The sequence below is a fragment of the Methylomicrobium sp. Wu6 genome (assembly GCF_035916875.1).
Lineage (GTDB): Bacteria > Pseudomonadota > Gammaproteobacteria > Methylococcales > Methylomonadaceae > Methylomicrobium.
The window spans coordinates 1-112,839 of the sequence record NZ_JAXUHN010000084.1 but is presented as its reverse complement, the minus strand read 5'-3'; the positions used below and the strand labels follow the sequence as shown (position 1 = coordinate 112,839).

General features: G+C 53.3%; 115 protein-coding genes, 2 tRNA genes and 2 pseudogenes (1 of these 119 only partly in view). 77 read left to right on the top strand and 42 right to left on the bottom strand.

The window, feature by feature from the left end; translation table 11 throughout:
- A protein-coding gene (locus U2W12_RS13335) for a TolC family protein (protein ID WP_326501177.1) crosses the window boundary here: on the top strand, window positions 1–451 show its 3' end. The gene continues 1,127 nt to the left of window position 1, outside the view; only the last 451 of its 1,578 coding nucleotides appear in the window; the start codon falls outside the window, past its left edge; the stop codon is at window positions 449–451.
- 434 nt (window positions 452–885) lie between these two features.
- On the opposite strand, the gene U2W12_RS13330 is transcribed toward U2W12_RS13335, so the two are convergent.
- Complete coding sequence (locus U2W12_RS13330; protein WP_326501176.1) at window positions 886–1,791, bottom strand: LysR family transcriptional regulator; 906 nt, start codon at window positions 1,789–1,791, stop codon at window positions 886–888.
- 186 nt (window positions 1,792–1,977) lie between these two features.
- Between U2W12_RS13330 and U2W12_RS13325 the strand changes: the two genes are divergently transcribed.
- The 8 genes from U2W12_RS13325 (at window position 1,978) to U2W12_RS13290 (ending at window position 6,993) form a co-directional block, all read left to right on the top strand.
- Window positions 1,978–2,136: a hypothetical protein gene (locus U2W12_RS13325; protein ID WP_326501175.1), complete on the top strand. Its 159-nt coding sequence runs from the start codon at window positions 1,978–1,980 to the stop codon at window positions 2,134–2,136.
- Window positions 2,133–2,378, top strand: a complete 246-nt coding sequence (locus tag U2W12_RS13320) for a hypothetical protein (RefSeq protein WP_326501174.1) — start codon at window positions 2,133–2,135, stop codon at window positions 2,376–2,378. The genes U2W12_RS13325 and U2W12_RS13320 overlap by 4 nt, the downstream gene beginning before the upstream one ends.
- A gap of 424 nt (window positions 2,379–2,802) precedes the next feature.
- Window positions 2,803–3,429, top strand: coding sequence for an isochorismate family cysteine hydrolase YcaC (gene ycaC / locus U2W12_RS13315; RefSeq protein WP_326501173.1), 627 nt, complete (start codon window positions 2,803–2,805; stop codon window positions 3,427–3,429).
- Window positions 3,430–3,784: 355 nt separating this feature from the next.
- Complete coding sequence (locus U2W12_RS13310) at window positions 3,785–3,937, top strand: hypothetical protein (protein ID WP_326501172.1); 153 nt, start codon at window positions 3,785–3,787, stop codon at window positions 3,935–3,937.
- Window positions 3,938–4,436: 499 nt separating this feature from the next.
- Window positions 4,437–4,718: a hypothetical protein gene (locus tag U2W12_RS13305; protein WP_326501171.1), complete on the top strand. Its 282-nt coding sequence runs from the start codon at window positions 4,437–4,439 to the stop codon at window positions 4,716–4,718.
- A gap of 66 nt (window positions 4,719–4,784) precedes the next feature.
- Complete coding sequence (gene modB, locus U2W12_RS13300) at window positions 4,785–5,471, top strand: molybdate ABC transporter permease subunit (RefSeq protein WP_326501170.1); 687 nt, start codon at window positions 4,785–4,787, stop codon at window positions 5,469–5,471.
- Window positions 5,468–6,547 carry a molybdenum ABC transporter ATP-binding protein gene (modC, locus tag U2W12_RS13295; RefSeq protein WP_326501169.1) on the top strand — a complete coding sequence of 360 codons (1,080 nt, stop codon included), beginning with the start codon at window positions 5,468–5,470 and terminating at the stop codon, window positions 6,545–6,547. The genes modB and modC overlap by 4 nt, the downstream gene beginning before the upstream one ends.
- A 17-nt stretch (window positions 6,548–6,564) precedes the next feature.
- Window positions 6,565–6,993 (top strand): TOBE domain-containing protein, encoded by a 429-nt coding sequence (locus U2W12_RS13290; RefSeq protein WP_326501186.1) that lies wholly within the window; start codon window positions 6,565–6,567, stop codon window positions 6,991–6,993.
- A 3-nt stretch (window positions 6,994–6,996) separates the two neighbouring features.
- On the opposite strand, the gene U2W12_RS13285 is transcribed toward U2W12_RS13290, so the two are convergent.
- Window positions 6,997–7,137, bottom strand: coding sequence for a hypothetical protein (locus U2W12_RS13285; protein ID WP_326501168.1), 141 nt, complete (start codon window positions 7,135–7,137; stop codon window positions 6,997–6,999).
- Window positions 7,138–7,221: 84 nt separating this feature from the next.
- A complete protein-coding gene (locus U2W12_RS13280; protein WP_326501167.1) occupies window positions 7,222–12,243 on the bottom strand; it encodes a RecQ family ATP-dependent DNA helicase in 5,022 nt (1,673 codons plus the stop codon).
- A gap of 1,254 nt (window positions 12,244–13,497) precedes the next feature.
- On the opposite strand from U2W12_RS13280, the pseudogene U2W12_RS13275 reads away from it, so the two are divergent.
- The 4 genes and pseudogenes from U2W12_RS13275 to U2W12_RS13260 form a co-directional block, all read left to right on the top strand.
- Window positions 13,498–13,620 (top strand): annotated as a pseudogene (locus U2W12_RS13275) (GDCCVxC domain-containing (seleno)protein); the annotation flags it as partial.
- Between the two features lie 146 nt (window positions 13,621–13,766).
- Window positions 13,767–14,111, top strand: coding sequence for a small metal-binding protein SmbP (gene smbP, locus U2W12_RS13270; protein WP_326501166.1), 345 nt, complete (start codon window positions 13,767–13,769; stop codon window positions 14,109–14,111).
- A 103-nt stretch (window positions 14,112–14,214) separates the two neighbouring features.
- Complete coding sequence (locus U2W12_RS13265; RefSeq protein WP_326501165.1) at window positions 14,215–14,346, top strand: hypothetical protein; 132 nt, start codon at window positions 14,215–14,217, stop codon at window positions 14,344–14,346.
- A gap of 403 nt (window positions 14,347–14,749) precedes the next feature.
- Complete coding sequence (locus U2W12_RS13260; protein ID WP_326501164.1) at window positions 14,750–15,355, top strand: hypothetical protein; 606 nt, start codon at window positions 14,750–14,752, stop codon at window positions 15,353–15,355.
- A gap of 595 nt (window positions 15,356–15,950) precedes the next feature.
- Here the strand turns inward: U2W12_RS13260 and U2W12_RS13255 are convergent.
- Together U2W12_RS13255 and U2W12_RS13250 are read right to left on the bottom strand one after the other, a co-directional pair.
- Window positions 15,951–16,026 (bottom strand) — tRNA-Thr (locus tag U2W12_RS13255).
- 354 nt (window positions 16,027–16,380) lie between these two features.
- Window positions 16,381–17,406, bottom strand: a complete 1,026-nt coding sequence (locus U2W12_RS13250; protein ID WP_326501163.1) for a hydrolase — start codon at window positions 17,404–17,406, stop codon at window positions 16,381–16,383.
- 183 nt (window positions 17,407–17,589) lie between these two features.
- Here U2W12_RS13250 and U2W12_RS13245 point away from each other — a divergent pair, with 183 nt between their 5' ends.
- From U2W12_RS13245 to U2W12_RS13235, 3 genes are all read left to right on the top strand, one after another.
- Window positions 17,590–17,796, top strand: coding sequence for a hypothetical protein (locus tag U2W12_RS13245; RefSeq protein ID WP_326501162.1), 207 nt, complete (start codon window positions 17,590–17,592; stop codon window positions 17,794–17,796).
- Window positions 17,793–17,993, top strand: coding sequence for a hypothetical protein (locus U2W12_RS13240; protein WP_326501161.1), 201 nt, complete (start codon window positions 17,793–17,795; stop codon window positions 17,991–17,993). The genes U2W12_RS13245 and U2W12_RS13240 overlap by 4 nt, the downstream gene beginning before the upstream one ends.
- Window positions 17,994–18,196: 203 nt before the next feature.
- A complete protein-coding gene (locus U2W12_RS13235; protein WP_326501160.1) occupies window positions 18,197–18,736 on the top strand; it encodes a gamma carbonic anhydrase family protein in 540 nt (179 codons plus the stop codon).
- Window positions 18,737–18,775: 39 nt separating this feature from the next.
- Here U2W12_RS13235 and U2W12_RS13230 read toward each other — a convergent pair whose 3' ends face one another.
- The 7 genes from U2W12_RS13230 to typA all read right to left on the bottom strand — a co-directional run bounded on the left by U2W12_RS13230 (window position 18,776) and on the right by typA (window position 28,684).
- Window positions 18,776–18,982, bottom strand: coding sequence for a hypothetical protein (locus U2W12_RS13230; RefSeq protein ID WP_326501159.1), 207 nt, complete (start codon window positions 18,980–18,982; stop codon window positions 18,776–18,778).
- Between the two features lie 382 nt (window positions 18,983–19,364).
- On the bottom strand, window positions 19,365–20,771 hold the full coding sequence (locus U2W12_RS13225) for a HAMP domain-containing sensor histidine kinase (RefSeq protein ID WP_326501158.1): 1,407 nt from the start codon (window positions 20,769–20,771) through the stop codon (window positions 19,365–19,367).
- Window positions 20,758–21,471, bottom strand: coding sequence for a response regulator transcription factor (locus tag U2W12_RS13220; protein ID WP_326501157.1), 714 nt, complete (start codon window positions 21,469–21,471; stop codon window positions 20,758–20,760). Before U2W12_RS13220 ends, U2W12_RS13225 begins: the two co-directional genes overlap by 14 nt.
- A gap of 3 nt (window positions 21,472–21,474) precedes the next feature.
- Window positions 21,475–21,831: a PepSY domain-containing protein gene (locus tag U2W12_RS13215; RefSeq protein WP_326501156.1), complete on the bottom strand. Its 357-nt coding sequence runs from the start codon at window positions 21,829–21,831 to the stop codon at window positions 21,475–21,477.
- A 136-nt stretch (window positions 21,832–21,967) separates the two neighbouring features.
- Window positions 21,968–22,369 (bottom strand): nuclear transport factor 2 family protein, encoded by a 402-nt coding sequence (locus U2W12_RS13210; protein ID WP_326501155.1) that lies wholly within the window; start codon window positions 22,367–22,369, stop codon window positions 21,968–21,970.
- 54 nt (window positions 22,370–22,423) lie between these two features.
- On the bottom strand, window positions 22,424–26,671 hold the full coding sequence (locus U2W12_RS13205) for a DEAD/DEAH box helicase (protein WP_326501154.1): 4,248 nt from the start codon (window positions 26,669–26,671) through the stop codon (window positions 22,424–22,426).
- 198 nt (window positions 26,672–26,869) lie between these two features.
- Window positions 26,870–28,684, bottom strand: coding sequence for a translational GTPase TypA (gene typA, locus U2W12_RS13200; protein ID WP_326501153.1), 1,815 nt, complete (start codon window positions 28,682–28,684; stop codon window positions 26,870–26,872).
- Between the two features lie 188 nt (window positions 28,685–28,872).
- Here typA and U2W12_RS13195 point away from each other — a divergent pair, with 188 nt between their 5' ends.
- Window positions 28,873–29,004 (top strand): hypothetical protein, encoded by a 132-nt coding sequence (locus U2W12_RS13195; protein WP_326501152.1) that lies wholly within the window; start codon window positions 28,873–28,875, stop codon window positions 29,002–29,004.
- Here the strand turns inward: U2W12_RS13195 and U2W12_RS13190 are convergent.
- From U2W12_RS13190 to U2W12_RS13180, 3 genes are all read right to left on the bottom strand, one after another.
- The gene (locus U2W12_RS13190) at window positions 28,994–29,119 is read right to left on the bottom strand and encodes a hypothetical protein (RefSeq protein ID WP_326501151.1); all 126 of its coding nucleotides are present in this window, start codon (window positions 29,117–29,119) and stop codon (window positions 28,994–28,996) included. The genes U2W12_RS13195 and U2W12_RS13190 overlap by 11 nt on opposite strands.
- Before the next feature lie 103 nt (window positions 29,120–29,222).
- Window positions 29,223–29,810 (bottom strand): hypothetical protein, encoded by a 588-nt coding sequence (locus U2W12_RS13185; protein ID WP_326501150.1) that lies wholly within the window; start codon window positions 29,808–29,810, stop codon window positions 29,223–29,225.
- 459 nt (window positions 29,811–30,269) lie between these two features.
- Entirely contained in the window at window positions 30,270–30,752 is a 483-nt protein-coding gene (locus U2W12_RS13180; RefSeq protein ID WP_326501149.1) for a flavin reductase family protein, read from the bottom strand.
- A gap of 381 nt (window positions 30,753–31,133) precedes the next feature.
- On the opposite strand from U2W12_RS13180, the gene U2W12_RS13175 reads away from it, so the two are divergent.
- From U2W12_RS13175 to U2W12_RS13060, 24 genes are all read left to right on the top strand, one after another.
- The gene (locus tag U2W12_RS13175) at window positions 31,134–32,489 is read left to right on the top strand and encodes a Na(+)-translocating NADH-quinone reductase subunit A (RefSeq protein WP_326501148.1); all 1,356 of its coding nucleotides are present in this window, start codon (window positions 31,134–31,136) and stop codon (window positions 32,487–32,489) included.
- Window positions 32,489–33,691: an NADH:ubiquinone reductase (Na(+)-transporting) subunit B gene (locus tag U2W12_RS13170; protein WP_326501147.1), complete on the top strand. Its 1,203-nt coding sequence runs from the start codon at window positions 32,489–32,491 to the stop codon at window positions 33,689–33,691. The genes U2W12_RS13175 and U2W12_RS13170 overlap by 1 nt, the downstream gene beginning before the upstream one ends.
- Complete coding sequence (locus U2W12_RS13165; protein ID WP_326501146.1) at window positions 33,684–34,619, top strand: Na(+)-translocating NADH-quinone reductase subunit C; 936 nt, start codon at window positions 33,684–33,686, stop codon at window positions 34,617–34,619. Before U2W12_RS13170 ends, U2W12_RS13165 begins: the two co-directional genes overlap by 8 nt.
- Complete coding sequence (locus U2W12_RS13160) at window positions 34,616–35,314, top strand: NADH:ubiquinone reductase (Na(+)-transporting) subunit D (RefSeq protein WP_326501145.1); 699 nt, start codon at window positions 34,616–34,618, stop codon at window positions 35,312–35,314. Before U2W12_RS13165 ends, U2W12_RS13160 begins: the two co-directional genes overlap by 4 nt.
- Entirely contained in the window at window positions 35,314–35,922 is a 609-nt protein-coding gene (gene nqrE, locus U2W12_RS13155) for an NADH:ubiquinone reductase (Na(+)-transporting) subunit E (RefSeq protein WP_326501144.1), read from the top strand. The genes U2W12_RS13160 and nqrE overlap by 1 nt, the downstream gene beginning before the upstream one ends.
- Window positions 35,923–35,932: 10 nt before the next feature.
- Complete coding sequence (gene nqrF / locus U2W12_RS13150) at window positions 35,933–37,153, top strand: NADH:ubiquinone reductase (Na(+)-transporting) subunit F (protein ID WP_326501143.1); 1,221 nt, start codon at window positions 35,933–35,935, stop codon at window positions 37,151–37,153.
- Between the two features lie 280 nt (window positions 37,154–37,433).
- Window positions 37,434–37,529 (top strand): DUF2845 domain-containing protein, encoded by a 96-nt coding sequence (locus U2W12_RS19620; protein ID WP_348529891.1) that lies wholly within the window; start codon window positions 37,434–37,436, stop codon window positions 37,527–37,529.
- Window positions 37,530–37,786: 257 nt separating this feature from the next.
- A complete protein-coding gene (gene nqrM / locus U2W12_RS13140) occupies window positions 37,787–37,972 on the top strand; it encodes a (Na+)-NQR maturation NqrM (protein WP_326501141.1) in 186 nt (61 codons plus the stop codon).
- A 75-nt stretch (window positions 37,973–38,047) separates the two neighbouring features.
- Window positions 38,048–38,440, top strand: coding sequence for a CBS domain-containing protein (locus U2W12_RS13135; RefSeq protein WP_326501140.1), 393 nt, complete (start codon window positions 38,048–38,050; stop codon window positions 38,438–38,440).
- Window positions 38,441–38,457: 17 nt separating this feature from the next.
- Entirely contained in the window at window positions 38,458–39,930 is a 1,473-nt protein-coding gene (gene sbcB, locus U2W12_RS13130) for an exodeoxyribonuclease I (RefSeq protein WP_326501139.1), read from the top strand.
- A gap of 319 nt (window positions 39,931–40,249) precedes the next feature.
- Window positions 40,250–41,533: an MBOAT family O-acyltransferase gene (locus tag U2W12_RS13125; protein ID WP_326501138.1), complete on the top strand. Its 1,284-nt coding sequence runs from the start codon at window positions 40,250–40,252 to the stop codon at window positions 41,531–41,533.
- A 1-nt stretch (window position 41,534) separates the two neighbouring features.
- Entirely contained in the window at window positions 41,535–42,695 is a 1,161-nt protein-coding gene (locus U2W12_RS13120; RefSeq protein WP_326501137.1) for a hypothetical protein, read from the top strand.
- A 148-nt stretch (window positions 42,696–42,843) separates the two neighbouring features.
- Complete coding sequence (locus U2W12_RS13115; protein ID WP_326501136.1) at window positions 42,844–44,781, top strand: DUF6600 domain-containing protein; 1,938 nt, start codon at window positions 42,844–42,846, stop codon at window positions 44,779–44,781.
- Between the two features lie 397 nt (window positions 44,782–45,178).
- Window positions 45,179–46,483: an NAD(P)/FAD-dependent oxidoreductase gene (locus U2W12_RS13110; protein WP_326501135.1), complete on the top strand. Its 1,305-nt coding sequence runs from the start codon at window positions 45,179–45,181 to the stop codon at window positions 46,481–46,483.
- A gap of 28 nt (window positions 46,484–46,511) precedes the next feature.
- Window positions 46,512–47,045 (top strand): YcxB family protein, encoded by a 534-nt coding sequence (locus U2W12_RS13105; protein ID WP_326501134.1) that lies wholly within the window; start codon window positions 46,512–46,514, stop codon window positions 47,043–47,045.
- A 20-nt stretch (window positions 47,046–47,065) separates the two neighbouring features.
- Complete coding sequence (gene dnaQ / locus U2W12_RS13100; RefSeq protein WP_326501185.1) at window positions 47,066–47,791, top strand: DNA polymerase III subunit epsilon; 726 nt, start codon at window positions 47,066–47,068, stop codon at window positions 47,789–47,791.
- Between the two features lie 113 nt (window positions 47,792–47,904).
- On the top strand, window positions 47,905–49,173 hold the full coding sequence (gene waaA / locus U2W12_RS13095) for a lipid IV(A) 3-deoxy-D-manno-octulosonic acid transferase (RefSeq protein WP_326501133.1): 1,269 nt from the start codon (window positions 47,905–47,907) through the stop codon (window positions 49,171–49,173).
- Window positions 49,174–49,235: 62 nt separating this feature from the next.
- Window positions 49,236–50,471: an NAD(P)/FAD-dependent oxidoreductase gene (locus U2W12_RS13090; protein WP_326501132.1), complete on the top strand. Its 1,236-nt coding sequence runs from the start codon at window positions 49,236–49,238 to the stop codon at window positions 50,469–50,471.
- On the top strand, window positions 50,453–51,052 hold the full coding sequence (locus tag U2W12_RS13085; protein WP_326501131.1) for a DUF3261 domain-containing protein: 600 nt from the start codon (window positions 50,453–50,455) through the stop codon (window positions 51,050–51,052). The genes U2W12_RS13090 and U2W12_RS13085 overlap by 19 nt, the downstream gene beginning before the upstream one ends.
- Window positions 51,033–52,214 carry a beta-ketoacyl-[acyl-carrier-protein] synthase family protein gene (locus U2W12_RS13080; RefSeq protein WP_326501130.1) on the top strand — a complete coding sequence of 394 codons (1,182 nt, stop codon included), beginning with the start codon at window positions 51,033–51,035 and terminating at the stop codon, window positions 52,212–52,214. The genes U2W12_RS13085 and U2W12_RS13080 overlap by 20 nt, the downstream gene beginning before the upstream one ends.
- Window positions 52,211–52,660 carry a hotdog family protein gene (locus U2W12_RS13075; protein ID WP_326501129.1) on the top strand — a complete coding sequence of 150 codons (450 nt, stop codon included), beginning with the start codon at window positions 52,211–52,213 and terminating at the stop codon, window positions 52,658–52,660. The genes U2W12_RS13080 and U2W12_RS13075 overlap by 4 nt, the downstream gene beginning before the upstream one ends.
- Window positions 52,653–53,378: a 3-oxoacyl-ACP reductase FabG gene (fabG, locus tag U2W12_RS13070; protein ID WP_348529890.1), complete on the top strand. Its 726-nt coding sequence runs from the start codon at window positions 52,653–52,655 to the stop codon at window positions 53,376–53,378. The genes U2W12_RS13075 and fabG overlap by 8 nt, the downstream gene beginning before the upstream one ends.
- Window positions 53,378–54,601: a beta-ketoacyl-ACP synthase gene (locus tag U2W12_RS13065; RefSeq protein ID WP_326501127.1), complete on the top strand. Its 1,224-nt coding sequence runs from the start codon at window positions 53,378–53,380 to the stop codon at window positions 54,599–54,601. Before fabG ends, U2W12_RS13065 begins: the two co-directional genes overlap by 1 nt.
- Window positions 54,602–54,632: 31 nt before the next feature.
- Complete coding sequence (locus U2W12_RS13060) at window positions 54,633–54,995, top strand: hypothetical protein (protein WP_326501126.1); 363 nt, start codon at window positions 54,633–54,635, stop codon at window positions 54,993–54,995.
- Between the two features lie 115 nt (window positions 54,996–55,110).
- Here U2W12_RS13060 and U2W12_RS13055 read toward each other — a convergent pair whose 3' ends face one another.
- A complete protein-coding gene (locus U2W12_RS13055) occupies window positions 55,111–55,569 on the bottom strand; it encodes a hypothetical protein (RefSeq protein WP_326501125.1) in 459 nt (152 codons plus the stop codon).
- A 269-nt stretch (window positions 55,570–55,838) separates the two neighbouring features.
- Between U2W12_RS13055 and U2W12_RS13050 the strand changes: the two genes are divergently transcribed.
- The 8 genes from U2W12_RS13050 to U2W12_RS13015 all read left to right on the top strand — a co-directional run bounded on the left by U2W12_RS13050 (window position 55,839) and on the right by U2W12_RS13015 (window position 63,658).
- The gene (locus tag U2W12_RS13050) at window positions 55,839–56,795 is read left to right on the top strand and encodes a ZIP family metal transporter (protein WP_326501124.1); all 957 of its coding nucleotides are present in this window, start codon (window positions 55,839–55,841) and stop codon (window positions 56,793–56,795) included.
- An 88-nt stretch (window positions 56,796–56,883) separates the two neighbouring features.
- The gene (locus U2W12_RS13045; protein ID WP_326501123.1) at window positions 56,884–57,615 is read left to right on the top strand and encodes a TMEM165/GDT1 family protein; all 732 of its coding nucleotides are present in this window, start codon (window positions 56,884–56,886) and stop codon (window positions 57,613–57,615) included.
- A gap of 15 nt (window positions 57,616–57,630) precedes the next feature.
- Window positions 57,631–59,295 carry a thiosulfohydrolase SoxB gene (soxB, locus tag U2W12_RS13040; protein WP_326501122.1) on the top strand — a complete coding sequence of 555 codons (1,665 nt, stop codon included), beginning with the start codon at window positions 57,631–57,633 and terminating at the stop codon, window positions 59,293–59,295.
- A gap of 91 nt (window positions 59,296–59,386) precedes the next feature.
- Window positions 59,387–60,520, top strand: a complete 1,134-nt coding sequence (locus U2W12_RS13035; RefSeq protein WP_326501121.1) for an ABC transporter permease — start codon at window positions 59,387–59,389, stop codon at window positions 60,518–60,520.
- Window positions 60,517–61,290: an ATP-binding cassette domain-containing protein gene (locus U2W12_RS13030; protein WP_326501120.1), complete on the top strand. Its 774-nt coding sequence runs from the start codon at window positions 60,517–60,519 to the stop codon at window positions 61,288–61,290. The genes U2W12_RS13035 and U2W12_RS13030 overlap by 4 nt, the downstream gene beginning before the upstream one ends.
- Window positions 61,277–62,191 carry an MlaD family protein gene (locus tag U2W12_RS13025; RefSeq protein WP_326501119.1) on the top strand — a complete coding sequence of 305 codons (915 nt, stop codon included), beginning with the start codon at window positions 61,277–61,279 and terminating at the stop codon, window positions 62,189–62,191. Before U2W12_RS13030 ends, U2W12_RS13025 begins: the two co-directional genes overlap by 14 nt.
- Window positions 62,188–62,742 carry a hypothetical protein gene (locus U2W12_RS13020; protein WP_326501118.1) on the top strand — a complete coding sequence of 185 codons (555 nt, stop codon included), beginning with the start codon at window positions 62,188–62,190 and terminating at the stop codon, window positions 62,740–62,742. Before U2W12_RS13025 ends, U2W12_RS13020 begins: the two co-directional genes overlap by 4 nt.
- A gap of 349 nt (window positions 62,743–63,091) precedes the next feature.
- Window positions 63,092–63,658, top strand: a complete 567-nt coding sequence (locus U2W12_RS13015; protein ID WP_326501117.1) for a YceI family protein — start codon at window positions 63,092–63,094, stop codon at window positions 63,656–63,658.
- Window positions 63,659–63,990: 332 nt separating this feature from the next.
- On the opposite strand, the gene U2W12_RS13010 is transcribed toward U2W12_RS13015, so the two are convergent.
- A complete protein-coding gene (locus U2W12_RS13010) occupies window positions 63,991–64,290 on the bottom strand; it encodes a DUF1244 domain-containing protein (protein ID WP_326501116.1) in 300 nt (99 codons plus the stop codon).
- 141 nt (window positions 64,291–64,431) lie between these two features.
- The gene (locus tag U2W12_RS13005) at window positions 64,432–64,653 is read right to left on the bottom strand and encodes a hypothetical protein (RefSeq protein ID WP_326501115.1); all 222 of its coding nucleotides are present in this window, start codon (window positions 64,651–64,653) and stop codon (window positions 64,432–64,434) included.
- Between the two features lie 24 nt (window positions 64,654–64,677).
- Between U2W12_RS13005 and U2W12_RS13000 the strand changes: the two genes are divergently transcribed.
- From U2W12_RS13000 to U2W12_RS12985, 4 genes are read left to right on the top strand one after another with little or no spacing between them, the layout of a single operon-like run.
- Entirely contained in the window at window positions 64,678–65,214 is a 537-nt protein-coding gene (locus U2W12_RS13000; RefSeq protein ID WP_326501114.1) for a septation protein A, read from the top strand.
- A 3-nt stretch (window positions 65,215–65,217) separates the two neighbouring features.
- Complete coding sequence (locus U2W12_RS12995; RefSeq protein ID WP_326501113.1) at window positions 65,218–65,520, top strand: YciI family protein; 303 nt, start codon at window positions 65,218–65,220, stop codon at window positions 65,518–65,520.
- Complete coding sequence (locus tag U2W12_RS12990; RefSeq protein WP_326501112.1) at window positions 65,517–65,789, top strand: BolA family protein; 273 nt, start codon at window positions 65,517–65,519, stop codon at window positions 65,787–65,789. The genes U2W12_RS12995 and U2W12_RS12990 overlap by 4 nt, the downstream gene beginning before the upstream one ends.
- Window positions 65,790–65,792: 3 nt before the next feature.
- Entirely contained in the window at window positions 65,793–66,896 is a 1,104-nt protein-coding gene (locus tag U2W12_RS12985; RefSeq protein ID WP_326501111.1) for a peptidylprolyl isomerase, read from the top strand.
- 173 nt (window positions 66,897–67,069) lie between these two features.
- On the opposite strand, the gene U2W12_RS12980 is transcribed toward U2W12_RS12985, so the two are convergent.
- From U2W12_RS12980 to U2W12_RS12965, 4 genes are all read right to left on the bottom strand, one after another.
- A complete protein-coding gene (locus U2W12_RS12980; protein ID WP_326501110.1) occupies window positions 67,070–68,059 on the bottom strand; it encodes a hypothetical protein in 990 nt (329 codons plus the stop codon).
- A gap of 412 nt (window positions 68,060–68,471) precedes the next feature.
- Window positions 68,472–69,272, bottom strand: a complete 801-nt coding sequence (rsmA, locus tag U2W12_RS12975; protein ID WP_326501109.1) for a 16S rRNA (adenine(1518)-N(6)/adenine(1519)-N(6))-dimethyltransferase RsmA — start codon at window positions 69,270–69,272, stop codon at window positions 68,472–68,474.
- Window position 69,273: 1 nt separating this feature from the next.
- Window positions 69,274–70,278, bottom strand: coding sequence for a 4-hydroxythreonine-4-phosphate dehydrogenase PdxA (gene pdxA / locus U2W12_RS12970; RefSeq protein WP_326501108.1), 1,005 nt, complete (start codon window positions 70,276–70,278; stop codon window positions 69,274–69,276).
- 63 nt (window positions 70,279–70,341) lie between these two features.
- Window positions 70,342–71,517 (bottom strand): NnrS family protein, encoded by a 1,176-nt coding sequence (locus U2W12_RS12965; RefSeq protein WP_326501107.1) that lies wholly within the window; start codon window positions 71,515–71,517, stop codon window positions 70,342–70,344.
- 186 nt (window positions 71,518–71,703) lie between these two features.
- Here U2W12_RS12965 and U2W12_RS12960 point away from each other — a divergent pair, with 186 nt between their 5' ends.
- Entirely contained in the window at window positions 71,704–72,267 is a 564-nt protein-coding gene (locus U2W12_RS12960; RefSeq protein WP_326501106.1) for a thioredoxin family protein, read from the top strand.
- Between the two features lie 64 nt (window positions 72,268–72,331).
- Here U2W12_RS12960 and U2W12_RS12955 read toward each other — a convergent pair whose 3' ends face one another.
- The 8 genes from U2W12_RS12955 to U2W12_RS12920 form a co-directional block, all read right to left on the bottom strand.
- Window positions 72,332–73,222 (bottom strand): carbon-nitrogen hydrolase, encoded by an 891-nt coding sequence (locus tag U2W12_RS12955; protein ID WP_326501105.1) that lies wholly within the window; start codon window positions 73,220–73,222, stop codon window positions 72,332–72,334.
- A 20-nt stretch (window positions 73,223–73,242) separates the two neighbouring features.
- Window positions 73,243–73,584, bottom strand: coding sequence for a hypothetical protein (locus U2W12_RS12950; protein WP_326501104.1), 342 nt, complete (start codon window positions 73,582–73,584; stop codon window positions 73,243–73,245).
- A 21-nt stretch (window positions 73,585–73,605) separates the two neighbouring features.
- Complete coding sequence (locus tag U2W12_RS12945) at window positions 73,606–74,340, bottom strand: DUF5765 domain-containing protein (protein WP_326501103.1); 735 nt, start codon at window positions 74,338–74,340, stop codon at window positions 73,606–73,608.
- Window positions 74,341–74,493: 153 nt separating this feature from the next.
- Window positions 74,494–74,820, bottom strand: coding sequence for a hypothetical protein (locus U2W12_RS12940; RefSeq protein WP_326501102.1), 327 nt, complete (start codon window positions 74,818–74,820; stop codon window positions 74,494–74,496).
- A gap of 91 nt (window positions 74,821–74,911) precedes the next feature.
- The gene (locus U2W12_RS12935) at window positions 74,912–75,619 is read right to left on the bottom strand and encodes a rhomboid family intramembrane serine protease (RefSeq protein WP_326501101.1); all 708 of its coding nucleotides are present in this window, start codon (window positions 75,617–75,619) and stop codon (window positions 74,912–74,914) included.
- Window positions 75,620–75,797: 178 nt separating this feature from the next.
- Window positions 75,798–76,013 (bottom strand): DUF2905 domain-containing protein, encoded by a 216-nt coding sequence (locus U2W12_RS12930; RefSeq protein ID WP_326501100.1) that lies wholly within the window; start codon window positions 76,011–76,013, stop codon window positions 75,798–75,800.
- Between the two features lie 147 nt (window positions 76,014–76,160).
- Window positions 76,161–76,733 (bottom strand): hypothetical protein, encoded by a 573-nt coding sequence (locus U2W12_RS12925; RefSeq protein ID WP_326501099.1) that lies wholly within the window; start codon window positions 76,731–76,733, stop codon window positions 76,161–76,163.
- A 153-nt stretch (window positions 76,734–76,886) separates the two neighbouring features.
- Window positions 76,887–78,401, bottom strand: coding sequence for a phenylacetate--CoA ligase family protein (locus tag U2W12_RS12920; protein ID WP_326501098.1), 1,515 nt, complete (start codon window positions 78,399–78,401; stop codon window positions 76,887–76,889).
- Window positions 78,402–78,528: 127 nt separating this feature from the next.
- Between U2W12_RS12920 and U2W12_RS12915 the strand changes: the two genes are divergently transcribed.
- The 5 genes and pseudogenes from U2W12_RS12915 (at window position 78,529) to U2W12_RS12895 (ending at window position 83,479) form a co-directional block, all read left to right on the top strand.
- On the top strand, window positions 78,529–79,956 hold the full coding sequence (locus U2W12_RS12915; protein WP_326501097.1) for a diguanylate cyclase: 1,428 nt from the start codon (window positions 78,529–78,531) through the stop codon (window positions 79,954–79,956).
- Between the two features lie 162 nt (window positions 79,957–80,118).
- Window positions 80,119–80,634: pseudogene (locus U2W12_RS12910) on the top strand (GNAT family N-acetyltransferase); the annotation flags it as partial.
- 205 nt (window positions 80,635–80,839) lie between these two features.
- Window positions 80,840–82,222 (top strand): oxygen-independent coproporphyrinogen III oxidase, encoded by a 1,383-nt coding sequence (hemN, locus tag U2W12_RS12905; RefSeq protein WP_326501096.1) that lies wholly within the window; start codon window positions 80,840–80,842, stop codon window positions 82,220–82,222.
- Between the two features lie 8 nt (window positions 82,223–82,230).
- Window positions 82,231–82,440 carry a SlyX family protein gene (locus U2W12_RS12900; RefSeq protein WP_326501184.1) on the top strand — a complete coding sequence of 70 codons (210 nt, stop codon included), beginning with the start codon at window positions 82,231–82,233 and terminating at the stop codon, window positions 82,438–82,440.
- Between the two features lie 226 nt (window positions 82,441–82,666).
- Window positions 82,667–83,479 carry a hypothetical protein gene (locus U2W12_RS12895; RefSeq protein WP_326501095.1) on the top strand — a complete coding sequence of 271 codons (813 nt, stop codon included), beginning with the start codon at window positions 82,667–82,669 and terminating at the stop codon, window positions 83,477–83,479.
- Between the two features lie 71 nt (window positions 83,480–83,550).
- Here U2W12_RS12895 and U2W12_RS12890 read toward each other — a convergent pair whose 3' ends face one another.
- The 5 genes from U2W12_RS12890 to mpl all read right to left on the bottom strand — a co-directional run bounded on the left by U2W12_RS12890 (window position 83,551) and on the right by mpl (window position 89,138).
- Window positions 83,551–84,813 carry a heme biosynthesis HemY N-terminal domain-containing protein gene (locus U2W12_RS12890; protein ID WP_326501094.1) on the bottom strand — a complete coding sequence of 421 codons (1,263 nt, stop codon included), beginning with the start codon at window positions 84,811–84,813 and terminating at the stop codon, window positions 83,551–83,553.
- Window positions 84,810–85,955 carry a uroporphyrinogen-III C-methyltransferase gene (locus tag U2W12_RS12885; RefSeq protein WP_326501093.1) on the bottom strand — a complete coding sequence of 382 codons (1,146 nt, stop codon included), beginning with the start codon at window positions 85,953–85,955 and terminating at the stop codon, window positions 84,810–84,812. The genes U2W12_RS12890 and U2W12_RS12885 overlap by 4 nt, the downstream gene beginning before the upstream one ends.
- A 67-nt stretch (window positions 85,956–86,022) precedes the next feature.
- Window positions 86,023–86,811, bottom strand: coding sequence for a uroporphyrinogen-III synthase (locus U2W12_RS12880; RefSeq protein ID WP_326501092.1), 789 nt, complete (start codon window positions 86,809–86,811; stop codon window positions 86,023–86,025).
- Complete coding sequence (gene hemC, locus U2W12_RS12875; RefSeq protein ID WP_326501091.1) at window positions 86,808–87,731, bottom strand: hydroxymethylbilane synthase; 924 nt, start codon at window positions 87,729–87,731, stop codon at window positions 86,808–86,810. Before hemC ends, U2W12_RS12880 begins: the two co-directional genes overlap by 4 nt.
- A gap of 51 nt (window positions 87,732–87,782) precedes the next feature.
- Window positions 87,783–89,138, bottom strand: coding sequence for a UDP-N-acetylmuramate:L-alanyl-gamma-D-glutamyl-meso-diaminopimelate ligase (mpl, locus tag U2W12_RS12870; protein WP_326501090.1), 1,356 nt, complete (start codon window positions 89,136–89,138; stop codon window positions 87,783–87,785).
- Window positions 89,139–89,329: 191 nt separating this feature from the next.
- Here mpl and apaG point away from each other — a divergent pair, with 191 nt between their 5' ends.
- The gene (apaG, locus tag U2W12_RS12865; protein WP_326501089.1) at window positions 89,330–89,707 is read left to right on the top strand and encodes a Co2+/Mg2+ efflux protein ApaG; all 378 of its coding nucleotides are present in this window, start codon (window positions 89,330–89,332) and stop codon (window positions 89,705–89,707) included.
- 8 nt (window positions 89,708–89,715) lie between these two features.
- Window positions 89,716–90,564 carry a symmetrical bis(5'-nucleosyl)-tetraphosphatase gene (locus tag U2W12_RS12860; protein ID WP_326501088.1) on the top strand — a complete coding sequence of 283 codons (849 nt, stop codon included), beginning with the start codon at window positions 89,716–89,718 and terminating at the stop codon, window positions 90,562–90,564.
- On the opposite strand, the gene tsaD is transcribed toward U2W12_RS12860, so the two are convergent.
- Window positions 90,537–91,592, bottom strand: coding sequence for a tRNA (adenosine(37)-N6)-threonylcarbamoyltransferase complex transferase subunit TsaD (gene tsaD, locus U2W12_RS12855; RefSeq protein WP_326501087.1), 1,056 nt, complete (start codon window positions 91,590–91,592; stop codon window positions 90,537–90,539). The two genes, U2W12_RS12860 and tsaD, sit on opposite strands and share 28 nt — an antisense overlap.
- Before the next feature lie 112 nt (window positions 91,593–91,704).
- On the opposite strand from tsaD, the gene rpsU reads away from it, so the two are divergent.
- The 10 genes from rpsU (at window position 91,705) to U2W12_RS12805 (ending at window position 101,299) form a co-directional block, all read left to right on the top strand.
- The gene (gene rpsU / locus U2W12_RS12850) at window positions 91,705–91,938 is read left to right on the top strand and encodes a 30S ribosomal protein S21 (RefSeq protein ID WP_024298241.1); all 234 of its coding nucleotides are present in this window, start codon (window positions 91,705–91,707) and stop codon (window positions 91,936–91,938) included.
- 14 nt (window positions 91,939–91,952) lie between these two features.
- A complete protein-coding gene (locus U2W12_RS12845) occupies window positions 91,953–92,402 on the top strand; it encodes a GatB/YqeY domain-containing protein (protein WP_326501086.1) in 450 nt (149 codons plus the stop codon).
- A gap of 26 nt (window positions 92,403–92,428) precedes the next feature.
- Window positions 92,429–94,159, top strand: a complete 1,731-nt coding sequence (dnaG, locus tag U2W12_RS12840) for a DNA primase (RefSeq protein ID WP_326501085.1) — start codon at window positions 92,429–92,431, stop codon at window positions 94,157–94,159.
- Window positions 94,160–94,237: 78 nt separating this feature from the next.
- Window positions 94,238–96,049, top strand: coding sequence for an RNA polymerase sigma factor RpoD (rpoD, locus tag U2W12_RS12835; RefSeq protein WP_326501084.1), 1,812 nt, complete (start codon window positions 94,238–94,240; stop codon window positions 96,047–96,049).
- Window positions 96,050–96,060: 11 nt separating this feature from the next.
- Window positions 96,061–96,137, top strand: a tRNA-Ile gene (locus U2W12_RS12830).
- Window positions 96,138–96,208: 71 nt separating this feature from the next.
- Entirely contained in the window at window positions 96,209–97,369 is a 1,161-nt protein-coding gene (metK, locus tag U2W12_RS12825; protein WP_326501083.1) for a methionine adenosyltransferase, read from the top strand.
- A gap of 26 nt (window positions 97,370–97,395) precedes the next feature.
- Window positions 97,396–98,685, top strand: coding sequence for an adenosylhomocysteinase (gene ahcY / locus U2W12_RS12820; protein WP_326501082.1), 1,290 nt, complete (start codon window positions 97,396–97,398; stop codon window positions 98,683–98,685).
- 69 nt (window positions 98,686–98,754) lie between these two features.
- Window positions 98,755–99,612 (top strand): methylenetetrahydrofolate reductase [NAD(P)H], encoded by an 858-nt coding sequence (gene metF, locus U2W12_RS12815; RefSeq protein ID WP_326501081.1) that lies wholly within the window; start codon window positions 98,755–98,757, stop codon window positions 99,610–99,612.
- A gap of 68 nt (window positions 99,613–99,680) precedes the next feature.
- Window positions 99,681–100,427, top strand: a complete 747-nt coding sequence (locus tag U2W12_RS12810) for a 16S rRNA (uracil(1498)-N(3))-methyltransferase (protein ID WP_326501183.1) — start codon at window positions 99,681–99,683, stop codon at window positions 100,425–100,427.
- Window positions 100,421–101,299, top strand: coding sequence for a CPBP family glutamic-type intramembrane protease (locus tag U2W12_RS12805; protein ID WP_326501080.1), 879 nt, complete (start codon window positions 100,421–100,423; stop codon window positions 101,297–101,299). Before U2W12_RS12810 ends, U2W12_RS12805 begins: the two co-directional genes overlap by 7 nt.
- Here the strand turns inward: U2W12_RS12805 and U2W12_RS12800 are convergent.
- Window positions 101,249–102,646 carry a deoxyribodipyrimidine photo-lyase gene (locus U2W12_RS12800; protein WP_326501079.1) on the bottom strand — a complete coding sequence of 466 codons (1,398 nt, stop codon included), beginning with the start codon at window positions 102,644–102,646 and terminating at the stop codon, window positions 101,249–101,251. The two genes, U2W12_RS12805 and U2W12_RS12800, sit on opposite strands and share 51 nt — an antisense overlap.
- Before the next feature lie 12 nt (window positions 102,647–102,658).
- Window positions 102,659–103,099, bottom strand: coding sequence for a DUF1499 domain-containing protein (locus U2W12_RS12795; protein WP_326501078.1), 441 nt, complete (start codon window positions 103,097–103,099; stop codon window positions 102,659–102,661).
- A gap of 176 nt (window positions 103,100–103,275) precedes the next feature.
- Here U2W12_RS12795 and U2W12_RS12790 point away from each other — a divergent pair, with 176 nt between their 5' ends.
- Together U2W12_RS12790 and U2W12_RS12785 are read left to right on the top strand one after the other, a co-directional pair.
- Window positions 103,276–104,211 carry a DUF523 and DUF1722 domain-containing protein gene (locus U2W12_RS12790; protein WP_326501077.1) on the top strand — a complete coding sequence of 312 codons (936 nt, stop codon included), beginning with the start codon at window positions 103,276–103,278 and terminating at the stop codon, window positions 104,209–104,211.
- Between the two features lie 2 nt (window positions 104,212–104,213).
- The gene (locus tag U2W12_RS12785; protein WP_326501076.1) at window positions 104,214–105,059 is read left to right on the top strand and encodes an SDR family oxidoreductase; all 846 of its coding nucleotides are present in this window, start codon (window positions 104,214–104,216) and stop codon (window positions 105,057–105,059) included.
- A gap of 9 nt (window positions 105,060–105,068) precedes the next feature.
- Here the strand turns inward: U2W12_RS12785 and U2W12_RS12780 are convergent, their stop codons facing one another.
- Entirely contained in the window at window positions 105,069–105,371 is a 303-nt protein-coding gene (locus U2W12_RS12780; RefSeq protein WP_326501075.1) for a hypothetical protein, read from the bottom strand.
- A 173-nt stretch (window positions 105,372–105,544) separates the two neighbouring features.
- Between U2W12_RS12780 and U2W12_RS12775 the strand changes: the two genes are divergently transcribed.
- On the top strand, window positions 105,545–106,207 hold the full coding sequence (locus U2W12_RS12775; protein WP_326501074.1) for a glutathione S-transferase family protein: 663 nt from the start codon (window positions 105,545–105,547) through the stop codon (window positions 106,205–106,207).
- 270 nt (window positions 106,208–106,477) lie between these two features.
- On the opposite strand, the gene U2W12_RS12770 is transcribed toward U2W12_RS12775, so the two are convergent.
- Window positions 106,478–106,891 (bottom strand): Dabb family protein, encoded by a 414-nt coding sequence (locus U2W12_RS12770; RefSeq protein WP_326501073.1) that lies wholly within the window; start codon window positions 106,889–106,891, stop codon window positions 106,478–106,480.
- Between the two features lie 140 nt (window positions 106,892–107,031).
- Here U2W12_RS12770 and U2W12_RS12765 point away from each other — a divergent pair, with 140 nt between their 5' ends.
- The 3 genes from U2W12_RS12765 to tsaE all read left to right on the top strand — a co-directional run bounded on the left by U2W12_RS12765 (window position 107,032) and on the right by tsaE (window position 109,328).
- On the top strand, window positions 107,032–107,196 hold the full coding sequence (locus U2W12_RS12765) for a hypothetical protein (RefSeq protein WP_326501072.1): 165 nt from the start codon (window positions 107,032–107,034) through the stop codon (window positions 107,194–107,196).
- Between the two features lie 219 nt (window positions 107,197–107,415).
- On the top strand, window positions 107,416–108,879 hold the full coding sequence (locus U2W12_RS12760; RefSeq protein ID WP_326501071.1) for an NAD(P)H-hydrate dehydratase: 1,464 nt from the start codon (window positions 107,416–107,418) through the stop codon (window positions 108,877–108,879).
- Window positions 108,879–109,328: a tRNA (adenosine(37)-N6)-threonylcarbamoyltransferase complex ATPase subunit type 1 TsaE gene (tsaE, locus tag U2W12_RS12755; RefSeq protein ID WP_326501070.1), complete on the top strand. Its 450-nt coding sequence runs from the start codon at window positions 108,879–108,881 to the stop codon at window positions 109,326–109,328. Before U2W12_RS12760 ends, tsaE begins: the two co-directional genes overlap by 1 nt.
- A 511-nt stretch (window positions 109,329–109,839) precedes the next feature.
- On the opposite strand, the gene U2W12_RS12750 is transcribed toward tsaE, so the two are convergent.
- Both U2W12_RS12750 and U2W12_RS12745 read right to left on the bottom strand, forming a co-directional pair.
- Complete coding sequence (locus U2W12_RS12750) at window positions 109,840–111,033, bottom strand: hypothetical protein (RefSeq protein ID WP_326501069.1); 1,194 nt, start codon at window positions 111,031–111,033, stop codon at window positions 109,840–109,842.
- Window positions 111,034–111,480: 447 nt separating this feature from the next.
- On the bottom strand, window positions 111,481–112,149 hold the full coding sequence (locus U2W12_RS12745; RefSeq protein WP_326501068.1) for a restriction endonuclease: 669 nt from the start codon (window positions 112,147–112,149) through the stop codon (window positions 111,481–111,483).
- Between the last annotated feature and the right edge of the window lie 690 nt (window positions 112,150–112,839).

Below are 112,839 nucleotides of genomic sequence, written 5' to 3'. Positions count from 1 at the left end.
TTCGGCCAGTAATCTGGTTGGTACCGCGATGCTGACTGTGGAATGGACCTTGTTCGATGGCTTTGAACGCAGCAATGCCGTGCGCGAAGCAGAAGCCAGGAAAGAAGCTTCCAGGGCTCAGCTTGAGGCCCTGCGACTGGAGATCATGCGCGATATTTGGAAAGCCTATGCCGATACCAAAACCGCGCTGGAAAAGCGCGAGTTTGCGCTAGCCTTGCTGAAAGCGGCGGAAGAATCCTATGCCGCCACACAAGAATCGTATATCCACGGTTTTTCCACGGTGATAGAGCTGCTTTCCGCGCAAAAGGATTTGGCGCGCGCCCGTTATACTGAAATCGATAGCCGCGCGGCTTTACTCCGATCCGCCGCAACCCTGGTTTATGCTTCAGGGGAGCAGGGCCAGGGAGACCGGAATACGGATAGCGAAAAATTTGGCCTCAGTGTTCCGTAGGTAACGGGACGATAAATGTTTCGCGGTGATATTTTTGTATGAGCAGATAAGTCGCTATGGTGTAAAAAGTCTACATTTACGATCGCAATAGCTTATTAACACGGCCGTTCAACTTTTTAACGGGGCGGTTTCCGAGTACCGATTTTCCCTCACAATCTCTCTTTCTCTGGGTATCGATGTTTGTAGCGGGCCGGCTTGGCTTCGACGCCGGCGTATCGCTACTGCATTTTCACGTGGAGCGTGGGAAGGGAAAAGGTTAGTGCCAATCCTCTCATAACCGGTGATCTCGCTAGTGTACAGGCCCAGGCCCTTGATACCCGGCGGATTCCGAGAGCCTCAAGCAGCTTTAATCTAGGCCATATTGGTAAGCCCGCTCTTGCATCTCATTGCATCCACATCATTGACGAGGTATGAAGGGTCAAGCTTTCATACGGTTATTTTTCGTCCATCTCTCCATACCGGGTTGACAGAAAATCAATTAACGCGCGCACGGAAGGGAGCAATCCTCTGCGTGACGGATACACAGCATGAATGATCTCACGGTTTGGCGTCCACTCCGGCAACACCTTGACCAGCGACCCGTTGGCCAACTCTCCCCGGATAAACATGGCGGGCAACTTAGCGATTCCAATTCCCGCAACTGCCGCAGTGCGCAGGGCAATCATGTCGTTCGAAATAAACTTCGGCGCATGGCGTAATGAAACTTGTGTGTTATCAGGTCCCAACAAAATCCAGATGTGTTCATTTTGAGGCGTCCCATGCGACAGGCTGGGCCGGTCGGCAAGATCCGCCGGAAAGCTTGGTAGACCGTATCGTTCTATCAGGGCGGGGCTGGCTACCAGGCATTGCCGGCGATCCGAGAAAATACGCATGACCAGATCGCTGTTCTCTATAGGAGGCTGGCGGACGCGGATTGCCAGATCGATACCTTCTCCGATCGGATCGACTCTGCGATTGCTGGCCTCGAGATGAATCGCAACCAAGGGATTCAAAGCCATGAAGTCCGCAAGCATGCTTCCGATATGCGCGTGCAGCAGCGCCGGGGGACAGGTCAATCTGATCGTTCCGCAAGGTTTTGCGCGCGTAACGTCAATGGACTCCTGGGCCGCCTCGGCCTCTACCAGCATGGCATTGCAGTGCTCATAATAAGTTTGTCCAATCTCGGTGACCGAAAAACGCCGGGTTGATCGCTGAATCAGCCTGACTCCCAGTCGCTCCTCCAGCAGAGCTATCCTTCGGCTCAATTTGGACTTAGGGATAGCCAGTATCCGGCTCGCAGAGGCAAAGCCGCCGTGGTCGACCACTTTGACGTAGTAATAAAGATCGTTCAGGTCCTGCATCGTGTATTGTCCTATTTATGGAACGCTATAATCGTTTTTTTGCTGTCTACACAATAAACTGTCTTATCAATATACTGTAATCGTTAATCATCTGCAGCAGGAGCAAACGATTAAAAAAAATCATTACGATTCAAAGTGCGCCTCAAGTACACGGGGACGGCTTTGCCGTACGTTCGTTGTTTTCCCATGATTCCGGCAGGTAGCCAGAATGAGTTCGTTTCTGCATCTGGATTATGGAGGACCGGCGCACACCCGCCCGTCACGATCGTGTATCAGGGCGAAGTCGAACACCGGGACTCGACGGGGCAGGGCGGTGCGATCGTACCGGTGATGTCCAGTGGATGACCGCAGGGAACGGTATTATGCATGAGGCGCTTCACTACGAAAGCTTTACCCGGCCGGGCGGCATGCTCGAAATGGTTCAGTTCTGGGTCAATCTGCCGGCTGCGCACATGATGACCTGGCCGAAGTATCAATCCATCCCGAATCAGGCCATTCCGGAGATTGAACTGCCTCGCAACACGGGAACCGTGCGGGTGATTGCCGGAAGCCATGGCGGTGCGACATGGCCTGCTCTGACATTTTAGCCAATGATCGTCTGGACATTCGGCCGCATCCAGGCCAAACCCGAATAAGCGCGCGCGGTCTGGAATACATTGCTTGCCGTTTTGAGCGGAAAAGTTCGGATTAACGGTGACCGCTTTGCGGAAGAGGCACAACTTGTGGTACTGGATAGTGCCGGCGATTACCTTGACATCGTAGCCGGCGATGACGCAAAACTGTTATTGCTGCCCGGAGAACCGAGTTAATGAGCCAGTCGTGGGTTACGGAGCGTTCGTGATTGAACGTCCGGAACGAAATCCGCCAGACCATGGCGGATTACCAATAGGAGAGTTTGGCAGGATTCCTGCACTTAGCTGAGTTTTTCAGCCCGTCGAACGGAGGACAGTCTTCACACGGTTGACTTGTTCGACAACATTAACCTCAACCTTATAATTTAGGAGAATCATCATGGCAAAGCCTTATACCCGTCTCGATAAAAACAATGCGGCCGTTTTGTTGGTGGACCATCAGACAGGTCTGCTGTCGCTGGTGCGGGATATCGATCCGGATAAGTTCAAGAATAATGTGCTGGCGCTCGCTGACTTGGCTCAGTATTTCAAGTTACCCACCATCTTGACGACCAGTTTTGAAAATGGCCCTAACGGCCCCCTGGTTACCGAGCTGAAGGAGACTTTCCCAGAGACCCCGTATATTGCGCGTCCAGGGCAGATTAATGCCTGGGATAACGAGGACTTCGTCAAGGCGGTTAAGGCTACGGGCAAGAAGCAACTGATTATTGCCGGTGTTGTCACCGAGGTCTGCGTCGCATTTCCCGCGCTCTCGGCCATTGAAGAGGGGTTTGATGTATTTGTGGTGACCGATGCCTCGGGCACTTTCAACGAAATCACTCGTAATGCCGCGTGGGATCGAATGGCCGCGGCCGGGGTACAACTGATGACGTGGTTCGGCGTCGCTTGCGAACTGCATCGCGACTGGAGGAATGATGTTGAAGGACTGGGGGCGCTGTTTTCCAGCCATATTCCAGACTACCGCAATCTGATCTCCAGTTATTTGACGGCAAGTGCGGGCAAGTAACGAGAGCTATCCCAGCCAGTTTCTGGCTGGGAAACATCTTACGCGGGTAAGCCAGTGCGTGGCCGCATGGGCTGCTGGCGGCCTGAGCTGGAGCGCAAAAAGTTAACGAGTATCGCGGCCAGAATTTCGACGTTGGGCAGTAATATGATGGCCTCCGAATCCGCGATGCCGTGTTGTATGCGCATGATCTTGCAGCTAAGCGGTTACGGGCCGAAATCGGTTTGAGTTCGAGATCGGTCAACAGCGTAATGTCGGCGCTATTAATCATTAACACGGAATCGGTGTCGATGCTGATACCCTGTTCGTCAAGCGAAGCCGTACTAAATGAGGCGACAATCTGCTCCCCGCCTTTTAGATGGACAATAATTTGCGCATCCGCTTCGGCCCGATCGATCATGGTGACTTTACGGAAAAGCGGGTTGTGGGTACTGGTCTTAACCTCCAAACGCTGAAGAAGCAGAATGGTATCGGGATCTTCGGCAAGGCCGCGCTTTCAGATCGGCGATAAAAGCCTTATGCTGCTGCTCCAGGCGGGTAAATAATGCCAGCAATGCCCGAGGCTGGCGTTAATGCGCCCCTTTGTTGCCAATGGCGGTCGCCAGCAAGGCTTGCGGGGCCCCATTATTGGCCTTTCGAGCTTTTGCCAGGGGCCTTTGCAACGCAGACCAATCCGTTTGGCGGCTTGGTTAATCGAACCCGTTTGCTCTATCGCCTTCAATAGTTCAATCATACGAGCGTCCAGGGTGTCAGCCGCGCAAGTCACCCGCGATCCAGTGGTGAGGTTTAATGTCATTCGGTTTCATGGCGTCCCTACTCAAAAATGTCGAATGTTTTCGGCGGTCTATTGTTTTCTGGGGGGGAAAGAGCATATCGAAAAAATCGCTATATAATAAAGTATATAGCGATATATAATACGACCATCCCAGCTTTCAGCGGCTTGGGATATTTCCTTTTTGAAATCGACTACCTTACAAACGGCGTTTGACGCTCTCAAAAGGCAGGCATTCATGAGCTCTCAAATCAAACCCATCGCCGAATCTCCTTCAGCCCGTACGCTAAGCCTGATCTCTGCCGTGGCAGAGGGTATTGCCTATCCCGGCCCGGTCCCGGTGGTTAAAAAGAAAAAACTGGGCTTTATTGCCTTGTCGCAGGAAATTGAAGGCGGCAAGATCGCCAAAGGTTCGGTCTGGATCGTCCCCGAAGCGTTGCATGCACCGATTCGCCAGGATGTGATGTCGCTGAATAAAGGCGCGGAGAATCCGGCCGCCCCGCCTTGCTGCGATGTTTAAAATCCGTCGAAGCGCGGGTGATCATTCAAAAATACGGCTACACCCTGGCTGATTGACTACGAAAAAATGTTCAGCGATGATGATATTTCCGCATGTTGGCTGACTTTCCAGGTCGCCAGCCTCTCTACCCTGATTTTGTTGATGGTAGGCACGCCGCTGGCTTGGTGGCTGGCACGTACCGAATCGCGCTGGAAAGGCATCTGCAATACCGTGGTGGCCTTGCCTCTGGTCTTGCCGCCTACCGTACTCGGCTTTTACCTGTTGGTGCTGCTCGGCCCGAACGGGCCTGTCGGCGGCTTCATGGTTAAACTGGGACTGAATCCTTTACCGTTTACGTTTAGCGGCCTTGTCGTCGCGTCAGTTCTGTATTCGCTGCCTTTCGTGGTGCAACCCCTGCAAACCGCCTTCGCAGCGATTGGAGAGCAAACGCTGGAAGCGGCCGCTACTTTACGGGCAGGTCCCTGGGACGCCTTTTTTACGGTCGTGATTCCGCTCGCCAGACCGGGCTTTTTGACTGCGGCTATCCTGGGTTTTGCGCATACGGTGGGCGAATTCGGGGTGGTGCTGATGATCGGCGGCAACATTCCCGGCAAGACTCGGGTCGCTTCGGTACAAATCTATAATCATGTCGAAGCGCTTGAATACCACCAGGCGCATTGGCTGGCCGGCGGACTGCTGGTATTCGCATTTACAGTGTTGCTGGTGTTGTATGGGGGCCTGAAAAGCCGTCCTGCGGTGGAGCCGATGCGATGAATTATGCGATCGCCGCTCGCTTTGCCCTTGATTACGGCGCTTTTCGTTTAGACGTCGATTTACATTTGCCGGGTTCCGGTGTCAGCGTCCTGTTCGGCCCGTCGGGCTCCGGTAAGACTACTTTTCTACGCTGCGTCGCCGGATTGGAGCGGGCGGCCATCGGCCATCTGATGGTTAATGGCAAGCAGTGGGAGGACAGTGAGAGCGGCCTGTTTTTACCTCCGCATCGGCGCGCGATCGGATATATATTTCAGCAGGCCAATCTGTTTCCTCATTTGAACGTTTACGGCAATTTGTGTTTCGGCCTGAAGCGTATCGGCAAAAAGCCTGCCGACTCCGATCTCGATAGGATGATCAAAATGTTGGGCATCGGCCATTTGCTCGACAGGATGCCTGCGCGTCTGTCCGGCGGCGAGCGGCAGCGCGTCGCGATCGCGCGGGCGCTCGTTCTGAACCCGGATATTCTGCTGATGGACGAGCCGCTGGCGGCACTGGATGATCAGCGCAAGCATGAGATTCTGCCGTATCTGACGCGCCTGCATCAGGAACTGGACATTCCGGTACTGTATGTGACCCATGCGCGGCAGGAGGTCGCAAAACTGGCAGACCATCTGGTTATTTTGAACGAAGGCCGCGTGCTGGCGGCAGGCACGCTTGCCGAAACCCTAAGCAGGCTCGATTTGCCGACGGCAGAAGATAACCAAGTAGCGATGATCTGGGAAGGCCGCATCGCTGCGCATGAAAGCGAATATCATCTGACTCGGGTCGACTGTGCCGGCATTGAGCTCAGCATGCCGCTGATCGATGCCGCGATCGGTTCGCCGGTACGGGTGCAGATTTATGCCAGCGACGTCAGCATAGCTCTGGCAGTACCGAATACGACCAGCATACTGAATGTCATGTTTGCTACGATCACCGGCTTAGCCGATAATCAAAAAGGGCAGACCGTTCTGCGCCTGAAAGTCGGCGCGTTACCGCTATTGGCCCTCATCACGCTCAAATCGAAACTGATGCTGAATCTGGCGATCGGCATGTCTGTTTATGTTCAGATCAAAGGCACGTCCATTTTAAATTAACTTATCGGAGAACAATCATAAAAGTCAGCGCACGCAACCAGTTCAAAGGTACAGTCAGTGAAGTTCGTCCGGGCTCGGTCTATACCGAAGTCCTTATTCGATTGAAGGGAGGAGATACCATCGTCGCCATGATAACCAAAGAGTCGGCCGAAACGTTAGCCATCGCAACCGGCAAGGAAGTGATCGCGATGATCAAGGCGCCGCATGTGATCATCGTCACCGATTTCGGAGGTTATCGCATTTCGGCGCGCAACCAACTTCACGGCACGGTGACGCAGGTCAAACCCGGTGCGATCAACAGCGAAGTCGATGTCGAATTGAGTGGCGGCGAAAAGGTTGCCGCTACTGTCACCAACGAAAGCGTCGAAACACTGGAATTGTGTCCAGGCCAGTTGGCCACGGCGGTATTTAAAGCAGGTTCCGTAATTTTGGCGGTCGCGGACTGACGATTACCCTCCCTCGGGCGCAAGCCGTTTGCGCTTGAGCAGAAAATCCCCGAAAGGAATAGCCATAGTACTCAGCGGTTTACGCTGATGATGATCTAATTTACCAATCGCAATGAGTAATTCTTTAAATTCGGCGCTCTTCATCATGAACTCCCTGAAAATCCTTGTTTACATCTTCAATTTAAACAACACTCACCATCGGATGAATGTTTAAAACCCAAATATGCTTTAAACCTCAGTGATTTCAGTAATGTCCCTATTGGCGGAGCATAGATTCAGGTAAAGGATCTCCGGCAAAACCACTTCCCACTGGCTGCATCTGAGCGATTCCGAATCCCCCGGCTTTCTTTGCCGCGCCAAAATTGCTGAAACCCGTACGCCAACAATTTTTCCTTTAGGCGGCGTGAAAGCTTGAGACATCCGGGTGACTGTTACACCGTTTTTGTCTGCCAGCTCCCAGCCTGGTTTATCACCGCTTCTGGCACGCAATGCCAATGGACTGCCGTAATCCAGCTTCGCAACTGCTCGATGAAGCGGGTTTTCGGGAGCAAAATACCCCGGCCATGAAAGTACGACTTGCGCGGGATCGGCTATCCACATACGCTCACCCTGCCGCTGGACCTCGTTAGACGGTATTGGTCGCGATTTAAGGCAGAGGTCTTCGCAATCCCTGACGAAGGGATGGCGATACCCTTGCCGGGCGCATAAGGTCAGGGTTTTACGCGCACGGGTCATTGCTACATAGTATAAACGCCGTTCCTCGTCATTTGCCGATGGCCAACCGCCGGCATCCAGGATGGATACATGATCGAACTCCAGGCCTTTGGCACGGTGCGCGGTCAGCAGCAGGAGCGGCGCATGCAGGCTGTCACTCGCACCTGACTGCCCGCCGGAGCGGAATTCATAAAGCGCTTCGATCACATCGTTGACGACATGCGGAGAGCCAGGAGCGACCGATTCGCAGCCGATAATGAATTGGGCGAGCATTGCCCGATAAGGCTGTTCGATCAGTTCATCGACTTTCTGGCGGTAGCGCCGCCTGAACCAGCGAGACAATAACCCCCAGTTCAGCAATACGTGAGATTTTCGAGCGGTTTTCAAACGCGACAGCAAGCCGTAGCCTTCCCGGGTACTATGCAAATCGAGCAGCGTGTCGTCCCGCATCAACCGCACGGGAATTCCTTTTCGACGGCATAGCTCCGCCATCGGCTCCAGTGCGTCCCAGTGCCTGGCGATCACCGCAAACTGTCCCCAATGACCGCTCTGTCCAAAGTTCTTCAGCGTATTCAGTCGAATCAGTTCAGCCAATGCCACCTCGACTTCGCCGAACAGATCGGTTGGCGTTTCAAGGATATGCACACGGCCCTGAGTCAAATCGTCCAGCCCGGCAAACTCGCCACCCGCCGGCGCATCGCGGCGCGCATAATCAACTCGGAGGGTCTGTCCGGTTTTCATGCGATCCCTGAGCGGGACAATCACACGATTGGCTCCGTAGATAATGTGAACTGTAGAGCGGTAGTTCTCGATCAGGTAATAAGTCTTGGCCTGATAGTCGCTGGTGAACTGTCTGATAAAACGGACATTAGCCCCGCCGAAAGCATAAATATTTTGATCGTCGTCGCCCACCACCATCAGCGATAATTTGTCTTCCTCACTGTTCAGGGATTGTCCGGCCAGGGCGCTGATCAGCTCATAATGTTCGGCATTGATATCCTGATATTCATCAACCAGCAGATAGCGCAACCCCGACAGCAAACGGTCACGCTTCACGGAAGGGCCGATATCGTCGCCCACCTCCGCCTTTTTCAATTGCGCAGTCGCATTTTTGATTACCGTGGAAAAATCGATGCTCTCGCCGCGTTCGGCGGCCACGGCATAGCTGGTACCCGTCAAGCGCATCGCCAGGCCATGCAAAGTCTGTACGCTAATCCCGGCGGCATCGGCGCCGACCAATCCCCACAAGCGTTTGCGAATCTCGATAGCCGCCGAGCGGTTATAGCTGAGCACCATGATATCTTCCGGCGGCACCAGGCATTCGCGCAGCAACCAGGCCACGCGATGAACGATCACCTTGGTCTTGCCGGAACCTGGGCCAGCCAAAACCAAATGACTCCCCTCCGTCGGTGCTGCGACAACCGCTTGTTGATCCGGATTGTGCAAATCCGTCAGAATTCGCCGATGCGACGCTTCGGTTGTCGCCATTTCCAGAATCTCTTGGCGGCCGGCAAAATAGCGGCGCACGAATTCGTCGCGGTCCATGGCGAAATAGTCGACGATGAAGGTCATCGCCGCCTGAATCTTGCCCAGCGCCAGGCGGGCGTATTCCGACATCACATGGACCTGGATGATCTTGTCCTTGTAGTGCAGGGCCAATTCGGCGTAGTCGGACTTTTTGAACTGCCTGCGCCGGGCCTCGGCATTAAGCTGTATGCTCATCGCGGCACGGAACACAGCCTTGCCGCGCGCCAGGTGCAGCACCTCGTTGGTATCCAGGTAGATCAGCGCCGCCGCCAGGGCCACATTCCAGTCGCGCACATCCAGATCCTGCAAGGTCAGATCCGTCAGCAGGGCCGCTTCCAGATCCCCTTGTTTACAGGTGACCAGCAAATTATTGCCCTGGCGCTGCGCGATAAAGTAAATGACCAGCACCTGCGCCAAGCGCATGCGTTTACGACTTATGATTTCGATGTCCTGCCAGCTTCGCAACAATTTAACGTAGCGATTGTCTTGCCCGGCCGGGCGCAAGGCGAAAAAACCGCGCTGGCCGGCGCCGCTGCCGAAGGCCTCGGCAAACGACTTCATCAGCCGCGAGAGCCTGTCCGGCTCCAGGTCGACACCGGTGTCCCGGCGCAAGGTATCGCACAATCGCCGGACGTTGAGCATTTGCCATTCTTCCCGATCGGCATCCGGCGCTGCCTCGCGTAAACTGGCAATCAAGGCATCTTCCAGCTTGCGCAAGCCCTCCAGCCGCTCTACCGTATCCGGATCGCGGTGCAGCGTCACGCCGATTTCGGTATCGTTGGATACCAGTTTCAAACGATCGAGATCGCGTAGCATTCGCTGTACCTCATACGAGCCGCGTCCCGTGGCCAGCATCAAATCGTCGGTACTGATGCCTTCGTCATCCTCGCTATAAAACAACTGTGAAAGGAGCGTGATATAAGGCTCTATGTCGGCGTTCGGCCCCAGTGTTTTCTCCAGTAGGGCCCTGGCTTCGTCCAGGTTGGCAATCTGCAAACTTCCGGGAAATACTCGCGTATGATTTTCCTGGCGCTCCAACAAACGGGCTTCTTCGAGCCAGGACACCGCGATGCGCACTTTGGTATCGGCATCGGCGGCGTCGGGATCGATGCCGTGCTTGTCCGGAATTTCCAGCAGGATCTCGCCGCTGGTGACTACCACCGTGCCTTCTCCGCGGTCTTTTTTCTCGATGCTCCGTAGCGCTTTCAAAATGGAATGGATGTCGTGTTGAGTCAGCCTGGAGTTGCGCAGTAGACGAAACTGCACATCCAGGTCGGCATCGTCATACAGCAACACGCAACGGGCCGGGGCTTGGTCGCGTCCGGCGCGGCCGGCTTCCTGCAGGTAGTTTTCCAGCGAACCGGGCGTATCCAGATGGATCACCAGCCGCACGTCGGCCTTATCGACGCCCATGCCGAACGCATTGGTGGCCGCAATCACCCGCAATTCGCCTGCACTGAAGGCTTCCTGTACCCTGCGTTTTTCTTCGGGCAGCATGCCGCCGTGAAAATAACCGCAATCCAGTCCTGCCTGTTTCAGGAAATCGGCTATTTCCTCGACGGTTTTCTGCCGGGCGCAAAACACGATGGCGCCGCCAGCCTCGCGCAGCGACTCCCGCAACAGCCGCAGCACTTCCGGGTATTTGCCTTGCGTCGGCACCGCGTATACCTCGTAAAGCAGATTCTCGCGGCGAACGCCCCCGGTTAATGTTTGCAGCGTAATGCCCAGGTGCTTGTGAAAATGATCGGCAATGTCCTGCACGACATCCGGTTTGGCGGTGGCGGTAAAGCAGAATACCGAGGAGGGTTTGTCTTTTTGCCGCGTCTTGATAAAGCGCGAAACGTACAGATAGTCCGGACGGAAGTCATGTCCCCATTTCGACAAACAGTGCGCTTCGTCGAATACCCAGGCTCCGACCTCTCGGTGAGCTAAGGCATGGGTGAACGCGATGCTCCGAAATTGCTCCGGCGCGACAAAAATCAATCCCAGGTCGCCGAGCCTCAGCTTATCCAGCATGAGGCGCCGTTCCAGCGGGTTGAGCAGGCTGTTCAGGTAACCTGCACAAGTGATCCCGCGCGCCTCGAGATTATCGACCTGATCCTTCATTAAGGACTGGAGCGGTGAAATAATTACCGTCAAACTGCCGTTGCGGTAAAAGCGGGCCAGCGCGGGCAGTTGATAACACAGCGATTTGCCACCGCCCGTCGGTAGAATCGCGAGGGTCGGGATGCCGGCGAAACCGTGCTCGACGATGGCTTGTTGCAGCGATCGGCCGTCATGGGTGGCGGGTGTGGGCCGAAACTGGGCAATTCCTGGAAAATAGCGCGGCAGGAGCTTGAGCAAATCATGTTGTTCGGAACACCAGGCACAATCGGGATTGCCACAAGGCACATCGCGCAGGGTAGCGATCAATTCGCGCGTTTTGGGGAACGACAGGCTGACCCAGGGCGGCAACACCGAATTGCCGCCCGCGACACGCAGCCAGGCCAGCACATAGGCCAGCGGCTTGTGCAATTCACGGTTAGCCAGATAGCGGTCAGCGATCTGTTGCTGGCTGATTCGGCAGACTTTGCCTTCGGTAGCCCGCCGCCAAGCCGCTTGGGCTTCCTCTAATGACGGACGCAAGGCCGCCCTCAAGGTGGCAAAGAAATTGGCCATTCCCTTGCCGTTTTCCGGAGCCAGCAGAAAATGCAGGCAGAGAACTTCGTCAGGATGGTCTGCGACTCGCTGCCGCAAGGCACCGGCTTGATCTAGAAACAACTCGTAGGACAGCTCGGCGTCTCGCACCGGGTCGTTGCGGGTAGTGGTACAAAGTTTGTAATCTTTCACCAGGCGGTGATAGGGGTTTTGCGGAAACGCCACCGGCGACAACTCCAGGGTGTCGACCAGGGGTAGCCGATGCAGTGCCAAATCTGGATGCAGCAGCGACAATGCCGGCTGGTCGAAGGCAACGATGTTATGCCCCAAAACAAACGCTGCGCCTTCGGTGACCTGATCCAATTGATACATTAAATCAGCGGCCTTGCCGGAGATCCGCAACCGAGCGCCGGTATCTGGCCTGAAGGCACCAATTTCCCTCAGCCTCAAGCTATCTTGGCGGGCGGTTTCTATGTCAATGCAAAGACACTTGGCGCGTGTTTTTTCTGGCTGTTGTGCCATCAGGAGATCATGCTGGATTCAATCCAAATTCTTTGGATATTTCTATTTCAGGAAGGGTAAGCATAAGCAATGCCGTTCACCAAATTTTCGGCGATTGCTGCCGTTTGAGTCGACTATCTTTCCCGTACTCAGAATCTTTAGAGTAAAGAAGGCCCGGAAAGGGATAAATGTGTATAAACCAAAATAGTATAGTCCGGTTAAAAAATCCAGAAATGCAGAAGAAAGGTGCCGATGCTAGGAATATTAAAAAATTGCAGCGATTCAGTTGCTGGCTAGGCTTATGGATGTGGGCCGGTCAGTTTCTGAAATGGAGTGGAAATCGCACCCTTACACAGTCGGACAGCTAATTAACATGGCAAGATTCGAGCAACTTTTGATTTAAGGTTGTGCCGATGATGGGAGTCGAACCTACAGTCTTCGCATTACCAATGCCGACCAAACGAATTGAAACAACATCGGATTATAGTTTATTCCTCATATACTGGGCGCTTCAAGTAGTTTCGTTCTGACTCGCTTTTGACTTGGTTGTTTGACCAATGCGCCTAAATTTTCGCCTCGAAAATTTGTCGGCAAGCCCCGTCAGTAACCATAGTCCGAATCGGGAGCCAGCCTATCGATAGGCGCAGGCGATTTAACGATGAATAGCGGGAAAAAGGAGCACAAGAGACAGTTGGAATGACTGGGCGAGATGATCGGCTGGGCGGTAGTGAATTTACTGATAGGCATCGTGGTTTTGGGTTTTTTGAAGTAAGGGAGAATAGCGATGAAGTTGTTTGTAAATCATCTATCGGGGTAGGGCGCTTCGCGCAATCAAACCGCCAATTTACAAATGATGACGGGTTGACAGACAACTGTTCTTGCATTGTTCCAACTCCTGAATTCTTGCATCCGTATCGGCGAATTCGTCTTGCGCGTTCAATTTAAATTTTGAACTTATCATCGCTTATTTTCTCCTAGAAATACTATTTTCGCATCTTGGCAAAGCTAATATCGTTTGTTAAGAAAGAGGTATTTGTCATGAATCCAAGGCGCGCTTCGTCAGCAAGCGATTTAACCGGCAATGAGGTTACTCTGGAGTCGGCAATAACCTGACCATATTGCGGGCATGCCAGAACAAAGGTCATGTCTGCGGGTGCCGGTCTGTTTTTCTTTCAATGCGTGTACTGGAAAACCCTGCTCAAACCCAAGTCAGGCGATTGTTGTGTTTTCTGTTCCCATGAGGCCTGACATGCTCGCCCATGAAGCAGGGGGAAGATCTGTAGTGAAGCCAAGGGCAAAGATAAGCTTGTAATACAGAGCCCATAATTTCCTGATTCCTGTCGAATTTTCGCAAGTCAGGATTGTCCGTCAATAAAAACGAAAGAGAGGGTATTATGAAAAAATTATCTTTAATCGGTGCGGTTTTAATGTTTTTATTAAGCTTTGCGGTATCTGCAGAGATGCATGCCGATGCGGCTTTGGAACATACCAAAGCCGCAGTTGAAGAAGGAAAAGCCGGGCATGGCCCGATATTGGTCGAGCATGCGACTACGGCTTTATCTCATGCGAAAGCAGCTGCCGAAGCCGCTAAGGGTGGGTCGAAAACTCATATGGATGCTGCGGTTAAATCGTTGGAATCGGCTATCGAGCACGGCAAAATGCAAGGGGATGAGCATGTCAAGGCCGCCACCAAAGCCGCCGAAGAAGCCGAGGAACACCTTAAGGCCGGCAATAAATAATTTTTAACCCAATGCAAACGGACGATGTTTACCTCGTCCGTTTGTTTACGCTTATCTACTCATGCAGAACCGGGCTAAAAATAAGCCCTAAAAGGTGGCAGCAATGTTGAGAATGGTATTTGAAATCGTGATGGCGTCGGCTGTCGTGCTAACTATCGTGATGATCACGAAGCTTGGCGCATTGCCAAATGAAGTGGATAGCGATGACGAGAGTAGGGATGATAACAGTCAATAGGGGCTATGCGATAGTGCTGCCTTGCCCGGTTGCCGAAAGCCCATCATTCGCGATCGATGGGCTTTTGTGTAAAACTCTGTATTTGATCTGACAACTTCAAAAGTTAGACTGTATAAAATATCACATTGACAGGTTAGCTTCGCTTATCTTTGGGCGATGCTGATTGCAAAGGCCTATGAAGTTCTCCCACTCGATTGTCTCCAATATGATGGGTTGAAAGCGAGCTGATTTTGATCAGACCTATCTCAATGAATCGCAAGAAACGGTACTGAAGCGGTTGAACTCACCGTGACCATCCTTTATATTAGTGAATATCCACCTTTAGCCTAATGTCATAGGAATCTCGTCAGTTTACCAATTTCTATGTTTTTTTGATTTCACTGGATTTATCTAAGGAGACTTTATGAAATACAATCATATTCTTGGCGTTTTTGCCATTATAGCGAGCACTTCTTCATTTGCTGCGACCGTAGCCGATTCCGGTATAGTCAGCGTATTCCAGGGACAAACTCCCCGACTGAATATCACCAACGTTGACAGCAGCCCAAACAAATCGTGCAGCTTTACCCTGTCATTCCTTGACTTGAATGGTGTTATCCTACAGCCACCATCACCGTTACCAACTACATTCACTATTGACGGCGGCCATGGCCAATCGATACAGTTTGCTACGCCGCCCCTTGGTGCCACTACGCCGCTACGCGCACATATCGACTTTTCCCCACAATTTGACCCGGCTTTTAACCCCAACGCTGGTTCAGTGGACCCCTTGAACGGGTGTTACCATCTTATCCCTACCTTTGAAGTATCGGATGCAACTAGCACACGCGTACTCAACACCGATTTCTACGGATTGCCTAGTCCTGGTCCTAATGCTAATAGCGGAACAACAGGAAAAGTGGAGATTTGTCATAAACCTAATACGCCCGCGCAAAAAACACTGTGGATACCTCAGTCTGCTTTAAAAGGGCATTTAGGTCACGGCGATTATCAGGGGCAATGCTCTTAAGCCCTAAAACCGCACAATCCTGTCACACATTGCGCGGCGTAAGGATACGCCGTAGAAGCCGGCATTCAGCCGGAGTGTGAACGGGGCTCTATATTAAACTAGTGCTTAATTGCATAAACTAACGATAGTGTTTCTGAGTTGGCTGCCACGCACTTCTTATTTTCGCCATTTGAAAGGTCGTGGATTTTGGGAATAACTCACAATGAATTCTTCAATGGCCTAACGTAAATGGGCGGCACTGGCAAAGCTGGCACCGCGCAAGGCCTTGCGACTGATGCTGAAAATCTTGGAAGCGGAGCAAGGCAAAGCGAAGATTTTTAGTTTCCGATAGCCGTAGCGCCGGGCGGGTTTGCAAAGCGAAGCGGAGCAAACCTGCAAGGCATCACGACACGGCGTAAAGTCATTGCGAAGCGAAGCGCTGATCCCCTTGTTGGGTCGGAACGGGCGAATCGGGGCGCCGAAGGCAAATAGCTGCCGCGTAATTTTTGTCGCTTGCTTGGGCTCGGATGCCCAAAACAAGCTTTCGCAAAAATAGCGGCACTATCAGAATACCAAACCAAATTTTCACTTGATTCAGTCAGCTTGCGGAATTAACTGGTGCCGATGATAGGAGTCGAACCTACGACCTTCGCATTACGAATGCGCTGCTCTACCAACTGAGCTACACCGGCAAAACCAAAATTAGCTCGAACTGTGTCTATACTAAGTACCTATGCATATTTATCCAGCCAGCAATTTCAGGCATGCTATTGTTTTTATTACCACCTTTCACAAGGCGTTCTAAAAAATGCCGGGTTTATTTTGCACATGCACTTACTTAGTAGTCAGATAGCTTGCTGTCCCCGGGCATTGTACCGCATATCTTCCGCCTCCGTCACTGTGTCGCGTTGACGAATCAGTTACTCTGCCAACCGAGTTACATTAGTTTGGAATGGGGCTTATAAGAGCAGCATATTAAATCATAACTGACGAATTATTTTAAGCCCTTCATGCAAAATTTGCATCGATGAATCCATTCCTAAACATTAGGAAGTTCCAGTGTCGGACTGTAGTTTGGAAGATTTTATATGCTGCAACAAAAACTCCGGAATTCTTTGTTCCAACCAGTAGCGTGGACGGAAAGGGTAGACGCCGGTCACGAAACCGACGTGACCGCCGCTTTGCGCTATTTCCAGGAGCACGGTTGGCGATAGTTCATGTTCTTCGGGGAGCACTTCGACGGTCATGAAAGGATCGTCGGCTGCCTGGATGACCAAGGTCGGCACGGTGATCGATTTGAGAAACTGACGAGAGCTGGAACGCTGATAGTAATCGTGCACATCTCGGTAGCCGTGCAGTTTCGCGACGACGACATCATCGTATTGCCAAAACGAGTCTATGCTGGCGAGGTCGCCCAGTTGTCTGATTTTTTCGGCTTCCGCCTCGATACCCAGGGTTTCAAGGTGTTGCAGTTTCAAACGAACATAGTGCTTGAGTTCGTTGAGCAGGTTTTTACGATAAATTTTCGAAAACCCGCTATCGAGTTTGCTCGCGCAGATGCTCAGCACCAGCGGCACAGATACCGCGATCGCGGCGAACAAATCAACACGGTTGCCCTGTTCCCCGAGCCATTTCAGCAGCACGTTGCCGCCCAGCGAAAAACCGATCGCGGCCATCGGCGTTTCCGGTTCGCGTGCGCGCAAGGTTTGATAGAGGAAATGAACGTCCTCGGTTTCCCCGGAGTGATAGCAGCGGGCCAAGCGGTTCGATTCTCCGCTGCAGCCACGGAAATTCAATGCGACGGTGCGCAGCCCGAGTTTCGCCAGCGTGTGCTGCAAGCCTTTAATGTAGCCCGACTCCGAGCTTCCGGTCAGGCCGTGCAATAAAATCACGACCGGCTGTCCGGATTCGCCACAGCAGTCGATGTCGAGAAAATCGTTATCCGGTGTGATTAATCGCTCCCTTCTCAGTGTTTCGGTAGGCCGCGCATTTCGAAAAAAGGCCGGAAAGATCGTTTGCAGGTGGCGGTTTTTTAGCCACCATGCCGGTTTGAAGGCGCTTTGAAAAATCATTAGGGGGAAATCGGCGGTTATGTTCGTGGCAAACGGTACAAAATATTCCGCGCAACCATTTTGCGGGTAGCGGGACGAAGAAGGGTTACGTTTTTACCCTGTGACAAAAGGGTCGCATGGCTTCCGCATTTACGGTTAAACTCTGCGATCAGGCATGTCTTTACTATAACAAGGAGGCGACGCATGATGATGTTTCCCGATCTATTCCAGGTATTCATTCTGGGACTCTTTATTTTTCTTCCGGTTTGTTTGATCTATCGAAAAGCCGGTTTTAATCCGGCTTGGGCTGCGCTGGTGTTTTTGCCGGTTTTCGGCTTATTGCTGATTTTTCTGCAGTTGGCTTTTTTGCCCTGGCCCAACCGCCAGGGGGAAATGGAGCGCAATCCATGATGCCGCTATTTTATATCCTGCTGCCGATCTATGCCGGATTTTGCTTGTGGTTGGGTTTTCGGATCATTCAAAAAGCCGGATTCGACGGTTGGTGGACGCTGGTACTGCTGATTCCGGTCGTCAATATTGCGATGATTTGGGTGTTTGCGTTTATGCGTTGGCCGACGTTGAAAGGGGATATTAAACAGGACTTATAAACAGAACATGATGCACTGGCAATTTTGGATCAATCGTTGCTTCGCGGGGTACTATCCGTTGCAATGGGCGGGTAGGAGTTTTTTCGGGCTGCGCCGATTTGCCGAAAATTTGGTTTAAACGTTAGGGACGGTTAAGATAACTCGTCTCGCCCATAAGCGTATACTTACGGGCATCAATGGGAACGATAATCTAAGGGGCAAGCGTGACACTCAGAAGTTTTAAAAATAAACAGCCGATCATCGGCGAGCGCGTCTATATCGATGATAATGCGACGGTGATCGGCAATGTGACGATCGGCGACGATGTTTCGATCTGGCCTTCGGTCGTGATTCGGGGCGATGTCGAAAGCATCAAAATCGGCGACGGCACCAACGTGCAAGACGGCTCGGTGTTGCATGTGACGCATTACGGCAAGTTCACGACCCAAGGCTATCCGTTGACGATAGGGAAGGGCGTTACGATCGGTCATCGGGCGGTCGCGCATGCCTGTACGATCGGCAATTATTGCCTGGTCGGCATCGGCGCGATCATCATGGATGATGCGATATTGGAAGACTATGTAATGTTAGGCGCCGGCGCTTTGGTGCCGCCGGGCAAACGGCTTGAAAGCGGTCATTTATATGTCGGCGCGCCCGCACAGAAAAAACGGCCGCTGACCGACTCAGAAAAAGAGTTTCTCGAATATTCGGCAGCGCATTATATTCATTTGAAGGATGAATATTTGCAGGACTCTCACCAGTAAGGATCGGGTCAAAAATAGCTTCCTGAATTTCGGTTTCAATTACGCAACACCGTTTGGGCTATTTGCTCCGAGTTTTGCAACTTGGTATTGGCCAGCAGCAAATACCATTTGTTTAAGTTGCAAATGCTCCAAGTCCTCGTGTTCAATGCCCAAGCGCACGACCCGCTGATTCTTATCAACCAACTGCAATAGCGGGGTTCCGACAGGAACCCCTTGGCCTTGTTGCACGTTGATCACATGAAGCATACCTGCGTTTTCGGAAAAGAGCAGTTTAGTGATTTCCTGAATTGCTATAGCCCAATAAAATCAACTTCTTCAGCGATTTAAATCCAACTGCGGAGCAGTTACTTTTGGGTGGGTTTTCGAGGAAATTTTTATTTAATCAGGACAGTTACTTACAAAACTACTTCTCGATCAACTGATCTTTTTAGGATAAACCCAATAAGCCTGTCAGCAAGCCGGTTATGGCGTTATTTTTTATTTTTGCCATATATTTTCTGGACCAAGTCGTAAAACCAAGGCGGCCGAAACAGCACGACCCACATTAACAGCAGTCCGGAGATAGGAACAGGGCCAATCTCAAGAAGGGTGATGACTAAAAGGGTAAAAAAACATAGCATACGCATGGCTATCTCCTTGTTGCCTGGCTTCCGTCGCTAGCCTCATTGTTCTGAATGCTGTTCAGGTCGACCAGAACTTTAAGTCCCGGCCTATTGTCGGCCATTGCTATGCTGCCTTGATGAAGGTCGACAATGGCGGCGACTATGCTTAAACCTAAGCCGTTTCCTGCTGTGGTCCGGCTTTGTTCCAGTCGATAAAAACGCTGAAAGACTCTCTGACGATGCGCTTCGCTAATGCCTGGGCCGTTGTCGGCAATGATCAATTCGAGATTAAGGCCCGACGATTTCAAACTGGCTGCAATTCGGGTGTGTTCGGGCGTGTGTAAAATAGCATTTTCAAGCAGATTAAAGACCAGTTGCGTTAACAAATCTTTATCGCCGTATATTTCAAGACGTTGTTCAATGTCAGTGGCAATGATTTTTCCTTGTTCCTCAGCTACGGGAATCAACGCATCGGCTACGGAAACGACGACATCGCTTAGATTGACGACCTTGAAGCCGCTGCGGCGGGATTGGGATTCAATCTGAGAAATCCTCAGTAGGGCGGCAAAGGTATCCAGGATGGTGTCAACTTCGGCAAGGGCGGAAGCGATCCGTTCGTGATATTGAGTTTTTGACAGATTCGCTTTCAGTGCCTCTTCAAGCCTGAATTTCAAACGACTGACCGGTGTGCGCAAATCATGGGCAATATCGTTGGAAACCTGTTGCACGTTCTCTATCAAGGCAGCGATTTTATCCAGCATGCGATTGAGCAATAACGCCAGCTTGTCCAACTCATCCTGGTTTTTCGAAACTGCTAAACGGTGGCTTAAGTCGCCTGCAATAATGGCTTGCGCGGATTGGGTAATACCGGCAATTTTTTTTAGGAAGGTACGGCTAATATAAAATCCGCTCGCTACACCCAGAGCAATCACCAACACGACGCCCCATAAAAACGATTGAATAATCGCTTCGCCGGTTTCTTCAATATACTCACTGTCATGACCTACACCCAGCCAAAGGCGATTGGGCAGGACAATGACATGAGCCATTAGCTCGGGGTGCTCTTCTTCATTATTGTTTTTAGACTCCGCGGCTACGAGGGTTTGCCATCCTTCCGCGAGCTTGAAATCGCTAAAATTTCCGGCGACCAACTCGCCTTGCTGATTTACCAAGCCGTACTTTTTAGAATACTGAGAGTTTGAATCTAGCAGCTCGTTAATCTCGGTGATTAATTCAGGCGATCCGCCGGTCTCGTACTCTGCTTTAAGACGGTTGACTTCTGAATCAATGTTACTTTTAAGCTGCTGTTCAAGGGTATGATGGGTTAAGAAATAAACCGTTATGCCAATCGCCAGAAAAGAGCACAAAAACAACCCTAAATAGAGAGTTGACAACTTAAAGCTAGTGGTACTGACCAGACTAGGCTGTTTCATGAATCCTATACCCGGCACCACGCACGGTCTGGATGATGTCGGATTTGTTTCCAGTATTCAGTTTGCTGCGCAAGCGGCTAATATGGGTTTCAACAATATTGGTTTTGGGGTCGAAATGAAAATCCCAGACATTCTCAAGCAGCATAGTGCGAGTGACAACTTGTCCTGCATGACGAACCAAATATTCAAGCAGGCGAAATTCAGTGGGTTGAAGGTCGATCAGTTGTCCATCGCGTTTGACTACTCTTTTCATCAGATCAATTTCAATGCCGCAAACGCGTAAAACTTTCATTTCTACGGTTTCTCTGGGTCTACGTAGCAACGCGTTCACCCGTGCATCCAGTTCATTGAATGCGAAAGGCTTAACCAGATAATCATCCGCCCCGGCATTTAAACCTTCAACACGATCATTAATGCCGCTCATTGTGGTCAGAAATAATACCGGTACAGAGTTGCTTGCGCCGCGTAGCTTTTTTACCAAACTCAGTCCATCAAGTCCCGGTAACATGCGATCGACAATAAGCAAATCATGGTTGGCTTCTTGAGCGAGAAACAAACCTTCCAGACCGTCTTTCGCCGCATCCACCGTATGACCCGCCTCTTTTAAACCAGCGACTATATAGTTTCTGGTTTGCGTGTCGTCTTCAATGATTAATATTTTCATACATAAAAAATGCCGGGGTGTTTCCCCGGCATTCATAGTCTATTCTTTCTCGCTTTCAGCGCCTTCATTAGACTCATCTTCCAGCGAAACTTTAAGCACGCTGCCGGTCTTGCCGTCGACAATGACTTCATGGACTTTGCCGTCTTTAAGGATTTCGATTTCAAACTGCACAGCGGCGGACTCATCGTTTAATTCCGCTTCCATTGCTTTGCCGCCGGTTTTTTGCTCGGCTGCTTTAATCGCATCCTGTAAAGAAATTGTGGCTTGGCTAAAAAGCTTTAGCTCTTTGGCTTCTTTGTCTTGGGTTTCCGCCGCTTGCGCTACGTTTACAACGCTGCCGGCGGTCATAATCATTGCAAATAAAGCGATCAGAATTTTAGAGTGTGCGGTGTTCATAGTGTTTATCCTCGTTCATATCAGGCGGGATTGCCTGACTTGGGATATAGCATAGCTTTTCTTACATTACAGGAAGCTTCCTAAATCTATACAATTTGGTAATGTCAGTTTTTTCGGGTAGGGGTACAGTTTCGCCTTATGGGATGGTCAGGCCCATCTGCCAGAACATCGTAGCCGTATCGCGCGCACCCCAACGCTTATGAATTTTACCGTTGCGGATGATGAACCACTCCATAGCGGTAATTTCATAGCCTTGTTCGGTCACGGGGCCGCCGCGAAACGAATTGAGCGAACGGCCGTGCTCGACATAGCGCACCGACACCTCGTCGCCTTCGGCAATCATCGCTTCAACATGTAGTCTGATCGCAAAACTATCGATCAGGTCGCGCCAGATCGGCTTGGTCTTTTCGATGCCACCCCAACCGAGAACGCCATAAATCAGTGCATCCGGGGCAAAAGCCTGGCAGACGCCGTCAAGGTCGCCGCGATTAAAGGCATCGACATAGTCGAGCACCACGCGTTTGTTTTCTTCCGACATGTATTTTTGTCCGTTGAACAGTTCAAGCCACTGTAAGGTTCTTCGGCCTAAATATTACTTGTTCAACAACGTCCACTGCAACTGCCATTGATGCTCCGCGTCGAAGGCTTGCAGATAATGTACGTTTTTGCCCGAGCCGTAAGCCATCGGTGCGCCGTTTCGGTATACCAGGCGCTGGCTGTGGAGCGAATGGATGCGGTCGCCGGGCGTGATGATACCGGTCAGATTCAGCGGGTCGGACGCATTGATCACGGTCAGTTCGGGGATAGTCGGCGGTTCGCGCAGGTCACGAAGCAAGCCGACCGCTTCGGGCAGGGCAAACTGTTCGCCCGCGAAGCCTTGCACGAAGCGGCCGCCACGCAGTTCGCCGCGCGCTTCCAGGCGGCGGTAAACGTAGAGCAATTCGCGCCAGCTTGGCAGATTTTCTTCCCGCTCCAGCACCTTCCGAAACACCACGCCGTAACGTTTGAGCAGCACGCGGGCGATATGTTCGACGGCCGCATAATTTTCGGTCGTTGGCTGACGCAAGGGGCGCAGCAGCGACCAGCGTCCGGCCGCGGCGAAGGGATCGTAGATCGGGTAGCGCTTGCCGCGCCGGTGCAGGATCTTTTGTGGAGTGACTAAAGTGCGCAGGCCTTGGAAACTGTCCGAGGTGATCAGGCCGGCGGCGGCAAGTTCGCCGAGCGCTTCTTCCAGCTGCGTTTTAAGCAGGCCGGTTTCGCCGGCCAGCTCCTGAAAGAAACTGGCTCCCCATTCGCGGATCGCGGCATGCACTTTCAGCGCATTGCCGGAAAGCTCGAGCGCCGCGCTGTCCGGCAGTGCCGCGAAGGCGCGCCAGCTTTCCAGATGTTCGCGCGCGACCAGGGCAACCGGCGTATTTTTGCCGGCGGCTTTCGGGCTGCTGTCGCCGAGGGCTTTCAAGCGCAGCCAGATGAATTTGCCCGAGGTGCAGAGTTGATCCAGTTCGGAGGCGAAATAGGGTTTGATGCGCCGAGTCAGAATGTCGTGTTCCCAGCCGAATGCCGGGAGGTTGCAACCTTCCAGTTGCTGCAAAGCTTTCGCCAGCGCTGCTTCGCCGGTTCCCGGTTCATGAAGATTGTGCCAGTGGAACAGAAAGCGCATGAATACGGCGGGTGCGACCGGCTCGATCTCCTTGCGCAGTTGTTTCAGGGTATAGCGATGGATGCGCGCGAGCAGGCCGCGTTCGCACCATTCCGTGGTCGCTGCGCCGGGCGTAAAGCGCCCTTGCAGTACGACGCCTTGCTGTTCCAGGGCAGCCAGTGCCCGTTCGAGTTGCGCTAGCGGATAGGCGAGCGGTTTGGCCAGTTGTTCGCCGGTGACGGGGCCGAGTCCTTCCAGGCGGCTACGGATCAGGTCGCGCAGGATGTTCTCGTCGGTTAATGCCTGAGCGGGCGGTAGCGGCGGGATGCTCGGCGTAAGATCGGCCTCCGGAAAAAGCGCCTGCAATTCGGAAAGGCGCTCGGCGGCGACCCAAAGCTTTTGACCGTGCGGCAGCCGCATCACGGCCGCGCGCCGGCTTTGCTGCAAGGCCGCGAACAGTTCGGGCCATTCATTGCGTATACCTTCCTCTTCGGTCATGAAGCCGAGGATATTCAAGGCATCATGTAGTTCATCCGCATCGCGCGCTTCCGGCCAGGCTTCCAGGCGCACGCTGTCGATCGCTTCCGGATTGAGCCGGCCGATCTCGGCCGCATCTTCGGGGCTGCCAAAGCGGCGCTGTTGAATCGCCAGCGTGCGGCGCTCTTCCGCGGGGGCGTCGTCAAGAAAGGCGTAGGGGCGCGCATTGATGATTTCCTGCGCCAGCGGCGATGGCGCGGTCAGGTCGCGGGCGATCACCTGAATCTCGCCGCTTTCGATGCCTTGCAGCACGGCCTGCAGGCCGTCGATGTCCATTAGTTCGTGCAGACAGTCCCACAAGGTTTGATCGACTAACGGATGATCGGGAATCTCACGCTCGCCAGCGATATTTTCGAAACAGGCGAGCTGGTCCGGAAAGATCACCGCGATCAAATCCTCCGCGTCGTTGCGCTGGAATGGCGCAGGCACCTTTTTGCCGCCGCGGTTGCGCGGTACGGCGAGGGCGGTATTGGCGACCCAGCGCCAGCGCGTCGGAAACATCGGCGCGGCGAGCAGCGCCTGAATCAGCACGTCCCTGACCGAGGCGGCCTTTAGATAACCGGCCGGCTCGAGAAGCGGAAAACTGTGCGTGGGGCCCAGCGACAGCACGATATTGTCTTCAGTTGCGGCCGCCTGCAGCTCGAAATTGAAGCGCCGGCAGAAGCGCTTCCTGAGCGCCAGCCCCCATGCCTTGTTGATCCGCGAGCCGTAGCGCGAATGCACCACGAAATGCATGTCGCCGGTTTCGTCGAAGAAGCGTTCGAAGATGATGTTTTTGAACGACGGCAGTACGGTCAGCGCGGCTTTTGCGGTTGCAAGATAAGCATGCAATTGCTCGGCGGCGGCTGATGGCAGACCGAGACGATTGAAAATAAAGTCGCGCGCGGCATCGCCGCCTTGTTCGAGCAAACGGTCGATCGTTTCCGACAACTCGGACACCGCTTCCGATAACTCCCGGCTGCGCCCCGGTGCTTCGCCGAACCAGAACGGAATGTTCGGCGGCTGGCCGTGTGCGTCTTCGACATACACCTTGCCCTGCTCGATCTTCAGCATCCGGTAGGAGTTGTTGCCGAGCTGAAAGATGTCGCCGGGAATGCTTTCGAACGCGAAATCCTCGTTCAAGGTACCGACGAACAGGCCTTCCGGCTGCATGATAACGTCGTAATCGAACTGGTCCGGTATCGCGCCGCCGTTCACGATCGCGGTCAGCCGCGCGCCCTTGCGCGGCCGCAGCATGCCATGCACGACATCGCGGTGCAGATAGGCGCCGCGCCGGCCGCGCCGGGTGTGGTAGCCGTCCGCGAGCATCTTGACGACGGCGGTGTATTGATCGGAAGTCAGCGTCCGGTACGGCCAGGCTTTGCGCAGCACATCGTACAGCTCGCGCTCGGGCCATTCGCGGCAGGCGACTTCGGCGACGATTTGCTGGGCGAGAACGTCCAGGGGATGGTCGGGGATAAGAATCGTGTCGAGTTGATCGTTCGCGACCGCATGCAAAAGCGCCGTGCATTCGACCAGATCGTCGCGGGTCAGCGGAAACAGGCGGCCTTTCGGAATCGCGCCGAGCCGGTGCCCGGAACGGCCGACCCGTTGCAGGAACGCCGCGATGCCATGCGGCGAGCCGAGCTGGCAGACCAGATCGACGTCGCCGATGTCGATGCCGAGTTCGAGCGAGGCGGTCGCGACCAGCGCCTTCAGGCTGCCTTGTTTGAGCCGGTTTTCCGCATCGAGCCTGTGTTCCTTGGCGAGGCTGCCGTGATGCGCCGTCACGAATTCCTCGCCAAGCCGCTCGGCAAGCGCGGCGGAGGCGCGTTCGGCCAAGCGCCGAGTATTCACGAAAATCAGCGTGGTGTGATGGTCGTTGATCAATTCGACGAGGCGGTCGTAGATTTCGCTCCAGACCTCGGCCGCCATCACCGCTTCGAGCGGCGAGCTGGTCACTTCGATTTTTAAATCGCGTTTCCGAACATGGCCGGTGTCGATGATTGTGCAGGGCTCTTCACGGTTGCCGGTCAGAAAGCGCGCAATCGTGGTCAAGGGCTTTTGCGTCGCGGACAGGCCGATCCTAACCGGCGGCTTCTCGGTCAGTTGCGTCAACCGTTCCAGCGACAGCATCAGATGCGCGCCGCGCTTGTTGCCGGCCAGCGCGTGAATTTCATCGACGATCACGCTGTGTACCGTTTTCAACATGTCGCGTCCGGATTCGGAGGTCAGCAGTATGTACAACGACTCCGGCGTAGTGACCAGGATATGCGGCGGCGTGCGTTTCATCGCGAAGCGCTCGGCCTGGCTGGTATCGCCGGTGCGGGTTTGTGCGCGGATCACCACGCTGGGCAGGGCGGCTTCGAGCAGTGCCATGCCGATACCGGATAAAGGTAGTTCGAGATTCTTATGGATGTCGTTGGATAGCGCTTTCAGCGGCGAGACATAGAGCACCAGCGTCTGATCGGGCAAAAAGGCGTCGACGCCTTGTTTAACCAATTGATCGATCACCGCGAGAAAAGCCGCCAGGGTTTTACCGGAACCGGTCGGTGCGGCGATCAGCGTGGCCTGGCCTGCCTGAATTGCTGGCCAGGCCTGGCTTTGAACGTCGGTAGGCGCCTGGAAATGATCCAAAAACCAGCGGGCAACGACCGGATGGAAGGAGTGTAGGATGCGAGTCATGGCGTTAGCTGCCTGACATGAGGTGATTTAATGGAAAAAATTTGCCGGGCGGGTTTTGTAAACGCGTCCTCAAGTTATATCGAAGCCGTGAAGTTGGCTTGAAACGCTTAGGACGGGGTTGAAAACCCCGTCCTGCAGAAGACAAACGGTATTCCCATTTGTGCTCTCTGGGTACGCCTGAGCGTGGGAAGGATGCATTTACCCTTTCGCAGCCCGTTTCCGTTCGTGTTCCAGCAACAGCTTTTTACGCAGCCGGATTGATTTCGGGGTGACTTCGACCAGTTCGTCCTCGTCGATAAACTCCAGCGCCTGCTCCAGCGACATTTTCTGGATCGGCGTCAGAATCAGGTTTTCATCGGTTCCGGCGGCGCGGATGTTGGTCAACTGTTTTGCCTTGGTCGGGTTCACGGTCAGATCGTTCGCGCGGGAGTGGATGCCGACCAGCATGCCTTCGTAGACCTCATCGGCATGCACCAGGAACAGTTCGCCGCGCTCCTGCAGCGCGAACAGGGCATAGGCCAGAGCCTTGCCTTGCGCCATCGACACCAGCACGCCGCGTTTGCGGGTGCCCAGTTCGCCTTTTTTCATCGGGCCGTAATGGTCGAAGACGTGATAAAACAGGCCGGAACCGGAGGTTGAAGTCATGAATTCGGTCTGAAAACCGATCAGTCCGCGCGACGGCACCATGTATTCCAGGCGCACCCGGCCTTTGCCGTCCGGTACCATATTCAACAAGTCGCCCTTGCGTTCGCCGAGCTTTTCCATGATCGAACCTTGGTGAATTTCCTCGACTTCGATCGTGACCATCTCGAACGGCTCGTGCTTTTCGCCGTCGACTTCCTTCAGAATCACTTCCGGACGCGAGACGCCGAGTTCGAAGCCTTCCCGTCGCATGTTTTCGATCAGGACCGACAAATGCAGTTCGCCGCGACCCGAGACCTTGAATTTATCAGGGTCGCCGGTTTCGTCCACTTTCAACGCGACATTGTGCTGCAACTCCTTTTCCAGGCGGTCGCGGATCTGCCGGGAAGTCAAAAACTTGCCTTCCTTGCCCGCAAACGGCGAATTGTTGACCTGAAAGGTCATCGTTACGGTCGGTTCGTCAACAGTCAGCGGCGTCATCGCCTCGACTGCATCGGGATGGCAAAGGGTATCCGAAATTTCGAGCTTTTCGATGCCGGTAAACGCAATGATGTCGCCTGCGTTCGCTTCCGGCACTTCGACGCGTTCCAGGCCGTGAAAACCGAAGACCTGCAGGATGCGGCCCTTGCGTTCAACGCCTTCGCGGTTGACAATCGTCAACTGCATGTTGGTTTTGACCGTGCCGCGCTGAATCCGGCCGATGCCGATCACGCCGACATAGGTATTGTAGTCGAGGCTCGATACCTGCATCTGGAACGGGCCGTCCAGATCGACCGCTGGCGGGCTGACTTTTTCGACGATCGTTTCAAACAAAGGTGTCATGTCGCCGCCGCTGACCGTTACGTCCAAACCGGCATAGCCGTTCAGGGCCGAGGCGTAAACGATTGGAAAATCGAGCTGTTCGTCGGTCGCGCCGAGGCGGTCGAACAAGTCAAACGTTTGATCGACGACCCAATCCGGACGTGCGCCGGGACGGTCGATCTTGTTGATCACTACGATCGGCTTCAGGCCCAACGCAAAGGCTTTCTGGGTCACGAAGCGCGTTTGCGGCATCGGTCCGTCGACCGCGTCGACCAACAGCAAGACCGAATCGACCATCGACAGCACCCGTTCGACCTCGCCGCCGAAATCGGCGTGGCCCGGGGTGTCGACGATGTTAATATGATAACCGTTCCAGTCCAGTGCGGTGTTCTTTGCCAGAATCGTGATGCCGCGTTCTTTTTCCAGATCGTTCGAGTCCATGACTCGTTCGGTGACTTTCGTATGCGCGGCAAACGTGCCGGATTGTTGCAGGAGTTTATCGACCAGCGTGGTTTTGCCGTGGTCAACGTGCGCGATGATCGCGACGTTTCTTAACTTATTGATATCCATTGAGTAAATTTGAATGGGTTAGCGAATGATTGGAATGCGGCAGATCCCGTGTCCGCATTTCAAAAGAGATCTCTTGTTTAAATGACTTATTTAAGGGGGGGAATTATACACAAAAGATAAGTCGGCGTTTTTATCATTCAACGATTTACTGAAAAAACCAGTGCTTCGGTTGCGCTGAGCGAGCCGTCATGACTGAAGCCATCATCGAAATTCAAGGCAACAGAATCGCCCACAATAAAACCTACTCCCGGACTATTTCGGGCGGGGATGGTTGGGGTGGATCCGATGCGCGTGTTTTATTTGCCAGAGTCAAACATTAAAACCGATCGCTTCGAAGGCGACTGCAATCCGCCAGTCGCCATTATAGCGTTCCGTGCGGATCACGGCACCTCCGCATTGAAGGCCGGTTTCACTGTCCGCATGCCGCTCGAGCATTGAGAATCAAATTTCGCTTCCGCGGGGAGAAGAGAGCTCCATTTCAATACAGTCGCCGGAAGTTTCGACATCGTTAACCTGTCTTACTCCTCAAGTAATAAATTTATTCCAAATCCTTGAAATCCCTTCTGACCAACTCGATTTGCGCCCGGTAGTTTTCGCCGTCTCCGTAATTGAAGAATTTCTGATACCGGCTGTGCAGGGTGCCGATGCGCCGGGCATGCTTGATCGGGCACCAGTATTGCTCGGTGCGCGCGGCAATTTCCTGGATGTAGGCAATTAGTCCGTTAAAGTAACTGCAATAGGCGCAGTTGAGTTTTTCAATCAGGTTCAGATAATTCAAATACTGCGTGTCGAAGACAATATAGTGTTCTCGCTTGGCCTTCGGGATGCCGTAAATCGGAAAGCAGATGGCTTGATAGAGAGTTACGACCATATCCATCAGCAGCGCGGGTAACAGGCATGACCAGATAATCGGCGCGCTGAGGATATTTAGCCATGGAGAATCTTGCAGAAATTTGACGAGTTCTTTGGTCAGCCGTTTATGTCGTTGGATGATGGATTCTTCGAAATGGATGCGGCGTTGCTGGATTTCGTAGGAGAATTCCTCCTGCTGTTTTTGCAGTTCCTCGAGCAGTTCGTTTTCGAGGTCTTTGATTTTATTGATCAGAAGATCAAGTTGGTCGGTCATGAAAAACTCCTTATAGCGTAAGGAATGCGTGGGAAAAAGACGATCAACCCGGTAGCTGATTTTTTTCGAGCTTCAAATGTTTAGCTTGAACCGAGTCATGTTGGTATGAAATGAGGCGGCACGCAACGGCTGCCGGAGTTCATGGCGGAACCGACTCCGATAGAACTTGATTGTGGAAGGATTATGGCAGAGCCTTCGCTACCAATATGTCGCCCGGAACGCCGGGCTGTGTATGAAGCTTATGCCAATCGCACTGATAGTCAGCAACTGTTCTCTGGAGCCGGAATCATTGCCGTGAATGGCGGCGTCGAACGTCCCTGTGTTTCCGGCGTGGTGTGATTCGACCACTTGGCGGGCGGCGCTTCGGAAGGCTTCACGAAAGCCATGCTAACGATGACGGGCCGAGAAATTTGCGCGTGTTTGGATTTGAAGAAATGGCACTTTTTTGCGAACGAGGCATCATTCAGCAAGTTTTCGATACTGGCCACGGAAGTATAACAGGGGGGCACCGGTTCGGCAGACCGCTTTTTCGACTTCGCCGATAATGATCCAGTGCGTGCCTGCATGCACCTTTTCGACGACCCGGCAATCAAGCGACATAATGCTGTCATTCAGTAGCGGAACGCCTTGGATGCCGGGGGTCCAGTCAGTTTTTTCGAAGCGTTCCAGTTGGCTCAGACCGCCGGCAAAGTGATTCGAAACGTCCTGCTGCTGATCGCTCAACACATTCACCGAAAAGCGCTCGCTTCCCTTGATGCCTTCGCCGGTGTCGGCCGATTCATTGATACAGACCAAAACTTGCGGAGGAGTCATCGAGACGCTCGAAAATGCCGTCACGGTCATGCCTTGATTGCCGAACTTTTCGGAATGGGTCGCGACGACGGCGACACCGCTCGCCCACAGTTGCAACGCTTGTTTGAATTCATCGCCGGTGACGGCCATTTGGTTCTCCGTATTGATACGTAGGGCGCTGCATCTTCCAGCCGAATGAAGGCGCAACATTGAAGCTTCTTCTGCCTATGTTACAACAACAATGCAGGCTTGTTAACTGAATACGTTCGGGTCGATAGATTGGGGCGGCATTTGAATTGCAGCGACAGGCTTGTTGATTTAAAACGCCAGTCTTTACGAATCAATGCGTTAACCGGTTTTTTTGCAAATAAACCCACTCAAATCAAGGGTTTCTTGGTGTTTCCCGGGTTGAGAAAAATATGGTTTTATGATGTAATGAAGTGATTTTTACCAAAGTGTCTCTTGTATTTGATTGAGGTCGGAATGAGAGGACGATTTCGCGGCTGCTTGCTTGGAGAGTAGGTTTCAACTATGCAATTTACAATAAAGAAAGGTTTGGATTTGCCGATTACCGGCGGCCCCAAACAGGCGATTGAGAAGGGTAACGCGGTCAAAACCGTTGCCGTTCTGGGTACCGACTATATCGGAATGAAACCGACCATGTTGGTCAACGAAGGCGATACCGTCAAACTCGGACAGATTATCTTTACCGATAAGAAGAATCCGGGCGTCAACTTTACCGCGCCGGGCGCAGGCAAGATCAAGGCGATCAACCGCGGAGACAGGCGTGCGTTGCAGTCTGTCGTGATCGAGTTGGCTGGTGATGAACAGGTCGCATTCGCCCAGCATAAGGAAGCCGATCTGGCGGGCCTGACCGAAGAGCAGGTCAAACAAAACTTGTTGCAGTCCGGTTTGTGGACTTCGCTGCGCACCCGTCCTTATGGCAAGATTCCGTCCGTCGACCAGAAACCGCGTTCGGTTTTTGTAACTGCGATCGATACCAGTCCGCTAGCGGCCGATCCTGCCATCATCATCAAGGCGCGCAGCAATGATTTTGTGAACGGTCTGGCAGTGATTGCCCGGTTGACGGACGGCAAAGTCTATGTGTGCAAGGCGGCAGGTGCGGACATTGCGGTCGGCGATACGCCTTCGGTCCAGGTTGCCGAGTTTTCCGGCCCGCATCCAGCGGGTCTTCCAAGCACGCATATCCATTTCATCGACCCGGTCAATGCGGACAAGGTCGTCTGGCATCTGGATTACCAGGCGGTGATTTCGATCGGCGCATTATTCACGACCGGTAAATTGAATGTCGAAAAGGTCATTTCGTTGGCCGGTCCTACTGTCAAGAATCCACGACTGATCCGTACCCGTGTCGGCGCAAGCACCGACGATCTGGTCAAGGGTGAACTCGACGATGTCGAAAACCGGATCGTTTCCGGTTCAGTGCTGTTCGGCCATCAGGCGTCCGATTGGGCTGCCTACCTGGGCTGCTACCACAATCAGATTTCCGTGTTGCAGGAAGGTCGCGCCCGCGAACTGTTCGGCTGGATCGTGCCCGGCAAGGACAAATATTCGGCGCTGGATGTGTATATCAATAGCCGTCAAGATCGGAAATCGGGCCGTCTGTTTCCGTTCACGACCAATAGAAACGGCAGTGACCGCGCGATCGTGCCGGTCGGCGTTTACGAGACCGTAATGCCATTGGATATTCTGGCGACCCCGCTGCTGAAGTCCCTGATCGTCGGCGACAGCGATAATGCCCAGTTGCTCGGTTGTCTGGAGCTCGATGAAGAAGACCTGGCGCTGATGACCTTTGTCGATCCCGGCAAGCATGATTTCGGCCCGGTACTGAGAGCGAATTTAACTAAAATTGAGAAGGAAGGATAATGTCGGCGAGAGATTATTTAGACAAGTTAGAGCCGCATTTTGCCAAAGGCGGCAGGTTTGAAAAGTATTACGGCCTCTACGAGATGGTCGATACTTTCATCTATACACCGCCTACGGTAACACGCGGTACAACCCACGTTCGCGATGGCAACGACTTGAAACGTACGATGACCTTCGTGGTTATCGCGACCGCTTTCTGTATCCTGATGGCGTTGTACAACACCGGCTATCAGGCAAACCACGCCATCCAGGCCTTGGGCCGTGACGGTACTGACGGCTGGCGCGGCGTGATCATGGGCCTGTTCGGCTACAACACGATGAATCCGCTGTCCAACTTGGTTCACGGCGCGCTGTATTTCTTCCCGATCTATATCGTGACCCTGGCGGTCGGCGGCGTCTGGGAAGTCCTGTTCGCGACCGTGCGCGGCCATGAAGTCAACGAAGGCTTCCTGGTTTCCTCGATGCTATATACCCTGATCATGCCGCCCGACATGCCGTTGTGGCAAGTCGCGCTCGGCATTTCGTTCGGTATCGTGATCGGCAAGGAAGTCTTCGGCGGTACCGGTAAAAACTTCCTGAACCCGGCATTGACCGGCCGTGCGTTCCTGTATTTCGCGTATCCGGCTTCGATCTCCGGCGACTCGGTCTGGGTCGCGGTCGACGGTTATACCGCGGCGACTCCGCTGGGTCTGGCAGCGAACGGCGGCCTCGATGCGGTGCATGCGGCAGGTTATTCCTGGATGCAATCCTTCTTCGGCTTCGAGCCGGGCTGCCTCGGCGAAACATCGACCCTGGCGATCCTGATCGGCGCGGCATTCCTGCTTTATACCCGCGTAGCGTCGTACCGTATCATGGCCGGCGTATTCCTGGGCATGGTCGCAACTTCGGTCTTGTGCAACGTGATCGGCAGCGACACGAACCCGATGTTCGCTTTCCCTTGGTACTGGCATTTGACCGCGGGCGGCTTCGCTTTCGGAATGGTCTATATGGCGACCGATCCGGTTTCGGCCGCGATGACCGATGCCGGACGCTGGATTTTCGGCGCCCTGGTCGGCATCATGACCGTCTTGATACGGGTAGTCAATCCGGCCTTCCCGGAAGGCATCATGCTGGCGATTCTGTTCTCGAACATGTTTGCGCCGACGATCGACTATTTCGTAATTCAGGCCAATATCAGAAGAAGGATCAAACGCCATGCCTAATCAACAAAAGCCATGCAAACATCTGGAAAAGGTTTGCAACAAGCTGAACGAATACGAGCAGTACCGTAAATTTATCATCTACAAAGACAAAGTCCTGGCGATGGGTAACGATAGTCTCGAAAAGACTGTCGCGATCGCGCTGTCATTGTGCTTCATCTGCGCGATCCTGGTGTCATTCTCGGCCGTCGCGTTGAAACCGTTACAGATCTATAACAAAGATCTGGACATGAAGAAAAACATCCTCGACGTCGCCGGCTTGCTGGAAGAAGGCATGGATATCGACAAGGCGTTCGCGGACAAGATCGAGGCGAAAGTCGTCGATTTGGAAACCGGCGATTATATCGAAAACATCGACGCGAATGCTTATGACCAACGCAAGGCGGCGAAAGACCCTGCGCAAAGCGTCGCGATCCCTAAGGATAAAGATATTGCGCATATCCGCGTGAAGGCGAAACTGGCCAAAGTCTTCCTGGTCAAGGAAGGCGGCGCGCTGAAATCAGTCATTTTGCCGGTCAGCGGCTACGGTCTGTGGTCAACCCTGTACGGCTTTTTGTCGCTCGATCCGGACGGCCAAACGGTACAAAGCATCAACTTTTATGACCAAGCGGAAACTCCGGGCCTCGGCGGTGAAGTCGTGAACCCTAACTGGCGCGCGCTGTGGAAAGGCAAGAAAGTCTATGCAGTGACCGATCAGCCTTCTCAGGAAAAAGGTCTGATCGCCGAAGCCGATGTGGGTGAACCTGCGCTGAGCCTGATCAAAGGCACCGTCGATACCAGCAAACCGGGTTCCGAATATCAGGTTGATGGTCTGGCGGGCGCGACGCTGACCAGTACCGGTGTGACCAATCTGATCAGATACTGGATGAGCACCGAAGGCTTTTCGAAGTATCTGAGCAAAGTTAGAGCGAATCAAGGGGCTAAATCATGAGTGCAATATTAGATAAAGCGGGACTCAATAATCCCGAAACCCAAAAGGTTTTGACCACGCCGCTGGTCGAAAACAATCCGATCACCTTGCAGGTGCTCGGGATTTGTTCGGCGCTGGCGGTCACCTCGAAAATGTCGACCTCGCTGATCATGGCGCTGGCGTTGACCCTGGTTACCGCGTTTTCGAGCGCGGCGATCAGTGCGATCCGCAACCATATCCCGAGCAGCATCCGGATCATCGTGCAGATGACGATCATTGCATCGCTCGTTATCGTGGTCGACCAGTTGTTGAAAGCGTTTGCGTTTGATGTCAGCAAACAGTTGTCGGTTTTCGTCGGTCTGATCATCACGAACTGTATCGTGATGGGCCGCGCCGAAGGCTATGCGATGAAGAATCCGCCGCTCGAAAGTTTCTGGGACGGTATCGGCAACGGTTTGGGCTACAGCCTGATCCTGGTCACCGTCGCGTTCTTCCGGGAAATTCTGGGTTCCGGCAAACTGCTCGGCATCGAAATCCTGAAGCTGACCAAAGACGGCGGCTGGTACGATCCGAACGGTCTGATGTTGTTGCCGCCGAGTGCGTTTTTCATCATCGGCCTGATCATCTGGGGTGTGCGTCAATGGAAGCCGAACCAGCGTGAAACGGTTGATTTCAAAATCATGTCGATTGCTCACGGTGAGGGAGGGCACCACTAATGGAAGCGTATATCAGTTTATTCATCAAATCGGTTTTCATTGAAAACCTGGCGCTGTCCTTCTTCTTGGGCATGTGCACCTTCATCGCGGTGTCGAAGAAAATTTCGACCGCGATGGGTCTTGGCATCGCGGTGATGATCGTGCAGGCGATTACCGTGCCGGCCAACAACCTGGTTTATCATGCGGTATTGAAGGAAAATGCGCTGGCCGCGATCGGCATCGAAGGTGTCGATCTGAGCTTTTTGGCATTGTTGAGCTGTATCGGCATGATTGCTGCATTGGTACAGATTCTCGAAATGATTCTGGATAAGTTTTTCCCGGCCCTCTACCATGCGTTGGGTGTGTTTTTGCCGTTGATCACGGTCAACTGCGCGATTCTGGGCGGCAGTTTGTTCATGATCGAACGCGACTATAACTTCGGCGAAAGCGTGACCTACGGGGTCGGCAGCGGCCTCGGTTGGGCGCTGGCGATCACGGTCATGGCTGGCGTGCGCGAAAAACTCAAATACAGTGATATTCCCGTCGGTCTGCAAGGCCTCGGCATCACTTTCATTACTGCGGGTCTGATGTCTCTCGGCTTCATGGCTTTCTCCGGAATCCAACTGTAAGGGTAATCTAATGCTGGATATTTTATTAGGGATATTCATCTTTACGGCGCTGGTGATTGCGCTCGTATTCGTGATTATCGGCGCGAAGAAAAAGCTCGTGGCCGAGGGCGACGTCGAGATCCTGATCAATGACGAAAAGAAAATTCATGTGCCGGTCGGTGCAAAATTACTGACCGCGCTGGCCGACAACGGCTTGTTCGTATCCTCGGCCTGCGGCGGCGGCGGCACCTGCGGTCAGTGTAAGGTCAAGGTCAAATCCGGCGGCGGTGAAATCCTGCCGACCGAATTGACCCACATCACCAAGCGCGAAGCGGCCTGCGGCGAACGTCTTTCCTGCCAGGTCAGCGTCAAGCACGACATGGACATCGAAGTCGAGGATTCGGTCTTTGGCGTCAAGAAGTGGGAATGCACGGTCAAGTCGAACAACAACGTCGCGACCTTCATCAAGGAACTGGTGCTCGAATTGCCCCCTGGCGAGGCCATCAACTATCGCGCCGGCGGTTATATCCAGATCGAGTGTCCGCCGCATGTGGTCAACTATAAAGACTACAAGATCGAAGAGCGCTTCCACGAAGATTGGGACAAATACAATCTATGGCGCTATGTTTCCGATGTAAAGGAACCGGTTTTGCGCGCGTATTCGATGGCGAGTTATCCGGAAGAAAAGGAAATCATGCTGAACGTGCGTATTGCTACACCTCCGCCAAGAGCGGATGAAAGCGTACCGCCGGGCAAGATGTCTTCTTATATCTTCAGTCTGAAACCGGGTGACAAATGCATCATTTCGGGTCCTTACGGCGAATTCTTCGCGAAAGAGACCGACGCCGAAATGGTCTTCGTTGGCGGCGGCGCGGGTATGGCACCGATGCGTTCGCATATTTTCGACCAATTGCGCCGGATTAAATCCAAGCGCAAGATGACCTTCTGGTATGGCGCGCGCAGCAAGCGCGAAATGTTCTATGTCGAGGATTTCGACATGCTGGCGAAGGAAAATCCGAACTTCACCTGGCACGTCGCCTTGTCCGATCCGCTGCCGGAAGACAACTGGACCGGCTATACCGGCTTCATTCATAACGTGTTGTATGAAAACTATCTGAAAAATCATCCGGCACCGGAAGACTGCGAGTTTTACATGTGCGGTCCGCCGATGATGAACTCCGCGGTGATCAAGATGTTGCTCGACAACGGCGTTGAGCCAGAGAATATCATGCTTGACGACTTCGGCGGCTAAAAGCCACCTGCCGGCCCTCTTTCGTAAAGTTATTTTTGCGAAGGAGGGCTTTGCCGTTTTTACTGTCTTTCCGAACGGTTGGGCTTTATTGATTAACGCCAACCGCTCCTCGGTAACCCTCATTTGGGAGTTGTAGCCGTTATGTTCATGGCTCGTTGGCTCTTCCTTCAAAACAATCCTGTCCTGAAAATAGAAGGTTTTTGACTTTAGAAACCTGATTTTGCTGGTTCTTTTGTTGCACGCAGGCGCTGCGTTCAGCATCTTCAGGGTGCGTTGCGGTATGCGTCATCTCCACCGCACACTCGTCATTCAACAGTACGAAGAAATCCAGGTCGAAGAGTGGATTTATAATTTCGGCAGAAACCGGATCAAATAATTGCTCCTTTTTGAAAAGGGTCTGTTGATTGAAATGAAGGATTTTAAATAGAGTCGTTAAAAATGACGCGCCATCCTCGGCTAATAAGGCATGAAAAAATTGGCGGCAGACTAAACTTTTAGTTGTGTGGCCGGTCATTTGTTTGAACGCCTCATTTTATTGGCGGTAAATTTCAGTAAGCGGTATCATTTATTCATCAGACTTGATTTTGATCTTCTCCTGAAGTCTGGATTCATTGATTTTTTAGAGAGTTTTGTATGACTTATTTTATAGTGACATTTGCGATCATGCTTGCGGTGGTCATTTTGATGGCGGTCGGTGTGATGTTCGGTCGCCGTGCGATCAAGGGCTCTTGCGGCGGATTGAATTCGGGTTCGTGCGTTTGTGTCGAAAAATGCGATAAAAGAAAAAAATTCGAAGCCGAGCAGGCGTCGATCCAATAGCCTTGGCCGCGGTTTAAAGCCGGGAATGCTGGTCATAGGCCGATTAATAAAAATTCTAAAAGCAAGGAGTTTGTTATGCTGACCAAAATAGCAATAGCCGACTACATGACCAAACACTTGGTCAAGTTGACACAGGATCTCAGCGTTATCGACGCTATAAAGATCATGCTCGAACACAAGATCACCTCTGCGCCAGTCGTCGATGACCAAGGTCATTTGCTCGGCATGTTTTCCGAAATGGATGGCATGAAGGTTTTCCTCGATAGCGTTTATAATCAGGGAATGAGCGGGAAGGTCGGAGATTACATGACCAAAAATCCAATCACTGTGCAAGCCAATTCCAGCATCGTTGATCTGGCTGAAAAATTCCAGAATTTGCCGGTCAGAAGTTTTCCTGTTTTCGAAGGCCACCAGATGGTCGGCATCATCAGCCGGGTCGATTTGTTAAGAGCGTTCGCTACTGCTTAATAACTGATTCATAGGTAGTGACGGAGTCTTCATTCTATTGGCACGACTACGAGACGTTCGGTACGGACCCGCGCCGGGATCGCCCCGTGCAGTTCGCGGGCGTCCGTACCGACGCGCGGTTCAGTTCAATTGACGATCCGTTGGTCGTCTATCTCAAGCCTGCGGACGATAGCTTGCCGCATCCCGATGCTTGCCTGATTACCGGCATCACTCCGCAGCGAGCCGAACAAAAAGGCATTTGCGAAGCCGAGTTCATTCGCCGGATTCACCAAGAAATAGCGCGGCCTAATACCTGTACGCTCGGCTACAACAGCCTGCGTTTCGACGACGAAGTCACGCGCAATTGCCTTTATCGTAATCTTTACGATCCTTATGCACGAGAATGGCAACACGGCAATAGCCGATGGGATTTGATCGACGTGGTCAGGGTGGCGCGCGCGCTGCGCCCTGATGGGATTTTCTGGCCGGTCAATGATGACGGAACGCCGACGATCCGACTCGATCGATTGACCGTGGCTAATGGACTCGTGCATGAGGCCGCGCATGATGCTTTGTCCGATGTGCACGCGACGATCGCGCTCGCGCAATTGATCCAGCGGGCACAGCCGAAGCTCTACCAATTTCTGGTTCAGCACCGTGTCAAAACCGAAGCGCTGAAACTGCTCCAAATCGGCAGTTTTGAACCAGTGGTGCATGTTTCGGGAAAATACCCATCAAGTCGGCATTGCTTGGCGATCGTGCTGCCTGTTTCCTGGCATCCGACCAACAACAACGGCGTGATTGTCTATGATTTGTCAGTCGATCCCGGGCCCATGCTCGAACTGTCAGCCGAGGAAATCCGCCAACGCATTTTTACCGCGACCGAGGATTTGCCCGAAGGCGCCACAAGAATTCCGCTTAAAACCGTTCATCTGAATAAATGCCCGGTACTGGCGCCGATTTCGGTGATTCGTTCACAAGACGCCGAACGTTTGGCGATCGACATGTCTTCTTGCAACGCAAATATCGCCAAAATCAAAGCGGCTAAAGGTCTCGCAGAGAAAATTGCGCAAGTATTCAACGCGCCTCTTGGCTTCGAAACCGAATCGGACCCAGATCTTATGATATATCAAGGCGGATTTTTTTCGGATGAAGACAAGCGCAAAATGACCCGCATCCGTTCGATGACCCCAGAACAACTGGCGGTATCGACGTTGACCTTTTCCGATCCTCGCCTGCCGGAAATGTTGTTCCGTTACCGCGCGAGAAATTACCCGGAGTCGTTGAATTCCGAAGAGCGGGAGCGTTGGCGACAGTTCTGTATCGATAGGCTGAGTGGACGCAAGCCCGGCGCCGGTATTACGTTTGATCAATATTTTGCCCGTCTCAAGGAATTAAACAAAGAGGCGAATGCCGAGCCCGCCATTTTGTCGGCATTAAAAGCCTATGCGCTTGAAAAGATAAGGTGTTTAGGTATCGAAAGCGCTAAGGCCATTTCCCTGACCACCTAACGGGTTTAGTCTGTCCTGATTTTTCTTGAAGAGGCCTCTCAGATTGCTTTTCAATTCCTTTACCTTTATTTTTGCCTTTCTGCCGATTACATTGATTTTGTTTTTTGTGATCGCAAGACGCAGCCATTATTTAGCCGCAACCTGGCTAACCCTGGCGTCTTTAACTTTTTATGGTTGGTGGAATCCGAATTATCTTTTGCTATTGCTGCTTTCGATCGGATTTAATTTTCAAGTAGGCAAAAGCATTGCTCTCATCAGACACAAATCCGCCTCATGGGCCAAAACTATTTTTATATTCGGAATCGCGGCTAATCTCTGTTTGCTGGGGTACTATAAATATCTGGGTTTTTTAGTTGGCAATCTAAATTATTTCATCGAGAAACCTATTCCGATACCCGAGATTGTACTGCCTCTCGGAATTTCGTTTTTCACCTTCACTCAACTGGCTTTTCTAGCCGATGCTTATCAAGGTCTCGCGAAAGAATTTCGTCCGTTGCATTATGCGTTGTTTGTAACCTATTTTCCGCACTTAATCGCAGGGCCGGTGCTGCATCATCATGAAATGATGTCCCAATTTGCCAAGCCGGCCATTTACAGGATCAATTGGGAAAATTTGGCGGTTGGTTTGTCGATTTTTTTTATCGGCTTATTCAAAAAGCTGCTACTTGCGGATAAGATCGCGAGTTTTGCGCGGCCGGTATTTGATGCTGCGGCGGAGGGTAAGCCCTTGGCTTTGCTCGACGCCTGGGGAGGAGCATTATCTTACACATTTCAGCTTTATTTCGATTTTTCCGCTTATTCAGATATGGCGATCGGCATTTCGCTATTATTCGGTATCAGGCTGCCCCTGAATTTTAATTCGCCGTACAAAGCGGCCAGCATTATTGAATTCTGGCGACGCTGGCATATGACCTTATCCCGATTCCTGCGTGATTATCTGTATATTCCGCTCGGAGGAAACCGACGTGGTCCGTTCAAACGTTATCAAAATCTGCTGATTACGATGGTGCTCGGCGGGGCCTGGCATGGAGCAAATTGGACGTTCATTCTTTGGGGCGGCCTGCATGGGCTCTTTTTGGTGATCAATCATCAGTGGCAAGAAAGTATATTGCGTCAATGGGTGATGACCTGCATTCCCTCAGTCATCTACGACAAATTCTCATTGTTATTGACCTTTATCGCTGTCGTCGTGGCCTGGGTGTTTTTTCGCGCCGAAAATATCAATGCGGCATTACTCTTATTGGAAGGCATGGTTGGGCAGTATGGCGTTGTGCTTCCGCTCAAATGGCTTCACGGTTTCGGTAAGCTTGGAGAAAGCTTGACTCTGTATGGCATCGAGTTTCATGATACCGATACATTCAATGCAGGCAAAGAGCCGATCAGAATTCTAATTTGTTTATTGATCGTCTGGTTAATGCCTAATACTCAGCAAATAATGGAGCGCTATAAACCCGCCTTGGGTATGCTCGAACAAAGTGAAAGCCGTGAAACCTGGTGGCAATGGCGTCCCACCTGTGTTTGGTTAGGCCTTATCGTGATTATCGCAACGCTCGCTATTCTGTCGCTGAATGAAATCAGCGAATTCATCTATTTCCAGTTCTGACATGCAGTCGAAACGCTTCACCTTGTTATTGCTGATCGGTATCGGTTTGCTGCTTTCTGTTGTCGCGGCGATTAATCGGATCGTTGACCCTTTCTGGTATTACCGCGACTTCGAAATCGATGAGGTAAATAAATTCAAAACCGAAATGAGGCATTTCGAGCGGCATGTGAAGCCGATGATCGTTGCGCGAGAGCGACCGGATGCCTTGATTCTCGGCAGTTCGTTCGCGGAAATCGGTCTTGACCCAACCCATCCGGGATTTACCGATCAAGGCAAACTGGTTGGCTACAATTTTGGAATCGCTGGCGCCGAATGGGAGCGCGTCTTGTGTTATTTCGATTATGCAGTCAATACGATCGAAGTGAAGCGCATTATCATTGGAGTTTGGCCCGGTGCCATGCCGCGCGTCGATTGCAAGGGCGGATTGCCCGAAGTCGACGAGTTTTCCGAGAGCAAACTATTGTTATCCATGAAGGCTATATCAGCCTCGATAGACACGATCAAAAAACAGCGTCAGAACAAGCCAAGTTACACCCGCCAAGGCATGTATTATTATTTTCGTGGGTTACCTGGCGTGGAAGCCCAGTTCCACCAAATTTTGGGTGATCGCCTGAAGAAAAGCCGCTGTGATTTAACGGATTTTCAGAGTATGGCGCCTGCTTTGGTGAAGCTTGATAAAGACTTGCCCGTTGCCGACTCCACTATCGATCTGGAAGGTTTGCGGCATATCATTCGTACCGCAAAACAAAAAGGCATTGAATTGACATTGTTTGTCTATCCGAAACATGCGCTTTGGCTGGAACTGGAAGCCGTTTGCGGCACATACAAAGCCTATTGGTCGGCGCTTGATGAGATTGCATCACTGGTCGAACAGGAAGACGGCAAAACTGAACTCTGGGAGTTTACCCGCTATAACGATGTTACTGCCGAGCCGATCACTCGGGCAAGCCCCGTTTTTTGGCAGGATCCCGGCCATTTCAATTATGAATTTGGAAATTTGATTCTCGATGCGATTTATAATCGCCATAATCGGGGAGATTTGGGGGGGCGAATCACAACTGAAAATATGGCTGATGCTTATCAGGATTATTTGACAAGCAGGGGGGCTTATCTCAATACGCATCCGGATATTTTGACGTCGTTTAGGCAATTGACGAAATAAAGCGGCTTCGGATTCGGCTTTGAAAATAAACCAACGGCGCCTTTGGGGGGGGGGCTCCATTCATATCGTATTCAGCTATGAATGAATAAGATCGAAGTCTGACAAGGCCCCCAAATCCCTCTCTAAAAGCGTATAGGAGTAGGTAATTATGTACAGTCATTTATCATTCGGATGGCTATTTAAAGCGCTAATTTTGGCGCTGCTGCTCGGTTTACCGCTCGCCCGTCCTGCAGAGGCGAATCATCTCCGAAACGATGCCGCCAAGATTTTTTATTTAAAGCTGGCGCCGTATGGGACGTGGGTGCGCCACGGCATCTACGGCAGAGTCTGGTTTCCGCGCAATGTGCCGGAGTATTGGCGCCCATACCAGGATGGTTACTGGGCGTATACGAATGACTACGGCTGGCTGTGGGTATCGGATTGGGTATGGGGCTGGGCGACCGACCATTATGGCCGTTGGGTGTGGGATGACTGGTACGGATGGATTTGGGTGCCGGGCGCGGTATGGGCGCCGGCTTGGGTCGTCTGGCGCTATGGCGACGGTTATGTATCCTGGGCGCCGATGCCGATCCAATACGTTTGGAATCCTTATGCCGCCAGCTATGCGAATTATTATTTTGACTTCGATCGTTACATCTTTTGGGACTGCTGGGTGACTACCCATGAGCACGATTTTCCGCGCCGTAACACCCCGCGCAAATGGCTTGCCCCTAAAATGAGTCGCGAAATCTTGCACAGAACCCGTTATGCCGAACCGCTCACTTTGAGCAATAACAATATCGTCAATCCGGGTGTGCCGTTACAGCAGATCGAACGGGCGACCGGATCTGCGTTCAAGCCGGTTGAACCTAGGGTCGTGTTGGAAGCCGGTGAAGACAATGCAAGACGGCGCCGGCCAAAGAATCGCGAAGAAGTCATGATTTATCGGCCTATTGATAATCAACCGACGATTGGGACGATCCGCGATGAGGTGGAGTCCGACAAAGTATTGGCGGAGAAAATTAATGTGAACAGGCAATTGTCGTCCGACCGTAATAGTTCAGCCGGCGAGAACCTTGAATACAGACGGCCGGGTCGTTTAACCGGGCGCCCTAAACCGCTCGATGATCAGGAGGAGGAAAATCCGTTGACGATACAGCCGGAAACCCGACAGACTTCTCCAACTTTTGTGACTTTGCCCGGCATGCAGGAAAATTTGCAGGCAGAGCCCGGTCGGAATGAGGCGATTCCTCAGCGCGATCAGTTAAAATCCGGTTCGGCTCGATTGCGACGCCAGGACCAGGAAGGCGTTCGTGAACTGCCTGTGACAATTGAAGATGTGCCGCAAAGAACACCTCAAGAATTGAAGAGGGAGCTATTTGACTGGCAGGGGCAGGGAAATCGGAGGCAGGAGTCCGGCGTACAAGGAAACCAGCAGCAACTGCAGTTGGAACGACAGCAGCAGGTAGAACAAGAGCGCTTGCAGCGGGAGGCAATTGGCCGGCAAGAAGAAACCGCGCGAGAGCAGCAACACGCCGAAGAGGAACGCATGCGTCAGGAAACGATTCTTCACCAGGACGAAGCGGCGCGTCAACAACAGATCGAAGCGGAGCGGCGGCAATTGCAAATCGAGCAGCAACAACAGGTCGAACAGGAACGCATGCAGCGAGAAACGATCCGTCATCAGGATGAAGCAGCGCGCCAACAGCAACTCGAAACGGAACGCCAGCAACAAGCCGAACCGGAAACGATTCGACAGCAGCAAGAAGTCGTGCGTGAACGGCAACAGCAAATGGAACAGCAGCAACAGGCCGAACAGGAACGCATGCGGCAGGAAGAGACCGTTCAGCAGGAAGAAGCCGCTCGCCAACAGCAACTGCAGATGGAACGGCAGCAACAGGCTGAACAGGAACGATTGCAACAAGGAGCAATGCGACAACAGCAGGAGGAAATGGCGCGTCAGCAGCAGTTAGAAATGGAACGGCAACAGCAAGCGATCCAACAGCAACAGCAAACGGAAATATCCCAGCCGGGGACTATGCAGCAGGCCCAGCCGGACGGCAGCGGTCGCGGCAGAGTAGGGCGTGGAATGGGTAGGGGTAGGTAGTAAAGCGGATGATCGATGTTGACTGGATGGCGGAAAACGTCATCCAGCAACTGACAGAATAGATTTAGATTTGAACTGCTACAGGTTAGGGAAACATCGATTCCCGAAACTCCGCAGGGAGAGATTGGGGGCTACGTTGCCGGGCGGACCAAAGTAGCCGAGGGTGCCATGAATTTTGTGTAAACTGGGTTTATTAATGGTTAGGCATCCGATCGTCAAATTGATTATTAAACCCATTTAAACAGTAACCGGCGCCTGACTAATCCCGATAGGATGCACTTTACTGCACCTAAACAGTCAACGCAAACAATGAACAATTAGTAATTCAATAAAATCAGTCTTTGCGGGCTTGATCCGATATAATGTGGCAACGTTAGAATTTATCGGAATGGCTATGATGGCAGAGACGAATAACGACAAACACAAAATTGTGATTGTTGGCGGCGGCGCGTCCGGATTGGAACTCGCGACTAAACTGGGCCGCAAGCTCGGCAAGAAAGGGCAGGCCGAAGTGATCCTGCTCGATGCTACGTCGACGCATATCTGGAAACCGTTGTTGCATGAGGTCGCGGCCGGTACGCTGGACGAGTCGGAACAGGTCGAATATCTCGCGCAGGGCTATCGGAATCATTTCCGCTTCCGGCTCGGCAAAATGGAAGGACTGAACCGCGCAAAAAAGGAAATTTACGTGAGTCCGACGCTGAGCGACAGCGGCGAGGAATTGATTCCGCGGCGGACTTTCGGTTACGACACACTGGTGATGGCAGTCGGCAGTGTCAGTAACTCGTTCAATATCAAGGGCGTTGCCGAGAATTGCCTATTTCTCGATACGACCTCGCAGGCTTTCCGCTTCCAGAAGCAATTGGTAGAGACTTATATCAAGACTTTTTCGGGTCAGGACGGAGCCCATGGAAAGCCTTTGTCGATCGTGATCATCGGCGCTGGCGCGACCGGGGTGGAGTTAGCCGCGCAGTTGCACGAAGTGACCAATCTGCTCGCGGTCTATGGGCTCCGAGAATCCAGCAATGTCCGCTTGACGATCATCGAAGCCGCGCCGCAGTTGCTGCCGGCGCTGCCGAATAAACTGGCCGAAGCGACAAAGCAGCAACTGATCAAGCTCGGTGTCGATCTGAAGCTGGGCTGTCGGGTCACCGAAGTGACCAAGGAGCATATCAAAACGCACGACGGTGAAATCATTCCGGCCGACCTGAAGGTATGGGCCGCAGGAATTAAGGGACCCGACTGGCTGAAACAACTGGACGGACTCGAGACCAACCATCTGAATCAGCTGGTCGTCGATGAAACCCTGCAAACCGGCGATCCGTCGATCTTTGCGATGGGCGACTGCGCAGCCTGCGTCTGGCCCGGTCGCGGCAATATTCCACCCAGGGCTCAGGCCGCGCACCAACAAGCGGACGTCTTATATAAAACCATTCGCAACCGGCTGTCCGGCAAGCCGCCGGTCAAGTTCTTTTATTACGATTACGGTTCGCTGGTGTCGCTTGGCAAATACACGACTGTTGGCAATCTGATGGGTAATTTGATGGGCTCGGTCAGCGTCGGCGGCTTTATTGCCCGGGTCGTGTATCTGTCTTTATATAAGATGCATCAGGTCGCGATTCACGGTTATTTCCGTACCGCGATGCTGACCTTGTCCAATTTGTTCAGACGCACCGTGCACGCGACGATCAAACTGCACTGATTTTACCAACCTCAACAAGAATAAAAACATGCTGGAAATAGAATACGAGTTCAGAGAAGAAGATCTGGTCAATTTCAACGAAGCGCAATATCTGAATTCGAAAGACGTCCAAAACCAACTCAACAAAAATCGCTGGATCGTGCCGAGCATTATGGTGTTGGTCGGTACCTTCTATTATTACTATTACGGCGATGCGAAGTCGGCCGGCTATATCGGGCTGGTCGCGGCACTGTGGGCGCTGTTGTCGCCGAGAGTGATGTTGTACGACATGCGCAGGCAAATCCTGAAGCAGTATACACCGCAGGAAAAAAAGGCAATGTTCGGCACGTATACGTTGACGATCGACCCGGCCAATCCGGCTTACCTTTTCGAAAAATCGCCGAGCGGCAAAAACAAAATGGCCTGGCAGGAACTGATTCGGGTCGAATATGGCAAACGCTATGTTTATATCTACATCACCCTGAGCACAGCGCTCGTGATTCCGGTCGAGACGATCAAAAAAGGCGATCTGGAGAAGTTTGCCGAACAGGCCGAGAAGATGGTCGAGCGTTACGCCGGCTAACTTAACTGTATATGAACAAAATGAATATGCGCGCAACGAGTCCCCGTATCGTGGTGCTCGACACCGAAACAACCGGCCTGAGCCCGGAGCAAGGTCACCGGATCATCGAAATCGGCTGCGTCGAACTGGTCAATAGGCGGTTGACCGGCAACCGCTTTCATGTTTACATCAATCCGGAGCGCGCAATCGACGATGGCGCGATCGAAGTACACGGCATCACGAACGAGTTTCTGGAAGACAAACCGAGCTTTGCAGGTGTAGCTCGGGATTTTATGGCCTTTGTTGAGGGCGCCGAACTGGTGATTCACAACGCGCCATTCGACGTCGGCTTCATCAATCATGAATTCGCCTTGCTCGCCGATCCATTGGCGCCGATAACGAACTATTGCGAAGTCTTCGATACGCTTGCTTTCGCCCGTCAAAAACATCCGGGCCAACGCAATAGCCTGGATGCGTTGTGCAAACGCTACGGCGTCGATAACAGCCATCGGGAATTGCACGGCGCGTTACTCGACGCGGAAATCCTGGCCGACGTGTATCTGTTGATGACCGGCGGGCAGTTCTCGCTGCTTGATGAGGCGTCCGAAGGTCAATCCGCGGGGATGGAGTCCAGCGTGATTCAGCGCATCGCCACAGACAGGGCGCCGTTGAGAGTGATCGCCTGCGCAGCCGATGAGTTAGACGCACATCAGCAACGTCTGGCGGCGATCGAGAAGGCGGGTGGGGTGTGTCTGTGGAATTGTTGAGATTGCAGCGAATATGCGATGGATGAGGTTTTTGTCGATACGCTAAATGACTAGCCGGATTTCCATAGCATTGAGTCAGCCATCTCGATTGGTGGCGCCAATTTGAATATTGCATGTTCGCTTTCTATACATTACTTTTTTATTTACTGACTCCTTTCATCATGTTGCGTTTGCTCTGGCGCGGCATCAAGGCCCCAGCCTACCGGCAGCGATGGAACGAGCGCTTCGGTTATTATCACAAAACCTATCCTCAAGACGTCATTTGGTTTCATGCGGTTTCGGTCGGGGAAGCCGAGGCGCTGTTTCCGTTGCTGCGCTTACTACAGTCACGCCATCCCGACGCGAAACTGTTGATCACGACCACGACGCCGACCGGTTCTGCCAGGGTGCAGGCCATGTTCCTAGGCAAAGCCGCGCATGTTTATCTACCCTACGACATGCCCTTTGTGATCGGACGTTTCCTGAATTGTTTTAAACCGCGCCTTGCGGTGATCATGGAAACCGAGATCTGGCCGAATTTGTATGCTGCGTGCGGCAAACAAAAAATACCGTTATTTTTGATCAATGCCCGTCTGACCGAAAAATCGGCGTGCGGCTACCGGAGGATTCCGTCGTTGATCCGCCCGTCATTGGCAAAGGTTAGCCTGATTGCGGCCCAAACCCATGATGATGCGGAGCGTTTTGTGAGTATCGGCGCGCAACCGGAAACGGTTAAGGTAATGGGTAATATGAAGTTCGACATCGACATTGCCGAAGGGACGATCGCGGAGGGGCGACGACTCAAGTCTGCGGTTTTCGGTGATCGCTTCGTTTGGATCATTGCGAGTACGCACAAAAACGAAGAAGCGCTGTTTTTGGATATTTACCCAGAACTCAAAGCGGAAATTCCCGAGCTGATGCTAGTGCTCGTGCCGCGCCATCCCGAACGCTTCCTTGAAGTCAAAAAGCTCTGCGAGGAAAGGCGCCTGAATGTCGTGATGCGGACGTCGGGAGACAATTGCGCGGCTGTGACCGATGTGTATATCGCCGATACGATGGGCGAACTCAAAATGCTCTATGCGGCGGCCGATGTGGCTTTCATCGGCGGCAGCATGGTGCCGGTCGGCGGTCATAATCTGCTCGAAGCGGCCGCGATCGGCGTGCCGATGATGTTCGGCCCCTACATGTCCAATTTCAAAGAGATAGCAGGTGGGGTGCTGGCGAGAAACGCCGCTTTGCAATGCCGGACTCAACAAGACATTGTCAGCACGGTCCTTTCATTGTATGCTGATCCGGATAACCGTTCGGAACTAGCGCGGCGAGCCGGAGCGTTTTTACAAGAGAACCGGGGCGCGATCGCGGCGATTGCCGCGCGGATCGAAACCGCGCTGCCGATAGATTGAGCCCTTCCATTTCGCCACCGCTTCCGTTCTTCAGCCCACGCATGCCAGGATCATCACCCCCCATGGATAAATCGCATCAAAGTAAAGTCGTCATCATTGGCGCCGGTCCTTCCGGCAGTATCGCGGGCGCATTGCTCAAACAAAAAGGCTATCCGGTCATCATCCTGGAGCGTCAGCGCTTTCCGCGCTTCAGCATCGGCGAAAGCCTGTTGCCGCAGTGCATGGAATTCATCAAGGAAGCCGGAATGCTCGATGCGGTCGTAAACGCCGGTTTCCAGTTCAAAAACGGCGCGGCCTTCGCCTATGGCGACCATTACACCGAGTTCGATTTCGAAAACAAGTTCAGCGCCGGCATCGGCACGACCTTTCAGGTGCAGCGCGGCCGTTTCGACGCGCTGCTGGCCGATGAAGCGGTGCGGATGGGTGTCGATATTCACTGGCAAATGGAAGTGAAGTCGGTCGATTTTTCCGGCGCAGAGGCGCATCTGACCGCCGCCGATACGGAAGGCAACATCCATGATTATTCCGCCGATTTCGTACTCGATGCGAGCGGCTTCGGGCGCATATTGCCGCGCCTGCTCGATCTGGAGTCGCCTTCGGGTTTTCCGGTCAGGCAAGCCCTGTTTGGGCATATCGAAGACCGGATCACTGATTTATCGTTCGACCGCGATAAAATCCTCATCACCGTGCATCCCGAGCACAAGGATGTCTGGTTCTGGCTGATCCCTTTCAGCAACGGCCGCAGCAGTATCGGCGTGGTCGCGGAGCAGACGTTTTATACGCCGGGCGAGGATTACGGCGCCAAGTTGCGGGGCTTGATCGCTCAGGCTCCGGGCTTAAGCCGGATTTTGAAAGATGCGGTATTCGATGACAAGATCAATACCCTGGTCGGCTATTCGGCGAACGTGAAAAGTCTCTACGGCAAGGGCTATGCCTTGCTCGGCAACGCCGGCGAATTTCTCGACCCGGTGTTTTCCTCAGGCGTGACGATTGCGATGAAGTCGGCGACGCTGGCGTCCGCCGTTCTGGACCGGCAGTTCCGAGGCTTAGCGGTCGACTGGGAAGATGATTACGCGCAGCCGTTGAAGCGCGGCGTCGATACGTTCCGGGTGTTTGTGGATGCCTGGTACGATGGCCGCTTCCAAGACGTGATTTTTCATCCGGATCAACAGCCCGAGGTCAAGGCGATGATTTGCTCGATTCTGGCCGGTTATGCCTGGGACCAAAACAATCCGTATGTGAAGAATGCCCGCTCAAGGCTGGATACGCTCGCCGAATTATGCCGCGACGACGGCTAGGATTGTTTACGATGGTGATCGGCTTGACCGGCTGCGCGGCGATGCAACCGCCGGATGCGATGATTCCGGAAACGGCTAAATCGGTTTCGGCGAGTCCGCGCCCTTTATTTCCGATCGCGCCGCCGCAGGGGCCTGCTCGCCGTATCGTGCAGCAGTTGACCGCGCATTGGCCGGGACGCGAGCAAACGTTGCTGTGCGTGCTGGAATTGGACGGCCGCCATATCGCGATGGCGGGCCTCACTGAGGATGGCCTGAGTTTGTTCAATTTATCCTACGACGGCAAGATCTTGCAGGCCGATAAAAATCCTTTGGTTCCGGAAATGGTCGCGCCGGAGTTGATCATTGCGGATTTGCAATTGGTTTATTGGCCGCTCGATGTGCTGCAATACCAGTTGCCGAAACAGTTAAAGCTCGAAGCCGGGCCGGATTTTCGCCGCCTGTCCGCACAAGGACAGGCCAGCGTCGAAGTGCGCTATTTAAGCCATGAAGATGCTTGGCCTAGAAAGGTCGAACTGATCAACCTGCGCTATCATTACCGGCTCACGATCGATACGGTCAGCTATGAAGCTGTATCTGAATGATTTGGGCCTGCTCTGCGCGGCCGGCAATGATAAGGACGAGGTGCTGGCAAACCTGTTGGCCGGCGAGCGTTCTGGACTGATTTTTACCGATCGGTTCAGCCCTGGACGCGCAGTTGCGGTGGGCAGAGTCGAGACCGAGCTGCCGGAGATCGGCGACGACTTCCGTTATCATCGCAGCCGCAATAACCGTCTGTTGCTGGCCGGCTTGGCGCAGATTCGCGGCACGGTCGAGCGGATAATCGCCCGTTTCGGGCAGGAGCGTATCGGCTGCGTGTTGGGTACCAGCACGTCCGGAGTCAGAAGCACCGAACTGGCGTTGGCTCGCCAGGCCGAGAACGGAATCTTGCCGGGCGATTTTCATTACAAACAACAGCAGATGGGCGCGGGCGCCGATTTTTTGGCTGCCTATCTGAACCTTGGCGGGCCGGCCTATACGCTGTCGACTGCCTGTTCATCGAGCGGCAGGGCCATCGCTTCCGCACGTCGGTTGATTCGCCTAGGGCTCTGCGATGCGGTGGTCGTTGGCGGCGCCGATACGCTTTGCAATCTGACCATCAACGGTTTTATGGCGCTGGAGTCGTTGAGCGCCGGTTTGTGCAAGCCGTTCGGTTTACACAGGGACGGTATCAACATCGGCGAGGCGGTCAGTCTGTTCATTTTGAGCAGGGAACCCGGTCCTGTCGAGTTGCTGGGTATCGGTTCTACCAGCGATGCGTATCATTTCTCCGCGCCCGACCCTGATGGACTGGCGGTCGGTCAAGCAATGCACTTGGCTCTGCGGGATGCGGGCAAGCGCCCGGAGCAGATCGATTATTTGAATCTGCACGGCACCGCGACCGTGTTGAACGACAGCATGGAAAGCAAGGCGGTCAATGCGCTGTTCGGCGCCACAGTGCCGTGCAGTTCGAGCAAAGGGATGACCGGCCATACGCTAGGCGCTGCGGCCGCGCTCGAATTAGGTTTTTGCTGGCTGTTATTGAACAGCAATGACGATACGGGGGGGTTAATCCCGAGTATCAACGGGGATGCAACCGACTCGAAACTGGCCGAATTGAATCTGGTGCGGCAAGGTGCACTATTGCATCGCCGTATCAACATCTGCCAAAGTAATTCGTTCGCATTCGGCGGCAATAATATTTCGATCGTGGCGGGCAGGGCATGAGCGATTTTTTACAAATGAACGTCGCCGAATTGCTGCCGCATACCGGCAATATGATCTGGCTCGATAAAGTGCTCTCCTGGGACGAAGATTCGGTAACCGCGGAATTGACTGTGCGCGGCGATGCATTGTTCGGCGACGGTAACGCTGCACCGGCCTGGGCGGGCATCGAATATATGGCGCAGACGATCGGGCTTTATGCAGGCATCCATGCGAAACGAGCAGGCGAACCGATCCGTCTGGGTTTTTTACTGGGCACCCGGCGTTTTGAGAGTAACGTTCCCGCCTTCCGGTTCGGTTCGACCCTGAGCGTGCAGGCCGAGAGAGTAATGCAAGACGAGAGCCTGTCGGTGTTCAACTGCCTGATCACAGGCGGCCATGTTAAAGTAAGCGCTACGTTGAATGTTTATCAGGCGCCCCTAGCTACGATAAAAAATGATGATGAATAAGACTGTCTTAGTGACCGGTTCGAGCCGCGGTATCGGCAAGGCGATCGCGTTGTACTTGGCGGCTCAGGGCTATGATCTGGTGCTGCATTGCCGCAGCCGGCGCGATCAGGCCGAAGAGGTCGCCCGGGAAATCGAAGGGCTGGGCCGTAGTGCCCGGATTTTGCAGTTCGACATTGGCGACCGCGTGCAGTGCGCACAGCAGTTGGCCGAGGATATTGACGTGAACGGAGCCTATTACGGCGTGGTCTGTAATGCCGGCATCGCCGCCGACAATGCATTTCCGTCGCTGACCGGCGAAGAGTGGGACAGTGTGATTCATACCAATCTGGACAGTTTTTATAACGTGCTGCAGCCTATCATCATGCCGATGGTTCGGCGGCGTAGGCCGGGCCGTATAGTGACCCTGTCGTCGGTATCAGGCCTGATCGGCAACCGCGGCCAGGTCAATTACAGCGCCGCGAAGGCCGGCATCATCGGCGCGACCAAGGCGCTGGCACTGGAACTGGCCAAGCGCGACATCACGGTCAATTGCATCGCGCCCGGCCTGATCGAGACCGAGATGGTCGAGGAGCTGCCGCTCGATGAAATCAAGAAGATGATTCCGGCGCGCCGGGTCGGGCGGCCGAAGGAAGTCGCCGCGGCGGTCGCCTTTTTATTGTCCGAGGATGCGGCCTATATCACCAGGCAGGTCATCGCGGTCAACGGAGGCCTGTGCTGATGAAGCGCGTGGTTGTCACCGGCATGGCCGGATTGTCGCCGATCGGCAACGACTGGGAGACCGTCTCCGAACGCTTGAAAACGCAGGCGACCGGTATCCGCTACATGCAGGACTGGGATAAATACCAGGGCCTGAACACCCGGCTCGCAGGCCCGGTCGATTTTGAGCGACCCGCGCATTATTCGCGCAAGCAGATGCGCAGCATGGGACAGGTCGCACTGATGGCGACCTATGCGACCGAACTGGCGCTACGCGATGCCGGCTTGTTGCACGATCCGGTGCTGAAGAGTGGGCAAATGGGCGTGGCTTACGGGAGTTGCTCAGGCAGTTTCGATGCGATCGCGGACTTCGGCAATATGCTGTTGAACCACAGGACCGACGGGCTGAATGCGACGTCCTACATCCGTATGATGGGGCATACCGCCGCGGTCAATATCGGCCTGTTCTTCGGCATCAACGGCCGCGTGTATACGACCTCCAGCGCCTGCACGTCGGGTAGCCAGGGCATCGGCTATGCTTACGAGGCGATCAAATACGGCCATCAGACCCTGATGGCGGCCGGCGGCGCGGATGAGCTTTCGGCCAGTCAGGCGGCGGTGTTCGATACGCTTTATGCGACCAGCCTGAAAAATGACGCCCCCGAGACGACGCCGCGGCCGTTCGATCTGAACCGCGACGGCCTGGTGATCGGCGAAGGCGCGGGCACCTTCATCCTCGAAGAACTGGAGCACGCCAAAGCGCGCGGCGCGACGATCCATGCGGAAGTGGTCGGCTATGGCACCAACTCGGACGGTCTGCATGTGACCCATCCGGACAGCCGCAGCATGCAAGGCGCGATGCGGCTCGCCTTGGAGGATGCGGGGCTGCCGCCTGCCGCGATCGGCTATATCAGCGCGCACGGCACCGCGACCGAGCATGGCGATGGGGCCGAGAGTCACGCGACCGCGGCGATTTTCGGCGCCAATACGCCGATCAGCTCGATGAAAAGTTACACCGGCCATACGCTCGGCGCCTGTGGGGCGCTGGAGGCCTGGACGGCCATCAAGATGATGAACGAAGGCTGGTTTCATCCGACCGCGAATCTGCAAACGGTCGATCCGAAATGCGCCCCATTGGACTATATTATCGGTGCCGTTCGCAGCCTCGATTGCAGCTATGTGATGAGCAATAACTTTGCTTTCGGAGGCATCAACACCTCCCTGATTTTTAAACGTTGGGATTGAAACAATCCCGAATCAACCCGAGGAAATAAGCATGATAAAAAAAATGAGTTTGCTGTTTGCGTCGTTGATTTTGGTGACCGGTTGTACCACGACCGGGACCTTCAAGGTGCCGGAAGGCTCCAAGTTGTATATCTATGAGAGGCCGCAGCCGGTTTCGGTCGATGCGGGCGGCAAGGTCACGACCAAGCCGTTTTTCTGGACCGCGGCCGGCGTGCCGCCGGGTAGCGGGATTCCTTACCGCCTGGAAAAGGACGGTCAGACGCTCAAGGAAGGCCATTTGCGCGCGAAATTTCGCGTCGTTTCGATCTTCTGGCCGCCATTTGCCGCGATCTACTGGCCGATGGGCTTCAATCCGAACATTACTTATGACTTGGTCAACGATAAGCAGGAGTGATTCCGAGAGTCGTGGCTTGATCACGGGGAGGGCGTCTGTTTACGCCTTACCCTGATTAGGGGGTTACAGGAGCGTTTTCAGCCTCGGCTAAAGACGCTCCTGCCGGGTTTGCGGTTTACTTCAACAATTCCAGCGCTTTTTCTGTTCCTTTCTGCTTCGCCTTTGCCGTTGACTTGTGCTTCAGCGTCTTTGCCGCTTGGCTGGTGGATTTCGGCAGGGCTTTGACCTCGCCTTTCAGTTTTTTGGCGGTTTCCGTGCCGCTCTTCACGGCTTCGGCGCCCTCTTTGACTTGCTCGGGTGTCGCTTTCTCGAGTGTTTGCTTCGTGGTTTCCTCAAGTGCTTTCTGGGTCTGGTTTTTAACCGCGTCTGGCGTATTTTGCACCGCGTCCTTCACTTGTTTGGCGTCCTTTAAGGCCTGATCGGCCGCTTCGGCGCGTTCAACGGCGTCCGGCGCCATCGCGGCCGCGGTGTTTTTGGCCGTCTGTTTGGCCACGCCTTCCAGCAGGCTTTGCTCCGCCATGACAGCGCCGGAGGCGATCAATAATGAACTAATCAATAGAGCTTTGGTTTGCATTTGAAGAACCTTTCATGAGAGTTGAGTGAGGTTACAGCGTACTGCAGCCAAGCTGAATTAATGATGAACCAATTTGATTGAATAAGTTTCTTGAGGTTTTAAGAGCGCAAGAGAGCGTCTGAAGAAGGTTGATGAACAGTTAGACCGGGCGGTAAGACCTGGCGTGCTTTGAAAAAATCCATTCAAGGCGATAACCTTACATAGGTTATGAGTATTTAGATTATAATCCGCAGCCAACATCAACATGATAGGCAAAGGCAGGCGACCCGATGACCACTCCAGACCAGAAGTACAGAAAGATACAGCTTTTCTTTGAGGCCCAGTTAGCCAAGGTGCTTGCCAGTCCCTATTATCTGAAGCTTTTGGCGATGCCGACTCTACAACGGTGGGCCACGATCGCCGGCCTGTTTTTAGCCTCGCAATTGATCGTTTTCGGCGCCTTATACCTGATCTTCGGCGAAGTCGTCGTGATTGGTTTTCTGGCCAGCATTCTGGCTGGTCTCGCGACCGGAGCCGGCGCGCTGCCGGCGCTGTTTTTCCGGAACATTTCGAATAATCTGTTCAACAGCATGCTCGGCGCCGCGGCCGGCGTGATGCTTGCGGCGACCGCGTTTTCGCTGTTGGTGCCGGGCATCGGTTTCGGCAATGCGGTCTGGGCCGGCAAGGGCATCTATCTGGTCTCGTTCGGCATGTTGCTCGGCGCGCTGTTTCTGCATTATGCCGACCGCCAGTTGCCTCATGTGCATTTCGATGCGGTTTCCGATCTGCGCAAAACCTCATTCAGAAAAATCTGGCTGTTCATCGTCGCGATCACGATTCACAATTTTCCGGAAGGCATGTCGGTCGGCGTCAGTTTCGGCACCGGCGAGATGAAGACCGGCATCGTATTGGCGATCGCGATCGCCCTGCAAAACATTCCCGAGGGCTTGGCCGTGGCGCTGCCTTTGGTCGGCCTCGGCTACGACAAATGGCGCGCGGTTGGGATCGCGACCGTGACCGGCCTGGTCGAACCGGTCGGCGGCTTGCTTGGCATCACGATGGTCACGGTATTCCAGCCGATCCTGCCGATCGCGATGGGTTTCGCGGCCGGCGCGATGCTGTTCGTGATCAGCGAGGAAATCATCCCAGAAACGCACGGCAACACCGGCGATCGTTCCCGTTATGCGACTTTTGCGCTGATGTTCGGCTTCATCATCATGATGATCTTGGACAATATGTTGGGTTGATCCACCGCATCAAGACAGATCAGGCTGCATCGGCCGCCTGATGCTCAATCCCCTTACGCTAATCGCACCTGCCTATCCCAGCCATTGCATGGACAAAGCTGAACAATTATCGCAACAACTGATCATCTGGATAAACAGCATCTCTGCCTGGCTTAACAATCTGCCGATCGAGCAATACTGGCAGCCATTTTTAGAAAAGTTCTCGGCTTTGCTTCAGACCGGCGATTGGCGCGAAATCGCGGCCACCGCGGCGACCAGTTTCGCGCTGATCGCGACCGCTGAAATCGGCGACAAAAGCCAGCTTGTGTGCATGGCGCTGGCCTCCAAGCACAAGCCGCTGCCGGTGCTGCTGGGGGCCAGCGCCGCGTTCGCGCTGTTGAATTCGCTCGCGGTCGTGTTCGGCGCCGCGATCGCCAGCTGGCTGCCCGAGTACATCGTCGCGGCGACGGTCGCTTTTTTGTTCGGCGTTTTCGGGATACACGCCCTGCGGGTAACCGACGACGATGACGAGGAAGTTAAGGAAAAAAGCGGGCACGGCATCTTCTTCACGACCTTTTTATTGATCACGGTCGCCGAGTTTGGCGACAAGACCCAACTCGCGGTCGTCGCATTGAGCAGTACGTCGATGCCTGCCGCGGTCTGGATCGGCTCGACCATCGCGCTAGTCACGACCTCGGCGCTGGGCGTGCTGGCCGGCCGCACGATTCTGCAGAAGTTTCCTCTGGCGCTCTTGCACCGCATCAGCGGCGTGATCTTCTTGATTCTGTCGGCCTGCGCGGCCTACCGGGCCTATAGCGCCTATGGGTCAAGATTCGTGTAGGGTACTAAGCGTCTCTTGAACCTGCTCGTGAACCGCCGCCGTTTCCTGCAAAATCTCGCATTATCGCCAGCCGTGCTTTACGGCTGCTCGGCGGCCTCGCGCGATTATTATCGTCAGCCGGAGTTCGGCGAGATCACGATCCTGCATCTGACCGACTGTCATGCGCAGCTGCTGCCGATGTATTACCGGGAGCCTGCGGTCAACCTGGGCGTCGGCGACAGTAAAAATGCGCCGCCGCACCTGAGCGGCGAGCAATTCCTGCGCCGTTTCGGCATTCGCCCGAACAGCCGTGAGGCCCATGCCTTTACGCATCTGGATTTTACCTCGTCGGCGCTGCGCTACGGCAAAATGGGCGGCTTTGCGCAGTTGGCGACTCTGGTCAAAATGATCAGGCATTTGCGCGGTCCCGACAAGACCCTGCTGCTCGACGGCGGCGACAGTTGGCAGGGCTCGGCGACCGCGTTATGGACGCGAGGACAGGACATGGTCGATGCCTGCAACCTCTTGGGCGTCGATGCGATGACCGGTCATTGGGAGTTTACCTACGGCAAGGAACGGCTAAGCGAAAACCTGAAACGCTTCAAGGGTGCTTTTCTCGCGCAGAATGTTGCGCTGACCGATGAGGAAGTCTTCGCTGCCGATCAGGACGAGGCGGCCTTGTTCAAGCCTTATCTAATCAAGCAGGTAGGCCAGGCCCGCGTCGCGGTGATCGGCCAGGCCTATCCCTATACCCCGATCGCGAATCCGCAGCGCTTCGTTGCGGGCTGGCAATTCGGCATCGAGGAACGTCGCTTGCAGGGCCTGGTCGACAAGATAAAAAAGACCGAGCAGGCCGACGTCGTGATCTTGCTGTCGCATAACGGCATGGATGTCGATCTGAAACTGGCGTCCAGAGTCACCGGAATCGATCTGATCCTGGGCGGCCATACCCATGATGCGGTCCCGGAGCCGATTCCGGTGCCGAATACAAAGGGCAGGACCTGGGTCACGAATGCCGGCAGTCACTGCAAGTTTCTGGCCGTGTTCGATTTGAAGGTCGCGAAGGGCCGGCTGCAAGACCTGCGCTACCGCTTGCTGCCGGTCTTCGCGGACCTCCTGGAACCCGATGCCGAGATGCAGAGTCTGATCGATCATCTCAGGGCCCCGTATCTAAGCGACCTGCAACGGCCGCTGGCCGAGGCCAATGAGCTTTTATACCGCCGGGATAATTTTTACGGCACTTTCGACGGCCTGATTCTGGAGGCGCTGCGCACCGAATACGGCGCCGACATCGCATTGTCGCCCGGTTTCCGCTGGGGTACGGTCGTGCTGCCGGGTCAGGCGATTACAGTCGAAGACGTGATGAACCAGTCCGCGATCACTTATCCCGAAACCTATGCCGCCACGATGACAGGCGCGCAAGTGAAGGCCGTACTGGAAGACGTGGCCGACAACCTGTTCAACCCGGACCCGTATTACCGGCAGGGCGGCGACATGGTCAGGACCGGCGGCATGCGTTTCGACTGCGATCCCAGGGCCGGATTCGGCAGGCGGATCAACTCGATGCGGCTCCATAACGGCCAGCCGGTCGAAGCCGGAAAACGGTACAAAGTTGCCGGATGGGCGACCGTTTCGGCTCCCGCATCCGGCAGGCCGGTTTTCGAGATCGTCGGCGAGCACCTAAAAAACGGCCGCGCGTGATAGCACGGTGTGGCCGATACGGGTATGATGAGCCTGCACTCCTTTATTTTGCTGATTCCATGTCCTTTGATCAAGCGCCTCGCTATGCTGTATGACTGACCGGGTCGAGTCTCTTCCCGCGTTGGAGCCGATTGAACAACAGGGTCGGCTGTCCGGCGTCAAATTATCCGGTGAATGGAATTTGCGCAATCTGTGCGATGCACCGGGATTGCGCCGGCAGCTCAGAAACTATGCGCGAAACCGCGCGCTGCACTGGGATCTGGAAGCGATCGAGGTGCTCGACAATGCGGCCGCGCTGCTTCTTTGGGAAGCCTGGGGCCAGACCTTACCGGCCGGACTTGTGCTGCGCCCCGAACACCAGCGTATGCTGGAGCGCTGGCAGGAACAGGAAATCCCCGATACGGCGCCGCCGCGCCGTCATATCGGCGTCATTCTGCTTTTTCTTTACCACACATTTGTCGATTTTTGTAGACAAACGGCCGATTTGATTACCTTGTTGGGGCAGTTGCTTTTGGATGTGGGCTATTTATTGCGCCATCCCGGCAGCGTGCCCTGGTCCGAAATATCGATCACGATCTATGAGTCGGGCGTGCGCGCGCTCGGCATTACCGCCTTGGTCGGTTTTTTGATCGGCATCGTGCTGAGCTATCTGTCCGCATTGCAACTCAAACTGTTCGGCGCGGAGATCTACATCATCGATATTTTGGGACTCAGCGTGATCCGTGAACTGGGACCCTTGCTCGCGGCGATCCTGGTCGCCGGCCGCTCCGGTTCGGCGATGACCGCGCAAATCGGCATCATGCGCGTTACCGAGGAACTCGATGCGCTTTCGGCGATGGGTATTTCGCATTCGTTGCGGCTGGTGCTGCCGAAAGTCGCTGCCCTGGCGATCGTGATGCCGCTGATCGGTGTCTGGACCAGCAGTGCGGCGCTGCTCGGCGGCATGTTTTCGGCGCAAAACACGCTCGACATCAGTTATATGCAATTCTTTTTGAAACTGCCGGATACGGTGCCGCTGTTGAATGTGTTCATCGGCCTGCTGAAAAGCGCGGTATTCGGATTCCTGATCGCGCTGGTCGCCTGTCATTTCGGTTTCAGGATCAAACCGAATACCGAAAGCCTCGGTAATGAAACGACCAACTCGGTCGTGGCCTCGATCACGATTGTGATCATGGTCGATGCGGTGTTCGCGATTCTGTTCATGGGCGTCGGGATGCCGATATGAAGCATGACGCGATCCGGCTTGAACATGTCTGGACCCGCTTCGGCGACAAGGTCGTGCATGCCGATATCAGTCTGAGTCTCGCGCAGGGCGAAATCCTCGGCTTGGTCGGCGCCTCCGGCTGCGGCAAGACTACGTTGCTGCGCGAAATCATCGGCCTGACCACGCCCAGCGAGGGCGAAATCTTCGTGATGGGGGAATCGCTGCATCAAATCGGCCAGCGCCTGCGCAACAATTGCGGGGTCTTGTTTCAGAAGGGGGCACTGTTCAGCGTGCTCGATGTGTTCGAAAATATCGCCTTTCCGCTGCGTGAGCTCGGCTTCGACGACGAAGACATGATCAAGCGTCTGGTGTTGATGAAACTGTCGCGCGTCGGGCTATCGGCGCAGGACGCCTGGTTGAAGCCGGCCGATTTGTCCGGCGGCATGACCAAGCGGGTCGCGCTCGCGCGCACGCTGATCCTCGAACCGAGTCTGCTTCTGCTCGATGAGCCGACTTCGGGCCTCGACCCGATTTCGAGCGAGGATTTCGTGAGTCTCTTATCTGAGTTGCATCGCGATCTGCAATTTACCGCCGTGATGGTGACCCACGATCTCGACATCCTGCGCGATCTCTGTACTCAGGTCGCGGTGTTGGCCGACAATCAGTTGGTCGCCTACGGAACACTCGAATCGGTGTTAAACTGTCCGCATCCGTTTGTCGAGCGTTTCTTTCACAACAACCGCGCGCGGCGGGTCTTTCAAAATATCGAGACGAGGCATGGGCAAAAATAAATACGCGCTGATCACCGGCGTCTTCTTGATTGCTTTGACGGCTGCCACGAGCGCGGTGGTTTATTGGATCGGCCATTTCGAGCGCGAGCGCGATATTTATTACGTCTCGACGCGCCAATCGGTGACCGGCCTGAATCCCGAATCGACCGTGTTTTACCGCGGCATCTCGGTCGGTAAAGTGCTCGACGTGCATTTCGATCCGAACGATTCCGGCACGATCCTGGTGCCGATCGAGGTCGACAAGGAGATCGAGCTGAGCAAGGGCGTGTACGCAAACTTGCAGCTCAAAGGCGTCACCGGCCTGACCCAAATCAACCTCGAAGACCCGGAGCATCCCGGCATGCGTCTGCCGCCCGGCGACGATCCGGCCAACAGGATACCGCTGATGCCGTCCATGGCCGATAAACTGATGAACACCGGCGAGGATATCTTGAAAAAAGCCGAGCATATCATGGCGCGGCTGAGCGTGTTTTTGAGCGATGAAAATGAAAAAAACGTCGGCGACATCCTGAGTAATTTGAAAGACGTGTCGGATAAACTGAATCGGCTGCAAAAAAGCGTCGACAAGGCGCTGGCCGAGGTACCGAAACTCGGCATCCGGGCCGAAAAAACCCTCGACAATATCGATGTCTTGACGAAAGATTTGCAAACCTTGGGCAAGGATGTCAAAAGGTTGGGCCAAAAAGCCGAAAAATTGGCCGAAAACGGCCTCGAAGCGAGTGATCAGGTCAAGCAAACCACCTTGCCGAAAGTCAATGAGCTGTTGAATGAACTGCAATCGACAACGCTGGAAGTGAATAAAATTGCGAACATGCTGCAAAATAACCCGCAATCGCTGATCTTCGGACCCGCTCGTCAGGAACCCGCTCCCGGAGAACCCGGCCATAAGGAACACCCATGAAACTTAACTGGTTGATCTGCGCCGCTAGCGTGTTGATTCTCGGTTGTGCCGAAGTCTTGCAGGCTCCCGCGCTGCACGATTTTGGCGTGAGCAACGCGCCGCCCGGCCAAAGTCTGCAAAATCCGGCATCGCCCGAAATCAATGTCTTCGCGCCGAAATGGCTGAGCGATGACCGGATCCATTACCGACTGCTTTACGATCAGCCGACCCGCGTGCGCTTTTACAACCTGGATCAGTGGATAGCGCCGCCACAGGAATTGCTCAAACTGCAACTTGCCTCAGGAGGCCTTAATCCGAATTATTCCTTGGTAATTCATTTGCTGAATTTCGAACAGCAATTCGAAGCGCCCGGCAGCGCGTCGGTGCTGCTGCGCTTTTCGACAGATGTGTTCGCGGCCGGCAGCAAGAACAAGCTGGGCGCGCAAGAATTCGTTTTACGTAGCGGGAAAGTTAGTCCTGATGCGCAAGGCGCGATCAAAGGCTTTGCGGAATTGGCGGAGCAGGCGAACCAACGGATTCACGCTTGGCTCCAATATTTGGAGAAATCGTAATTTGCCCTGGTAAAAAAATTGGAAAAAGGCGAAAAAAATACTCCCTGCGCCTAACGGCGCAGGGAGGAAAAAGCTTCGGAACAGGGCGGCTCCGAATTTTCACACTTCGAGGAGGTGTATGAAAAGGGCTGAAAATAGAGGATATGCCGTGCTGAAGCCATCAGCAGTTGAAGCGGTCGCTCTTGTCAGAACGGCCAATCAGAAAACTTGGCATAAAGGTTGCTGAGAAAAATGATAGTATATTAGTTTTTTATAAATTAACAAGGCAGGGGAAAATTAATTAATTGTTTCCTTATTGTTGATAATAATTTGCTCGAATTTACCAATCTTTAATCGATAAGGATCACTCATGAGATACAAATTACTCGTCTCGATTTTTACCGGCGTCTTGAGTTTTTCCGCAACGGCTGCCGATACCTATACCGTCGATCCACGGCATACTTTTCCGAGCTTTGAAATCGACCATCTCGGCTTTTCGATCCAGCGCGGCCGCTTTAACCTGACCGAGGGCAAAATCACGCTTGCGCCCGCATCGGCATCCGGTTCGATCGACATCTCGATCGATGCTGCTTCGATCAGCACCGGACTTGCCGATCTGGAAAAACATCTGCGCAGCGAGGATTTTCTCGATGTTACCCATTTTCCGAAAATCATATTCCAATCGAAACAACTGACTTTCGACAAGGCACAACTGGTTGGCGCGGATGGCGATCTGACGCTACATGGCGTGACCAAGCCCGTGCATTTGACGGTGGACCGCTTTCATTGCGGGTTCAATCTGCTTTTAATCAAAAATGTCTGCGGCGCGAACGCGACAGCGACAATCAAGCGGTCCGACTTCGGCGTCGATAAATATGCGCCGGCGCTGGGCGATGACGTCAAGGTGATCATACAGATCGAAGCGATCAAGGACTGATCAAGAGGGAGCTTATACCCTTACATCTGCGGCGATGGGATAGGCAGAGAATTTACAGCGAATAGGGGAAACCGTTGTTCTTAACTTGCGTTGGACACGGATTCGTTTGTTTTTACCCGCAAAATTGGCGTGATAACCGCGCTCCGGCGATACGTATGTCAGGCTATAAGTTAGAATACCCTGATAATGATAGCCAGCGTTATCGTGGGCAGGCATTGCGTAACTTTTTAATCCGTTTGATGAGTCAGTCCCTGCCAAGGTAAGGCCCGTACCCTGGCTGGAAAAGTACTGAAAATTTAATTTACTGTAACTGTAAATCTTTAAGAGAAGGCCTACGACTTTTGTTTCTGCTTCAACTCGAACGCCGCCAATTGTTCGGGCGTTGCTTCCTGCTGGTATTTTCTACGCCATTCCTGATAAGGAAAGCCATAAATAATGTCTCTGGCTTGTTCATAATCGATTGATTCACCGCGCTCCTGCGCTGCCGCGGCATACCATTTGGCCAAGCAGTTTCGGCAGAAGTCGGCCAAAATCATCAAGTCGATATTCTGCACCTCGGTGTGTTGTTGAAAATGTTCGAGCAGGCGTCTAAAGGCGGCAGCTTCGATTTCTGTTTGTGTTTGTTTATCCATGGCTATCCTCACGCAATTCGATACCATTCTATCAGAGTCCAAAAGTCGAATGATGTACATTTGGCCGCGTCGCCATTATAATACCAACCTGATTTCTGATGGGCGGACAGTCCTCGGCCTCGGAACTTGCAAGTTTCTACTTCAACGGCGAAAGACGGTTACGGCGGTCTCAGCTGTTTTGACATTTTTTCCGCCATCGGATACAACCAAGGCATCTAATTTTGAAGGCAATTTGGATCGTTTCAAGACGGCGAGAAAAGCGGCCTTGAATTTATCATATCTATCCCCATTACCTGTTTGTTCGGCGCTCTTTACGGCAATGACCGCATCATCAAAGTCTAAATCCAACAATAACGAATACACTGCGCCCTCCATCGCGCCAGACGCATGAATCCGATACTCGAATTTTTTCCGATCGTTTTATTTTTTATCGCTTATAAGTTTTACGATATTTATGTCGCCACCGGCGTCGTGATTGCCGCGACGATTTTGCAGGTCGCCTTTAGTTGGTATAAGACCCGCAAGGTCAGCACGATGCAATTGATAACCTTAGGGTTAATCCTAGTGATGGGCGGCGCGACAATCATTCTCCAGAACGAACAGTTCATCAAGTGGAAATTATCGATCGTCGAATGGCTATTCGGTGTGGTCTTTCTGGGCAGTCAGTTTGTCGGTAAAAAGACGGTTATCGAACGGATGCTGTCAGCCAATCTGACCTTGCCGAATAACATTTGGCGACGTCTAAACACGCTGTGGGCATGTTTCTTTCTCGGCGTCGGCTTCATCAATGTGTATGTCATGTATCACTACAGCACCGACGATTGGGTCACGTTCAAAACCTTCATGGTGCCGGGATTGATGGTCGTTTTTCTACTCGGGCAGGTTGCGATGATTTATAAACATCTGCCGGAAACCGAGGAATAAGCAGTGTTATACGCGATCATCAGTGAAGACGTAGAGAATAGCCTGAGCAAAAGGCTGGCCGTCCGCCCGAGACATCTGCAAAGGTTGCAGGATCTTCAAGAAGCAGGGCGACTCGTACTGGCCGGCCCGCATCCCGCGATCGACAGCGAAAACCCGGGCGATGCAGGCTTTACCGGCAGCCTGATCGTTGCCGAATTTGCGAGTTCCGAAGAAGCCCGGCAATGGGCCGAAAGCGATCCCTATATCGAAGCCGGCGTTTACGCAAAGGTTACCGTCAAACCGTTTAAAAAGGTCTTTCCCCAATGACAGCGCAACTGATCAAACAAGTGCTCACCGAAGCGCTCCACCCCGAACGGCTCGAAATCATCGACAACAGTAGCGCTCATGCCGGTCACGTCGGCAACCGCGGCGGCGGCCATTATCATGTCACGATTGTATCGCCGCAGTTTGAAGGCAAATCGCTGGTGCAGCGGCACCAGATGATTTATAAAGCGCTCGGCGATCTGATGAAGCAACAAATTCATGCCTTGGGCATCAATGCTCTTACCCCCTCAGAAGAAACCAAAGGAAATTAATCGATGAACAAAACCATCATCCCATTGCTTGTTGCGGGTGCCGGACTGATTGCCGGCTGTGAACCACAATCCGGTGATACCGGTGCCGCTTCTTCCGCGGCGCCGATCGAAAACATTGTCAAAAAAGAAGACGCGGTCGCTTCGGTCAACGGCAAATACATCAGCAAAGCGCAGTTGGAAAACCTGGAAAAAGAAATTGCGGCGCGCGCGCATGGCGCAAGTTTTCCGAAGGAAAAACTGGTCGAAGAATTGATTCAACGTGAATTGCTCGTTCAGGACGCACTGCAAAAGCAATTGGATAAATCTCCGGAATATCTGGCGCAACTGGAAGATGCTAAAAAGTCTATCCTGACCCAGACTGAGCTGAAAAACTTTTTCAAGACCAATCCGGTTACCGATGCGGAAGTGAAGGCGGAATACGACAGCAAGGTCGTTGCCGAAACCGGCACCGAATATAAAGCGCGTCATATCCTGGTAAAGACCGAGGATGAAGCGAAAAAGATCATCGCCGAACTCGACAAAGGCGGCGATTTCGCGAAGTTGGCAAACAAGTATTCGATTGATGCGAAAGAATCACAAAACGGCGGCGATCTGGGCTGGTTTGTGTCCGACCAAATGGTGAAACCTTTCTCCGACGCGGTCGCCAAACTCGAAAAAGGCAAATATACCTCCGCGCCAGTGCAGACCCAATTCGGCTGGCATGTAATTCTGCGGGAAGACTCACGCGCGCAAACGCCTCCTCCGCTGGAAGCCGTAAAAGAGCAATTGACGCCTTACTTGCAACGTCAAAAATTCCAAAAAATGATCGAGACGATGCGCCAGCAGGCAAAAGTTGAGATTCTTGTCCCGCTGACCGAAGAGAAGCCGAAAACGGAAGCGCCTGCTGCCCCGCCAGCAGCGACGGCCGAACCGGCGGCAGAACAAAAACCGGCCACTGAAGGCGCTGCTGCAAAAGAAGCCGCGCCAGCAACCGCGGAAAAAGCGCCGGCTGAAGCCGCGCCAGCACATGCGGAGCCTGCTCCGGCGGAAGCAGCGAAGCCTGCGGCCGAACCAGCAAAGGAAGAAACCAAGCCGGCTGAGTCAGCGCCAGCGCCTGAAAAGAAATAGGACGTTTTCGCGAGCACTGGGTTTTATATCAGAGAGCGTTAAGGCGCTCCCTGACTATCGAGCCGTAATGCTTTGAAGGTCGCATGTTCGCTCATACTGCAATGTGACCGGCCGTTTTAGCTGCTTTCTTTTTCGGGGCGGGGAATTCTCCCCGCCCCGTCTCATCTTCGGATCTACCCCTCCAGGTACTTATTCAGTTCTGTTGCGATCAAATTTTCTTTAAGCGTATCATAATGGCGCCGCAGCATCGCATCGGTCGGGCGCACGGGCAATGACAGGCGAGGCTCGATTTTGATTTGCAAGGTAGCCAGGATATGTCGTCTGAGCATCGAGTCTTCCGGCAGTTTTATTTTATGAGTGCATTTTCGGTATGACTTTGCAGCTACGGGATCCGAGATTTCCGCTGTAACCGGCTTGGCATGGCGCATGCCTGTTTGGTGTGCCAGCATTGCATCATGATGGCGGCTCAGAATCGAGTCGGTCGGACGGAGCAGTTCATAAGGTTTGGCCATCGCGGCCAGATGGGTTATGAAATGGCGACGCAGTATCGAATCCCGAGGAAACACGTGCGCCGGGTCTGGTTTGGGATAAACCGCGGGCTTGTCTTCGGGGGGTGGTACCGGCGCCGGTTGCGGCTTGACAACCGGCTTCGGATCGATCGCAACGGGCTCGGTCGGGATCGATGCCGTTTCTTCTGCAACACTAGCGGCGATGGGTGGCGCAATCGGCGTTACGGGAGTCTGTTCCCGGCCTGCGGTTTCGTGGCGGTGTCGTTCGATGTTTTGGAGCGCGTCCGCCGTCTCTCGGTTGGCTTTCCTGCAGGCGCTCCAGACGACGAATGGCATCATCACTCCGATAAACGCGGAAACACCGGCGACGGTGGCCAAGGCAGGCATTTCCATAATGGTCAGATACATCGTCGCGTAAGCGAAAAGAGCGAACGCGGCGAAGCCGAAAATAAACTCTAAAATCAAACTGAATAGCGAAACCAATTGCTCCTTCTGCGTCTGAATTACGCCTCCGGCGATGGCTTGCAGTTCCTGTCGATGCCGTTTCTTCCCGCGTTGCAAATCGATGATTTCCAATAATGTGATGATCAGCAGAACCAGCACGCCGGCGACCATTGCCTGAATTTCTATAGCGATCGAATCAAATATGGACATAAATCCCCCTGTTTTTATTAACAAAACCATCATCAAATGCGGCAGTTCACTGCCGGCAGCCCTGGATAATTCAGTTAGGCGAAATCTTTTGCAACTAGAATGAAGTCGCAGGGTTTACTATTTGAAATTTATCAGAAACTCAAATGTTTTTCTAATAAATTATTTCCCTCGCTCATCCAAGCGTTATTACGTTGGGCTGTCCAGAATATCTAATACGATAAATTTAGGGGGTGAGGCGAATGGGCGGCAAAAAACAGCAGGCAAAAAAAATGCGGTTCATTAAACCGCATTAGAGAAGGATATCTAACTCCGGATTCCCGTTGGGAATCTTGCATCTCAGGAGTTAAATAATATTCTAGCTATCTTTGTCAAGATGGGAATGTGGCATTTTGTCGCATCATTTTTCGGGCCATCAGGAAGCGGAGATTTGCGGAACATTGTCGAGCAGATTGCTCAGTTTCGCGAAATCCGACAGCGTTAGATTTTCCGCCCTCAGTTTCGGGTCGATCGATAAAGCATTCAAATCGTTATCGGAGATCAGGTCTTTCAATGAATTACGCAATGTTTTCCGGCGCTGTGAAAAGGCTTGCGTGACGACGCGATTCAAATTTTCCCGGCTATCGACCTGAACGGGGGGGCGGCGATGCGGCGTCAGACGAACGATCGACGAGATCACCTTGGGCGCCGGATCGAAGCTTTCCGGCGGTACATCGAATAAACACTCGGCCTCGCAGGCATATTGCATCATCACACTGAGTCGGCCGTATTGTTTATTGCCCGGTTCGGCGCACAATCTGTCGACGACTTCTTTTTGCAGCATGAAATGCATGTCTTCGATGCAGTGCGCGTTGCTTAGCAAATGAAACATCAACGGCGTCGAAATGTTATAAGGCAGATTACCGACGATGCGCAACCTTTCGTCTTCTTTAGCCAGCGTCGAAAAATCGAATTTCAATGCATCGGCGCTATGAATTTCAAAATGCGTTTGTCCTGCGAATTTTTTCTTCAACAATTCAACCAGATCGCGATCCAGTTCGACCACATCGAGACGCGCGCCGGTTTTTAACAGCGGCTCGGTCAACGCGCCTTGGCCGGGACCGATCTCGACCCAATGCTGATCGGGCTTGGCATCGAGGCAGGCGATGATATGACGGATCACCGACTGATCATGCAGGAAATTCTGCCCGAAACGTTTGCGTGCGATATGCGTCATCTTATTTCATACTTCCGATCACCATTTGCGCGGCGGTTTGCAGCGCATAGAGCAGGCTGCCGGCCTCGGCCTTACCGGTGCCGGCTAAATCCAGCGCGGTGCCGTGATCGACCGAGGTACGGATGATCGGCAAACCGAGGGTAATATTGACGGCCTGACCGAAACCTTTGTATTTCAACACCGGTAAACCTTGATCATGATACATCGCCAGTACCGCGTCCGCATCGGCAAGATATTTGGGCGTAAACAAGGTATCCGCAGGCAACGGACCTTGCAGATTCAGGCCTTGTCTCCGCAAATTTTCGAGAACCGGTTCGATCACGTCGATTTCTTCGCGGCCCAGATAGCCGTTTTCGCCAGCATGCGGATTCAGTCCGCATACCAGAATCTTGGGATTTTCGATGCCGAAGCGGTGGCGTAAATCGTGTTCGAGCACACAAATGACCTGTCGCAGGCGGCTGCGAGTCATTGCCCGGCTAACCTCGGCCAGCGGTAAATGGGTGGTGGCCAAAGCGACCCGCAAACCGGGCGTGGCCAGCATCATCACCGGCGTACCGCCGGTAATGTCGGCAATGTATTCGGTATGGCCGGTAAACGGGAAACCTGCATCGTTGATTACGCCTTTGTGCACGGGACCGGTCACCATTGCGTCGAAAAGGCCATCGACGCAACCCTTGACCGCTTTGGTCAGCGTTTTGAGTACATAGCGGCTGTTGGCGGGATTCAGGCGTCCGCATTCAGCGGTCTCGATCAGATCGATCGGTAGGACCGACAATTCCCCACGTCGATGTGGCGCGGGCGCTAATGCGTGATCAAAGCGGTTCAGTTTGATGTGAATTCCCAAGCGATCGGCGCGGTCGGCTATTAAAGCTTCGCTGCCGATCACAACCACTTCGCAAGGCAAATCGCTGCGTGCGATTTGAATACATAGATCGGGCCCAATGCCGGCAGGTTCGCCGGGAGTCAAGGCGATTCGGGGCAGGGCGGGGGACGCTGGCATAGTCATTGCCTTGGAGAGACTTTAATAATGACAAGCCGCGACAAATCGGTCGTTTTCGCCATTCTTAAGCTAGCCCGCTTGCCCATCGACACGAACAGCCGTCAAGATCGGAGAATAAACATAAATGAACAATGCAAACGCCGCCAGCCAAAATAACATCGAGAAATAAACCAGACTGCCGTACCACCCGGGCAAGGCTATCGGCAGCAATACTCGGATTAGCGCTGCGGCATTCAACAGGATGAAACCGATCGCCATTGCATTGGAAACGCGCAACGCCCGACCTGTGTGTCCCAAAGAAACTCGCGCCATCATGCCCAAAGTCAGCATGCCGATCCCACCGACAGTAAAGGCGTGCAGGGGCAAGGACGGCAACACCAGTGCATATGCCGATAGCGCGGTCAACCCAAAGCCCAAAATGATCCAGCCGTAACCCGCATACAAGACCCACAGTAATGGCACATACCAGATGCGCTGCACATACCAGCCCCAGACTCGCGCGCCATTGAACAGCACCGCGAGGCCCGCAGCCAGCGCCAGCAACGCCCCGTTTATGCCGGCCAACAGCAAGCCGTACGTCAGCACCGCGCTGCCGATCGCGCCGTATTCATACAGAGGCTTGCTGCTGACTCTGACGCCCGGCAAGCCGCGTTCGGTAAAAAACGGAAACACGCGCCCGGCGATCACCAAAATCAACAACACGATCGTCGCCACGGCCAGTTGTAGACCGAGCCAAGTCAGATGCGGCCGCGGAGCCAGGATGCCGGCATGAATCAAGCCGTTGGCAATGGTCAATATGAGCAGTATTCCGACGAAAATAAGATTGAAATATTGCCGGGCGGCCAGAATTGGCTTGGCGATTTGGTAGGCGAGCGCGGGTAAAAACGCAAAATCGATTGCCGCGATCACCGCATCGGGCAGCAGTCCCGCATAAAACGGCGCAATCCTTCCGTACAGCCAGATCAGGCACAGGGTCGCCAATGAGTCGCCGGTCAGGGTCTGTCTCGATGTCCAGTTTTTGACCGCAGTCAACAGAAAACCGGCGATCACCGCAGCGGAATAGCCGAGCAGCATTTCATGCGCGTGCCAGTTGACATTGCCGAAATAGTTGGCCGCACTCAGCTTGCCGTTATAGATTGCATTCCACAGCACGATCAGCAGCAGCGCCGAAAGGCCTGCCAGTACGAAGAACGCTCGAAATCCTAAGGCGAAAAGCGGGTAATCGAAAAGTTTGGGTGATGTCATAAGATAAAATGCTCCATCCGATCCTGCTCGGCTCCATAAACCCGGCTATTATACGCAATTCTCTCTGAAAGAGTCTCATGGTTTGCCTTCCGGCAAGCAAACCGCGAACGCAATCAAAGGTTTCTCTGTGATTCGGATCCCTTTATAATCGACCGAACTTCAAACCCTATTTAAGGAGGCTCTCCCATGGCGGAAACGTTATCCCAAATGATCCCGCTCGGCGCACTCGCGCCGGACTTTTTACTGCCCGATACGGTAACCGGCAGGACTTTCAGTTTGCAGGAACTGAAAGGCGACAAGGGTACGATCGTGATGTTCATCTGCAATCATTGCCCCTACGTGCTGCATGTGAAGGGGCAGTTGATCGCGATTGCCAAAGAATACCAAAACAAGGGCATTGCGACGATCGCGATCAGCGCAAACGACGTGCAGAATTATCCCGATGATGCGCCGGATAAGATGCAGGCCCTTATGGAAGCCTGGGGAAGGCCGTTCGCGGCTTATCTGTACGACGAAAGCCAGGATACTGCTCGGGCGTATCAGGCTGCCTGCACGCCGGATATTTACCTGTTCGATGCGGCGCTGGCCTGCGTTTATCGCGGACGGCTCGACGGCTCCACACCTAAGAATAACGTGCCGGTGACGGGTTCGGATTTACGCGCCGCGCTCGACAATTTGCTGGCGGGCCGGCCGATCGATCCAGAGCAGATTCCGAGTATGGGCTGCAATATCAAATGGAAGGCGGATTGACTCTTTCCATAATCGAGCGCCATAGGGTGCGCATCGCGCACCTTAGCGCTTTGCCGTAAACGCCTTAATCGATAAAACGCCGGGTAATGTCGCTAAACGCATCGATGCGGCGGTCGCGCAGAAACGGCCAGATTTGCCTGACGCGCGCGCTGCGCGCCGGATCGAGCGTCGTGGTTAAGACTTTGACTTCGCCGGCATTGGCGCTGTCCAGAATGTCGCCTTGCGGGCCGGCGATGAAACTGTTACCCCAGAAATTGATGCCGACACCGGCGGGTTGATCGGGTGCCTGCTCGAAGCCGATCCGGTTGCAGGAAATCACCGGAATGCCGTTTGCGACCGCGTGCGCGCGCTGGATCGTGATCCAGGCGTTCAACTGGCGCTGCCGTTCTTCCTGCGTGTCGTTCGGGTCCCAGCCGATCGCAGTCGGATAGATCAGCAGGTCCGCGCCGGCCAACGCCATTAGCCGCGCGCCTTCCGGGTACCACTGATCCCAGCAGACCTGCACGCCGAGCTTGCCGATCGAGGTCTCGATCGGGGTGAAGCCGAGGTCGCCGGGCGTGAAGTAGTATTTTTCGTAAAAGCCCGGATCGTCCGGAATATGCATTTTGCGGTATTTGCCGGCGATCCGGCCGTCCTTGTCGAAAACGACGGCCGTGTTGTGGTAAAGCCCCGGCGCTCTTTCTTCGAAAATCGTCGAAACGATCACGATTTGCAGTTTTTTCGCGACCGCGGACAAAATTTCGGTGGTAGGGCCTGGAATCGGCTGGGCCAGGGCGAAATTGTGATAATCTTCGTTTTGGCAGAAATAAGGCCCCAGGTGCAATTCGGGCAGCACCACCAACTCGGCCTTGGCGGCAGCGGCTTCGTGGATTTTCTCGATCGAAAAGTCGAGGTTGCTTTGCCTGTCGAGGTGGCAGGGCTGCTGTACGGCGCTAACGATGATCGGCGATTTCATAAAACAAAATAACAAAAAGGTTAACGCATCTTGTCCAGGTGCTTGAACAACAACAGAATGATCGCGAACGGAATGACTGCGGCGGTGACTTCCCAGTAACCCATCAGCATCAGCGCGATCTGATTGACGATCAGCAAGACGCTATAGGCCAAGGCGGCCCAGCGCTTGAGCAGCCACAAGCCGGTGATGCAGATCAGGCTTACCAGCACCGAAAACGCAAAGTAGGTCGGGTAGATGGCGCCCACTTGCTTGGACATCGGCGAAAAGACCAGATTGATCATCTGGATCGCATTGATCAGGCCGACCACGCAGATCGCGATGATAACGGCCGGTTTTTCCGGATTCCAACGCGTGTCGTTCATGGCGTATTCCTCAAGCGTTTATTAGGAACTGCTGCGCAGATCGAATGCCGGCTGTTCTGCGATCGGGCCCGGCGTGAAATATTTTTTGAAGACCGGCATGAAACTGCAGGTAATCGGAATCGAGTAAAAACAATAGATCGCGGCCGCTTCGCCGGTCGAAACGCCGAAGATCCATTGCGGCACGAACAGCGTGAAAAGCGCCATCACGCCGTGATAGATGCCGATCCGCCAGTTGTTCGGCCAGACGAAGGCGCTGAGCGCGAGCGCGAACAGCGAGCCCCACGTCACCAGCAGCCCAAGCGCGCTCTGGATCGCATAGGCGACATGATAAGTGCCCATGGTTAGGCAGGAAATCATGTTGCCGATGAAGTTCGGCTCGATATCAGATAACTGGATGTCTTTCGGCAGGAAACTGAAAAGAATGAACGAGCCGCTCAGGGATGCGCCGATGATGGTTGCACGCTTCAGTGCGCCAGGGTCTGTTGAATAGGTCGCCAAGGCCGGCATGATCGCGAAGGATTGTAAAGCAATGTGATAAGTCGATAATTCGCTGAGCAATTGGTTGGCGCCGTAGCCGCATTGCCCCGCGACTGGATAAGCGAAATATTGGATCAGTTCCATCAATGAAAAATGGAAGATCGCGAGCGCTCGGGCAGCGCGCACCGGCAATGTTTCGCTTTTATCCATAAAAGTGATGCCTGAGGCGGCGAAGCCGACGATGCCCAGGCCTAACGACATATTTGCACTAAAACACATAACGTTCCCAAACCGATAAAGGGTTGATAAAACGCGATCACAGCTGTACCGACGCTGTCTTCCGCTTGTTGATATTGTTTTTATTGCGCCCAACAAAAAAGGCGTGGCGGACTGCTCCGTCACGCCATTTTTCCCCGGGCGTGGGGCGAAAAACTAGGCTTTGACCGCGTTTACGATCGCGTTGAACGCTTCGACTTTGGCTTTGCCGGTTTTGACCAGATCGACACCGGTTTCGATGATCATCGGGCAGAGACCTGGCGTCCGATAGACGATCAAGCCAAGGTAGGCGACGGCCGGAATTGCGATCGCTGCGCCGATGAAGCCATGCAAACCGACCAGACCGAACAGTTTGATCAGTAAGGTGACGGCATCCAGCGGCAACAAAATCATCGCCCCGAAATAGGTGATCACCACGAAGGTGAAGACGACGAACACGACAAACTGGAGCAGCCTGACCAAGGCAACATTAATTTTTTTCATATGACTCGTAATTTCCTGATTTCAACTGGAGTAAGCTTAAGTCAAAAAAGAACCCGCACCGGATCGATGCTCTTTTCTTTTTTGGTGCGGATTATATCTTAAAGCTGCTTGAATCTTCCATTTTTATTCCGTCCGGCGGTTTTTTCAGGAACAATCGGTACAGCAGGAAACCCGCGATAAACCCGCCCAAATGGGCCCACCAGGCCATCTTGGCTACGCCGCCTTCGAATAATATCGAAGTGGTCGCTTCGTACAGTTGAATGATCACCCATAAGCCCAAAAAGGCGATTGCAGGAACATGTACGACGATCGGCGGCACCCAAAGTACGACTCGTTCCAGCGGGTACAGAAAAAAATAAGCAGCCAATACGCCGGCAATAGGGCCTGATGCTCCAACGACAGGAATCTCTAGGCGTGGATCGAAATACCACTGCAAGGCCGTTGCGATCAGGCCGCACAGTAAATAAAAGGCCAAAAAAGACAGATGTCCCATTCTATCTTCGATGTTATCGCCGAAGATCCATAAAAACCACATATTGATGATCAGATGGAACCAATTGCCGTGCAGGAACAGGCTGGTTAAAAACGACAGATAACCGTCGAAGGGTAGGCCTACATGTTCCGCCCATGATGGGTCTGAATAACGCAGCGGCACCATGCCGAAACGGGCAATCAACGGGTTACTGACTTCAAAGGGCAAAAACTGTAACCATACGAAAATGATCACACAGACAACGATCAGCCCCCAGGTCGCCAAGGGGCGGGAATAGCAAGGCGCGGTATCTCGAATAGGAATCATGAGTTAACTCCGTGAATGATGTCAATGATTTATATAGTAATTCAAAAGGCTGGTCATCAGGCGATAAAGTTCCCGTTTGGCGAAGCTACCGCATAAAATCTGTAGGTCTGAAGCGAAAAGGTGATCGGCCGCGCCGGGGATTAGAGCATGCTAGCAGATGCTTGGCGGCGGAGAAGGGTTATTTGCGGATAAACAAATTGGCCAGCAGCGTTAAGAGCGTGCTGATCAGTAGCATTGATGTTATCGGGATAAAAATGAATTTTTTGCCGTCTTCGATGCGAATATCGCCCGGCAATTTGCCGAACCAACTGAAGAGGCCAGGTAGATAGGTCAGGACCAGTCCGATCATCGTTACCACGATACCGATAATCGTCAATAATTTTCCAATCGGCATCGAAACACTCACAGGAACAGGCCTCGGCAAAAGAAAACAGCCGACAATCACGCCGGCTGTTTGGGAAGTGGATAGGAGCTATACTACCTCAATATCCTGCCCGAGTCATAATACCCATTGGTTTGATGCAAACGATCGCCTTGGATTTCAGCCCTTATCGGCCACTGTCACGCAAAGGTTGGTCGGTTTTTGCTGGGCATTTAGCACCGGTTTCAACGTAAAAGATACGATCGTGTCGACCCCGGCATCGCCCAAATCCTTGACGGGTACATTTTCGACTGAAATTTTGCTGCCCTTGACCTGCCATTGATAGTCGGCGTCGAAGGCGGTGTTTTTAGCCGAGTTTTCCAAATCCACTTCGAAGTTGGCGCCCGAGCAGGCGGCGGTCGGTTCTTTTAAGTCGAGCACATGCGCGTGAAATCCATTTTCCTGGTTTTCGTGCGAACTGTCGTCGATCGGCATATGCGTGACCAGCACGAGCACATTATTGGCATTGTCGGTCAACGCCGCATAGCCGAAGGCGCCGGATTTACCGTCCACCGGAATCGGCTTGGCGGTCTGAATTTCCATCGCCAGGGTTTTATTGTCGCCTTTTCCCGCGACCTTGACAGAAGAGCGCCAAATCGACAAATAGCCTTCGGTTTCCGACATCGCCGCGCTGCTTGCCAAACACAAACCGGTTGCGGCGGCCAATAGGGTGATGTTCTTGATAAGTTTCATGAGTTACCTCCGATCATTAATAGTATCGAATCGATATTATAATGACTGTGGGGAAGAATGCAAATTTTTCCTTTTTCTATTGCGCGGGGCGAATATGGCCGAGCTAAAGTCGAACTTACGGTTCGGTCAAAGATAACGTCCCTCATGACAGAGTCAACCATTCGAATTCCGTCGCGTGTAGCGATGCTTTACGCCGACAGGAAAATCGTCCGGATCGCCGAAAGACCGTAATTCGACGCGAGGCATTTGTTTGTCAGCAGGGACATAATTGGCGAATTCGCTGTTCAGTCGGAGCAATTGCGTACGAATGGACGCGGCGACGGCGTCCTCTTTGCCAGCATCGGCTGAAACGGAGGGCAGGAGTTCGGTTGCGATGGATAGGAATTCGGAGCCGTTCCGATCGCTCTTGACTTCCATCACGAATTTGCCACTGATCAAACTCGTCAATTCCGGTTGCTCCAGACCGACTACTACGTTTTCCGGATAAATGTTGGCCCCGTAGAATGACACGGTGAAATCGGCGCGGCCGAATACCCAAACAAAGGGCAGGGGACAGGCTTCGCCGGCGAAGCCAAAATCTTCAAGCGAGGACATTCCGCGCGCTTTCAGGAAAGCGATCAACTCGGCATGGCTGATCAGTCCGCCGCGGTCGGCGATGTGATAGCGTATCAGCGGTACGCCATTGTCTCCGGTAACCGCCAGGGTTAAGCCGTCGATCAGTTCGAAGTAACGGCTGATCGGATCGTATTGGACCAAGGTCGGCAGGCGCGATTCGCCGAACAGTTCGCGGGCGACATGGGGATGCGCTGCCAGGAAGCGCCGGATCGCAATGCTAAGCGGTGTTTCGTTACCCAAAACGCCGCCGTCCGCCGTGCCATAGAGCGATGCGGAGTCGTAGCAGGGCGCTGTCGATCCGACTCGCCGCAGCATCAGGTTGCGCCATTCTTCGCTGAACACTTCGCCGGCAAAGACGAATTTGATCCGGTACGCGCGCCATTCCATGCCCTGCGCGGAGCCGGCATCGATCACGTCCTTTACGAAAGGCGGATAGCCGAGCAGCACAGTCTGTTCGAAATGCGGTCCCAATTCGCGCACGGCGCGCAGGATTTCATCCGGCTTGTTGCCCGGAGTCGCGACGGTTAACGGGTAACCCTTTTGAGCCAAATACCAGCAGCACGAGGTAGTAAACACGCCGCCTACCCAGTTGCCTAGCGGAAAGCAGACGACTGCCAGGGTATCGCGATTATCGGCACTAAAGCTGTAGCGGAAGACTTGCTCGAAACGGAGCGCGATGTCCAGCTCGTCGGTCATTGCGCGCGGCCAGAAGGTCGAAATCCCGGTTGAGCCCGAAGATACTGCCAGACGGTCGCAAGACGTAATCCGTCCACCTTGGCAGCGCGCCGGCAGCGGATATTTCTGCATGTAGTTCGCCTTGTTTTGCAACGGTAGCGTCGCAAAATCCTCAGCTCCGGTGATAGCGCCGGGATCAGCGCCCTGGTCTTGCAGAAACTGCCGGTAAGCCGGTACGCCGGCGATGGTATTTTTGCAGAGTTGCAGCGCGTGTTGCACGGGATCGGCGGTCAGCCGCTGCTGCAAGATCGTATCGAACGAGGTGTTCAAAAAGGCTGAAAGCCGTTCGATCACGGCCGCGGGACAGTCGGTTTTCATGATGCTCTCCTGATCAAAGTGGTTTTGGTGACGCCGCAAAGAATGCGCCTGTGGCTGCAAATCAAGGTAAGTATCAGCTATACTTAATCACCTAATGAAATGAAAAATTAAGGCAACAACTTGAAAAATGTTGATCAACATTTTGATTTTGATCTTTTCGTTGTCGTTTCCCGCCTGGGCGGCTGATCGCTTTGTTCCGAAAAACGCCTTTTCCACGTTGCCGCTGAATGCAAGCGAACTAGAGTATCTCAGTCACATCGACCATATCCGTATGTGTGTGGATCCCGACTGGATGCCTTATGATTTTGTGACTGAACGCAACGAGTATATCGGCATCAACGCCGATTTCCAGAAAGTTTTTGCGGAACGGATAGGCAAGGAAATTCGCTTGATCGAAACGGTCGACTGGAAACAGTCGCTTGACTATGCGAAACAAAGACAATGCGAGATCCTGTCCAGTGCGACTCTTACTGAGCAACGCCAGGCGTTCCTGGCTTTTACCCGTCCTTTCAATGTTTACCCGATCGTGATCGCTACGCGCAGCGATCAGTCGTTCATTACCGATGTTGGCGGCGTATTGCAAAAAACGTTTGTCACAGTTAAAGGTTTTGCGGCGCTCGATTTGCTGAAGCGAAAATATCCGCAAATGATCATTGTCGAAGCCAATGACGCCCGTACCGGCCTCGAATGGGTCGCCAGCGGCAAGGTGTTCGGTTACCTCGATACCGTCGCCACGATCGGCTATCAAAGCCAAAAACATGGTATTTTGAATATCAAAATTGCCGGGGTCACCGATGTGAATTATAAGATGTCGGTCGCTGTCAGAAATGACTACCCCTTATTGTTGAGCATCTTCGACAAGGCGGTTGCGTCGTTGACCGAGGCGGACAAATTGACGATTTTGAATAAGTGGATTTCAATTACCTACGAAAACAGGCGCGATTATCGATGGTTCGGGTATGGTCTATACGGTGTTGGCGCTTTGCTATTGCTGTTGGCTCTGCGGGAGTTTGTCGTCAGCCGGCATAAGATGAGATTACAGGCTCTGAACAAGGAGCTTGAGCTATTATCGAATACCGATATGTTGACCGGCATCGCCAACCGGCGGCTTTTGAACCACGCGTTCGCAAAAGAAATCGCCAGGGCTCGACGCTATCATTCGAGTTTTTCAGTGATCATGCTCGATATAGACTATTTCAAAACGATCAACGACAATTTTGGCCATCAAGCAGGCGATCATGTGTTGCAAATGTTGGCCGTCCTGCTTGACGAGACGGTCAGGGCCAATGATTTGGTTGGGCGCTGGGGTGGCGAGGAGTTTTTGCTCTTGTGTCCTGAAACCGATCTCAACGGGGCGTTGCAATTGGCCAATACAATCAGGCAAAAGATTCAGCAGTATGATTTCGGCCTACCGCTAATAGTCACCGTCAGCCTTGGCGTCGCGGAATACCACGAAAGCCAGTCATTGGAGGATTTGATCAAAATTGCCGATACGGCTCTCTACAATGCGAAAAAGGCGGGGCGCAATCAGGTAAAAGCAAATGGGGTTCAGTAATCGAGGCGGGCTATGAAAGCCGCTTTTTATTCTTTAAAGAAGATCGGCACAGTGTGAGCATTTGCCCCGCTTTGTCCAAACTCGCATCGAAAAGGCGCCTGCAAACACGATAGAATGGCACTTGTCTAGACCGGTGCGCTGAATCACCGCAAAGGGGGAGTCATGGTCAAATCTGGCACTATCTTTGTGCAAACGATTGGGTTGGAGCGATCGCCGCAAGTGACCCACATTCTTGCGGAAGCGTTTTCTCGTGATCCGGTCATCATCTGGTTGTCCAACGATACGAGTTATCCGCGGCACTTCTTCGAAAATTTTCTCCCGTTGCTGGCGCCATATCAGCGCATGTTCATGACCGAAAACGCGGAGGCGGCGGTGGGGTTGCCGTCCGGCATTGAAATGGCGATCCCGCTGCGCCTGACCTTGCGCGGGCTTCGGCGCTATGCGCTCGGGAGCGTGATGCGCCTGATGTCATTGCTCAGGGCGATGGATCAAAATCACCCCAAACAGCGGCATTATTATCTGTTCGCAATCGGCGTCAACCTCACCTCTCAAGGCCGGGGCAACGGTTCAGCCTTGCTGGGTCATGTCTTGCAGCAATGCGATCAGCAGGGCATGCCGGCTTATTTGGAAAATTCGAATCCACAAAACCTTGCCTTCTACGAACATCATGGCTTTCAGGTGATTCGCAGGCTCAACCTGTCCAGCACAGGGCCGGGCCTGTGGCCGATGTGGCGGGAGCCGGCGCTGACCAGACCGGAAACGCAATCCAGTATGACATATTGGCTTTGGCCGTGGACGTTCGGCAATGACTGCGTCTACAATAAGCACACCTTGGGTATTGTTTATTCATTGCCTGCATTTTTGCCCACCAAAAATCTCTTTCATGGACCAATCAATCCTCTTCGACCTGAAACTGATCAACCGCTACGACAAGGCCGGGCCGCGTTATACCTCTTATCCGACCGCGCTCGAACTGCACGAGGGCTTCAGCGATACCGATTACCGCTGGCATATCGCCAAATCGAATCGGGCAGGCGGGCCGCTGTCGCTATATTTTCATCTGCCATTTTGCGATACGGTTTGCTTTTATTGCGCCTGCAACAAGATCGTGACCAAGAATCGCCAGCATGCGGCGCCGTATCTGGACAATCTCTGCAAGGAGATCGCGATGCAGGGCTCGTTGTTCGACAGCAGTCGGGTCGTCAATCAACTGCATTGGGGAGGCGGTACGCCGACTTTTTTGAGCGATATGCAAATGCGGAGGCTGATGGACGTCACACGCGCGCATTTCAATTTGAAAAATGACGACAGCGGTGAATATTCGATCGAGGTCGATCCGCGCGAAACACACGACAACACGATCAAACTACTGCGCGAACTGGGCTTCAACCGGATCAGCCTGGGTGTGCAGGATTTCGACTCTGACGTGCAAACGGCGGTCAATCGACTGCAAAGCGAGGAGCAAACATTAAGCGTATTGGCGTCTGCGCGCGCGGAGGGCTTCCGCTCGACCAATATCGACCTAATCTACGGCCTGCCGCTGCAGACGGTCGAAACCTTCTCCAAAACGCTGGACAAGATTCTGGATGCAGAGCCAGACCGCTTGTCGGTATTCAATTACGCACATATGCCGGCCCGCTTCAAAACCCAGCGCCAGATCCATGAAGCCGATCTGCCGTCGCCGGATGTGAAGCTCGCGATCCTGCAAATGGTCGGCCTCAGGCTGACCCAGGCCGGCTATGTGTATATTGGCATGGACCATTTTGCGAAACCCGATGACGAACTCGCCATCGCACAACGCGAAGGGAAACTGTACCGGAATTTTCAGGGCTATTCGACGCATTCGGACTGCGATCTGGTCGGCCTTGGCATCACCTCGATCGGCCGGGTAGGGGATGCGTACATTCAGAATGTGAAAGATCTCGAAACCTATGATAGGCTGATTCATCATCAAAAATTGCCGGTATTCAAGGGCGTCGATCTCGATCAGGACGATAAATTGCGCCGCGCGGTGATCACGCAATTGATCTGCCATTTCGAGTTGAATTTTGCCGCGATCGAAAGCCAGTTTGCGATCGATTTTGCCGGCTATTTCGCGAACGAACTCGAAGCGTTGCAGCTTATGCAGGCCGACGGATTGCTGTCATTGTCGGACGAAGGCATTAGGGTGTCATCGGCCGGCCGCTTGTTGATCCGCAATATTTGTATGGTGTTCGATCGCTATCTGGCCCAAAAAAAACAGCAGCAATTTTCGAAAGTGATATGAAGCAAACGATGAACGAAGAACGGATCATAGAACTCGAAATCAAGGCCGCATATCAGGAAGATTTGTTGCAGGCGTTGAATCGGATCGTCAGCGATCAACAACAGCAAATCGATCGGCTCGAAGCAACCTGTCGTCTACTGAACGAGCGCATGCAAAATCTGCTGGCCGAAGCCGGTAACTCCGGCGAAACGGTTCATGAAATTCCACCGCATTATTGAGACTAAACCAGCCTACGGAAAGTCCTAATTTGACGCGCAAACTATGCGCAAGGGCTCCGTCAGGCTATCCGCGTCGTGTCCGAATTTTAAAGCGATTTTGCTGCACCATTCTAATGGCCGATGCGTAATAGTTTATTATTGCTTGACTTTTTTTTATGCGCTTGTTAAGAATGCAGGCGTTCCATTCGAAAAATATAACAATAAATCATCATAAAGGGGGAATGGCATGGAATCGAATAACGACAGCGTCCAAAGCGACTTGCTGGTCAAATTGAACCGATTGGAAGATCAAGTCTCGACGCTTACCATGCAACTGGAGTTGAACAAAGAAACCATTGCATTTTTGAAGACGACCTTGTCCGAGCGCGATTCCTATATCAGCGATCTCGAAATGAAACTGGCCTCGGCTCAAAAAGAACTCGAAAAATCGACGCTGGATAAAATTTACGAGTTGCGCTATCAAATAAAAAGCGGCATCGACGATAAAATGGTCAGGCCTGTATTAAGCGAAATCCGGCGCAATATCGATCTGTTGCAGGCTTTTGTCGAACAGACGCGGGAGGTGATCAAGCAGAAACAACAGTTATTGCGGGAAAATACTCAGACCACGGTCAACCTGATTCAACGTTGCCCTGATCAGGCCATACGCTATGTCGAAGGCAAAATCGTCGAGCCTGCACGATTCGCGATACATCATGTTGCCGAACAGACCGCGATCCGCTACACGGCTCTTGTGCAACGATTGGAAGAGGAAGTGCTGAAACCGGGCGTGCGCAATTACCACAGCTTTGCGCATCTCGCGAAAGAATTGCCATCGGATGTTTCGGTATTGTTTCAGATGCGAGTCGTCGAACCCTGGCTGGCTTTCATCCAGGAGATGCCCCGCGCGACGGACGATTTAACAGGCGCGTCGAGGGCGCGGTTGAAGCAAGTGATCGGTTATAACCGCAAGCTGATCCGGCAATTCATCGAGTTTTTGTCGAATGAAATCAAGAAGTCGTCGTTCTGGGACGGCAAAAACCGAATCGCGTCGGCTTGAGGATTTAATTTAAGGCCCTCATTGTATCCGTCACGTTGCCGAACTGACGGTAACGCGACTGCGGATGCAACTCAACTCAGCGTTTCGGAATCTTGTTCGCCATATTCGGTGATTTGATCCAGACGCGTCACGATCTCGCTGGAAGACAGTTCCAGCGCGGATTTATAGCTCGCGCAGGACTTGTCTTTTTCGTTGAGTTCGAAATATAAATCGCCCAACAGTTGATAGGCCTGTACGGTTGGTTCGGCGGCAAGACTTTCGGTCAGATAATTTTCAGCTTTTTCACGCTCGCCAAGGTGCAGGCATAGCTTGCCGAGCAGCGATAACAGCACCGCATTGCCGGGTCCTGCGATCAGCCATTGTTCGGCCGTCGCCAGTTGTTTGGCCGCATCATTCGATTGTACGCTGCCATATAAAACCAGCAACGTATCGTCCAGATTGACCGACAACATATGCGCGAGTTCGTTTTCAATCGTATTGGCGGCTCCGGCTTCGATCATCGCGGCAAAGTAAATCGCCGCCATGCCGTGCATTTTCTTGATGTGGGCCGGCGTTTCGGACCAGAGCAGGGCGATTTGATTCGCATCGCCAAGCTCGGCGGCCTGTTTCAGCAATCGGCTGAAGGTTTCTGTTTCGAGCAGCTTGACTTCGGTTTCCATCAACACTTTGTTATGATGAAGAGAAGGCAGCAGTTTCCGGATCGCCTCCCAATCGCCGACGTGCTGATAGGTTTGATGCAGCAATTTCAAAACGCTGGCATGGGTCGGGTTGATCGATTGCAGTTTGGTCAGCGTTTCGAGCGCCTGATCGAACTGATTGCCGGAAAGATGCAGTTCGGCCTGGGTCAAACCGATCGCAATATTCGAGCCTGGGGCCTGATCGGCGGCTTTTTGCAGATATTCGTCGCGCTTGTCGAAAGCGCCGCGCGACTGTGCCGCGCGAGCGGCGGTCAGATAATGGATCAATGGCGCGCCGCTGTGCGAGGCATGCTTGATCAGGATTTTTTCGGCCTGTTCCCAATTGCCTTCGGCCGAATCCACCAGACCCGCGATCAAAGCTTCCTGGGAGCGGTTGAACTTGATGTGGGTGCCGCGCTTTTTGAGTTGCCCCGGCAACCGGAATAGCCAGCCGAGGAAGCGGAAAAAAACGTACAGCAGGAAAAAGGCAAGAATTAGCGCGACTGTGAATGCGGCGAGCGTCGTCTCGATCGACCAGTGACCGATGCCGACCAGCACATAGCCGGAAGTTTCCATACTCTTGAAGCCATAATACACCCCGAATGCGGCGGCAAGCGTTATGAATAGCGGCCCCAGGAAATAAAGGATCTTTTTCATTTTTTAGTCGGTTCGGATTGGACGGGTGCGGCCGGCGCGGGCGGTGGCGTGACCGCCGTTGGGGCTTCTGTAAGTGGTTTCGGTTCAGGCGCTTTTGGCTTTTCGATCGGCGTCGACTGTAGGGCTTTGTCGGTTTCGATGCGTAATTTGGTGATGTCTCTGAGCAGTTTAAGGGATGTACTGATATCCGGGAAATGGCTGCGAATATTGATCGCCAAAAAGCGGTCAAGCTCGGCGATGAATTTGCGTGTTTCCGGATTCGGCGTGAAATTCAGCTCAGTCCATTTCTTTGCGTCCTGCAGGCCGGCATGGTACAACGCTTCGTTTTGTTGGACCAGCGCAATTTTGACCGTTTCTAGCTTCGCGCGTAATTGTTCGCGGATAAACTGTGCTTCTTCCGGCGTCAGGGTTTCCTTGATCGGCTGGTCGGTATGCCGGATCGTGACGACGCCGTGCAGACTTTCAATCGCCGAGTCGAGCAGTTTGTGGGCGGGCTCGCTGCTGTCGGCGTGGCTATGGATTTCGGTCGAAGGCGTCAGCGTTTTACCGGCATAGGGCAGCAGCAAGGTCAGTTTTTCCGACGCATCCTGAAGACTTTGCAAGGTGGCGTGTAATCCGACAATATCGGCCGCCGCAACGTTTTTGAGCGCGGCGATCTCTTTTGCGATTTCCTCGCGCACCTTGAATACGGCGGCGTCGCCGCTTTCCCGGAGGCGTTGATCGGCCGCTTCGAGCGCTTCGCGCGCGGTATTCACATCGCCGACCAATTGCAGTCGTTCATTGGCCGCGCCGAGTAAATATTCGGCGTCCGCGATCAGCCAGTCGCCGCGGGTTTTGCCCAATTGCCGCTGCAGGCGAGTGATTTCCTCGGTCAAATCCTTGCGGGTGCTGTCCAATTTCTCGCTGTGCTGCTTCGAGATTTCGTCCAGCCTTTTGGTGAAGTGATCATCTTTATTTGCCATCGTCGATTCGAGCGTCGACAATTGTTCCTGGATTGCGGTAAGTTGGGCCTGGTAATCGGCAATTTTCTTAGCCATCTCGCCTTTGACTTCGCCGCCCAGATTGGACTGGCGGTCCCTGAGCTGCATCAGGAAATAATAGCCCGCGCCGGCAACGGCGAAAATGATCAGGATGATAATCACGCCAAACCATAATCCGCTCCGGGATCTCCGCGCTTTTTTTAAAATTTCCGCATTCCCTTCTGTTAGTTCATTCAATTCGGCCACTTTTTTCACCTGTTGCCCAAGTTATTATTTTTTCGAGAATTGCTGTATCCGAAGGGTTATCCGTTACAAAAATTCGTTTAAACCCGCAGTTTTCCGCGATCTGCCGGATGCGGTCGCTGACGACCACAAGCGGGATAGCCAATGCCAGATTTCGGTCTTTTTCACCCAGCATGATCAATAAATTTTGTATTGCTTCGCCGCTGGTCGCGGTAATCAGATCAAGCCGGTTTCGTCTGAGCAAATCAAGCACCGGTGCCGGGTCGGCGGACGGAATCACTCTTTTATAGACGTCCAGATAGTCGACATCCGCACCGCGATTCTTGAGCTCCTGTCCGAGCGTTTCAAGGCCGCCCGCGCCGCGCACGATCAGGATTCGTTGTCCCGAAACGTGCAGCATCGGCGATGACGCCAACAATGCCCGGCTATCCGAGCCGCGGTCGGGTAATAGGTCGACCGTCAATCCGGCGGCGGCAAGGGCCCTCGCGGTTGCCTGGCCGATCGCGGCAATTCGCGCGTTGCCAAATTGATCTATTTTGCCATCATTCGCGTGCAGTGCAAAATTTACTGCATTTGCGCTAATAAAAACAACCCATTGGAAGCGAGACAGGTTCGTCAGCGTTGCGGTTATCCGATCGCAGTCGTTTGCGGCAACGATGTCGAGGGTTGGAAATTCGACCGCAACGGCCTGCTGCTGCTTGATCAGCCGACACAGATTGTCTGCCTGGCGTTGGGGGCGAGTGACCAGTATGTGCGCGCCGTTCAGCGAACTCATTTCTGATACAGCTCCGTCAGAATTTGATCAGCGCCTTGCGCGAGCAGGTCCTCGGCGATTTTTTTACCCAGGTTTTCTGCCTGATCCAATGCATCCCAGTTTTCGCTGCGGTAAGTCAACGAGCCGTCCGGCGCGCCGACCAGACCGCGCATGAACAGGCGTTCGCCGTGTTTTTCGGCGAATCCGGCTATCGGCACCTGGCAGCCTCCTTGCAGACGGGCGTTCATAGCGCGTTCGGCTCTGACGCAGAGCGCGGTGTCGGCATCGTGCAAGGCGCTAAGCAAAGCATTGATTTCATTGTCGTCACTGCGGCATTCGATGCCGATTGCGCCCTGGCCGATTGCCGGCAGGCTGAGGCTGGGGTCGAGGCATTCCTTGATCCGGTCTGCCATTCCCAAGCGAATCAGGCCGGCCGAGGCCAGGATGATGGCGTCAAAGTCGCCGGCATCGAGCTTGGCGAGCCGGGTGTTTACGTTACCTCGGAGCTGCAGGATTTCGGCATCGGGAAAGCGCTGTTTTATCTGGCATTGCCGGCGCAGGCTAGAGGTACCGATTCTGGCGTTTGCCGGCAAATCGTCGAGACGGCTGAAACGGTTCGATACAAAGGCGTCGGTCGGGTCTTCGCGTTTTAGAATGGCCGCCAAATGCAGCCCTTCCGGAAATTCAACCGGCACATCCTTCATCGAATGCACTGCGATGTCGGCTTCGCCTTCGAGCATGCCTTGCTCGAGTTCCTTCACGAATAAGCCCTTGCCGCCGACCTTGGCGAGAGGCGCATCCAGAATCCTGTCGCCTTTGGTGGTCATTTGCACCAGTTCGGTTTTGATGTCAGGAAAGAATTGTTCCAGCAGTGTAGCGACATGATTAGCCTGCCACAGCGCCAGCGGGCTTTTGCGTGTTGCGATTCGTATCGGTTTCATGATTGTGGGAAAGCTTTGTATATTATGCAAGGTTTGAAACGAAGCGAATGTTTATTGGCTCAGTTCCGCAAGCAGCTTCGTGTAAATACCGCCGAAACTACCGTTGCTCATCAGCACGAAATGGCCGCCCATGCGCGCTTCGTGCTTCAGTTTGTCGATGATTTGCTCGAGGGTCTCGCAAATTTCGATATTTGCCTCATATTGTTTGAGCTGGCTCAAGTCCCAGCGCAGTTCTTTAGGTTGATAGATGATCGCCTGATCAGCCTGGTTCAATGATTTGGCCAAGGTTTCGGTATGCACGCCGAGCCGCATTGTGTTCGAGCGCGGTTCGATGATCGCGATGATGCGTTCGGAGCCGACTTGCTTGCGCAGGCCGTCCAAGGTCGTGGCGATCGCGGTCGGATGATGTGCGAAATCGTCGTAAATCGTCACGCTGTTCAGTTTCGCGAGCACTTCCATGCGCCGTTTGACGTTCCGGAATTGAGTCAGCGCGGCGATCGCGTCCTTGGGCAGGATGCCGACATGGTGCGCGGCGGCAATCGCGGCCAGCGCGTTCGAGACATTGTGTTCGCCGGTCAGCGCCCAATCGACTTCGCCTTGCACGATGTCATTGTGGGTCACCGAGAAGCGACTGCCGTCGGCCTTGTGCAATTCCGCGTTCCATGCCGATGCGCCGTTGATCGAGGTTTCTGCAACGGGTGTCCAACAACCCATGTTCAGCACATCGCGGATATTGTGCTCATTTTCGGGAGTGATAATTAATCCCTGGCCCGGAATGGTTCTAACCAGATGATGAAATTGTTTCTTGATGGCGTCGAGATCCGGAAAAATATCGGCATGATCATATTCCAAATTGTTCAAAATCGCAGTGCGCGGCCGGTAATGCACGAATTTCGAACGCTTGTCGAAAAACGCCGAATCGTATTCGTCGGCTTCGACCACAAAAAAAGACGACCCGCCGAGACGTGCCGACACGTCGAAATTGAGCGGAATGCCGCCGATCAGGAAACCGGGTTTGAAGTCCTGATGTTCGAGTATCCAGCTCAACATGCTGGATGTGGTCGTTTTGCCGTGCGTGCCGGCGACGCCGAGCACCCAGCGGTCCTGCAGCACATGTTTCGCGAGCCACTCGGGACCGGAAACATAATTCAGGCCTTGATTCAGCACCGCCTCGACTTCCGGATTGCCGCGCGAGAGGGCATTGCCGATGATGACCAGGTCCGGTTTCGGGTCGAGATTTTCGCCCCGGTAGCCTTCCATCAAGACGATGCCCTGGGATTCGAGTTGCGTGCTCATCGGTGGATACACGTTTTGGTCGGAACCGGTGACCTGATGGCCCATTTGCCGAGCGATCACCGCCAGTCCGCCCATGAAAGTGCCGCAAATGCCGAGTATGTGAATGTGCAAGGTTATTTCCTGATCTCTGTTTTGCCGAGGGGTTAAGACTGCTTATGATACTGTAGAGAGGGTGGATTGGTAAAACCGCGCTGACTTCTTTGTCGTCCGAATGCTTGCGTTAGCGGTCAAGTTAAGATGAAATAACCACAATTCCCTATCGAAACCGACTTGCCGGCGATAATTCCAATGATAATCCGAACATGAGCGAAAAAAATAAAATTCTTGTTGAAGCGACTCCGCATTATATCGAGGCGCAATCCGTGCCGGCGGAAGGACGCTATGTGTTTGCCTATACGATTACGATCACGAATGTCGGGTCGGCGCCTGCCAAGCTGATGACCCGGCATTGGCTGATTACCGACGCGAACGGCAAGATCCAGGAAGTCCGCGGCGACGGCGTGATCGGCGAGCAGCCGTATCTGAAACCGGGCGAGTCGTTCCGCTATACCAGCGGCGCGATGATCGAAACGCCAGTCGGCACGATGCAAGGCGAATACACGATGCGTACAGACGAGGGGGATCAATTCAATGCGATGATTCCGCGTTTTACCTTGTCGATTCCGCGAACCTTGCATTAAGTAAGCCGATGGCGATCTATGCAATCGGCGATGTGCAAGGCTGTTACGACGACCTGTTGAAACTGCTCGATGCGATCGTATTCGATCCGGAAACAGACCTGCTATGGTTTGCGGGAGATCTGGTCAACCGCGGACCGAAATCGCTGGACGTGCTGCGTTTCGTGAAAGGACTCGGGAATGCGGCGGTAACCGTGCTCGGCAATCATGATCTGCATTTGCTCGCGGCGTATGCCTCGGGCATCGTGCATAAAAAGGATACTTTTCAGGCTGTGCTGGATGCGCCGGATGGGGATGAACTGATCGATTGGCTCAGGTTTCGTCCGTTGTTTCATACGAACAATGAGTTCTGCCTTCTGCATGCGGGTCTGCCGCCGCAATGGGATCTGGAGGAGGCAGGCGCGATGGCGGAACTGGCCGAACGGGCCTTGCAGAGCGGAGATTATCGGCAGTTTTTGGGGCAGATGTACGGCAATCAGCCGGATCTCTGGTCAGGCGATTTGGAAGGCGTGCCGCTGTTGCGCTTCATCATCAATTGCTTCACGCGGATGCGATATCTGGATGCGGACGGACGCCTCGATTTCGCCCATGACGGTCCGCCCGGCTCGCAGCCTCCGCACTTGCTGCCGTGGTTTGCCGCGCCACAGCGCAAGAATGCCGATTTACGGATTGTTTTTGGGCATTGGTCGCAGCTTGGCTATTATGAAGGCCACAATTGCTATGCGATCGATACCGGTTGCCTGTGGGGAGGTCAATTGACCGCGCTACGCCTAGGCGATCCTGTCGAAAGAACCAGCATTATATGCCCCGGCTACCGGCGTCCCGGTAAGGCTTATTCAGATGCGGCGGGCGTGATTTGAGAGTGCGCGGTATGTGATCCGGCAGCCGTCAATTCGCTGATCGGCCAGCGCGGTTTGGCCATGATAGCAAGCGGTTCTTGTTGTCCGGCTAATAAGCGCTGACAGCCGGCATAGGCGATCATCGCGCCGTTGTCGGTGCAGAATTCTGGCCTTGGAAAATAGATTGCCGCTTTCTCCCCGGCGGCCATCGCGCGAAGCGAGGAGCGAATTTGGGTGTTGGCGCTGACGCCGCCGGCGACCACTAGTGTTTTAAGTCCGGTTTGTTGCAATGCGCGCCGGCATTTAATCGTAAGGGTGTCGGCCACGGCTTGCTGAAAAGCAAGAGCGATGTCGGCCTTGTTTTGTTCGCTGCGTTCACTCGCCTGTAAGGTATTCAGGGCAAAGGTTTTGAGGCCGCTAAAGCTGAAATCCAGTCCGGGGCGGTCGGTCATCGGACGTGGAAAGTTAAAATGGGCGTGGCCGCATTCGGCCAGGGCGGACAACTTGGGGCCGCCGGGGTAGCTCAAGCCGAGCATCTTGGCGGTCTTGTCGAATGCCTCGCCGGCCGCGTCATCGAGCGATTCGCCCAGAATTCGGTAGCGTCCTATGTCTTCGACTTCTACCAATTGCGTATGGCCGCCGGAAATGAGCAATGCGACGAAAGGAAACTTGGGCGGTTCCGGTTCCAACATCGGTGCGAGCAAATGGCCTTCCATGTGATGCACCGCGACCGCCGGAATCCGCCAGGCCCAGGCCAAGCCGCGCGCGGTCGCGGCGCCGACCAAGAGCGCTCCGATTAGGCCTGGGCCCGCGGTATAAGCGATGCCGTCGATGTCGTTTTGAGTCAATCCGCTGTCCCTGATCGCCTGCCGGATCATCGGGGCCAGTTTCCGGATGTGATCGCGCGAGGCAAGCTCCGGCACCACGCCGCCGTAGTCGCGGTGCAGGTCGATCTGGCTGTGCAAGAGATCGGATAACAGGCCGCGTTCGGAATCATAAAGTGCGACGCCGGTCTCATCGCAGGAGGTTTCTATGCCTAAAACGATCATCGAGTTTTGAAAATTGATCAAAAGAAAGGTATAATTAGGAGTTTACTAGAGCGGGTGTGCTAACGCCCATGTTTTTTAAATATTAACACAACTGGAAATTTGGAAACGTATAATGCCGTCAGTCAAAATTAAAGAAAACGAACCTTTCGATATCGCCATTCGCCGCTTTAAACGCGCTTGTGAAAAAGCCGGTGTATTGGCCGAAGTCCGTCGCCGCGAGTTTTATGAAAAACCGACCACGGAACGTAAACGCAAAGGTGCTGCGGCTGTCAAACGTCACCTGAAAAAACTGGCGCGCGAGCGTTATGCGTTGAAAAATCTGCGCCGCGGCCGTCCTGCCCTTTAATTTTGGTTCGGATGATGGATTTATTGACGGATCGAATCAAGGAAGAAATGAAAGCCGCCATGAAAGGCGGCGACAAATTCAAGCTAGGCGTGATCCGTTTGATTCTTGCCGCGGTCAAGCAGGTTGAAGTTGATGAGCGCATTACGCTCGATAACGACCGGACCATTCAGGTGCTGGACAAGATGTTGAAGCAGCGGCGCGAATCGATCAAGCAATATTCCGATGCCGGTCGCAACGACCTGGCGGATGCGGAAGGGGCGGAAATCAAAATCATTCAGGAATTCCTGCCTGCGGCGCTGAGCGATGCCGAGGTCGACGGCTTGGTTCAGGAAGCAATCGCAAAGTCCGGCGCTGCATCGGTCAAGGATATGGGCAAGGTAATGGCTCTATTGAAGTCGAAAATGCAGGGGCGCGCCGATATGGCGGTGGTCAGCCAAAAAATCAAGGCTGGTTTGGGAGGCTAATCCTCTCGTTCAACGCTTTTTAATTTATGTCCGAGGGACACATACCTCGTCAGTTCATTGATGACCTACTGGTGCGGGTTGATATCGTCGATCTTATCGATGCGCACCTTCCTCTCAAAAAAACAGGGGCGAATTTTGTCGCCCGTTGTCCCTTTCATACTGAAAAGACACCGAGTTTTTCGGTCAATCGTGACAAACAGTTTTATTACTGCTTCGGTTGCGGCGCCAGCGGCAACGCAATTACTTTTCTGATGGAATTCAATCGGCTCGACTTTGTCGAAGCGGTTGAAGATTTGGCCGCCTTTGTCGGCGTGGATATACCGCGGGAGTCGGTTTCAGAGCGAAGTTCGCCGCAAAAAAAAGACGATCTGAATACTCTTTACCAACTGATGGAGAAGGTGACTGCGTTTTTCACCGAGCAATTGCACGCAAAAGAAGGCGCCGTTGCGCGCGATTATTTGCGTGCTCGCGGCGTTGGCGAGCAGGTGATGCGCGATTATCGGCTGGGTTATGCGCCCGATGCGTGGCAAGCCTTGTCCGGGCAATTTAACAAACAGGCATTGCTCGATACGGGGTTGTCGATCAAGAATGAAACGGGGCATGTATATGACCGGTTCCGCGGCCGGATCATGTTTCCGATTCGCGACAAGCGCGGCCGAATTGTCGGTTTCGGCGGGCGAGTGCTGGACGATTCTACACCGAAATATTTGAATTCTCCGGAAACGCCCCTATTTCATAAAGGCCGGGAAGTTTACGGACTTTATGAATTGCTGAAAAAAAACAGCAAACCGGCGCGGATATTGTTTGTCGAAGGTTACATGGATGTGATTGCGTTGGCCGAATTCGGCATCGATAATGCCGTAGCCGCTTTGGGTACCGCGGCCTCGCAGGCGCATGTCGAGTTATTGTTCCGTTTTTCGGCGGAACTGGTATTTTGCTTTGACGGCGACAGGGCGGGAAGGGAAGCGGCCTGGCGGGCGATGGATGCGGTATTTCCTTGTCTTCGCGATGGGCGGCAGGTGCGCATCATGCTGTTGCCGCAGGATGAGGATCCCGATTCGCTGGTGCGCAAGGAGGGTGTTGAACGGTTTGGGGCGCGGATGCGGGAAGCCGATGTCTTGTCCGATTATTTTTTTGCAGAGGCCTCTAAAGACTTACAGCTGACCAGTATCGAGGCACGCGCGCAGCTGTTCGGCAAGGTTAGGCCCTATCTCGAAAAGTTGCCCGCGGGCATTTTTCGGGACATGATGCTTGCCAGGCTCAAGACCTTGTCCGAGGCGAGTCATCTGGATGTTTTGCAGAATGAGTCTACAATTAGTCGAAGTATCATCAGTCCGCGTGCCAAGGGCAGAATAACTTCCGCGAGGATGGCGATTGCATTATTGGTGCAAAATCCTGAATTGGCAATGTGCCCTGAATTGCAGGAAATCGACTGGAATACGCTGACATTTCCTGGTGTCGAATTGTTTAGGCATATCGTACAGACCCTATTGGCGCTAAAGCCCGCCAATTCCGCAGTGTTGCTCGAATCTTACCGCGACTCGGCCGATGAAAAGTCGGTCAAGGCGCTGGCGTTTTTGGATTTACAAGTTTCTGACGAGGATGTGGAAACGGTTTTCTGTGACGCTCTTGTTAAATTACGTATACAGTCTGCGGAAAACGAGTTGGAGCGGCTTTTGTCCAAAAAAGTGTTGACTCCCGATGAAAAAGAATCTCTGCGAAGGCTATATGCCATTATATCTGCTCTCAAAAAGTAGATGCCAAGCTATAAGTTTATATAGTAGAATCACGAGTTACGTGTGGTTCTGCTGAATTGCATATCCGGTGAGTGAATAATGAATCAAGAACAGCAACAGTCTCAGATTAAACAATTGATTGCCAAAGGCAAAATTCAGGGCTTCCTGACTTATGCCGAGATTAATGACCACTTGCCGAGTGATATTGTCGATCCTGAACAAATTGATGATTTCATCGGCATGATCAATGATATGGGTATCCAGGTCTATGAGGTTGCGCCTGACGAAGACTCATTGATTACCGATGCGGCTGCTGTCACCTCTGATGACGAAGATGCTGAAGAGGTCGCTGCGCTCGCGTCGGTCGACAGCGAATTTGGGCGGACGACCGACCCCGTGCGCATGTATATGCGCGAAATGGGCTCGGTCGAACTGTTGACGCGCGCGGACGAATTGAAAATTGCGAAGCGAATCGAAGAAGGCCAGCAGCAATTGGTTAAGGCTTTGGCGCGGTCCTGTGTCGTAGTTGATGACTTTCTGCAATCCTATGATTCGATTTCGTTTGAAGAGGGCGGCATTCGCTTGAACGATCTGATCACCGGTTTCGCCGACTACAGCGAGGCCGACGATTTGGCCGTGGTACAGGCCGGAGCGGATGACGTCGAAGAAGCCGGCGCCGCCGACGAAGAATTAAAAGGCCTGAATCTCGAAGAAGTCAACGAAAAGGTTGATAAGCTCAGAGTACAATTGCAGGTCGCCACAGACGCCTGCAAAAAGTATGGCTATGCGAGCGCGGAAACCGAAAAGGCGTTCGCTGTGTTGGCAGACTTGTTCATGGAATTCAAATGGACGCCGCAATATCTGAAAAAAATGTCGGGCATCATTCCCGACGGTGTTGCAAGCGTCCGTGACCAGGAAAGGATAATTCTGGAAATCTGCACGAAACATGCAAAAATGCCGCGTCCGGAATTTATCGCTCTGTTTACCGAAGACGAAAGTAATCCGGCTTGGCTGAACCGCAGCTTGGTGGACGGGAGCAAATACGCCGAGGCCTTGAAGCCTTATGAAAAAGACCTGCGCAAGGCGATCAAAACCCTGGGTGAGATCGAGGCGAAATTCGGATTGACGATCAACGGCCTGAAAGACATCAACCGGCGCATGTCGATCGGCGAGGCCAAATCGCGGCGTGCAAAGAAAGAAATGATTGAGGCGAATCTGCGTCTGGTTATTTCGATTGCAAAAAAATACACGAACCGCGGCCTGCAATTTCTCGATCTGATTCAGGAGGGCAATATCGGGCTGATGAAGGCGGTCGATAAATTCGAATACCGTCGCGGTTACAAGTTTTCGACCTATGCGACCTGGTGGATTCGTCAGGCGATTACCCGCTCGATCGCGGATCAGGCGCGGACAATCCGGATTCCGGTGCATATGATCGAAACGATCAACAAGCTGAACCGCATTTCACGGCAGATTTTGCAAGAACTGGGACGCGAGGCGACACCGGAAGAATTGGCTGTGCGGATGGAAATGCCGGAAGACAAAGTGCGCAAGGTATTGAAAATCGCGAAGGAGCCGATTTCGATGGAAACGCCGATCGGAGACGACGAGGATTCGCACCTGGGCGATTTTATCGAAGATTCAAGGGTGCTATCGCCGGTAGAATCTGCTACAATTGCGGGCTTACGTGAATCAACGCAAAATGTGCTGGCGGGGTTGACTGCGCGCGAAGCGAAGGTGCTCAGGATGCGCTTCGGTATCAATATGAATACCGATCATACGCTGGAAGAAGTCGGCAAGCAGTTTGATGTGACACGCGAAAGAATACGCCAGATCGAAGCCAAGGCGCTTAGAAAGTTGCGGCATCCGTCGAGATCTGAGCAGTTACGCTGTTTTCTGGACGGCGACTAAAGACCAGGCAAGGGCCCTTAGCTCAGTTGGTTAGAGCGTCCGACTCATAATCGGCAGGTCGTAGGTTCAAGTCCTACAGGGCCCACCAAATCATTAAAAAGGCTGCCTTGCAGCCTTTTTGCGTATCAGGCTTTATATCATTTTTTAATAGGCACTTCTATGAGCAACAATTTCATTTTTACCTCGGAATCGGTTTCGGAAGGGCATCCGGACAAGGTCGCGGATCAAATTTCCGATGCGGTATTGGATGCGCTGTTGGCGCAGGATCCCAGATCACGCGTCGCCTGCGAGACGATGGTAAAAACCGGCATGGTGATCATCGCCGGCGAGATCACGACCAATGCTTGGGTCGATCTGGAAGAACTGGTGCGCAAGACCGTTTGCGATATCGGCTATGATCACGGCGACATCGGTTTCGACGGTCATAGCTGCGCCGTCCTGAACGCGATCGGCAAGCAGTCGTCGGACATCGCGATGGGTGTCGATGAAGCCCAAAACCATGAACAGGGCGCCGGCGACCAAGGTCTAATGTTCGGCTATGCGTCGAACGAAACCGACGTGCTGATGCCGGCGCCGATCCAGTATTCGCATCTGTTGGTCAAGCGCCAGGCCGAAGTGCGCAAGAACAAGACCTTGCCTTGGCTGCGTCCGGACGCGAAAAGCCAGATCACTTTCCGCTATGAAAACCACAAACCGGTAGCGATCGACGCGGTCGTTTTATCGACCCAGCATTCGCCGGAAATCAGCAACAAAGCCTTGCATGAAGCGGTGATGGACGAAATCATCCTGCCAGTGCTGCCGAAGGAATGGATCCATAAGGACACCAAATTTTTCATCAACCCGACCGGCCAATTCGTGATCGGCGGCCCGGTCGGCGACTGCGGTCTGACCGGACGCAAGATCATCGTCGACAGCTACGGCGGCATGGCGCGTCACGGCGGCGGCGCGTTTTCCGGCAAGGACCCTTCCAAGGTCGACCGTTCGGCGGCCTACATGGCGCGCTATGTTGCGAAAAACATCGTCGCGGCGGGGCTCGCGGAGCGCTGCGAGATTCAGGTGTCTTATGCGATCGGCGTGGCCGAGCCGACTTCAATCACGATCGAAACCTTCGGCACCGGCAAGATCAGCGAAGACCGCCTGGTGGAAATAGTCCGCTCGATTTTCGATCTGAGACCGAAAGGCCTGATTGCGATGCTGGATCTGTTGCAGCCGATCTATCAGCCGACCGCGGCTTACGGCCATTTCGGACGCACAGAAGATACCTTTACCTGGGAAAGAACCGACAAGATCGAGGCTTTGCTCGATGCGGCCGGAATTTAACAACAGCACAGGAACGGAGCGAAAAAATGAGTCAAGATTACAAAGTCGCCGATATCGGACTCGCTGACTGGGGCCGCAAGGAAATTAATATCGCCGAAACCGAAATGCCGGGCCTGATGGCTCTGCGCACCGAGTACGGCGCCGAGCAGCCGCTGAAGGGCGCGCGTATCGCCGGTTGTCTGCACATGACGATTCAAACCGCGGTACTGATCGAAACGCTGACCGCGCTAGGCGCCGAAGTGCGCTGGTCGTCCTGCAACATCTTTTCGACGCAGGATCATGCCGCTTCCGCGATCGCCGCGGCCGGCATCCCGGTATTTGCCTGGAAGGGCGAGAACGAAGCCGAATTTGACTGGTGCATCGAGCAGACGATCGAAGGCCCGAACGGCTGGCGCCCGAACATGATTCTCGACGACGGCGGCGACCTGACTTTGATGATGCATGAAAAATATCCCGAATTGATGGATGGCGTCAAAGGCTTGTCCGAGGAAACCACGACTGGCGTCTTGCGTCTGCACGAACGGGTCGCGAAAGGAACACTGAAAGTGCCTGCCTTCAACGTAAACGATTCGGTAACCAAGTCCAAGTTCGACAACCTGTATGGTTGCCGCGAATCCCTGGTTGACGGTATCAAGCGCGCGACAGACGTGATGGTTGCAGGCAAGATCGCAGTCGTCTGCGGTTACGGTGATGTCGGCAAAGGCTGCGCCCAGTCGCTGCGCGGTCTCGGCGCGACAGTCTGGATTACAGAAATCGACCCGATCTGCGCCTTGCAGGCCGCAATGGAAGGCTACCGCGTCGTCACGATGGAAGAGGCAGCGCCACACGCGAATATTTTCGTAACCGCGACCGGTAACGTGAATGTGGTCACACACGCGCACATGCTGGCGATGAAAAATCAGGCGATCGTCTGCAACATCGGCCATTTCGATTCCGAAATCGACATTGCCTCGCTGCGCCAATACACCTGGGAAAACATCAAGCCGCAAGTCGATCATGTGATCTTCCCGGATGGTAAACGCTTGATCGTGTTGGCCGAAGGCCGTCTGGTTAATCTCGGCTGCGCGACCGGCCATCCGAGCTTCGTGATGTCCAATTCGTTCTGCAACCAGGTATTGGCGCAGATCGAACTGTGGAAGCACGCAGAGCAGTATGAAAACAAGGTTTACGTGCTGCCGAAGAAACTGGATGAAAAAGTCGCGAGCCTGCATCTGGCGCAGATCGGCGTGCACCTGACCCGCTTGACCGAGGAACAGGCGCGCTACATCAATGTGCCGGTCGAAGGTCCGTACAAGGCCGAATATTACCGGTATTGATTTATCCTCACTCAACTGTAGGCTGGGTTGCCCTATGTTCGGTAACCCGTCTCGGCCTAGGCGCATCGAATGAAACCACGCTATACGCATCCGAAGGTATTAAGTTTTGAGTTTTACCCGCCGAAAACCGAAGAGGGCGCGGCAAGCCTGAAGGTCGTTCACGAAAAGCTCGCCCGGCTGAATCCCGGCTTTTTTTCGGTCACCTTCGGCGCTGGCGGTTCGACGCGCGAGAAGACCTTCGAGACGGTTGTCGAAATCCAGGCCAAGGGCATTGCGGCCGCGCCGCATCTGTCTTGCGTCGCTTCGACCAGGGACAATATTCGCACGATTCTGAATGATTATCAGGCCAAGGGCATCAGCAAGATCGTCGCGTTGAGAGGCGATTTGCCGTCCGGCATGTTGTCGGCCGGCGAGTTCCGCTATGCGAACGAACTGGTCGAGTTCATCCGCAAGGAAACCGGCGATACCTTCGAAATTCATGTCGCGGCCTACCCGGAAGTGCATCCGCAAGCGCTGAATGCCAATGTCGATTTCGTGAATTTCAAGCGTAAGGTCGATGCGGGGGCGAATGCCGCGATCACGCAATATTTTTACAACGCCGAAGCGTATTTTTATTTCCGCGACCGCTGCGAGCAAAACGGCATCGAGATTCCGATCGTGCCGGGCATCATGCCGATCACGCAGTATTCGCAGTTGTTCCGTTTCTCCGAAATGTGCGGGGCGGACATTCCGCGCTGGCTGCGCAAACGCCTCGAGTGTCTCGGCGACGACCGTGCCTCGATCCAGGCCTTCGGGCGGGATGTGGTGACCGAGTTGTGCCAGAAACTGCTCGAGCAGGACGCGCCAGGCTTGCATTTCTATACGATGAATCAGTCGGGGCCGACGCTCGCGATTCTCGAAAACCTGCAAATCTGGCCTCAGCAATAATCTGCCCCGCCCCGTGAGGAGCGGCGCGCCTGACTGGCCGAACCGTTGTCCAGCCCTATTTCATGGCGATGCGAATATCCCGACTCTATGTTTCCGAACCGTTAAACTGCGGACAGCACATCGAACTCGACGATGACAGCGCGCATTATGTCAGAACCGTCTTGCGGCTTGCGAAGGACGACAAGATCGTGCTGTTCGACGGCTCGGGCGCCGATTTCTTGTCGGTGCTGCTCGAAGTCAGCCGGAACCGGGTGGCGGTCGCGCTCGAACAACGGCAGCCGCGCGATGTCGAATCGCCGCTGACGATCTGTCTCGGGCTCGGCATGGCGCGCGGCGACCGGATGGACCTGTCGGTGCAGAAGGCCGTCGAACTCGGCGTGAATCAAATAACGCCGATCGAGACCGAGCGCTGTCTGGTGCAGTTGAAGGGCGACAAGCGCATCCAGCGTTTCACGCATTGGCAGCGCATCATCCAGCATGCGGCCGAGCAGAGCGGACGGAGTGTATTGCCCGAATTGTCGCCGATCACCCGGCTGCATCAATGGGTCGGCGAGCAGCAGGGGCTGAAACTGTTCCTGGACCCTTATGCGGAAGTCACACTGGCCGACTTGCAGCCGGAAAACATGGAGGTGACGTTGTTGACCGGCCCCGAAGGCGGCTTTGCCGATCATGAGCGGGAGGCCGCGAAGGCCGCCGGCTTCATTCCGGTAAGGCTTGGTGGCAGGATACTGCGTACCGAAACGGCTTCGCTGGCGGCTTTGTCCGCGGTGCAGATGCTGTGGGGGGATTTCCGCGGCGTTTCGAAAGGATGCTGAAGCGCATTGGCTATGCGCTCGTTCCACTGGCGGTATTGCTGGCTCTTTCGCTGCTGGCCTGTGTGCTAGGCTATTTTCTGATCCAGTTCGCCGGCGAGCGCTTTACTTTATCCAAAGTCATCTCGAAAACCACGTTGTTCTTTCTGGTGCTGAGCATTTTTCCGGCGATGCGCTGGCTCGGGATCAACCGGTCCGATTTGGGTTTTGCCTCCGGGAAAAAATTACTCAAGCAGATTCCTCTGGGATTCGCGCTCGGCTTGCTGACCTTGTTGCCGGTGCTGTGGGTCGAGTTTCAACTGGGCATCCGTAGCCTCGATCAGGCCAAGCACTGGACGGTCATGTTGCTCGCCGAGAAGGCGGCCCTGACCTTGCTGTTGGCGCTGCTGATAGCGTTGATCGAAGAGCCGCTATTTCGCGGCTTGCTGATCGCCTCCATGCGTAGAAAAATGCCGCTCTGTGCTGCGGTTCTAGTCAGCGCCCTTTATTACACCTCGCTGCATTTCCTGCACAGCCATTCACAGATTCCGAGCGCTCAGGTGGCCTGGTCGAGCGGCTTTATATTGCTCTTCGAAGCCTTCGGCAATCTTTTCAATCCGCTCAATTTTTCGGACTGGCTGTCCTTGCTGGTAGTCGGCATTTTTTTAGGCATCATCAGGACGCGCGCACCCCACAATCTGGGCTTGTGCATCGGCTGCCACACGGGCTGGGTCTGGCAGATCAAGATGAATAAATTCTTGTTCAGCGCCGATTTGAACTCGGCTTGCGGCTTTTTGGTCGGCCATTATGACGGCGTGATCGGCTGGCTGGTCGCCGGCTGGTTGTCACTCATCCTGCTCGCCTATTGGGCCTCTCGACGCCTGAGAGGCCTTTAGAAATCTTGCCTTCGCGATGCGGCACTCTGTTGCATGGTCGACGATCGGAGCCGGATAGCCGCAAACGCTGTGTTTTTTGTCCCAGCGGTGAAGCCTTTCGGCCGGAAATTCACGAAGTTCCGGCAGCCAGCGAGTGATATAGCGGCAGTCCGGATCAAATTTCTGCTGCTGGGTCCAGGGATTGAAGATCCTGAAATAAGGCTGGGCGTCGCAGCCGGTCGAAGCGGCCCACTGCCAGTTACCGTTATTCACGCAGGGATCGTAGTCGACCAGATGCCGCGTAAAATAACGCTCGCCCCAGCGCCAGTCGATATGCAGGTCCTTGACCAGAAACGAGGCGGCGATCATCCTGACCCGGTTATGCATGAAGCCGGTTTCGTTCAGTTCGCGCATGCCGGCATCGACGATCGGAAAACCGGTCCTGCCTTCGCACCAGGCCTCGAAACGGCCGCTATGATCATCCCATTCGACAGCTTCGAATTTCTCCACAAAAGCCCGCCCGAACACGAACGGAAAATAATAGGCGATATGGGTGAAAAAGTCGCGCCAATATAACTGGCGCAGTAATGGATGTTCGCCGCCCAATTGAGTCAAGATCGCATAATACGCTTCGCGCACCGAACAACAGCCGAATTTCAGATAGGCCGACAGTCGGCTGGTCGTGTCCAGTGCAGGGTAGTCGCGCGATTGTTGATAATCGGCGAGCCGGCCGAGTTGATTCAGTAAAGCCAGCGCATGACTGCGGCCGCCAGGCATCATGTTCTGCTCTTGCTGATCAGGTAAAACGCATTGTTCGAGGGGCACGCCGGTATCGAGATTCATAAAGTTCGATCCGGCCAAGGCGCACGGCAACTTGACCGGAATCTGCCGCGCCTTTTGATAAAAGGCGGTGAATACCTTGTAGGGCATGCCGTCGTTTTTGACGGCGTCTTCGGGTTCGTTCAGCAGCGCATCCGGCAGCACATGCAGGACGATGCCGAGTTCACGGCAAGTCTCTGCGATCTCGTCGTCGCGACGGCGGCTAAACGGCGTGTAGTCGCGGTTGATGAATACCGCATCAATCTTCTGTTTGGCGAACAGTTCCCGAATCACCCCACAGGGCCCGCCATGGAAAAAGGCGAGTTCGCCGCCGGCCGCCAGACATTGCTGCTGCAAGTCGGTGAGTGCTTGCAGCATGAAGCGCAGGCCCGGCAGACTCTGGTAAGGATGCGGCTCGATTTGCCGGGGATCGAAGATGAAACCGGGCAACACTCGTTCTGACAGCTGCAGCGCTGCGTTCAGGCCGCAATTGTCTTCGAGCCGAAGGTCGCGCCGGAAGATGAGCAGCGAAAGCCGGTGGCGGGGCATCGAACGGCTTGGCTATTCGATCGCGCCGGCTTGTTGCAGTGTCGTGCGCAAGGCCTCGACCCGCCGACGGTTCACGCCGAGGTCGCTGTAGCCGACACGCGAGGCCGAACGGATCTGGATCACGCCGGCGTCGGCGTCGAGGATCGCGTGTACATCATCGACGAAGCGGAAAATCAGGCTGGTCGCCTCCGCATGCAGCGCCGTGTCGCCTGCTTCGGTAATCACCGTGCGGCTTTGTTCGCTCAGCGCCTTTTTGAGCGCCGCGAAGGCATCCTCCGGTCTGCCCTTGATCTTGAACGGCGCGATAAAATGATCGTTGTCCGCCGCCTGGCTCGACACGCAGTTCGGGCGGTTCGGACACAGTGGCAGGGTGATTGCGGCTGCTTTCGCTTCGGTCGGCATGCTTAGCGTCATGATGATCAATCCTACGGAGAATAATAATTTGAGTGGCATAATGTTCATGCGTTATATTCGCTCGGACAAAGGAAGTGAGGAACTGTGTTGGTGCCGGCAAATCGCCTTTTCGAGCGGCTATGGTAGCGTAATCGGACAAAGAAATTCCATAGCGTATAATATCCCGAACACAATGTAACCGAACAATTCCCGTTTGCAACTTACCGGTATTCGCAATGAACAAAATCCCGATCGGCATCAGCAGTTGTCTGCTCGGCCAGGAAGTGCGTTTCGACGGCGGTCATAAGCGCGATTCGTACATCACCGGCACGCTCGGGCAGTATTTCGAGTTTCACCCGTTTTGTCCGGAAGTCGCGATCGGGCTCGGCGTGCCAAGGCCGATTTTGCATCTGGTCAAGGTTGACGGCGAGATCCGCTGCGTCGGCGTCAAGGACCCTGAGCGCGACGTGACCGAGCGCTTGCGAGATTATGCGGATCAGCTTAAAGACCGGTATGCCGAGTTATGCGGCTATATCCTGAAAAAAGGCTCGCCGAGCTGCGGCATGGAGCGCGTGAAGGTTTATACCGGGGTCCAGCCGCGGCCGGAAGGCGTCGGCATTTTCGCCGAGGCGATGATGCACTTGAATCCCTTGCTGCCGGTCGAGGAGGAGGGCAGGCTCGGCGATCCGGGGCTGCGCGAAAATTTCATTCAGCGCGTCTATGTCTATTACCGTTGGAAGAAGCTGGTCGTCGAGGGCATCAGCGCGCCAAGCCTGACCCGCTTCCATGCGCGCCACAAGCTGATCATCATGAGCCACGGCGATTACCGCGAACTCGGGCAAATGCTGGCCGACCTGAGCCAGGAGAACCTGGCCGAAGTCGCCGAACGCTATATCGCTCGTCTGATGAAAATGCTGAAGCATGTGCCGACCCGCAGTCAGCATGTGAATGTCTTGCAGCATATCCAGGGCTATCTGAAAAAGGAACTGAACGCGGACGACAAGTCCGAAATGGTCGAGGTGATCGAACGCTACCGGCGCGGCGAAATTCCGCTGATCGTGCCGCTGACCTTGCTGAAGCACCATTTCCGCAAAACCCCCGACCCTTACATCGAGGAGTCTTACTACATGTCGCCTTATCCGCAGGAATTGCGGTTGATTAACGAGTTATAACGATGGCTAACATTTTGATCGTAGGCTGTGGCGAAATCGGTTCAACGTTGGGTTATCAGCTGGCCGCGCAGGGGCATCGGGTAACCGGATTGAAACGGCATCCGCCGGCTGCCGACAAAGCGATACATTATATTGCTGGGGATATTGCCGACGCCGACACGCTGCAGGGTTTGGAAACCGGTTTCGACCAAGCGTTTTTCATCGTCTCGGCCGACGGTCGCAACGAGCAAATCTATCGCGAGGTCTACCAAACCGGCTTGAACAACGTGCTGGCGCGGTTTTCCGGCGTGCCGATGCTATTCGTTTCATCGACCAGCGTTTACGGACAGTCGCGCGGCGAATGGGTCGATGAAATGTCCGACGCTGAACCGGATGATCAAAACAGCCGACTGATTAGACAGGCAGAAAAGCAGGTGCTGGCGGCGAACCCAGACAATATCGTTGTGCGCTTCTCCGGCATTTACGGGCCGAGCCGCGGGCATTTGGTCAGATTGGCGGCGGCTAAGCCCGCGATACAAAAAACACCGCCTTACTACACGAATCGGATTCACCAGGACGATTGTGTCGGAGTCCTGGCGTTTCTTTTCACGCGACGTTTGGCCGGAGCGGCGCTGGATAGTTGTTATCTGGCCAGCGACGACGATCCCGCGCCGATGTGGGAGGTCGTCTCCTGGCTGGCCGAACGCCAGCATTGCCCTCCGCCTGTCATCAAACCAGTCGGCGACGATGTGCCGATGAACAAGCGCTGCGATAATTCACGCCTGAAAGCATTGGGTTACCGCTTTCTGTATGCGAGTTATAAAGAAAGTTATTGCTGGGTAGAGCGTGCGCAGGGTTTACCGCGCTGAACTTATGAGTCAGGGATCGTCTGTTTCCGAAACCGTGAATTCTATGCCGCCGATGAGTTTTGCAATCCGGTTATAAAGAAAACAGGCAAACAAAGAGAATAAATAACAGAACAGACCGCCCGCCAGTGGTAAAAATACGATGACAGAGATGATTCGTAGAATATTGAAGTCCGGCTGGTTCACTATTTCCGGTTTTGAGGCAAACATGCTGATGAACATCAGAGACGTAATAAATGCGGATGCCCCCGCATATACGAGCGCGATCACTTTACTCGTTTGATGAATAGATATGCGGGTGATTTGTTTCTTCATATCACTGATTTTGTCTTCCGATGGTCAATGTCGCAGTTTCGGTTTTTTATACGCCGATTACCCGCCGTTGGCAAGGCAGCGATAAGTGCTGTAATCGCGATTGATCGGAATCATTCTATAAATAATGTTTGGGGTGCATAGGGTGAAACGTTTTTTGAGAGTCGAATTAGCAAATGACCGTTGAAGTTTTTTGGGGCTTGGGAAGTCCTTATTCTTGGCGCGTATTACTGGCTCTGGAATTAAAACGGGTGCCGTATCAAAGTCGGAGCCTGCGTTTTCCAGAAAAAGATTTGAAATCGACGGACTTTCTGGCGATCAATCCGCGCGGACAATTGCCGGCGATTCGCGACGGCGCATTCACGCTTTACGAATCGATCGCGATCCTGAGCTATTTGGATGCCAAACAGCCGGAACGGCCCTTGTTCGGTAACAGTTCGGCGGAACGCGGCCTGATCTGGCGTCTGATCATGGAATGCGTCTATTATCTGGAACCACACATGACATCGTTTGCCGGCACGATATTTTCTGGGGAACTGCCGGAAAAGCGCCAGGAAGCGATCGAATCCAGGAAGAAGGTCGAGCAGGAACTGGCCCGCATCAATGAAGCTTTAAGCGTTGGCGATTATCTGTCCGGCAATAGCATTTCGGCGGCCGATGTCGCGTACTATCCGGTCATCCAATTGTTGCTGGTTTCCGCCAGGCGCGAAAATACCGAAGCGGTCAGCGGCGCGCTGCGCCATATCGACGTGCATTTTCCGGCATTGCATGCCTGGTGTCAGCGAATCGAGGCCTTGCCGGGATTTGCAAAAACGAATCCCCCGCATTGGCAAGCCTAAAATGTAGAGGTCATTTCGCGAAAAACATACCTAACATTGTTCCCACGCATTAAGGTAACGATTATAACTCCTCGTCTTATGGACAACGCCATTATTAATGGAACTTGTCATTCCGGCAAGACAGTAGTCGTGATGTCGGCAATCCCTGCCGACATCACGACTTAACTTAAAGGCATTGGCCTTATGAGAGAGGGGCGAATACTGACAAGGTCTCCTAACTTATGACTTGGTTGAAAACTTTGGTCAAGCTGTGGCGCTTGAAACCAGCCTTCAATCCGCAAAATCGTAAACCTTATACCGGTCAACCAAAGGCTTCAGCACTTCCTGAATCACCTTATGATGTTCCGGATGTTTCGAATAGTTCTCCAGTGCCTCCTTGCTCTCAAACGTTGCAGAAATTGCGATATCGAAGCTGTCATCGACCGACGGGCTTGGATGCTCGCGTTTGATGCCGGCAACCGGGCCAATATTGTAACTTAAAACGCCTGGCAGCTTGGACAGCCGCTTGCTGCCCTCGATATATTTCCGGCGCGCTTCCGGATCGCCGTGCTGTTTCAGCCAGATCACCACGAGGTGATGAACCTTGCCGTCGATCGTGGTCGAAGGCCGCTCGGCATGCGCGGCATTGCCAAGGCCCAAGGCGACTAACAGGATTACCAAGCGTTTTAAAGGGAGTGTTTTCATGATGTAACCTCTAGGGAATAAAAGCGGTTTTTATGACCGCCAAGTGTACCAGAAAATTCCGCGCGAGCGGCGTTTGCAGGATTTGCCGAAACGCAGAATTGCAGCATAAGCCCGGCGTGAGAAACTTTGCAAAAGCCGCTATGATAGCGACTTTGAATTACTGCCTGGATGTCTTTATGTCGAAACTCGCTCTGAAACTGATCGCCGAAAACAAAAAGGCGCGTTTGCCGTTTCTCGATCTCGGTAATTCCGGCTTGTCCGAAATGCCCACGGAATCGGCGAAATGGTTGGGCTTGAGGAATTGACGTTTGCGAGCGAACAGTTCTCTTTCGACGGTAAAAAACCGTATTCAAAATAACACCCAAAATACAGGACCCGGAAATACAATTGAACGTTTGGATTCGGCAAATTTCCGTCCCGGAGTTTTTCGGGCAAAAACGCCTCTTACAGCGTAAACGGGACGGCAAACTGAAAATTGAATGTCCGGCCAGTTACAAAGACATGGATATTTTATCTTCAAGCTTATGAAAAATCTTCCCCAAACCCTTTACAGTGCCGCCCAAGCCAGAGAGCTGGATCGGATCGCGATCGAGGTATTCGGCATTCCCGGCTATCAATTGATGTGCAGGGCTGGCGGCGCGATGTTTGACTGTATGGTTGAAAAATGGCCGGAGGCGCGGTCGTTGGTAGTATTTTGCGGCAGCGGCAATAATGCCGGCGATGGTTATGTGATCGCCCGGCTCGCGCAGGCAGCGGGAATTCGCACGCAGGTGATCAGTGTCGGCGAGCCCGAGAAATTGAAAGGTGATGCATTGACGGCTTTCCAGGATTATCGGCAAGCTGGCGGAACGATCACGCATTTCCAGGAAGGGAAGGCTATAGATGCCGATCTGCTTGTCGATGCGTTGCTCGGCACAGGTCTCGACCGGCCTGTGGCGGGGATTTATGCGGATTCGATTCGAGTGATCAATCAGGCCCAAATACCGGTCATTTCCGCCGATATTCCTTCCGGTCTGAATGCAGATACCGGCCATGTGATGGGCTCGGCAGTCAAGGCCGATTGTACGGTGACCTTTATCGGCTTGAAACAGGGGCTGTTTACCGGTCAAGCGGCCGATTATGTCGGCGAGATCGTTTATGATGCGTTGGCGGTGCCGGATGAGGTTTTCGGTTCGGTAAAATCAAGCGTTTTTCGCGTATTACAAAAACCTATGATGCCGCGCCGGCGCTGTGCGCATAAAGGCAACATGGGGCATGTGTTGATCATCGGCGGCGATCTAGGCTATTCGGGCGCGGCGCGGATGGCCGGCGAGGCGGCATTGCGGGTCGGCACGGGGTTGGTTAGCATTGCGACACGCAGTGAACACGCCGGCTTGATGAATCTGAATCGACCGGAACTGATGTGTCGTGGTGTCGAAAGCGACGCAGATTTGGCGCCTTTGTTGGACAAAACCGATGTTCTAGTGCTGGGGCCGGGATTGGGGCAGGGCGCCTGGGGCAAGGAAATGTTCAATGCCGTGCTGAAGTCAGACAAGCCGATCGTGCTCGATGCGGACGGATTGAATTTATTGGCGGAGTCTCCAATGAATAAAACCCACTGTATTTTGACACCGCATCCCGGCGAAGCGGCCCGCTTATTGCGCACTTCTTCCCAAGCCTTACAACAGGACCGTTTCGCGGCGGTAGAAGCGATCCGCGCGACTTACGGCAGCGTCGTGGTATTGAAAGGCGCGGGTTCGCTGATTGCGAGTGATTCGCGGATCGCAGTGTCGATAACCGGCAATCCGGGCATGGCGTCGGGCGGCATGGGCGATGTGCTGTCCGGCGTGATCGCGGGTTTGCTGGCGCAAGGCCTTGATTTACATGACGCGGCCGAACAGGGCGTGTTTTTGCACGGCCGCGCCGCCGACCTGGCGGCCGCGAAGGATGGCGAACGCGGCTTGTTGGCGACCGATTTATTGCCGTTTTTGAGACAGTTGGTGAATTGATGCAACGTTATTTACAATCGACAGAAGAAACAGAACAGTTCGGCGCGGCATTGTGGCGCATAGTGCCTACGAAATGCTTGGTGTTTCTGCACGGCGAACTGGGGGCGGGCAAGACCACGTTGGTCCGCGGTTTTTTACAGGCGGCGGGTCATTTCGGTGCAGTGAAGAGCCCGACCTATACGCTGGTCGAAGAATACCGGATCGGCGACCGAAAAATATATCATTTCGACTTATACCGCTTGGCCGATCCGGAAGAACTGGAATGGATAGGTATCCGCGATTATCTGGACGAGGAATCCGTCTGCATTATCGAGTGGCCCGAAATGGGTAAAGGGATATTGCCTTCTGCGGATGTGTCGATTCGTTTGCGCGCGCAGGGCGCTGGGCGGCTGATCAGTGTCGATGTTTTTGCAGATGAGTTAAGGGATTTGTTTGCAGGCGCTGCTTAGCCAGTTGTCAAAGCTCTCCTAGCATTACGTTTCCTGTCCTCCTTTCAAGAGCAAGAAAAATGAAAGCGGTCTCAATCTTTGCCAGAATCAAATGTGCCCTAGTCCTTATTATCTTCATGATGATGCCTCTATTTCCAATCACAAGCACGTTAGGACTGATCATAGTGATTTTTCGACCTATCTGGTTTAAAAAGCTTGTTGATAATGTGTATGCTGATAAAAACGACCTATAGTTACGAAAGCTAGAATTGGCGACATGATGCATGCCGTACCATCAAGTGATCGAGGCGTCTTGACCATCACTCCAGAAGGTCCGCTTGAAAATCAGATTCCGTTAGTTTAGTGTGTAAAACAGCTTCCAATTTTTTCCAGATTCAGCGTGAAATTTGCCAACCCATAAATCCTCCTTATACTTTAAAAACAACAATATAGAAACTTCTACTGGAAAAATATGGCGATCTTCAGTGGAAAATATTCAACGCTGTTTGACACTTAAGCAAATCCTCCGAAATTACGCCACTTCAGCAGCCTCTTCTGGTTGTCCAAGAACAATCTCTTCTGGATGTCCGAGAAGCGCTCTAATGACATTAGCCTCTCCATTAAAGCAAAGCGCTTCGACCTCATCATCCAGCGATTTTGCCAAAGCTTGCATATCAGCTAAATAGTCTGTTTCGTTTTCATTTTGTGTTGCGTCTTCGTCATCGTTTTTCGTTGGGTGGGGAGGAAGCATACTAACTTCCAACTTGGCACCATCCGTAATTTTCTGTGCGAGAGTAGTCAGGGACTGCGTCATAGCATTTTTCAGTTCGTTCTTTCGACCTTTGTCAGCACCTTTGTAATGCTCATCAACTGTTTGTTCTGCCAATGTTCGTAGTTCAGTTTTAGCCCCTTCCGCTTGCTCTTGTTTCAATGCCTCAATTGCCTGAGGGGAGCGCTTCTTCTCAATTAGCTTTTCAATTAGATCTCTTGTTTCGATAAGCTCTCTGAGAATTCCATTTACACCTTTCACGCATTTTGAGAACCCCCAAAGCACGGGCGGAGTGCTAGCCAAATACACCATCCAGTCAGTCGTGGCACATGTTTTAATTTGTAGCGAAGGAGCATTCGGGTCAAAGAGTTCGACGATCGGAGCAAGCACGTTGTGCCACTGGTTAAATTCCTTACTCAAATCCTTCAAGGTAGATGCATTGTTGACTCTTGGAATAAGAAGTCCGATCTCTGCCTCTCCTGCATCCAATGCGTCATACTCGACTTTTAGCTCAGCGAAACCGTTGTCGATGTTTGCGATACTCTGGAAGAACTTTTGTGTTTCCTGCTGAATAGTGGAGAGTTCTTGAACAGCCAGACTTGGTGCAGCAGGGTTTGATGAAATGGCAGATCGAACTTGCTGAAAGAGAGCATTTCCAATGAATTTCTGCGCGCCTATCGAATCCAGTATGTCCTTTAGTATCGGGCGAGGGGTATTTAGAGGAGAAGTTGCAAGAGTGTTTTTACATTTATCGAGCGCTGCTTTATATGCGCTTGCAATTTCTGCATTACCAGGATTCCCTGCAATGTTATTCAAAGAGGTCTGAACTTCTTGAATCAATTGTACTGGATTTAAATTTTTGTAATCTTGGTGCAGTAACTCAACTGCCCGATGGAAACGCCCGAGATGCATATGCTGTCCAATTTTTATCCGATAAAATGACAAGACTACCGACAAATTGATGGCCTATCAAGTTACTAAAAATTAATGTCATAAAAAACAGTTACTAAGCTAAATGAGTCGATTGAGGAAACAAGCCGAAATTTGAATTTTGGAGATCAACCCCATAGTGTTACAGGTATTTTTGCTTGCACAAAACCAACAGTGTTATTTGACAACGGTAACAGTTGTTGATTGATCCTTAAATTTTTCATTTAATAACAGGTCGAATTAAAAACGTTGCTTGATGTTTAATTTCTTACACCGCGACATCTGGGAAATTGAGCGCAGCCCCAAAACCCATTGCCTTTGTTCGGCCCTTTATTGGCAGTGCGTCTTACCATACCGCCGCCACAAACTGGGCAAAGCACCTGATGCTGGGCAGTAAATGAAGGTTTTGGCTTCGGTTCTGTATGGGGTTGATCAAATTGGGGCGATTGAACATGAGAAAGCATTTCGGCAAGCTCAGCTCCGTCTATCAATACGATATTCCCCTTTGGCGAATGCACGGGCTTCATTGGTAAACACGCCTGACGTAGCCACAAAGCCGCCTGTCGCCCCCTGAGCGGCCATCACACCGAACAATTCCCGCACAATGTTTACTGACACTTTAAAGGCTCGCCATTGCTTGCATTGAACCAGGAAAACTTCGCCGTCTTTTTTCAGCATCAGATCGATGCCGCCATCAGCCCCGCCACCGGCTGTTTCCACGACAGAATAACCTTTCATTCTGAAGGCTTCGCCGACCAACAATTCAAAATCGCGCCAGCTTAAGGATCGGATCATGTTTACCGAACCGCCACTGTTTGAGGCCAGATTCTGGCGATGTTCGCGCTTGAAAAACGCAGTCAGCGCGGCCAGCAAAAATACGCTAGGTAAAAGATACTGTCCGATGCTGGACATCGATTTTATAAGCTGACCAGTTATCATATGACCAATTTGGCCTGGAACAGCCGTGGTAGGGACGGCGGCGATGGCGTAATGGTGTAACACCGCATATGCAAGGGGAGCCAGCATTGTGCCGACCCACCAGGGCATTGACGCGGTGATTTCAAATATGTCCTCAATAGGGCTGCTTTTTCTTCTGGCCATTTGACTTAGTTCATCCGATTCTTCATGACGGTAGTGAATCATGAAAGCCCGAGAAGTTATCGCCAGCATCAACCTTTTCTTTGCTGGCGCTTTTATCTTTTATCGATGCAGTGTGGGGGCTTTCAGTTGATCTAAGTCTAGCAGATCAATTGCGGGGAGCTAGGCCATCAGACGTTTAGGGTGCGGCTAGTCTCTTCTTTGGTGCAATTTAAGCGCGGGGCAATTATAGGAGGGATGGATTAACGCGTAATGGGAGCTTCAATGCGATACAAAATGGCAAGTGTAGCCCTAACCATGTTCTGTTAGGTATGGTTGAGGGTATATAGGATTTGCTGTTAAGGTGGGGTACTGAATTTTTTTTGAGGTGTAAAAGCAGTAGGACAGATGGGTCGGATAGACAGCGATTTTGTAAACCTTTTCTATATTTTTTCATAGAACAGTTTATGAAAATAGCATCTTATCTGTCACATCCGTCTTCTAAAAATACTCATAAAAATACTCACGGGTATGCGCTCAGTGCATATCCACAGCAGGGATATAAGCAAGTGCTAAAATTCCAGCCTAGAATGGGCTGGTCATTGAGTCGATAGAAGGCAAAAAAGATGGCTTTAACTAGAGTCTACTCAGAAAACACTATCTGTTTGATTTAATAGCTAAATCAGTTATTTTTCGTTGCTGTAAGTGCACGGTTTTTGACCAACCCACGCTTAAATCCGTGCACCCTTTTTGCCC

Bases quoted from the DNA above. Each gene is read 5' to 3' on its own strand.
- U2W12_RS12980 (WP_326501110.1), bottom strand. From the start codon at position 68,059: ATGTCCATATTTGATTCGATCGCTATAGAAATTCAGGCAATGGTCGCC.
- U2W12_RS12810 (WP_326501183.1), top strand. From the start codon at position 99,681: ATGCGAATATCCCGACTCTATGTTTCCGAACCGTTAAACTGCGGACAG.
- ycaC (WP_326501173.1), top strand. From the start codon at position 2,803: ATGGCAAAGCCTTATACCCGTCTCGATAAAAACAATGCGGCCGTTTTG.
- U2W12_RS12925 (WP_326501099.1), bottom strand. From the start codon at position 76,733: ATGAAACTTATCAAGAACATCACCCTATTGGCCGCCGCAACCGGTTTG.
- U2W12_RS12845 (WP_326501086.1), top strand. From the start codon at position 91,953: ATGGATTTATTGACGGATCGAATCAAGGAAGAAATGAAAGCCGCCATG.
- U2W12_RS13260 (WP_326501164.1), top strand. From the start codon at position 14,750: ATGAAATACAATCATATTCTTGGCGTTTTTGCCATTATAGCGAGCACT.
- U2W12_RS12940 (WP_326501102.1), bottom strand. From the start codon at position 74,820: ATGAAAAAAATTAATGTTGCCTTGGTCAGGCTGCTCCAGTTTGTCGTG.
- U2W12_RS13105 (WP_326501134.1), top strand. From the start codon at position 46,512: ATGCTGGAAATAGAATACGAGTTCAGAGAAGAAGATCTGGTCAATTTC.
- U2W12_RS13280 (WP_326501167.1), bottom strand. From the start codon at position 12,243: ATGTATCAATTGGATCAGGTCACCGAAGGCGCAGCGTTTGTTTTGGGG.
- U2W12_RS12895 (WP_326501095.1), top strand. From the start codon at position 82,667: ATGGAATCGAATAACGACAGCGTCCAAAGCGACTTGCTGGTCAAATTG.
- rpsU (WP_024298241.1), top strand. From the start codon at position 91,705: ATGCCGTCAGTCAAAATTAAAGAAAACGAACCTTTCGATATCGCCATT.
- U2W12_RS12960 (WP_326501106.1), top strand. From the start codon at position 71,704: ATGGCGGAAACGTTATCCCAAATGATCCCGCTCGGCGCACTCGCGCCG.
- U2W12_RS13190 (WP_326501151.1), bottom strand. From the start codon at position 29,119: ATGCTCGAGCGGCATGCGGACAGTGAAACCGGCCTTCAATGCGGAGGT.
- U2W12_RS12915 (WP_326501097.1), top strand. From the start codon at position 78,529: ATGTTGATCAACATTTTGATTTTGATCTTTTCGTTGTCGTTTCCCGCC.
- U2W12_RS13285 (WP_326501168.1), bottom strand. From the start codon at position 7,137: ATGAAGAGCGCCGAATTTAAAGAATTACTCATTGCGATTGGTAAATTA.
- U2W12_RS13305 (WP_326501171.1), top strand. From the start codon at position 4,437: ATGAGCTCTCAAATCAAACCCATCGCCGAATCTCCTTCAGCCCGTACG.
- U2W12_RS12800 (WP_326501079.1), bottom strand. From the start codon at position 102,646: ATGCCCCGCCACCGGCTTTCGCTGCTCATCTTCCGGCGCGACCTTCGG.
- U2W12_RS13320 (WP_326501174.1), top strand. From the start codon at position 2,133: ATGACCGCAGGGAACGGTATTATGCATGAGGCGCTTCACTACGAAAGC.
- metK (WP_326501083.1), top strand. From the start codon at position 96,209: ATGAGCAACAATTTCATTTTTACCTCGGAATCGGTTTCGGAAGGGCAT.
- U2W12_RS13160 (WP_326501145.1), top strand. From the start codon at position 34,616: ATGAGTGCAATATTAGATAAAGCGGGACTCAATAATCCCGAAACCCAA.
- hemC (WP_326501091.1), bottom strand. From the start codon at position 87,731: ATGAAACCGATACGAATCGCAACACGCAAAAGCCCGCTGGCGCTGTGG.
- U2W12_RS19620 (WP_348529891.1), top strand. From the start codon at position 37,434: ATGCGTCATCTCCACCGCACACTCGTCATTCAACAGTACGAAGAAATC.
- pdxA (WP_326501108.1), bottom strand. From the start codon at position 70,278: ATGACTATGCCAGCGTCCCCCGCCCTGCCCCGAATCGCCTTGACTCCC.
- U2W12_RS13085 (WP_326501131.1), top strand. From the start codon at position 50,453: ATGCCGCGACGACGGCTAGGATTGTTTACGATGGTGATCGGCTTGACC.
- waaA (WP_326501133.1), top strand. From the start codon at position 47,905: ATGTTCGCTTTCTATACATTACTTTTTTATTTACTGACTCCTTTCATC.
- U2W12_RS12950 (WP_326501104.1), bottom strand. From the start codon at position 73,584: ATGAACGACACGCGTTGGAATCCGGAAAAACCGGCCGTTATCATCGCG.
- U2W12_RS12745 (WP_326501068.1), bottom strand. From the start codon at position 112,149: ATGATTCACTACCGTCATGAAGAATCGGATGAACTAAGTCAAATGGCC.
- U2W12_RS13080 (WP_326501130.1), top strand. From the start codon at position 51,033: ATGAAGCTGTATCTGAATGATTTGGGCCTGCTCTGCGCGGCCGGCAAT.
- U2W12_RS13215 (WP_326501156.1), bottom strand. From the start codon at position 21,831: ATGAACACCGCACACTCTAAAATTCTGATCGCTTTATTTGCAATGATT.
- U2W12_RS12780 (WP_326501075.1), bottom strand. From the start codon at position 105,371: ATGAAGAAACAAATCACCCGCATATCTATTCATCAAACGAGTAAAGTG.
- ahcY (WP_326501082.1), top strand. From the start codon at position 97,396: ATGAGTCAAGATTACAAAGTCGCCGATATCGGACTCGCTGACTGGGGC.
- U2W12_RS13225 (WP_326501158.1), bottom strand. From the start codon at position 20,771: ATGAAACAGCCTAGTCTGGTCAGTACCACTAGCTTTAAGTTGTCAACT.
- U2W12_RS13120 (WP_326501137.1), top strand. From the start codon at position 41,535: ATGCAGTCGAAACGCTTCACCTTGTTATTGCTGATCGGTATCGGTTTG.
- modC (WP_326501169.1), top strand. From the start codon at position 5,468: ATGAATTATGCGATCGCCGCTCGCTTTGCCCTTGATTACGGCGCTTTT.
- U2W12_RS13240 (WP_326501161.1), top strand. From the start codon at position 17,793: ATGATGCCGCTATTTTATATCCTGCTGCCGATCTATGCCGGATTTTGC.
- U2W12_RS12900 (WP_326501184.1), top strand. From the start codon at position 82,231: ATGAACGAAGAACGGATCATAGAACTCGAAATCAAGGCCGCATATCAG.
- U2W12_RS12930 (WP_326501100.1), bottom strand. From the start codon at position 76,013: ATGCCGATTGGAAAATTATTGACGATTATCGGTATCGTGGTAACGATG.
- hemN (WP_326501096.1), top strand. From the start codon at position 80,840: ATGGACCAATCAATCCTCTTCGACCTGAAACTGATCAACCGCTACGAC.
- U2W12_RS13045 (WP_326501123.1), top strand. From the start codon at position 56,884: ATGGACAAAGCTGAACAATTATCGCAACAACTGATCATCTGGATAAAC.
- U2W12_RS13325 (WP_326501175.1), top strand. From the start codon at position 1,978: ATGATTCCGGCAGGTAGCCAGAATGAGTTCGTTTCTGCATCTGGATTA.
- U2W12_RS13180 (WP_326501149.1), bottom strand. From the start codon at position 30,752: ATGGCCGTCACCGGCGATGAATTCAAACAAGCGTTGCAACTGTGGGCG.
- U2W12_RS13030 (WP_326501120.1), top strand. From the start codon at position 60,517: ATGAAGCATGACGCGATCCGGCTTGAACATGTCTGGACCCGCTTCGGC.
- nqrE (WP_326501144.1), top strand. From the start codon at position 35,314: ATGGAAGCGTATATCAGTTTATTCATCAAATCGGTTTTCATTGAAAAC.
- U2W12_RS13185 (WP_326501150.1), bottom strand. From the start codon at position 29,810: ATGACCGACCAACTTGATCTTCTGATCAATAAAATCAAAGACCTCGAA.
- U2W12_RS13115 (WP_326501136.1), top strand. From the start codon at position 42,844: ATGTACAGTCATTTATCATTCGGATGGCTATTTAAAGCGCTAATTTTG.
- U2W12_RS13025 (WP_326501119.1), top strand. From the start codon at position 61,277: ATGGGCAAAAATAAATACGCGCTGATCACCGGCGTCTTCTTGATTGCT.
- U2W12_RS13165 (WP_326501146.1), top strand. From the start codon at position 33,684: ATGCCTAATCAACAAAAGCCATGCAAACATCTGGAAAAGGTTTGCAAC.
- U2W12_RS13220 (WP_326501157.1), bottom strand. From the start codon at position 21,471: ATGAATGCCGGGGAAACACCCCGGCATTTTTTATGTATGAAAATATTA.
- U2W12_RS13245 (WP_326501162.1), top strand. From the start codon at position 17,590: ATGATGATGTTTCCCGATCTATTCCAGGTATTCATTCTGGGACTCTTT.
- U2W12_RS13075 (WP_326501129.1), top strand. From the start codon at position 52,211: ATGAGCGATTTTTTACAAATGAACGTCGCCGAATTGCTGCCGCATACC.
- U2W12_RS13065 (WP_326501127.1), top strand. From the start codon at position 53,378: ATGAAGCGCGTGGTTGTCACCGGCATGGCCGGATTGTCGCCGATCGGC.
- U2W12_RS13135 (WP_326501140.1), top strand. From the start codon at position 38,048: ATGCTGACCAAAATAGCAATAGCCGACTACATGACCAAACACTTGGTC.
- dnaG (WP_326501085.1), top strand. From the start codon at position 92,429: ATGTCCGAGGGACACATACCTCGTCAGTTCATTGATGACCTACTGGTG.
- apaG (WP_326501089.1), top strand. From the start codon at position 89,330: ATGAGCGAAAAAAATAAAATTCTTGTTGAAGCGACTCCGCATTATATC.
- rpoD (WP_326501084.1), top strand. From the start codon at position 94,238: ATGAATCAAGAACAGCAACAGTCTCAGATTAAACAATTGATTGCCAAA.
- U2W12_RS12945 (WP_326501103.1), bottom strand. From the start codon at position 74,340: ATGTGTTTTAGTGCAAATATGTCGTTAGGCCTGGGCATCGTCGGCTTC.
- U2W12_RS13020 (WP_326501118.1), top strand. From the start codon at position 62,188: ATGAAACTTAACTGGTTGATCTGCGCCGCTAGCGTGTTGATTCTCGGT.
- U2W12_RS13110 (WP_326501135.1), top strand. From the start codon at position 45,179: ATGGCAGAGACGAATAACGACAAACACAAAATTGTGATTGTTGGCGGC.
- U2W12_RS12890 (WP_326501094.1), bottom strand. From the start codon at position 84,813: ATGAAAAAGATCCTTTATTTCCTGGGGCCGCTATTCATAACGCTTGCC.
- U2W12_RS13015 (WP_326501117.1), top strand. From the start codon at position 63,092: ATGAGATACAAATTACTCGTCTCGATTTTTACCGGCGTCTTGAGTTTT.
- typA (WP_326501153.1), bottom strand. From the start codon at position 28,684: ATGGATATCAATAAGTTAAGAAACGTCGCGATCATCGCGCACGTTGAC.
- U2W12_RS13205 (WP_326501154.1), bottom strand. From the start codon at position 26,671: ATGACTCGCATCCTACACTCCTTCCATCCGGTCGTTGCCCGCTGGTTT.
- U2W12_RS12985 (WP_326501111.1), top strand. From the start codon at position 65,793: ATGAACAAAACCATCATCCCATTGCTTGTTGCGGGTGCCGGACTGATT.
- U2W12_RS13310 (WP_326501172.1), top strand. From the start codon at position 3,785: ATGGACAATAATTTGCGCATCCGCTTCGGCCCGATCGATCATGGTGAC.
- U2W12_RS12880 (WP_326501092.1), bottom strand. From the start codon at position 86,811: ATGAGTTCGCTGAACGGCGCGCACATACTGGTCACTCGCCCCCAACGC.
- U2W12_RS13010 (WP_326501116.1), bottom strand. From the start codon at position 64,290: ATGGATAAACAAACACAAACAGAAATCGAAGCTGCCGCCTTTAGACGC.
- U2W12_RS13000 (WP_326501114.1), top strand. From the start codon at position 64,678: ATGAATCCGATACTCGAATTTTTTCCGATCGTTTTATTTTTTATCGCT.
- U2W12_RS12805 (WP_326501080.1), top strand. From the start codon at position 100,421: ATGCTGAAGCGCATTGGCTATGCGCTCGTTCCACTGGCGGTATTGCTG.
- U2W12_RS13060 (WP_326501126.1), top strand. From the start codon at position 54,633: ATGATAAAAAAAATGAGTTTGCTGTTTGCGTCGTTGATTTTGGTGACC.
- U2W12_RS13050 (WP_326501124.1), top strand. From the start codon at position 55,839: ATGACCACTCCAGACCAGAAGTACAGAAAGATACAGCTTTTCTTTGAG.
- U2W12_RS13230 (WP_326501159.1), bottom strand. From the start codon at position 18,982: ATGCTTCATGTGATCAACGTGCAACAAGGCCAAGGGGTTCCTGTCGGA.
- U2W12_RS12955 (WP_326501105.1), bottom strand. From the start codon at position 73,222: ATGAAATCGCCGATCATCGTTAGCGCCGTACAGCAGCCCTGCCACCTC.
- U2W12_RS13170 (WP_326501147.1), top strand. From the start codon at position 32,489: ATGTCGGCGAGAGATTATTTAGACAAGTTAGAGCCGCATTTTGCCAAA.
- tsaE (WP_326501070.1), top strand. From the start codon at position 108,879: ATGCAACGTTATTTACAATCGACAGAAGAAACAGAACAGTTCGGCGCG.
- rsmA (WP_326501109.1), bottom strand. From the start codon at position 69,272: ATGACGCATATCGCACGCAAACGTTTCGGGCAGAATTTCCTGCATGAT.
- U2W12_RS13330 (WP_326501176.1), bottom strand. From the start codon at position 1,791: ATGCAGGACCTGAACGATCTTTATTACTACGTCAAAGTGGTCGACCAC.
- U2W12_RS12860 (WP_326501088.1), top strand. From the start codon at position 89,716: ATGGCGATCTATGCAATCGGCGATGTGCAAGGCTGTTACGACGACCTG.
- U2W12_RS12795 (WP_326501078.1), bottom strand. From the start codon at position 103,099: ATGCCACTCAAATTATTATTCTCCGTAGGATTGATCATCATGACGCTA.
- U2W12_RS12990 (WP_326501112.1), top strand. From the start codon at position 65,517: ATGACAGCGCAACTGATCAAACAAGTGCTCACCGAAGCGCTCCACCCC.
- metF (WP_326501081.1), top strand. From the start codon at position 98,755: ATGAAACCACGCTATACGCATCCGAAGGTATTAAGTTTTGAGTTTTAC.
- U2W12_RS12785 (WP_326501076.1), top strand. From the start codon at position 104,214: ATGGCTAACATTTTGATCGTAGGCTGTGGCGAAATCGGTTCAACGTTG.
- U2W12_RS13250 (WP_326501163.1), bottom strand. From the start codon at position 17,406: ATGATTTTTCAAAGCGCCTTCAAACCGGCATGGTGGCTAAAAAACCGC.
- dnaQ (WP_326501185.1), top strand. From the start codon at position 47,066: ATGAATATGCGCGCAACGAGTCCCCGTATCGTGGTGCTCGACACCGAA.
- U2W12_RS13055 (WP_326501125.1), bottom strand. From the start codon at position 55,569: ATGCAAACCAAAGCTCTATTGATTAGTTCATTATTGATCGCCTCCGGC.
- U2W12_RS12935 (WP_326501101.1), bottom strand. From the start codon at position 75,619: ATGATTCCTATTCGAGATACCGCGCCTTGCTATTCCCGCCCCTTGGCG.
- U2W12_RS12790 (WP_326501077.1), top strand. From the start codon at position 103,276: ATGAACAAAATCCCGATCGGCATCAGCAGTTGTCTGCTCGGCCAGGAA.
- U2W12_RS12920 (WP_326501098.1), bottom strand. From the start codon at position 78,401: ATGAAAACCGACTGTCCCGCGGCCGTGATCGAACGGCTTTCAGCCTTT.
- U2W12_RS12775 (WP_326501074.1), top strand. From the start codon at position 105,545: ATGACCGTTGAAGTTTTTTGGGGCTTGGGAAGTCCTTATTCTTGGCGC.
- U2W12_RS13175 (WP_326501148.1), top strand. From the start codon at position 31,134: ATGCAATTTACAATAAAGAAAGGTTTGGATTTGCCGATTACCGGCGGC.
- fabG (WP_348529890.1), top strand. From the start codon at position 52,653: ATGAATAAGACTGTCTTAGTGACCGGTTCGAGCCGCGGTATCGGCAAG.
- U2W12_RS13210 (WP_326501155.1), bottom strand. From the start codon at position 22,369: ATGTCGGAAGAAAACAAACGCGTGGTGCTCGACTATGTCGATGCCTTT.
- U2W12_RS12770 (WP_326501073.1), bottom strand. From the start codon at position 106,891: ATGAAAACACTCCCTTTAAAACGCTTGGTAATCCTGTTAGTCGCCTTG.
- U2W12_RS12765 (WP_326501072.1), top strand. From the start codon at position 107,032: ATGATAGCGACTTTGAATTACTGCCTGGATGTCTTTATGTCGAAACTC.
- U2W12_RS12760 (WP_326501071.1), top strand. From the start codon at position 107,416: ATGAAAAATCTTCCCCAAACCCTTTACAGTGCCGCCCAAGCCAGAGAG.
- nqrF (WP_326501143.1), top strand. From the start codon at position 35,933: ATGCTGGATATTTTATTAGGGATATTCATCTTTACGGCGCTGGTGATT.
- U2W12_RS13195 (WP_326501152.1), top strand. From the start codon at position 28,873: ATGACTGAAGCCATCATCGAAATTCAAGGCAACAGAATCGCCCACAAT.
- U2W12_RS13265 (WP_326501165.1), top strand. From the start codon at position 14,215: ATGTTGAGAATGGTATTTGAAATCGTGATGGCGTCGGCTGTCGTGCTA.
- tsaD (WP_326501087.1), bottom strand. From the start codon at position 91,592: ATGATCGTTTTAGGCATAGAAACCTCCTGCGATGAGACCGGCGTCGCA.
- U2W12_RS12965 (WP_326501107.1), bottom strand. From the start codon at position 71,517: ATGACATCACCCAAACTTTTCGATTACCCGCTTTTCGCCTTAGGATTT.
- modB (WP_326501170.1), top strand. From the start codon at position 4,785: ATGTTCAGCGATGATGATATTTCCGCATGTTGGCTGACTTTCCAGGTC.
- U2W12_RS13090 (WP_326501132.1), top strand. From the start codon at position 49,236: ATGGATAAATCGCATCAAAGTAAAGTCGTCATCATTGGCGCCGGTCCT.
- U2W12_RS13035 (WP_326501121.1), top strand. From the start codon at position 59,387: ATGACTGACCGGGTCGAGTCTCTTCCCGCGTTGGAGCCGATTGAACAA.
- nqrM (WP_326501141.1), top strand. From the start codon at position 37,787: ATGACTTATTTTATAGTGACATTTGCGATCATGCTTGCGGTGGTCATT.
- smbP (WP_326501166.1), top strand. From the start codon at position 13,767: ATGAAAAAATTATCTTTAATCGGTGCGGTTTTAATGTTTTTATTAAGC.